93 protein-coding genes and 2 pseudogenes are annotated in these 102,058 nt (G+C 46.7%); 31 read left to right on the plus strand and 64 right to left on the minus strand.

Annotated features, from left to right (window positions below):
- Positions 1–79: 79 nt before the first annotated feature.
- The gene (locus J7E78_RS23285; protein ID WP_251035221.1) at positions 80–1,459 is read right to left on the minus strand and encodes a pectate lyase family protein; all 1,380 of its coding nucleotides are present in this window, start codon (positions 1,457–1,459) and stop codon (positions 80–82) included.
- A gap of 336 nt (positions 1,460–1,795) precedes the next feature.
- Entirely contained in the window at positions 1,796–2,311 is a 516-nt protein-coding gene (locus J7E78_RS23290) for a DUF2179 domain-containing protein (RefSeq protein ID WP_101313505.1), read from the minus strand.
- Positions 2,312–2,646: 335 nt separating this feature from the next.
- On the opposite strand from J7E78_RS23290, the gene J7E78_RS23295 reads away from it, so the two are divergent.
- Positions 2,647–3,861 (plus strand): Leu/Phe/Val dehydrogenase, encoded by a 1,215-nt coding sequence (locus tag J7E78_RS23295; protein ID WP_215078408.1) that lies wholly within the window; start codon positions 2,647–2,649, stop codon positions 3,859–3,861.
- A gap of 367 nt (positions 3,862–4,228) precedes the next feature.
- Here J7E78_RS23295 and J7E78_RS23300 read toward each other — a convergent pair whose 3' ends face one another.
- The 11 genes from J7E78_RS23300 to J7E78_RS23350 form a co-directional block, all read right to left on the minus strand.
- Positions 4,229–5,896: a hypothetical protein gene (locus J7E78_RS23300; protein ID WP_215078410.1), complete on the minus strand. Its 1,668-nt coding sequence runs from the start codon at positions 5,894–5,896 to the stop codon at positions 4,229–4,231.
- 1 nt (position 5,897) lies between these two features.
- On the minus strand, positions 5,898–6,689 hold the full coding sequence (locus J7E78_RS23305) for an ABC transporter ATP-binding protein (protein ID WP_215078412.1): 792 nt from the start codon (positions 6,687–6,689) through the stop codon (positions 5,898–5,900).
- Positions 6,690–6,923: 234 nt separating this feature from the next.
- The gene (locus J7E78_RS23310) at positions 6,924–8,432 is read right to left on the minus strand and encodes an RICIN domain-containing protein (RefSeq protein ID WP_251035214.1); all 1,509 of its coding nucleotides are present in this window, start codon (positions 8,430–8,432) and stop codon (positions 6,924–6,926) included.
- Positions 8,433–8,466: 34 nt separating this feature from the next.
- Positions 8,467–8,658 carry a hypothetical protein gene (locus J7E78_RS23315; RefSeq protein ID WP_215078415.1) on the minus strand — a complete coding sequence of 64 codons (192 nt, stop codon included), beginning with the start codon at positions 8,656–8,658 and terminating at the stop codon, positions 8,467–8,469.
- A gap of 46 nt (positions 8,659–8,704) precedes the next feature.
- The gene (locus J7E78_RS23320; RefSeq protein WP_215078417.1) at positions 8,705–9,331 is read right to left on the minus strand and encodes a PepSY domain-containing protein; all 627 of its coding nucleotides are present in this window, start codon (positions 9,329–9,331) and stop codon (positions 8,705–8,707) included.
- A gap of 229 nt (positions 9,332–9,560) precedes the next feature.
- Positions 9,561–10,361, minus strand: a complete 801-nt coding sequence (locus J7E78_RS23325; RefSeq protein WP_215078419.1) for a PepSY domain-containing protein — start codon at positions 10,359–10,361, stop codon at positions 9,561–9,563.
- 289 nt (positions 10,362–10,650) lie between these two features.
- The gene (locus J7E78_RS23330; protein ID WP_215078421.1) at positions 10,651–12,027 is read right to left on the minus strand and encodes a sensor histidine kinase; all 1,377 of its coding nucleotides are present in this window, start codon (positions 12,025–12,027) and stop codon (positions 10,651–10,653) included.
- Positions 12,024–12,779: a response regulator transcription factor gene (locus J7E78_RS23335; protein ID WP_215078423.1), complete on the minus strand. Its 756-nt coding sequence runs from the start codon at positions 12,777–12,779 to the stop codon at positions 12,024–12,026. Before J7E78_RS23335 ends, J7E78_RS23330 begins: the two co-directional genes overlap by 4 nt.
- A gap of 55 nt (positions 12,780–12,834) precedes the next feature.
- Positions 12,835–13,479 (minus strand): SDR family oxidoreductase, encoded by a 645-nt coding sequence (locus tag J7E78_RS23340; protein WP_215078426.1) that lies wholly within the window; start codon positions 13,477–13,479, stop codon positions 12,835–12,837.
- Between the two features lie 317 nt (positions 13,480–13,796).
- Positions 13,797–14,978 carry an NAD(P)/FAD-dependent oxidoreductase gene (locus J7E78_RS23345; protein ID WP_036606574.1) on the minus strand — a complete coding sequence of 394 codons (1,182 nt, stop codon included), beginning with the start codon at positions 14,976–14,978 and terminating at the stop codon, positions 13,797–13,799.
- 24 nt (positions 14,979–15,002) lie between these two features.
- Positions 15,003–15,449, minus strand: coding sequence for a DUF1641 domain-containing protein (locus J7E78_RS23350; RefSeq protein ID WP_124116740.1), 447 nt, complete (start codon positions 15,447–15,449; stop codon positions 15,003–15,005).
- Positions 15,450–16,133: 684 nt separating this feature from the next.
- Here J7E78_RS23350 and J7E78_RS23355 point away from each other — a divergent pair.
- The gene (locus tag J7E78_RS23355) at positions 16,134–16,310 is read left to right on the plus strand and encodes a CsbD family protein (RefSeq protein ID WP_074092719.1); all 177 of its coding nucleotides are present in this window, start codon (positions 16,134–16,136) and stop codon (positions 16,308–16,310) included.
- Between the two features lie 166 nt (positions 16,311–16,476).
- Here J7E78_RS23355 and J7E78_RS23360 read toward each other — a convergent pair whose 3' ends face one another.
- Complete coding sequence (locus J7E78_RS23360) at positions 16,477–17,478, minus strand: NAD-dependent epimerase/dehydratase family protein (protein WP_215078429.1); 1,002 nt, start codon at positions 17,476–17,478, stop codon at positions 16,477–16,479.
- Between the two features lie 152 nt (positions 17,479–17,630).
- Here J7E78_RS23360 and J7E78_RS23365 point away from each other — a divergent pair, with 152 nt between their 5' ends.
- Complete coding sequence (locus tag J7E78_RS23365; RefSeq protein WP_215078431.1) at positions 17,631–18,149, plus strand: cupin domain-containing protein; 519 nt, start codon at positions 17,631–17,633, stop codon at positions 18,147–18,149.
- Positions 18,150–18,426: 277 nt separating this feature from the next.
- Here the strand turns inward: J7E78_RS23365 and J7E78_RS23370 are convergent, their stop codons facing one another.
- The 9 genes from J7E78_RS23370 to J7E78_RS23410 all read right to left on the minus strand — a co-directional run bounded on the left by J7E78_RS23370 (position 18,427) and on the right by J7E78_RS23410 (position 27,436).
- Positions 18,427–19,506 carry a DUF1835 domain-containing protein gene (locus tag J7E78_RS23370; protein ID WP_215078434.1) on the minus strand — a complete coding sequence of 360 codons (1,080 nt, stop codon included), beginning with the start codon at positions 19,504–19,506 and terminating at the stop codon, positions 18,427–18,429.
- Between the two features lie 67 nt (positions 19,507–19,573).
- On the minus strand, positions 19,574–20,233 hold the full coding sequence (locus J7E78_RS23375; protein WP_215078436.1) for a TVP38/TMEM64 family protein: 660 nt from the start codon (positions 20,231–20,233) through the stop codon (positions 19,574–19,576).
- Positions 20,234–20,507: 274 nt separating this feature from the next.
- Positions 20,508–22,145 (minus strand): HNH endonuclease, encoded by a 1,638-nt coding sequence (locus tag J7E78_RS30105; protein WP_397330611.1) that lies wholly within the window; start codon positions 22,143–22,145, stop codon positions 20,508–20,510.
- 50 nt (positions 22,146–22,195) lie between these two features.
- Positions 22,196–22,339 carry a hypothetical protein gene (locus J7E78_RS23385; protein WP_215078438.1) on the minus strand — a complete coding sequence of 48 codons (144 nt, stop codon included), beginning with the start codon at positions 22,337–22,339 and terminating at the stop codon, positions 22,196–22,198.
- A gap of 185 nt (positions 22,340–22,524) precedes the next feature.
- Entirely contained in the window at positions 22,525–23,700 is a 1,176-nt protein-coding gene (locus J7E78_RS23390; RefSeq protein ID WP_215078440.1) for an acyltransferase, read from the minus strand.
- Between the two features lie 281 nt (positions 23,701–23,981).
- Complete coding sequence (locus J7E78_RS23395; protein ID WP_215078442.1) at positions 23,982–25,331, minus strand: cryptochrome/photolyase family protein; 1,350 nt, start codon at positions 25,329–25,331, stop codon at positions 23,982–23,984.
- A gap of 27 nt (positions 25,332–25,358) precedes the next feature.
- The gene (locus J7E78_RS23400) at positions 25,359–25,724 is read right to left on the minus strand and encodes a bacterial transcriptional activator domain-containing protein (protein ID WP_285229462.1); all 366 of its coding nucleotides are present in this window, start codon (positions 25,722–25,724) and stop codon (positions 25,359–25,361) included.
- A gap of 437 nt (positions 25,725–26,161) precedes the next feature.
- Complete coding sequence (locus J7E78_RS23405) at positions 26,162–27,196, minus strand: NADH:flavin oxidoreductase/NADH oxidase (RefSeq protein ID WP_215078446.1); 1,035 nt, start codon at positions 27,194–27,196, stop codon at positions 26,162–26,164.
- Between the two features lie 48 nt (positions 27,197–27,244).
- Positions 27,245–27,436: a tautomerase family protein gene (locus tag J7E78_RS23410; protein ID WP_017691642.1), complete on the minus strand. Its 192-nt coding sequence runs from the start codon at positions 27,434–27,436 to the stop codon at positions 27,245–27,247.
- 225 nt (positions 27,437–27,661) lie between these two features.
- Here J7E78_RS23410 and pepT point away from each other — a divergent pair, with 225 nt between their 5' ends.
- On the plus strand, positions 27,662–28,900 hold the full coding sequence (gene pepT / locus J7E78_RS23415; protein ID WP_215078448.1) for a peptidase T: 1,239 nt from the start codon (positions 27,662–27,664) through the stop codon (positions 28,898–28,900).
- A gap of 119 nt (positions 28,901–29,019) precedes the next feature.
- Here pepT and J7E78_RS23420 read toward each other — a convergent pair whose 3' ends face one another.
- The gene (locus J7E78_RS23420) at positions 29,020–29,712 is read right to left on the minus strand and encodes a Crp/Fnr family transcriptional regulator (protein ID WP_215078450.1); all 693 of its coding nucleotides are present in this window, start codon (positions 29,710–29,712) and stop codon (positions 29,020–29,022) included.
- Between the two features lie 663 nt (positions 29,713–30,375).
- Between J7E78_RS23420 and J7E78_RS30110 the strand changes: the two genes are divergently transcribed.
- Complete coding sequence (locus tag J7E78_RS30110) at positions 30,376–30,834, plus strand: methyl-accepting chemotaxis protein (RefSeq protein WP_244661104.1); 459 nt, start codon at positions 30,376–30,378, stop codon at positions 30,832–30,834.
- Positions 30,835–30,930: 96 nt separating this feature from the next.
- Here the strand turns inward: J7E78_RS30110 and J7E78_RS23430 are convergent, their stop codons facing one another.
- The gene (locus J7E78_RS23430; protein ID WP_215078454.1) at positions 30,931–32,367 is read right to left on the minus strand and encodes an alanine/glycine:cation symporter family protein; all 1,437 of its coding nucleotides are present in this window, start codon (positions 32,365–32,367) and stop codon (positions 30,931–30,933) included.
- Positions 32,368–32,693: 326 nt separating this feature from the next.
- On the opposite strand from J7E78_RS23430, the gene J7E78_RS23435 reads away from it, so the two are divergent.
- Positions 32,694–33,623, plus strand: a complete 930-nt coding sequence (locus J7E78_RS23435) for a response regulator (RefSeq protein WP_215078558.1) — start codon at positions 32,694–32,696, stop codon at positions 33,621–33,623.
- Between the two features lie 173 nt (positions 33,624–33,796).
- Here J7E78_RS23435 and J7E78_RS23440 read toward each other — a convergent pair whose 3' ends face one another.
- Positions 33,797–33,973, minus strand: coding sequence for an aspartyl-phosphate phosphatase Spo0E family protein (locus tag J7E78_RS23440; RefSeq protein ID WP_215078456.1), 177 nt, complete (start codon positions 33,971–33,973; stop codon positions 33,797–33,799).
- Between the two features lie 433 nt (positions 33,974–34,406).
- On the opposite strand from J7E78_RS23440, the gene J7E78_RS23445 reads away from it, so the two are divergent.
- A complete protein-coding gene (locus J7E78_RS23445) occupies positions 34,407–35,030 on the plus strand; it encodes an acetate uptake transporter (RefSeq protein WP_215078459.1) in 624 nt (207 codons plus the stop codon).
- A gap of 211 nt (positions 35,031–35,241) precedes the next feature.
- On the plus strand, positions 35,242–35,754 hold the full coding sequence (locus J7E78_RS23450; RefSeq protein WP_215078560.1) for an acyl-CoA thioesterase: 513 nt from the start codon (positions 35,242–35,244) through the stop codon (positions 35,752–35,754).
- A gap of 40 nt (positions 35,755–35,794) precedes the next feature.
- On the opposite strand, the gene J7E78_RS23455 is transcribed toward J7E78_RS23450, so the two are convergent.
- Positions 35,795–36,871, minus strand: a complete 1,077-nt coding sequence (locus tag J7E78_RS23455; protein WP_215078461.1) for an anthranilate phosphoribosyltransferase — start codon at positions 36,869–36,871, stop codon at positions 35,795–35,797.
- Between the two features lie 18 nt (positions 36,872–36,889).
- The gene (locus tag J7E78_RS23460; protein ID WP_215078463.1) at positions 36,890–37,483 is read right to left on the minus strand and encodes an ANTAR domain-containing response regulator; all 594 of its coding nucleotides are present in this window, start codon (positions 37,481–37,483) and stop codon (positions 36,890–36,892) included.
- 589 nt (positions 37,484–38,072) lie between these two features.
- On the opposite strand from J7E78_RS23460, the gene nirB reads away from it, so the two are divergent.
- Genes nirB through cobA form a run of 4 tightly spaced genes read left to right on the plus strand, consistent with a single transcriptional unit; the run spans position 38,073 to position 42,534 of the window.
- Positions 38,073–40,514 (plus strand): nitrite reductase large subunit NirB, encoded by a 2,442-nt coding sequence (gene nirB / locus J7E78_RS23465; RefSeq protein WP_215078466.1) that lies wholly within the window; start codon positions 38,073–38,075, stop codon positions 40,512–40,514.
- A 16-nt stretch (positions 40,515–40,530) separates the two neighbouring features.
- Positions 40,531–40,848 (plus strand): nitrite reductase small subunit NirD, encoded by a 318-nt coding sequence (gene nirD, locus J7E78_RS23470; RefSeq protein ID WP_215078468.1) that lies wholly within the window; start codon positions 40,531–40,533, stop codon positions 40,846–40,848.
- A gap of 37 nt (positions 40,849–40,885) precedes the next feature.
- Complete coding sequence (locus tag J7E78_RS23475; RefSeq protein WP_215078470.1) at positions 40,886–41,767, plus strand: formate/nitrite transporter family protein; 882 nt, start codon at positions 40,886–40,888, stop codon at positions 41,765–41,767.
- A complete protein-coding gene (gene cobA / locus J7E78_RS23480) occupies positions 41,764–42,534 on the plus strand; it encodes a uroporphyrinogen-III C-methyltransferase (protein WP_215078473.1) in 771 nt (256 codons plus the stop codon). Before J7E78_RS23475 ends, cobA begins: the two co-directional genes overlap by 4 nt.
- Before the next feature lie 232 nt (positions 42,535–42,766).
- Here the strand turns inward: cobA and J7E78_RS23485 are convergent, their stop codons facing one another.
- Positions 42,767–43,399 carry a TetR/AcrR family transcriptional regulator gene (locus J7E78_RS23485; RefSeq protein ID WP_215078475.1) on the minus strand — a complete coding sequence of 211 codons (633 nt, stop codon included), beginning with the start codon at positions 43,397–43,399 and terminating at the stop codon, positions 42,767–42,769.
- Positions 43,400–43,600: 201 nt separating this feature from the next.
- Here J7E78_RS23485 and J7E78_RS23490 point away from each other — a divergent pair, with 201 nt between their 5' ends.
- The gene (locus J7E78_RS23490) at positions 43,601–44,368 is read left to right on the plus strand and encodes an SDR family NAD(P)-dependent oxidoreductase (RefSeq protein ID WP_215078477.1); all 768 of its coding nucleotides are present in this window, start codon (positions 43,601–43,603) and stop codon (positions 44,366–44,368) included.
- Positions 44,369–44,509: 141 nt separating this feature from the next.
- Here the strand turns inward: J7E78_RS23490 and J7E78_RS23495 are convergent, their stop codons facing one another.
- From J7E78_RS23495 to J7E78_RS23515, 5 genes are all read right to left on the minus strand, one after another.
- Positions 44,510–44,725 carry a hypothetical protein gene (locus tag J7E78_RS23495; RefSeq protein ID WP_215078479.1) on the minus strand — a complete coding sequence of 72 codons (216 nt, stop codon included), beginning with the start codon at positions 44,723–44,725 and terminating at the stop codon, positions 44,510–44,512.
- A gap of 101 nt (positions 44,726–44,826) precedes the next feature.
- Positions 44,827–44,994, minus strand: coding sequence for a hypothetical protein (locus tag J7E78_RS23500; protein ID WP_215078586.1), 168 nt, complete (start codon positions 44,992–44,994; stop codon positions 44,827–44,829).
- A 276-nt stretch (positions 44,995–45,270) separates the two neighbouring features.
- On the minus strand, positions 45,271–45,558 hold the full coding sequence (locus J7E78_RS23505; protein ID WP_397330612.1) for a hypothetical protein: 288 nt from the start codon (positions 45,556–45,558) through the stop codon (positions 45,271–45,273).
- Positions 45,559–45,711: 153 nt separating this feature from the next.
- Entirely contained in the window at positions 45,712–47,025 is a 1,314-nt protein-coding gene (locus J7E78_RS23510; protein WP_215078481.1) for a sensor histidine kinase, read from the minus strand.
- The gene (locus J7E78_RS23515; RefSeq protein WP_215078564.1) at positions 47,025–47,702 is read right to left on the minus strand and encodes a response regulator transcription factor; all 678 of its coding nucleotides are present in this window, start codon (positions 47,700–47,702) and stop codon (positions 47,025–47,027) included. The genes J7E78_RS23510 and J7E78_RS23515 overlap by 1 nt, the downstream gene beginning before the upstream one ends.
- Positions 47,703–48,144: 442 nt before the next feature.
- On the opposite strand from J7E78_RS23515, the gene J7E78_RS23520 reads away from it, so the two are divergent.
- The 3 genes from J7E78_RS23520 to J7E78_RS23530 are packed head-to-tail and all read left to right on the plus strand — an operon-like array spanning position 48,145 to position 51,970.
- The gene (locus J7E78_RS23520; RefSeq protein ID WP_215078483.1) at positions 48,145–48,963 is read left to right on the plus strand and encodes a polyphosphate polymerase domain-containing protein; all 819 of its coding nucleotides are present in this window, start codon (positions 48,145–48,147) and stop codon (positions 48,961–48,963) included.
- A complete protein-coding gene (locus J7E78_RS23525; RefSeq protein ID WP_215078485.1) occupies positions 48,956–49,636 on the plus strand; it encodes a DUF4956 domain-containing protein in 681 nt (226 codons plus the stop codon). Before J7E78_RS23520 ends, J7E78_RS23525 begins: the two co-directional genes overlap by 8 nt.
- Before the next feature lie 27 nt (positions 49,637–49,663).
- Positions 49,664–51,970: a carbohydrate-binding domain-containing protein gene (locus J7E78_RS23530; RefSeq protein WP_215078487.1), complete on the plus strand. Its 2,307-nt coding sequence runs from the start codon at positions 49,664–49,666 to the stop codon at positions 51,968–51,970.
- Positions 51,971–52,127: 157 nt separating this feature from the next.
- Here the strand turns inward: J7E78_RS23530 and J7E78_RS23535 are convergent, their stop codons facing one another.
- The gene (locus J7E78_RS23535; protein WP_215078489.1) at positions 52,128–52,706 is read right to left on the minus strand and encodes a class I SAM-dependent methyltransferase; all 579 of its coding nucleotides are present in this window, start codon (positions 52,704–52,706) and stop codon (positions 52,128–52,130) included.
- A gap of 25 nt (positions 52,707–52,731) precedes the next feature.
- A complete protein-coding gene (locus tag J7E78_RS23540) occupies positions 52,732–53,403 on the minus strand; it encodes an FHA domain-containing protein (RefSeq protein WP_062836698.1) in 672 nt (223 codons plus the stop codon).
- A gap of 233 nt (positions 53,404–53,636) precedes the next feature.
- Here J7E78_RS23540 and J7E78_RS23545 point away from each other — a divergent pair, with 233 nt between their 5' ends.
- Positions 53,637–53,792: a hypothetical protein gene (locus J7E78_RS23545; RefSeq protein WP_215078492.1), complete on the plus strand. Its 156-nt coding sequence runs from the start codon at positions 53,637–53,639 to the stop codon at positions 53,790–53,792.
- A 583-nt stretch (positions 53,793–54,375) separates the two neighbouring features.
- On the opposite strand, the gene J7E78_RS29855 is transcribed toward J7E78_RS23545, so the two are convergent.
- Positions 54,376–55,473, minus strand: a complete 1,098-nt coding sequence (locus tag J7E78_RS29855) for an amidase domain-containing protein (RefSeq protein ID WP_215078494.1) — start codon at positions 55,471–55,473, stop codon at positions 54,376–54,378.
- A 159-nt stretch (positions 55,474–55,632) separates the two neighbouring features.
- Between J7E78_RS29855 and J7E78_RS23555 the strand changes: the two genes are divergently transcribed.
- The gene (locus J7E78_RS23555; protein ID WP_215078496.1) at positions 55,633–55,968 is read left to right on the plus strand and encodes a hypothetical protein; all 336 of its coding nucleotides are present in this window, start codon (positions 55,633–55,635) and stop codon (positions 55,966–55,968) included.
- 477 nt (positions 55,969–56,445) lie between these two features.
- Here J7E78_RS23555 and J7E78_RS23560 read toward each other — a convergent pair whose 3' ends face one another.
- On the minus strand, positions 56,446–59,034 hold the full coding sequence (locus tag J7E78_RS23560; RefSeq protein WP_215078498.1) for a DUF2339 domain-containing protein: 2,589 nt from the start codon (positions 59,032–59,034) through the stop codon (positions 56,446–56,448).
- A gap of 271 nt (positions 59,035–59,305) precedes the next feature.
- Entirely contained in the window at positions 59,306–60,346 is a 1,041-nt protein-coding gene (locus J7E78_RS23565; RefSeq protein ID WP_215078566.1) for an LCP family protein, read from the minus strand.
- 298 nt (positions 60,347–60,644) lie between these two features.
- Between J7E78_RS23565 and J7E78_RS23570 the strand changes: the two genes are divergently transcribed.
- Positions 60,645–61,619 carry an aldo/keto reductase gene (locus J7E78_RS23570; protein WP_215078568.1) on the plus strand — a complete coding sequence of 325 codons (975 nt, stop codon included), beginning with the start codon at positions 60,645–60,647 and terminating at the stop codon, positions 61,617–61,619.
- Positions 61,620–61,762: 143 nt separating this feature from the next.
- On the opposite strand, the gene J7E78_RS23575 is transcribed toward J7E78_RS23570, so the two are convergent.
- The 3 genes from J7E78_RS23575 to J7E78_RS23585 all read right to left on the minus strand — a co-directional run bounded on the left by J7E78_RS23575 (position 61,763) and on the right by J7E78_RS23585 (position 63,429).
- Positions 61,763–62,224, minus strand: coding sequence for a MarR family winged helix-turn-helix transcriptional regulator (locus J7E78_RS23575; protein ID WP_215078499.1), 462 nt, complete (start codon positions 62,222–62,224; stop codon positions 61,763–61,765).
- Between the two features lie 135 nt (positions 62,225–62,359).
- Positions 62,360–63,037: a TIGR00266 family protein gene (locus tag J7E78_RS23580; RefSeq protein WP_017691614.1), complete on the minus strand. Its 678-nt coding sequence runs from the start codon at positions 63,035–63,037 to the stop codon at positions 62,360–62,362.
- The gene (locus J7E78_RS23585) at positions 63,034–63,429 is read right to left on the minus strand and encodes a winged helix-turn-helix transcriptional regulator (protein WP_215078502.1); all 396 of its coding nucleotides are present in this window, start codon (positions 63,427–63,429) and stop codon (positions 63,034–63,036) included. The genes J7E78_RS23580 and J7E78_RS23585 overlap by 4 nt, the downstream gene beginning before the upstream one ends.
- Positions 63,430–63,593: 164 nt before the next feature.
- Between J7E78_RS23585 and J7E78_RS23590 the strand changes: the two are divergent.
- A pseudogene (locus tag J7E78_RS23590) lies at positions 63,594–64,245 on the plus strand (MFS transporter).
- A 194-nt stretch (positions 64,246–64,439) separates the two neighbouring features.
- Positions 64,440–65,297 (plus strand): aldo/keto reductase, encoded by an 858-nt coding sequence (locus J7E78_RS23595; RefSeq protein ID WP_215078505.1) that lies wholly within the window; start codon positions 64,440–64,442, stop codon positions 65,295–65,297.
- A 141-nt stretch (positions 65,298–65,438) separates the two neighbouring features.
- Here the strand turns inward: J7E78_RS23595 and J7E78_RS23600 are convergent, their stop codons facing one another.
- The 3 genes and pseudogenes from J7E78_RS23600 to J7E78_RS23610 all read right to left on the minus strand — a co-directional run.
- Complete coding sequence (locus J7E78_RS23600; protein WP_215078507.1) at positions 65,439–65,615, minus strand: aspartyl-phosphate phosphatase Spo0E family protein; 177 nt, start codon at positions 65,613–65,615, stop codon at positions 65,439–65,441.
- A 423-nt stretch (positions 65,616–66,038) separates the two neighbouring features.
- Entirely contained in the window at positions 66,039–67,385 is a 1,347-nt protein-coding gene (locus J7E78_RS23605; RefSeq protein WP_251035216.1) for a helix-turn-helix domain-containing protein, read from the minus strand.
- Positions 67,386–68,013: 628 nt separating this feature from the next.
- Positions 68,014–68,457 (minus strand): annotated as a pseudogene (locus J7E78_RS23610) (GNAT family N-acetyltransferase); the annotation flags it as partial.
- 850 nt (positions 68,458–69,307) lie between these two features.
- On the opposite strand from J7E78_RS23610, the gene J7E78_RS23615 reads away from it, so the two are divergent.
- Positions 69,308–70,510: a HEAT repeat domain-containing protein gene (locus tag J7E78_RS23615; RefSeq protein WP_215078509.1), complete on the plus strand. Its 1,203-nt coding sequence runs from the start codon at positions 69,308–69,310 to the stop codon at positions 70,508–70,510.
- Positions 70,511–70,512: 2 nt separating this feature from the next.
- Complete coding sequence (locus J7E78_RS23620; protein WP_215078511.1) at positions 70,513–71,181, plus strand: hypothetical protein; 669 nt, start codon at positions 70,513–70,515, stop codon at positions 71,179–71,181.
- Positions 71,182–71,585: 404 nt separating this feature from the next.
- Here J7E78_RS23620 and J7E78_RS23625 read toward each other — a convergent pair whose 3' ends face one another.
- The 9 genes from J7E78_RS23625 to J7E78_RS23665 form a co-directional block, all read right to left on the minus strand.
- A complete protein-coding gene (locus tag J7E78_RS23625) occupies positions 71,586–73,685 on the minus strand; it encodes a glycosyl hydrolase family 18 protein (RefSeq protein WP_215078514.1) in 2,100 nt (699 codons plus the stop codon).
- Positions 73,686–75,257: a chitinase gene (locus J7E78_RS23630; protein WP_251035217.1), complete on the minus strand. Its 1,572-nt coding sequence runs from the start codon at positions 75,255–75,257 to the stop codon at positions 73,686–73,688. It abuts the gene before it with no gap.
- A 384-nt stretch (positions 75,258–75,641) separates the two neighbouring features.
- Positions 75,642–76,697: a pectinesterase family protein gene (locus tag J7E78_RS23635; RefSeq protein ID WP_215078516.1), complete on the minus strand. Its 1,056-nt coding sequence runs from the start codon at positions 76,695–76,697 to the stop codon at positions 75,642–75,644.
- Positions 76,694–77,806 (minus strand): glycoside hydrolase family 88/105 protein, encoded by a 1,113-nt coding sequence (locus tag J7E78_RS23640; RefSeq protein WP_215078519.1) that lies wholly within the window; start codon positions 77,804–77,806, stop codon positions 76,694–76,696. The genes J7E78_RS23635 and J7E78_RS23640 overlap by 4 nt, the downstream gene beginning before the upstream one ends.
- A gap of 26 nt (positions 77,807–77,832) precedes the next feature.
- Positions 77,833–78,810 (minus strand): LacI family DNA-binding transcriptional regulator, encoded by a 978-nt coding sequence (locus J7E78_RS23645; protein WP_215078521.1) that lies wholly within the window; start codon positions 78,808–78,810, stop codon positions 77,833–77,835.
- Positions 78,811–78,849: 39 nt separating this feature from the next.
- On the minus strand, positions 78,850–80,445 hold the full coding sequence (locus J7E78_RS23650; protein ID WP_215078523.1) for an extracellular solute-binding protein: 1,596 nt from the start codon (positions 80,443–80,445) through the stop codon (positions 78,850–78,852).
- A gap of 68 nt (positions 80,446–80,513) precedes the next feature.
- Entirely contained in the window at positions 80,514–81,395 is an 882-nt protein-coding gene (locus J7E78_RS23655; RefSeq protein ID WP_211082732.1) for a carbohydrate ABC transporter permease, read from the minus strand.
- A 29-nt stretch (positions 81,396–81,424) separates the two neighbouring features.
- Positions 81,425–82,342, minus strand: a complete 918-nt coding sequence (locus J7E78_RS23660) for an ABC transporter permease (protein WP_251035218.1) — start codon at positions 82,340–82,342, stop codon at positions 81,425–81,427.
- A gap of 355 nt (positions 82,343–82,697) precedes the next feature.
- The gene (locus J7E78_RS23665; RefSeq protein ID WP_215078525.1) at positions 82,698–83,501 is read right to left on the minus strand and encodes an AraC family transcriptional regulator; all 804 of its coding nucleotides are present in this window, start codon (positions 83,499–83,501) and stop codon (positions 82,698–82,700) included.
- Between the two features lie 117 nt (positions 83,502–83,618).
- Between J7E78_RS23665 and J7E78_RS23670 the strand changes: the two genes are divergently transcribed.
- Together J7E78_RS23670 and J7E78_RS23675 are read left to right on the plus strand one after the other, a co-directional pair.
- Positions 83,619–84,842 carry an MFS transporter gene (locus tag J7E78_RS23670; RefSeq protein WP_215078527.1) on the plus strand — a complete coding sequence of 408 codons (1,224 nt, stop codon included), beginning with the start codon at positions 83,619–83,621 and terminating at the stop codon, positions 84,840–84,842.
- Positions 84,843–84,920: 78 nt separating this feature from the next.
- Positions 84,921–85,703 carry an ABC transporter ATP-binding protein gene (locus J7E78_RS23675; RefSeq protein WP_215078529.1) on the plus strand — a complete coding sequence of 261 codons (783 nt, stop codon included), beginning with the start codon at positions 84,921–84,923 and terminating at the stop codon, positions 85,701–85,703.
- A gap of 199 nt (positions 85,704–85,902) precedes the next feature.
- Here J7E78_RS23675 and J7E78_RS23680 read toward each other — a convergent pair whose 3' ends face one another.
- The 5 genes from J7E78_RS23680 to J7E78_RS23700 all read right to left on the minus strand — a co-directional run bounded on the left by J7E78_RS23680 (position 85,903) and on the right by J7E78_RS23700 (position 90,791).
- A complete protein-coding gene (locus J7E78_RS23680) occupies positions 85,903–86,631 on the minus strand; it encodes a class I SAM-dependent DNA methyltransferase (protein ID WP_215078531.1) in 729 nt (242 codons plus the stop codon).
- A gap of 153 nt (positions 86,632–86,784) precedes the next feature.
- A complete protein-coding gene (locus tag J7E78_RS23685) occupies positions 86,785–88,080 on the minus strand; it encodes a glycosyltransferase family 2 protein (protein WP_215078534.1) in 1,296 nt (431 codons plus the stop codon).
- Positions 88,081–88,239: 159 nt separating this feature from the next.
- Complete coding sequence (locus J7E78_RS23690) at positions 88,240–89,115, minus strand: diguanylate cyclase domain-containing protein (RefSeq protein ID WP_215078576.1); 876 nt, start codon at positions 89,113–89,115, stop codon at positions 88,240–88,242.
- A gap of 24 nt (positions 89,116–89,139) precedes the next feature.
- Entirely contained in the window at positions 89,140–90,249 is a 1,110-nt protein-coding gene (locus J7E78_RS23695; RefSeq protein WP_215078536.1) for a glycosyl hydrolase family 8, read from the minus strand.
- A 101-nt stretch (positions 90,250–90,350) separates the two neighbouring features.
- Positions 90,351–90,791, minus strand: coding sequence for a MarR family winged helix-turn-helix transcriptional regulator (locus tag J7E78_RS23700; protein WP_251035225.1), 441 nt, complete (start codon positions 90,789–90,791; stop codon positions 90,351–90,353).
- A 185-nt stretch (positions 90,792–90,976) separates the two neighbouring features.
- On the opposite strand from J7E78_RS23700, the gene J7E78_RS23705 reads away from it, so the two are divergent.
- Positions 90,977–91,417, plus strand: a complete 441-nt coding sequence (locus J7E78_RS23705) for a GNAT family N-acetyltransferase (protein ID WP_215078538.1) — start codon at positions 90,977–90,979, stop codon at positions 91,415–91,417.
- 173 nt (positions 91,418–91,590) lie between these two features.
- Here J7E78_RS23705 and rlmN read toward each other — a convergent pair whose 3' ends face one another.
- The 3 genes from rlmN to greA all read right to left on the minus strand — a co-directional run bounded on the left by rlmN (position 91,591) and on the right by greA (position 94,954).
- Positions 91,591–92,685, minus strand: coding sequence for a dual-specificity RNA methyltransferase RlmN (gene rlmN, locus J7E78_RS23710; RefSeq protein ID WP_215078540.1), 1,095 nt, complete (start codon positions 92,683–92,685; stop codon positions 91,591–91,593).
- 186 nt (positions 92,686–92,871) lie between these two features.
- Positions 92,872–94,227, minus strand: a complete 1,356-nt coding sequence (locus tag J7E78_RS23715) for a sodium-dependent transporter (protein WP_215078542.1) — start codon at positions 94,225–94,227, stop codon at positions 92,872–92,874.
- Positions 94,228–94,477: 250 nt separating this feature from the next.
- A complete protein-coding gene (greA, locus tag J7E78_RS23720) occupies positions 94,478–94,954 on the minus strand; it encodes a transcription elongation factor GreA (RefSeq protein ID WP_215078544.1) in 477 nt (158 codons plus the stop codon).
- A gap of 291 nt (positions 94,955–95,245) precedes the next feature.
- On the opposite strand from greA, the gene J7E78_RS23725 reads away from it, so the two are divergent.
- Positions 95,246–96,115, plus strand: a complete 870-nt coding sequence (locus J7E78_RS23725; protein WP_215078580.1) for an arylamine N-acetyltransferase family protein — start codon at positions 95,246–95,248, stop codon at positions 96,113–96,115.
- A 163-nt stretch (positions 96,116–96,278) separates the two neighbouring features.
- On the plus strand, positions 96,279–96,962 hold the full coding sequence (locus J7E78_RS23730; protein WP_215078546.1) for a 4'-phosphopantetheinyl transferase family protein: 684 nt from the start codon (positions 96,279–96,281) through the stop codon (positions 96,960–96,962).
- Between the two features lie 174 nt (positions 96,963–97,136).
- On the opposite strand, the gene J7E78_RS23735 is transcribed toward J7E78_RS23730, so the two are convergent.
- Complete coding sequence (locus J7E78_RS23735; RefSeq protein ID WP_215078548.1) at positions 97,137–97,883, minus strand: Bax inhibitor-1/YccA family protein; 747 nt, start codon at positions 97,881–97,883, stop codon at positions 97,137–97,139.
- 214 nt (positions 97,884–98,097) lie between these two features.
- The gene (locus J7E78_RS23740) at positions 98,098–98,454 is read right to left on the minus strand and encodes a nucleotide excision repair endonuclease (RefSeq protein WP_076213814.1); all 357 of its coding nucleotides are present in this window, start codon (positions 98,452–98,454) and stop codon (positions 98,098–98,100) included.
- Positions 98,455–99,134: 680 nt separating this feature from the next.
- Between J7E78_RS23740 and pdxR the strand changes: the two genes are divergently transcribed.
- From pdxR to J7E78_RS23755, 3 genes are read left to right on the plus strand one after another with little or no spacing between them, the layout of a single operon-like run.
- A complete protein-coding gene (pdxR, locus tag J7E78_RS23745) occupies positions 99,135–100,586 on the plus strand; it encodes a MocR-like pyridoxine biosynthesis transcription factor PdxR (RefSeq protein WP_215078550.1) in 1,452 nt (483 codons plus the stop codon).
- Positions 100,587–100,598: 12 nt separating this feature from the next.
- Complete coding sequence (locus tag J7E78_RS23750) at positions 100,599–101,519, plus strand: D-alanine--D-alanine ligase (RefSeq protein ID WP_215078552.1); 921 nt, start codon at positions 100,599–100,601, stop codon at positions 101,517–101,519.
- Positions 101,516–101,974: a GNAT family N-acetyltransferase gene (locus J7E78_RS23755; protein ID WP_251035220.1), complete on the plus strand. Its 459-nt coding sequence runs from the start codon at positions 101,516–101,518 to the stop codon at positions 101,972–101,974. Before J7E78_RS23750 ends, J7E78_RS23755 begins: the two co-directional genes overlap by 4 nt.
- Positions 101,975–102,058: the final 84 nt, after the last annotated feature.

Here is a 102,058-nt window from a genome sequence, read left to right on the forward strand (position 1 = left end):
CTATGAGGGGAGCATATCATAGCTGCAGGAGCACTCTTTTCCTTATTTGAAAACGTAAAAGCAACAGGTTACTCTGATATCAATAACTTGTCTTCAACCAATTGTCCTTGGACCAGTTCAGTTTACCTGAACCTGCACCATTGGAAGCCGTGAGGCGAGCATTCAACGTAGATGGATCATCCGTGGTATAGCTATAGGGAAGTGTCGAGAAGCCGTTCCAGGAGAACGATTTTACCACTGCCGGGATTGGCGCCAGTGGACTGCCAGGCGTATCACTGCTGCCACGGAATGAGCTTCCATCCAAGGAATACATGGTATCGTTCACTCTGATTTTGCCGGTATAGGTTGGATCTGCCGGATCAGTCTGATTGTTGCGAACAGGATACAACACGTCCTTGATGACTGATTTCTCAACCAATACAGCTCCGCTCTCTGTCGAGATTGCCCCATTGCCAATGATATCGAACTTATAACCTTTGGACGCAATCGCTGTTGCCATCGCCGTTGTAATTTTGGCTTTGGCGGCACGTGCCCCTGTCGCATCCATCACGATGTTGTAAGCATGTGCGTTGCCTCCGCGCAATCGTGGCATCCGGTCCTGAATATCTTTGTACAGATTATGGTGAAGCGTCATGGACAGGTTGGCGTTAGCTGATTCCAGGCTGGTCGAACCGACCAGATGTCCTTTCTTTTGTGGTCCCGAGATGGCGATAATATCGGCTTTGCTGAGACCTACCGCACTGCTGCGAAGGTAGTTATACATGGGATAGGAAGCCTTGTTTGCTTCCAACTCGTTAATCTGCCGGGTAACCCAGCTGTTCGAGCTACCGTCATCCCCTTTGAAGAGGGACCAGGAGATGGTCACACCGCTGGTTCCTTTTTTCGAATCGACGAGTCCGTCATAGGCTTTATTGAATGTGCAGTGATCAATCCATACGTTGCTGTTCTCCTCCAGGGTGATGTAATCCCAATCGTTCTTGTCGTAATCGCCTTTGGTGGATTCATCCCATTCCCATAACTCATCGAATTCCAGGTTGCGGATGATGACATTTGAGCTTCGTTTCACGCTGATCGCAGCGTGTTTGATCTTGGAACCATTGGCGGAGAAAATCGTGAGTCCATTGAAACCGTCAATCGTGAGCTTGCTGACACCGGTCTGTTTTAATACGGGATGTGTCAGCGCATCATTATGCTTGGCAAAAGGAGAAGTCTGCGCTGCACTCGGAATTTCATTCCATCCCAGATTCAGATCGTTCATGATCTCAACAACTTTGACGCCGGAGTTCTTTTTCAGCGCCAATGCCAGATCGGTCGCATTATACACTTTCTTATACGTGGCTGTGTTTGATTCGCTGATGATGCCGCCGCCCGCATTCCCTTGGGAGAAGCCTGTTAGATTGTAGTCTGCGTTACCCGCTGCCTGCACACTTGCCGGGCCGGACAATAAAGTTAACCCCAACGTTATAGCCAAGGCTGTGCTGCATAAGCTTCGAAATTTAGTTTTCACGATTCCATTCCTCCCAATATATGATGATGACATTCGTCCATCGCTGCCATGCCAAGTTACGAAGGACATGTTCTCAATGTAAGTTTTGAAAGCGATTACAACAATAATCCCTATCTCACATGTGGTTAGGAAAGGCTGGTATGGTAAGGGTTTGTACTGTAAGCAACCTTGAATCGTACAGAGTTAACTTGGGGAGTAAGGTTTCAGGGATATATTGTGGTAACAAGAACATTCCAGATGGGATGAAATTAAAAAGCAGGACTGCATCTGCTGCAGACCTGCTCGATTTTACTTTTTGATGGAACGTGTCCAGAAGCCGCCATGGAACTGTTTGGGCTCCACGGTAATAACAAATGCTTTGGGGTCCAGATCGAGAATTGTCTGATAGAGTAACTTCTGGTTTTTACGTTTTGCCAGAATCTCCATCACAAGCCGATCTCCATCACGTCCACTGCCCACCCATGCAGTAACACCATATCCTTTATCTCGCAGGGCATTCGCGACGCTTCCATCCAGCTGATTACAGATTACTTTAACGGTGATATAACCGAGCGCAATCTTTTCTTCAATCCACGCTCCGAGCAGCACACCCAATCCGTAACCTACCGCATATACAATCAGGGCCTCCGGTTGTTTCAGATAGTTTAGCACCAGATTCAGACCGAGTACATAGATCACAATCTCACCCATGCTGATCAGTGCGGCGATGTATTTCTGGCCTTTGAGTGTCAGAATCATCCGGAGTGTATAAGCCGATACGTATACAATCTGGATCAAAAAGATAAATACTAATATTTTAAACAATCACAATCCCTCTTTCCTGGCCTTCACAACGGAATTGGCCCTTTGCTGCATATCCTCGGCGATTTCGTATCATCTGTTCGCTCTATCTCCATCATTGGACGTTATACCCTCATTCTAAACGGTTGGATGTAAATCCGCAGGCATTTTCTGCTCTCTGGCATGCCGGAACTGCAATTATAGAACCGTTTGTACCGATTATCAACCCGGCGGAGGTCCCAGGGTCGAAAACGGGGGTCTTTGAATATGCTGTATCATCATCAAGCCAAGCACGTTGGCACAGGATCTCAGGTCAGAACCAGGATCGATGAGTCAAAACAAAAAAAGGGGGTACCGTCATGCAGCTATGGCAGGAGATGGAGCGGGAAGGCATGGAGGAACTCATTTTTTGCCATGATGCAGATAGTGGATTGAGGGCGGTCATTGCCATTCATAACACGGCCCTTGGACCTTCGCTCGGCGGATGCCGCTACTGGACGTATGCGTCTGAGGAAGACGCTGTTCGGGACGCCGTGAAGCTTGCCAAAGGCATGACGTATAAAAATGCAATCTCTGGATTGCCATATGGCGGCGGGAAAGTGGTTGTCTGGGACGCGCCCTTTGCGAAGAATACAACACCGGATGAGGGTCGTTGCGGGTCTCAAAGTGGTACGCAGGTCTCTGGAGATCTAAGGGTAGAGCAACAAAAGGGCGCTGCCGCGGAACGAGAAGTCGCCGCCGATGAGGTGATACATCAACAAGATAAAAGTCTGGATACAGACGTATCCAAGCGGGCGCAGCGCTTTCGCGCACTGGGTCGTTGTCTGGAGCGGCTGAACGGACGGTACGTGACTGGTCTTGATCTGGGTACCACGGCGACAGACATGGACCAGATCCGACTGGAGACCGCACATGTGACGGACACCACGGGTTCGCTTGGGGCGCAGGATGACTTCACTGCCGAGATGACCGCCTACGGCGTACACATCGGCATTGTGACCTCGCTGCGCCAGCAAGGCATTGCATCTTTGCAGGGCATTCCCGTTGCCGTCCAGGGACTGGGCAAGGTCGGGTATGCCCTGTGCCGTTACCTGCATGCAGCCGGGGCACGGCTCATTGTGGCAGACGTTGTACCAGAGCGTGTACAACGTGCCCTTGTGCAGTTCAGCGGCGCCATCCCGGCCGATCCGGCCCATATTCACGCCGCTGACTGCAAGGTCTTCGCCCCCTGTGCCCTAGGGGGCGTACTGACCCCGGCAACAGTGGAGGAGCTGCGCTGCTCCATCGTTGCCGGGGCGGCCAACAACCAGCTGAGTGAACGACAGCTGGTTGCAGGCCGCATGCAGGCGCGCGGCATCCTGTACGCGCCTGATTATGTGCTGGGCGCAGGCGGAATCATCTCCACCGCCTACGAGCTGGAAGGCGCCGGGCCTGACCTGATCCGCCAAAAAGTGGCGGGGATTGCAGGCACGCTGAGTAAGGTATACGCAGAAGCTGCGCAATCTGCGATCTCCACAGCCGATGCAGCTGATCAGCTGGCGGAATCCATCCTCCGAGCAGGCCATAAAAGATAGGGTGCCCCTCCTGGGGATTCTCCACTGCTTCACTCCATTTTAACGAACCTGATACACGCTATTAGCCCCTTTTAGCACGGATCTAATATCTAACGAATCACAGAAACGCTATTGTGCATAGTTTGGTCCTTTTTCAAGCTAAATAACTACTTTTTCGAGGATAGCGTTCCTGAGGTTCGTTAGAATTTATATTTCAGATTTTGACCCTGAATAGGTTGTCTCAGGTTCGTTAGCGCTGCGGCGAAGGTTTCTTTGGGGGTAGCATCACCTATCAAAAAGAGCTAACCTCGACATCAGCGTCCAGGTTAGCTCTTATACCCTCTCTTATCGTTTAGCGCTCTTACTCTCTTACTCTACTACTCAATTTTTAAACTGCAACCAGCCTCTTCTTCGCTGTCGTCTTCTCTCGAAACAGCAGCGTCCACAGCAACACATTCGCTACAATCAGTAGCGCACCATAGATCCATACGCCCCCTGACACTGAGCGGAAAAAGACATGGACTCCCCATAACATGGCGAGCACAGGGAGTGCGGCGAATACATACCAGCCATCACTTTGCTGCGCCATACTGAAGGATTGGGAGAACGGCGGCTTACGCAGCAACAACTTGCCTGCCAGTGGCACAAGCGCAGTAGCCGTCAACATAATAATCGCAATATCCGGCAGTATCCGTGATCCAAATGTCCAGGTGAACAAAATGGCATTTGCCAGAAATATAGGCAGGAACATGTTGCACAAGAACGCCTTCAGAGCGCCTTTGTATAACGCGCTATCATTCGCCATCGGTGCAGCGCGAAAGGTCCAGAACGCCTTATATTGTCCCGAAAATTTCAGCATGACCACGACCGTTACAACCAGCATTAGCACGATATAAAAGGTGTATACAAACGAACTTTGTCTAAACTCCGCCCAGGTGGAGGATTGCAGTTCGGTGAACCAGAATACATAAGGCAAAACAAATGATAAACCAAGCGATGGATACACCTTCAGCTTGAATTCCCGTTCATTACGCATCATGCTGGCTGACAGACGGAAGCAAGCCTGTTCCTCTCTCGAACGACTGACAACCTTGGAGATCAACCGATCCCATCTTCCGCGCCTGCGTCCGGAGGACTGACCCGAATGTGCCATTTTTTCCAAATACAATTCAAAGGAAGGCATAAGCTTCACATATACGATCATACTCACCACCGGAACCAGGACTGCCAGTGCTGTGAACGTATATATCCACACATTCCCGCCCCCTGCAAATAACCATTCATATGCAGCCGCATACCATAACGGAGGTAACAGCAACTGCCACCATGCCGGGGTAAATACCATACCAAAGTCAATAATGCTGAACGAACGGATGACCAGCTGATAACCGATCGCAATCCCTACCGAAAGCAGAATTTGCACCATATTGATCATATCCTTCAGCTTCTCACCATCCAGAAACTTCATCATGAACAGATAGATCAGGGACGTTGTCACCAGAATCAGCATATTGATCAGAATCAGTTCTACAAGGAAAATCAGAAAGAATCCGATCCCGTGTGTCACCAACGCGGCAATTAGCGGTATACCGGTTAATGAACCCGTCAGCAATATCAGATATACGCCCGCATGGATGGCTCGGGCCATCCCCACCGTTCGCCCATTAACGGGCTTGGTCATAATAATATTGCGATCCCGAATGTCTAGCAGCACAGAGGAAAAATCCGAGATCATGGACGTCATGATCATAAACATCAAGATGCCAAACACAAGACCCATCTGAAGCATGAAATGCCCCGTATCCCAGACGATGAAGGGAACCATCATCAGTCCCATTAATCCATACAACCACAGGGAACGAAGAAACTGATTACCTTCCTTGCGCTCCTTTTTCCCTGAATTGTTAGACAAAATGGTAGGTACTCTACGTTGATCCATCTGGAACTTCACTCGCAAAATCAGGCGCAGCACATCATAATCCGCCCCTGTTCTGGCGATGAGCGGACGAAAGCGATCCAGAATCTTGAGTGTGCGGAAGTCAGAGGATTCCTCCATATCAGTACACCTCCTGCACAATCGATACAAAACGCTCAGCAATGGCTTTATGCTCATTGAAGCCCGTCAATTGATTGAATACTTCCTCCAATGTCAATGAACCTTCCATGGATTGCTGTTGGAGCTGCTTGAACGTGCCGTCTGCCACCACGCGTCCTTCAGCGATCAGTACAATTCGACTGCTGATCTTCTCCACCACATCCATGATGTGTGACGAATAGAAGATGGTTGTGCCTTTGGCTGACAATTGCGACAAAATCTCTTTGACCACCATCATACTATTGGCATCCAGTCCGCTGAGTGGTTCATCCAGGAACAACAGATCCGGGTCATGCAGCAGCGCAGAGATCAACAGCACTTTCTGACGCATGCCTTTGGAGAAGGATGCAATGCGGGAATGATATGATTTTTCCAGTCCAAAACAATCCATCAATAGCTTGGCTTTATAATCCGCATCTTCATAGGACATACCGTATAACTCTCCCGTGAAAGTCAGATACTCCGCAGGCGTTAATTGTTCGTATAATTCCGCGACCTCCGGGACATAGCCGATTCTGCGTTTATACTCTACATCCCCATCCGCAATATCTTTACCAAAGATTCGCACCGTGCCTACATATCCTTCAACCAGCCCGAGTAAAATCTTAACCGTCGTACTTTTGCCAGCCCCGTTCGGACCAATATATCCAATCATCTCACCGCGATTGACTTCCAGATCGATGCCGTTCAGCACATAACGTCCGTTGTATCTCATACGCAAGCTTTCAATGGATAGCACTTGTTGTTCACTCACTTCGTTATCCAGCTCCTGTCTCTATCTTTTTCTACAATTCTACTAGTTTACCACAGATTGGGATGGTATTGATCGGAAATAGGTCACGATATGAGCCATCGTCTGGATATCCCCTTCGAGTAAAAGCATCACGTAACATGCGTGAATACATCACAAAGCCCCTGTCCCACCTTATGGTAAGAGACAAGGGCTTCCATTTTATGTTGAACCTTATTTTGTAATATTTAAAACGCCTTATTGCACCTTAACAATCTGAAAATGCTGATTCGTGCCGCCATTATCCGTCCACTGGATGGCCGCAGCCCCATCTGCCAGAGATTGACCGGAGATATCTAATACCTTGCCTGTACTGCGGTTTTTCAGTTTATAATAACCACCGCCTACATGGACGAGCTGCCATTGCTGGCTGGCCCAACCCCCATCATTCCACTGTTCAATGACAGCCCCATCGGTCGTGGAACCATTCTCCACACCGATCAGCTTGCCACTGGAACGGTTGATAATTTTGACATAACCGCCACCCGCATCGGTAATCTGCCACTGTTGACTGGTTGTCCCCCCATCTGCTCGCTGCTCCAGATCCGCACCGTTGGCGGAAGAACCCCCGATGACATTTAGCAACTTGTTACTTTTACGGCTAATCAGCTGATATGAAGCATTCGGGTCCCACACATCCGGTGTATTCACTCCGGTCACGGTACCTGTTGCTGTATCTATCGTAATACTGGTGGCCCAGTTCATCGCCAGACTGGTTGCACTCGGAAACGAAAGTGGCAACCAGACATACTTGGAATCCTGCACCGGTCCACTCCACGCACCAGCCCATCGGTCGCCCATGTAGAGATAGGAGGTAGTCTGCGAACCTTCTACCGGAACGACATAGGTGGATTGAGAACCATATGTTGTACTGTCGCCGAAGTTACTGAGACCGCTCCATGTGCCTGTAATGCTGGAGGCTGTGGCATATTTGGCCTGATTCGGATTCCAGCCGGTGGCACCCGAGGTGATCAGGAAGTAGACGCCGTCTTTTTTGAATAAAGCAGGTGCTTCTCGATATTGTCCGGGCCACAGTGTTGTGACAAGGGATTCCACACCCAGGAAATCCGGGGTCAGCTTATATATATTCAGATCTGCATTCACTCGAGTCGCGGAGATCAGATAAGCGGTCCCGTTATCGTTGTATACCGTCATATCTCTGGAATCATACCCAAGTGGACGATAACTGCCCACATACGTGTAATTGCCATCAACCGTATTCGAAGTAGCTACAGCCACTCGGGCCTCGCCATAATCCAGACCATTCTCTTTATGCATCCACAGCACATATTTGCCAGTCGAACTGTTATAGATGACTTTTGGGCGTTCAATGTTGGAGATATTTAACTCGGCTGCCGAGCTGCTGGTGAGCACATCATTGCGATACTCCCAGTTCTTCAGATCCGATGAACGATACACGGATACGGCCTTGAACGTTCCATTCGGGTTACGATTCTCTCCAAACCAGTAATAATACCCATTTGCCTTGATCATCCCGCCCCCATGAGCATGAACGACATTGCCATTGGTATCCTTGAACTGTACACCGTTCGTTACACTGAGCGGAGCAGCTGAAGCATTCGGTCCGGGTGCGAGCAGCATACCTATGGATTGCAAAGCCAATATCAAAACAAGCAGATAACTTAAGCGGCGGGTAAAGCGACGTGAATGTGTATTCTTTTTCAACCATCCATCGTTCATAGCCATATCGTAATGCACCTCCATGTTTTTTATGAAGCGCTTACATAAAATGAAATCGATATGTCTCATCTGCCTCCGATTGATGATGCATTTCAGCATTAGAATTCCTGGCAATACTGGCTGGGCGTTCACCTCCCTGATTCAGATTGTATCCGCCACGTTCCTGCTTGAATAGTGAACAATTCAGCGGAAGATGTACAATTTTATACTCCGCTCTCTCCATGAACAGCAAAAAGACGCTTCCCCGAAGCGTCCTCTGCTATGCTCGCCCTTATTGCTTAATCTTGGTCGTCAAAATCCTGGTCCAACGATAACACTTTACCTGTGTTGGCATCGATATCTACATCTGCTTCACCTTGAGCGGTTCTCAGCTCGATCTCATACACATAGCGACCATCATCATGATCCAGCTCAACTTTGGTTACTTTACCACCCGTAACTTGTTTCAACGCAATGTTTGAAGCTTGGGATGCCGTCAATTTGACCTGCTTTGAAGCAGAGCTGTTAGATGTATTGCCTGTTACAGTACCTTTATAGTCATCGTCATCGTAGTCTTCATCATCCACGACCGCCAGGATTTTGCCTGTATAAGCATCCAGACGAACGACAACATCATTTTTGCCTTTTCGATCGATCTCAACTTCATAGAACGTTTGGCCGTTTCTACGCTCCAGATCCACGTCATCCACTTTACCATCGGCTGCTTTTAACGCCAACGCTTTTGCTTGTGATGCATTCAGCAATTTACCTGTGCTGTTCTGATTCTGTGTTACAGATTGTGTTGTTGACGTGGGTGTATTTTGCACCGATTGTCCGTTCACATTCCCGCTAGCCGCTACGGCTGATCCACCAAGTAATACTGCTGCTGACAAGCTACCAATCCAAAGTTTATGTTTGTTCATCATCATCATTCATCTCCTCGTTGTTGTTGTTTTCGTTCTCGTCTACATTTATAGAATAACCTGCAGGAATGAGAGATCAGCGAGAGTTAGATTAGAATTTGATGAGAAAATGAAGAGAATGCTCATTTAACAGGTATTCATTGTCCATCTAATTGAAAAAGATGACCCCTAAACTCGGAATCATCTCTCTAAATCAGTTTAACACTATATTTAATGTATTCCTTGCAACATGTTAATCCTCGTCCTCATCCCAAGTCACCGAACGAATCGCTCCCGAGATGGCATTCACCTGCACAATCGCTTCCCGGCCATCCTCCAGATCAATTTCAACCAGATAATACGGATTCCCGCTATTGGTTCCACGCAGTTCGATGTCGTCCACTTCCCCCGGGACCTCCGCAAGTGCCTTCTGCTTGGCTTGTTTCTCGCTCAGAAACTGAGGTTTGGGTTCATCCCTGGTTGGTTCAGTTGTCGGGGCTGCTATTGTGTTGGAAGCTATCGTCTCTCCCGTGTATGGATCAATCGTGAGTTCTTCACGGCTGTTATCCTTCGCCTTCACGACCGCAGTGTATACCGGACTGCCTTGCTGCTCCACAAGTTCAAGCGAGATTAATTGGTTATCTGTTTGTTGTTTTAACAACGCCGTCTTGATCTGCTCGCGGCTCCATAACGTCTTCTCTTCCGCTTGCGGGTTCGACTCCAGCCGTTTAATGGAATTCACAGCAGCTGTAACGGCATCCACTTGCACATCATATAGGCCGGTCTCCGAACGGAGCTGCATGATATACGTCCCGTCCTTCAACGTGGAATTCACAATCTCCCCTGGATATTGATCCAGTACGGATTGGGCTGCCGCATCTGCCGTAAGTACCGCACCCGTCGAATGCCACGGCTTCCACCAAGCAACAGCTGCCACAATCAGCACAACGAGAAGCCCTGCACCCCACCAAAGTGACCTTTGCGATTTCGCCCACCCATTTTTTCCCTGTTCATGCCGTTTCATCTCCGGTGGTCGCTGCTCATGCTCTGTCATCCCGTTTCCCCCCTTATAACTCCTCCATAGCCCGAGTTCTTCTGCTGTATATTCGGTCTGATTAATGGATACTAAATAAACTGAACTAATCTTTTACACAATAACGGAGAGGACAGAAATAACCTGAAAAAGCGAAGCGTTCGCCTTTATCCCCGGATTTTCCCCTTTGAGAAAAGGGAATCGAAAAATCTGGGGATAACAGCGATTGGAAGGTTGTTCTGTCATCGTAGTGTCAGTGTGAACAATCTTTAGTTCAGTTTATATAGTATATAAGAGAAGAATGAGAATTTCATGAGAGCGGGCCGTTCTGAACGGATAGAGGCAAAATAATCGAAGCCTCGGTGCCTTCAGCCTCGGTGCTGATCAATTCAATCCGAGCTCCAACTGCTCCTGCAAGCTCTTTTGCAAGTGACAATCCCAGACCCGAACCGCTTGCGCCTAGGCTACGTGTTCTGGCCGGATCAACCCGGTAGAATCGGTCAAATACCTTCTCCAGCTCGTCCTCCCCCATACCAATCCCGGTATCCACAATCCGAATACGGCACTCTTGCCCCTTGGCTTCCAGCCTGACTTCAATTGCATCTTCACTATACTTCTGGGCATTATCCAGCAAAATATACAAAAGCTGCTTCAGCTTGCTCTCATCGCTGATCGCCCATATTGGACCTGGATCCTCACACCGGACTTCACGGTGATAGGCTTCGCGAAACGTACGTGTGGAGTCTGTAGCCAGTCTCGTAATATCCACACGCTTCAACTGTACATTCCACTGCTCTGGCTGCTTCGCAAGCAGTAGCAGTTGCTCAGTCATCTCTCGCATGCGAATGGATTCGGACAGAATCGCTTCCACCGCTTCATCGAATACTTCGGGCCGCTCTTTCCCTCGCCGCTGTAGCAGACTGGCATAACTCTCAATAATGGTCAGCGGTGTTTTGAGCTCATGGGATGCATCCGAGACGAATCGTTCCTGTCGTTCAAAGTTGGATTCGAGCAGGTCCATCATCCGGTTAAACGTCTGCCCCATCGTTTTCAGTTCATCCTTCGATCCTTCCTCCAATGGAAGACGCTTGAATTGGCCGCTGGACTGAATGTCACTCATTGTGCGTGTCATTTGCTGAATCGGTCTGGTCATCCGGTTCGCCAGAATCCGGCTGGAGATAATGGCTGGAATGAGAGCAATAATCGTGACCGCTACAAGCACAGTCCGAAGTACAGACAGACGATTCTCTGTCTCTGCAATGCTCTCGGTGACCTGCACATTCACCACCTCGCCATCAGGCCAGATGACCGGGACTGATACCCACACATAACCAATCTGTTCGACTTGGGTATATTCCGATTTCTTCTCACTTTCATACTTATAAGGCAGCTTGCTGAGCTGCTCAGAAGCTGCTGTTGTTGTCACCGGGGAACTGGTGCCGTCTTCATTGACGATCCGAAGCATGCCGTTCACAGGTGCGTAGGCCCGCAACAAGTCGTCCGGCGGAATGGAGCCGGCAGACTGACGCACTCCTTTGACAATAGACTCCGCTTCCGCTTCCACCCGATTAACCTCGTTATCAATCGACATCCGTTCAAACACGATGTAGACCGACAGGTTCACCGCGATTAACAGCACAGCAAATAATACAGACGAATATCCGTAGATTTTACTGCGCAGGCTCATGACTGTTCCTTCAGGACGTAACCTACGCCCCGTACGGTATGTATTAAGGGCGGTGTGAATCCGTTATCCACCTTTTTGCGCACATAACGGATGTACACATCCACCACATTAGTATCTCCATAATAATCGTAGCCCCACACAGCCTGCACAATCTGATCACGACTGAGCACCTGACGTTGATTCTGCAGCAGATACACGAGCAGGTCGAACTCACGTGGAGTAAGCTCAATTGCAACGCCATCTCGCGATACCTCTCGTGTTCCTTCATTCAGTTTCAACCCGGCAGCCGTCAACCAGCCTGCCTCAGCTTCATCCTGATTCCCAGAAGAGTCATTGCCTGTATCAGCAGGTGTAGACGAAGCAGCGGACGAAACAACAGGCGCCACTGCACTAAGCCGCAATGCAGCCCGAACTCTGGCAAGCAGCTCTTCAATCTGGAACGGCTTGGTGATGTAGTCATTGGCTCCGAGATCCAGGCCGGATACTTTGTCTTCCACAGAATCTTTGGCAGTGAGCATAATGATCGGAACCTTAGCATCCTTGGCCCGAACTCGCCGCAACACTTCAATTCCACTCAGACCAGGCAACATCACATCAAGCAGAATCAGATCCCACTGTCCTTCTGCAACCTTCTCCAGTCCTTCTGTACCACTGCCCGCCTTGCCTACCTGATATCCCTCATACTGTAGTTCCAGTTCCAGCAGACGTGCTATTTTGGGCTCATCCTCTATGACCAGCACGGCTTCGTTCATGCAGCGCTCCCCCTCATCCCTATCATTTCATTCTCCCGTTATCTTACAATAACATTTACAATTTGCCCAAGGCGTCTTCAACCGGATGCTCTCCGGCAATCAGGTCAAAGGCCATCCGGTACGTCTTCTCTTCTTGCAAAGAAGCCACGATTACACGGGCCACATCTTCACGCGGAATGCTTCCCGGCTTCAGATCTGTTCCAACTGCAATCTTGCCCGTACCCGGTTCATTCTTCAGACCACCTGGACGTATAATCGTGTAATTGAGATCACTTGCAAACAATGCACGATCCGCATAATGTTTCGCCACGTAATAAGGCTTAATGGACTCTGACCATTTCTCCCGTTGATCTGCGCCATACGCACTGACCAGAATATATCTGGAGATTCCTTGCTGCGCTGCGGCTTCCATCGTTTTCACCGCACCGTCGAGATCAATAAGCAGTGTTTTGTCCTGACCGGTAGATCCGCCAGAACCCGCCGTAAACACAATGGCATTATGATCCTGCATTGCTTCAGCCAAGTCTTCCACACTGCCCTCAAGATCACCGATTACCACATCGGCCCCAAGTTCCTTCAGTGCGTCTGCCTGCTCTGGTTTGCGGATCATGGCCGTTACTTTATGTTTGCCTTCCTCTACCAGCTGCTCCACCACCAACTTGCCGATTTGTCCATTTGCTCCTATAACTAAAACGTTCATACGTCATTTCTCCTCTCAGTTGAACGGACCACTTGTTGCTGCTAGCCGTTCCTTTTATTTAGAGATGCTCATCCTATAATTTAAACGAAAACCGGCGCTTCTAAGCGCCGGCTTCTTGTTTATGCCCGTTCAGTACATCTATGAAATGTGAAGTCATCCATTGTCCCATTAATATGCCATATACCCTGGGTGGTTTATACGCGACCTTACATCGTCCACTTCTGCCGCACCTTTTCCCCATCTGAATATCTGTTATTTTTTGTAATCGTGACAACCAAAAAAGACGCCCAAATGGGCGCCCTTGAATGGCATTAAGATTAGTAAGCCAGTGCGAACAAACCGTGAATATGAGCCAGGTAACGGATGTTACTTGCTTCTTTCATCATGGTTGCAGGCAGACCTTTCAGACGAGTCTGGTTGCCACCGATCATGCCGACAGCATCTTTACGACCCAGACTTCCCAGTGTACCGGAGAATACTGGTGTGAAGGATTCCATTGCGCCACCTTTGAACATAACGCCCAAGTTGTGACCAATAGTCTCACCCATTTGCCAAGCCAATTGTGCTGTTGGAGGGTAAGGACGAGCGCCCTCGCTAGGGAAGACCACTGCGCTGTCACCAGCAACAAACACGTCTTTGTGAGAAGTAGATTGCAGAACTTCCGTAACTTTCGCACGGCCACGATCCACTTCAATTCCGCTGTTAGCAACAACAGCGTTGCCTTGTACGCCACCTGTCCATACGAGTGTGTTCGTAGGGATGGAGCTGCCGTCTTTCAGCAGAACTTCGTTTTCTTTCATCTCGGTAATCGCTACGCCAACGATGAAGTTAACGCCACGTTTCTCAAGACTTGATTTCGCACGCTCAACCAGCTCTGGCGGGAATCCTGCCAGGATGGAAGGACCTGCTTCAACTGTGTACAGGGATACTTCTTTGAAGTCGATGCCTTTTTCTTGGCATACTGCAGGAAGCAGGTCAGCGAATTCGCCAACAAGCTCAATACCTGTCAAGCCGCCGCCACCAATAACAAACGTAGCGTCTGCTTTGTTGCCGGACTGTTTGTAAGCATCAAGACGTGCTTCAACATGTGCACGAATACGGTTTGCATCGCTAACCGATTTGAGCGTGAAGCTGTACTCTTGCAATCCCGGAATTCCGAAGAATGCCGTTTCGCTGCCCAGGGCAACGACAAGTGCATCATAAGAGTATGTGGAGCCGCTGGTCATCAGAACTTTCTTCTCGTCCGGCTTGATTGTATCCACCGTATCGATTTTCAAGTTCACGTTTTTGCCACGCAGCAATTTTTCGAGTGGAAGAGCAACTGCTTGTTCAGCAATGCTTCCCGCTGCAAGACGGTGCAGTTCCGTGATAATTTGGTGTGTAGGGTAACGGTTCACGACAGTAATTGTCGCTTCTTCCGGAGACAAGTATTGACGCGCAGTCAATGCAGTCAACAGACCGCCGTATCCTCCACCCAAGATCAAAATTTGCTTCGACATATCCATCCTCCGTTCTTCTAAGTCTTAACGTTTCTGTTGTTGTCGCTCGTTCAGGATGCTCAGGAAAGATTGAGCAAAACGAAGCGATTGTTGTACGTTTGGATCTTTGAGCATTTTCAGCATAGCGAACAAGCCAACTGAAGTTTGCTCTGTTTGCGCACGGTCATTGGCTTCGATAGCAGCAGAAGCTACACCTTTAGCTTTGTCTACAACAGGCTTGGCGAACTCGCCCATTGCGCTCATTGTGTCGCTGATCAGAACTTTGTCTGTTGCTACACTTTGTGCAAAGTCATAAGCTTTTGTCATAGCAGTAACCATTTCAGCCAATTTAGGCAGGTTCTCCACCAGAACGGTTAAAGACTCCTGTACCTCAGGCTTCATCAGTTGATCCAGAACGTCCAAGGACTGGCGCTCGGAAACGTTGGCACCTTCTGTAACTGGCACCTCTTGTTGAGTAGGCGATTGTGACATAAGAGAAAGTCCTCCTTTACTTTGGGATAGAAGTCCGCGACTTTCATGATGCCTGTCAAGCAGAGCCGAACCACAAAATACATCGAATACATCTAAATGTACCAAATTTCACACAATAGGATGAGCGTAGCTCAGGGCTACTCCCATATCATGCATTGTATCTTGGATCTATTGCGGACAACATGTGTTGACGCACAAAACGACAAGCAGGCCGAAACCGAACTCTATACCCTTATATTACACCTCTTACACATGAACATGAAAAAGAAATTTTTTACACTTGTGAAGATATTGTGAACATTGTAGCAAAATCGATTTTTTTGTCAAGCATTGCGGTCGGGTTAAAATCGATTATTCTCCTGTCCCAGATCCGTCCTCATACCACATGTGGTATGAGGACAAGATCCCATATGACCATATGTGCGATATGTACACAAGGAAGGATATTTTCAACTGAATGATTCAGGAATTGTTTTCCAAAACCATGAATTTCATGCAACGAAATTGGTCACTATCGTTATTATGCAGCTAGGGGTGCAGCCTTATTCCTGAAATGGCATCATTTCTTATTCAAGTATGAACCTATTCTGGCGTGAAAGCAAAACTTGGAACAAACCCATGGCGTTTAAGATGCGGACATCCCGGTTAATAAGGACTACACCAGAAACGAAGGAGATGTTCGATATGAGTAATTCAACTGGCGATAAAATCAAAGCAGGCGTAAATAAAGCCAAAGGCGAAGTGAAGGATCAGATCGGTAATGCAACCAATAACAGATCCCTTCAGGCTGAGGGTAAAAAAGACAAAGCCAAAGGTGCTGTACAGGATAAAATTGCCGACATTAAAAAAGATCATCACTAGATCCTTTTAATGTGAGGTCCCAACAGCACGATGATTTCGTGCAATAGATTGTTTCAAAATAGCCTGACCGTCCGTGTTCGGAAGCTATCCGAAAATGAGACGGAGGCGCAAAAAAGCCAAGGAAGGTGTTAATCAATACACCCTTCCCTGGCTTTTTTTGTGTATTTTACACTGCTGGAACTGCGTATCTTGCCATATCGATAATGAAACTGCGCGTTTCCCTTGTTGTATGGTATTCACGGCTGAACTGTCTGACCCATTTGGGATGTTCCTGATACCAACGGAAGGTTTTTTCCAATCCCTTTTCCAATGTGGTTTGCGGTAACCATCCCAATTCCGCTCGTAATCTGCCCGAATTTACCACGAGACTGGACCCTCTGGACTGGGTTGGCTCTTGCTCCCGAATCTCTACAGCAGTTACAAATTGATCCATCGGTTTCAATATCTTACCGATCTCCTTCATGGTTGTTCCAAGCCCTGTCGATATATTGTAAACCTGTCCGTCTTTGCCTTTCAGCATGATCTGTTCAATGGCCTGGAGGGCATCATCTACATACAAGAAATCACGCACTGCCGATCCCTGAATATCCAGAGGAAGTCCGTCCAGCATCCGACCGAAGTTCCGAGGAATAATACGGTCTGGCAATTGCCACGGACCATAGAGGTTGGTCAAACGAAAGAGTTTGACTGGAAGCTGGTAACATTGAGCATATGAGTGAGCCAACATTTCACACGCGACTTTGGACGCGGAATAAGGAGAGACGGGTGCATACGGATCTGATTCGTGATAGACTCTACCCCAATCGCCGCCATACACTTCAACAGATGAAGCCAGCAAGACTGGAATGTGATGTTCGGTAGCATATTGTAGAATAGCCTGTGTACTGAGCGTATTATTGCGGAAAACTTCCCCTGGTTGATGATACGAATAATCCACGTGAGGCATGGCTGCCAGATGAATAATGTAATCTGTTCCAGAAGGCAGATGAATCCGGTCTGATGCAAGGTCACAACAGATGAACGGCATCTCATGCAGAGGAGGGATATGAACCAGCCTCTGACAGTAATCATCCCGATCCAGAAGGGTAATTTGATGCCCCTTTTGCGCCAAATACTGTGACAGATTAAATCCCACAAATCCAGAAGCCCCTGTAATTACAATGTTCACACACGATTCCCCCTTGCGATTTATACAACGAGTGCATTGAAGAGAGTTTATGTACTGAGTATAACCTTAAAATGATACATTTTGTATCATTTTACAATTGTTTTTTATTCGTCCTTAAGGTTATAGGGTAATTTATAGTGAGGTGATGTGAGATGAATGAACGGAAAAAGGACATACAGACGTTATTCCTTCAGGATGACGGTGTTATTCCCAATCATCCGACCCTGCCTGTGCTTTTGTATAAGAACGTATGGGTAGAAGAGGCCCTGCATGCAGAATCGTTGCTGAACCGTAATGGATGGGGAAATAGCTGGTTGAATGGTGTTTTCAAATATCATCATTATCATAGTAACGCTCATGAAGCTCTTGCTGTGGTGAGTGGATTCGTCAACCTGATTTTAGGCGGAGAAAACGGTCAGAAAGTTCACCTTCAAACAGGCGACGTTGTCGTGCTTCCCGCTGGAACAGGACATAAACGTCTGGAGTCCAGCACTGATTTTCGTATTGCAGGTGCTTATCCGGGTGGCATGAGTTACAACACACGCACAGGTGAAAAAGACGATCGTACCAAGGCTCTACAGGAAATCCGAGAGGTTCCGATCCCGGATACCGATCCGGTCTATGGACAGCACGGACCGCTACTAGAAATCTGGAATGGGAAGAAATCTTAATACAAATGATGATCATAAAGACGAATGTTATTGGACAATGCACAAACGAAGTTGGTTCAATACTTAACGAGAAACAAATAGACTGTTCCCCTGATAAGTAGGAGTTACTTACCGGTGAAACAGTCTATTTAAGTGTTAAGTCTGAAGAGCTGGTACCGAAGACACTTCGTAATCATCTTCCTGTATGCGGAAGGAAGTGCTCAAATCTTCCGTCTTATTTCAAACTTTGCGATCTCATCGCTTGTTTTCTATCTGTGCGGTTCAGCCTTAGTCCCTTTCAGAGCTCAGCAAGCCGAATACTGTAATACCTCATTGCAAGTGGCTTTCCATCCATTTCAAGTTGGCCTTGCAGCACCAATTGTCGTAGCCGGTACTCCACGAACGCATCACTTATATGCTGGTTGCTCGTACCCATCACCTCACCCACAATACGAGCTGCTCGGATATACTTGCCTGGCTCCCAGTTCGGCGTCAGTTCCCTCACCTTCTGCATAATGTACTCGTCCAACGCATCTTCAGTTAAACTCCGAATCTCGCCATTCTCCATCATACGCAATGGTCCGGGCTGTACCGAAAGTTCCAACCAATCCTGTTCCAATTGGAGACGTTCTTCCTTGGACAGCGGATCTTGCTCAGAGCAGACCTGCCACATCGCCAGAAGCTTCTCCGCAATAATTTCGCCTGTATGGAGCACATCGTATTGAACGTCAGGACGATTGAATAATTGCTGGTATAGTCCACTCGTCTCGATAAGAGATATGGGACTCTCACTGCTACGCAAAAGATGCATGACGTAGAGCAGTCCTGTCTTCTCACGTGCATTATTCGCATACCAGATAATGATCGACGTCTTGGAATCAAAGGACTGTATTGTAGCGTGGAGCTCAAATAATGATTCCAGTTCATTCATGGCATACGCCTCACGGTCACTGAGACACATTCGTTCGGTCAGCCAGAGATGCCTGCGTTGCAAGTCTGCACGCCGGGTCAGATCACCTAACGGCCCTACCGCATAATTATCATCTATAGAGAAAAAGCTCCTTTTTTCCTGATCAGGTAATGTACTCATTCCCATTTTCAGACTACTCAGAGGTGATTCTCCAAACGTAATATGAATTTCATTTGGCTTGTCGACCTCGGCGAGAGCTTGTTGTTCCAGACGTCCCAGATCAAAAGGGGTATCCATATTCTGAAACAGCGACTGTACCGCGTCCGCAAAATTCACCTTTTCGCCTTGCTCTTCCTGCCGCTTGACCACTTGTGCTGATTTCAGATAGAGCACACGCAATACTGAACGAAGTTCATCTTCACTCATACGATTTATCGTTCGGCTGAATGCATAGATATCGTCAATCATGCTGATCCTCCTTCCTGCCAACGTCAATATTGTCAGAATCAATTCTGCGCACTGATAGTTCTTACATTTATGAGGAAATTGATTTTCCAGCGGGTTGATTCAGATCATGTAGATCTTCTCCATCTGACGATGAACGGGTAAAGTGTCGCTCCAGTTTGCGGCTTGCCCACAGGGATATCGCAATAAACAGCAATACACCTACCCAGCGTACAGGGTGCTCCAGAAATTGTTCCACATTGGAACCGATATACGTAACAGAGAAGATCATGATCGCTTTACCACAACCCACCGCAAGCAGGAAGGATAACAATCGCATTCGCGCGATACCTGCCGCCACATTAATAATGACAAACGGACCTACCGGGAAGATACTGAGCAGAAAAACATAACTGAATGCATTCCTTCGAATCCATACCATGCTGCGTTGCACACGAGGTTTGCGTGCCCATCGCTCTACAAAAGCGGATTTCCCAATCTCCCGTACGATCAGGAACGTAACGGTACAACCGAGCACCATGCCGATCCATGAATAGATAAATCCTGCCCACAGACCGTATACCGCACCGTTCACACCTACAATTAATAGCGTTGGAAGCGGCGGCACAAATGATTTCATAAACGTAAGCAAAATTCCCGGTAACGGGCCCAGGGAGCGAAACTTCTCCAGCCAAAAACGAATATTTTCTTCCGTAATATATGACATAATGTCCAATGCTGCCGGGGTCATCTGCATCCATCCAATCTATACAGTCTAATTTCTCATGTTTGATGTTCACTATACATTTCAACATTCATATGGATGATGAAGCTTCTTTAGCAACTCCCTCCCAGTATAACGTACATCTTCGATGAACACCGTTGTCAATTTGAAGAAATTATTGCACATTAAACTCACTTTCCACCGGAATCAAAATTAATCAAAAAACACACCTCGACCTCTTGTGGTCTTGGTGTGCTCTTCATATCAAAACCCCGACTCCATCTTCGGGGGCATATTATCCTTATTCCAACTGCGCTTCCTGCATTCCCAGTTCAATCAATTCTGCCTGATGTGCCGCATTCCATTCGGGAATACCGGAACGCATGAACTCTTCGGCATCCATCGCTGCTTTGGACTGGTTGCAAAGATTACAGGCGCAGACACAGTTGAGCGGGGTGGTATGTCCACCTTTGGCACGCGGCAGCAGATGGTCAATCGTATCTCCATACGATCCACAGAAGTAACAGGTGTAGTGATCCCGGGTCAGAATATACCGCTTGAAATCCTTGTTGCTGAATAATCGGCGAATCGTGTACCGATTGACCACCACAGCGGCTTTTTCCTTCACCAGCGTGACCGCAAGCTCCATGTCCACTTCCTGATGCCAGCGTCTGCCTTTGTCCGTCTTCCCCCTCATCCGTACCATGCCTTGCCGGTTGGTCCGGAGCGAAGCCGGATCTTCCGGGTCGATAGCGACCGGGACCGACGGATTCTGGCGACGGGGACGGCCATCCGTGCCAGCCCCGTGGCTACGGCTGGCATGCGCGGGTCGCTGCCCGGATGTACCGCGGGCAGCGTCTTCGCCGTTCGCCTTGGGCGCACGCTCCTTGCGCGCCTGGCGCGGCTTGGACCCTGGCGAGCCAGGCTGGCGCACGGGCGCAGGAGGCCCTGCCTCCGCAGCAGCCCCCGGCGCTTGCCCGGGCTCACGCCCGGTGGCGGCAGGCTGTGCCTCCGCCGCCGTAGATGCAGCGACCATGGTGGCATCGCCACGGTCGCTCAGGGCCGGCGCATGGGCCTCAGCAGCTACGCTGCGGGCCTGCCCTGCGCCGGGCGCGAGCGCGGCAGCACGCTTGCGGCGCCGCTTGCGCTTGCGTTTGGCTGCGGTCGGTTGATCCGCAGCCATGGGCTCTGCTGCCGGGCCTTGCGGCTCAGCCGGCAGCAGAGCCTGATGGGCCGCCGCAGCTTGCTCGGCGGCCTGCACAGCAGCAGCTCGCGCGCCAGCCCGCTGCTGTGCGCTGCCCTTTTCATTCGCAGCAGCATGACCCTGCGAATGCTCTTCTTCCCCACGCCAGTGATCGCCTGGCTGTGGATCCGCACCTGCCTCACCTGCCAAACCATCCTGCTCCAGACTCGTCTTTCTCAGCTCATTGCCCGTCATGCTCTCTGAACGCTTGCTCTTCCTCCGTCTTCTCCTCTTCTTGCGAATACCCGAAGAAGAGGGTGAGGAAGCCACCAAATCAGCATATTCATCGTCATTCGAAGAATTCGAGTCCACTGACGGTTGAGACACCAGAATTCTGTCAGACTCAGACACCGTAGCAGATCCCTGCTTCATACCATGAGAGGTACGACCTGCCTCATTTCTTGCAGATGCAGCGGGTCTGGCAGTAACAGCATGTGTCTCCAAGCCATCCCGTTGACGCTCCATCCGTTCATTCGTTCGCCCGCTCACACTTAAACCTGCCTCGTGAGCAGCCTGTCCACCGAGCTGACGACAGCGGAGGCAGGCTCCCCGCCTGGCTCCGGGGCCTGCCCGCTTTCCGGTTCTGCGCCGGAATTCGGACATCGGCCGCTGTTGTCCGCAATACATACACGTTTTGCTCAGTCGCGCTTCTTGTTCCGTCTTTCCTTGCCGGAAAGGGGCTGGACCCGTCTCCATGTTGTCACCTCGGTTCCGTATGAATCCGGTTTCTTTCTATTGTATCACATCTACTCGTGAACACCCTCATGGCCGTAGGCCTGATAATCTTTCGAGTTGTACTCCTGTGTCTGTTCACTGCATTCGTGAAGAATGTGTTCCACATATTCCAATATATCTTGCATCGGTTTCCCGCATTTTTCGCATGTTGTCATGTTATTCACCTTAATCCTGTTATCCATAATGTATTATTGTTCCGCCTTATGATTACCCCTCATTCATGAAAAAGAAACACTCGTTCCCCACAGCCAGCATATCTGTATAGACAAAAAAACCACTTCCTGCTCTCCCCTAAGGTCGACCAAGAAACGGTTTATTATTCCTGTGTTGGATATACATCTTAACGAACGTCCAGTTGGCCCGAGTTCTGTTGTGGGGCCAGACGTGGTTTGGGTTTTGGCAGATTACCAAAGATGACCCATGCATATGGAACAAATCTTGCTGTCAATCCAACGACGATCCACGAAGCGATCAGAGCTACACCGAATCCTCCGGCATACCACAGATGCACTAACCAGGAAACACCTGTTTGCGGTGGAAATTCACGATACACCAGCAGGAAGAAGGGATGGATCAGGTAGATCCCGAACGACAGAGCTCCAAGCCGGTTTAGCGGCTTCACGATCAGTGATGGTCCTTTGCGATAGAGCAGATAAGCGACCTGGATAAGTACCAGCGCACAGGCGAAGGTATGCACATTCCAGAAGAATTCATACCACAGTGTGTTATACGTTGCGATCTTCAGACGCAGCAGGTAATAGATATACACATGGCCAAGTCCAGCAATAATCCATACTGCCCAGAGCAGAATCCATGAAGCTACGCGTCCTTTGGTTGCATTGGTGCGACTGATGACAAACCATTGCTTGATTTTAGGAAAATACACCCCGATAAAAGCACCCAGCATGAAATAGGAGAAGTACGAGAACGCCCAGCTTCCCTTGTTGGGTACCTGGAATCCATATTTATTACTTACGATGAATGCCCATTGAATCAATAGTCCAATCGGAACAGACCATTTCACCACAGACGGATATTTCTTAAGCAACCATAACACCAATGGGAATAACAGATAAAATTGCATGTTAATAAACACAAAGTACAGATGTGTATAGGCCTTGCCTGTAAACAATTTTGTAATGAAACTTACTGTAGATTCGCCGAATGGTCGGCCCTGATAATGCGTGAAATGCAGCAACACAAAATACATTAATGAAAACAGGAAATACGGAAGCAAAATATACACAAATCTTTTCTTGTAGAAGTTACTCACGAGTTTCTTATCCAGCGGACGGGAATAATAGTTATAGAACAGTACGAAACTGCTCATAAAAATAAAGGTTGGCGTACCATATTTCATAAAGATATTAATAAAGTTGTACAGCCAGTAGTAGCCTGAACCCGTCATGTCCACCGTCGCATAGGACGTGGAATGCACGCACAGTACGCCGATAATTGCCATGGCACGCACCAAATTCAGCTCTGGAATTCGCTCTCTTTTCAGTGTTTCACTCATGTTTACGTTTCTCCTTCATGTGTTCGTCAATATGTCAGATATGACTTAATACAATAAAGCTCTCTATCTATTAAAAGCCATAATGCTTAAGATGGATAGTCCATTTTCTTAAAAATCCCTAAATTTTCAACACATTTCACACTATTTTCATGTCTATATATGTAAAAAAGACCGCGAGTACGCGGTCTGTGGAACATCCTGCTCTCAACCCAATGATTGTTGGATCAACCGGATGAGAATGGTAAATTTGGGTTTGGGCATGATCCCGCTCCTGAGTGAGTCTACTTCCCACGGCTCGCCAGAATCTGTTTGTACACGTCAATAGCCGCCTGTCTGGATGCCTTCAGATCCACAATGGCATCCTTGCGTGGCTGATGGATGTCCTTGCTATGCAAGTTTTTTAATTCAGGCAACCATTTGCGAATATAATCACCTTGTGGATCATATTTCTCGGATTGTGTTACCGGATTGTTCACGCGAAAATACGGAGCCGCATTCTCACCAAGCGAGGCACACCATAACCAGTTACCGCGGTTCTGAATGTTATCATAGTCACGCAGCTTACGCCTGAAATAGGCTTCACCCAAGGTGAATGGGCATTGCAGGTTTTTGGTGAGGAACATCGCCGTGAGAATTCGCAGCCGGTTTGGCATATGTCCGGTTTCATTCAGTTCCGTCATGGCTGCATCAATAATCGGAATGCCTGTCTCCGCCTTGCACCACCGTTCAAAGTGATCATCATGGAGAGCCGAGAGATCGTACACCTTTTCATATGTAAAATAGTGACTCTCGTAGACAGCCCGATACAGATAGAAGTCGCGGAAGCACAACTGCCTGACCCATTCCCCTGCTTCTGCCGTCCGGCTCGCCGCATCATACATTTTACGAATGGATACGGCCCCCACAGCTACGTAAGAACTGAGATGACTCGGTTCGTAGGCCTCATATTCATCCCGATGATCCCCATATTCAGCAATTCGATCCGACAAAAATTGATCCAACAGCAGATGCGGGTCCTCGTCATTCCAACCACTGCTCTCCAGCAACTCCGGGGGTACCTGCATCGCATCCGGCCATTCAATCTGACGATCACTCACCTTCAACGCTGCAACCGTTGTTGCCGAAGGAGGGTTGGGATGTTCATTCATGAACTCCACCCACCGCCGATGGAAAGCCGCAAATACCTTATATGGCTCCGACTTGCCTGTAAAATTGGCAAATCCATTCAGATCCATCAAAAGATGATCCGTCAGTTGTGTGAACGAAACCTCGCGTGCCTCACTGACTTTGCGTATGGCCCTATCCCGCTCGATTGCATATGGCGTCATATCCCGATGGACCACAATTTCGTTAATCTCGCCTTTGAATTCGTTCAGGATGAAATCAACCACTTCAGCCGGTTTGCCGTAAGCAACATGCAGTTTTCGTTTGGCTTCAAGATACTGTCTGCCTAATTCCGCTGCGTGCTGCCTGAAATTCACACCGCTGTGTTCCTTCTCTCGGCCTTGCCGCAGGAGGAATGGATCATAGATGAGAACATGCACACTCTCCTCTTCTTGGTGTTCTCGCAAATAATCGAATGCTGCCAGATCATCCGTACGCAAGTCTTTACGGTGTATGAATAACTTCATGCCTCACCCTCCTGTCTGAACTTACGTTTATTGGTCCGTCAGATTCTGATATAACCTGCTTGTTTCGGGCTCCGGCTGATAACCCAGATCCTCGTCCAATGTCACTGTAAATGAATGATATAAACGAAGTATGCCTTGCTGATCATCCATGGATGCATACACTTCCATCATGAGTCGACAGATCTCTTCCGAATAAGGCTCACGTTCCTGCAATATCGTTAATTGCTCAATCGCTTCCTTGCCACGCCCATGCTCCATGTCCCATTTCGCGATATCCATAACCAGCCCCAGCCCTGTATCCTTGCGTCTGAGTTCCCTTGCTTTGGCCTGTACCCAACGATAGTCATGCTCTTCCAGATAATCGCCACGATATAGCGGAATCATATGCCTCAAGTCATCGGCATTGTCTGATGTGATGACGTTGTAGAACCAGCAGAATCTCCTTGCTTACCCATTCTTCCCTGTGATGAAACAAAAAAGCAAACAATTCCTGTGATTTGGTTGTGCGCCACTTATGTTTCTTGGCCCCTGATCCAAACTTCAGAGAAGTGCGTAGCCATCGTAATTGGATGGATATGCTGATGCTTCTCATTATACAGATAAGACCACAGCATAAGGTTAACCCATGCTGTGGCCTTTTTTACAATATAAGATTTGCAATAACATTTACACGAGAACGCAGAGGGCAGAAATAGCCTGAAGAAGCGAAGCGTTCGCCTTTATCCTCAGATTTTCACCTTCGAAAAAGTGAATCAAAAATCTGAGGATAACAGCGATCGGAAGGTTATTCTGTCATCGGAGTGGCAAGTGTAAATAAAATTTAGAGCAAATTAGTATCCACGAGAATATTGCTCTGCAATGGCAGCTTGATCCTTGCCGACACCCAGTTCCAGAGCGGCATGGTTCGCCCAGTACGGATCACGCAGCATGCCTCTGCCCACGGCAACCAGATCCGCATCGCCGTTTCCAATCACCGCCTGAGCCAATGCTGCATCCTCCAGCATACCCACTGCAATTACAGGAACGTTAAGTTCTTCACGGAAGCGACGAGCAAATGGTACCTGATACCCCGGATAGTTCCCCGGTTTCCGCTGTCCGGAAGGTCCTTCGCCACCTGAACTGATATGGAACATGTCCACCCCAGCATCTTGGTAGGCACGAGCGATATTGATTGTGTGGTCGATATCATACCCGCCATCTGCATATTCAACAGCTGAAATCCGCAAAATCAGCGGCATGTCTGCTGGCATTTCTTTTTTCACTGCCCGAATGACTTCAACACCAAAACGGGACAGATCCTGCCCATATACATCCTCACGATGGTTCATCAGCGGAGAATGGAACTGGTGGATCAGGTATCCATGTGCACCGTGCAGCTCAATAGTATCGACTCCAGCCTGTACTGCGCGGCGAACACCGTCAGCGAACTTCTGCACCATGGCTTCTACCTCTTCCGTACTTAACGCACGTGGCTCCTTGTACTTTTCTCCCGGGAATGTAACTACCGACGGGGCAACCGGCTGCGGAGCATCCTCTGCTTTTCGTCCCGCATGTGCGATCTGAATAGCTACTTTGGAGCCGTACGCATGGATTCCATCTACAAGTTTGGTGAAGGCAGGTACATGCTCATCTGACCATATACCCAAGTCATTATCGGTGATACGTCCATCCGGATCTACATCGGTCATCTCAATTACAATCAGTCCTGTTCCTCCAACCGCACGGCTCACATAGTGAACCTGATGCCAATCGTTCGGAATACCGTCCTTCGCCGTCACGGAATATTGGCACATCGGTGCCATGACGACACGGTTATTTAATTGCAGACTCTTGAATTGATAAGGGGAAAATAATTGTTCAGTCATTGATGTTACATCTCCTGTTCCATGATCATGATATATATGAAGCCTTACTTATTTGTCTAAGTCCGAAAACAGTTTTCCGTTCTTGCCGTAATTGTCCTTCTCCAAATCCTCAATGAAGATAAAGACTTTGCTCGGATCAACATCCAGTGTCTCACAAGCCACCTGAGTCATACGTTCAATCAACTGACGTTTCTGCTCAACCGACTTGCCTTCCAATACCTTAACAGTGATAAATGGCATGTCTAGAACTCATCCTTTCTTCATCATTATTATGAACCTCAGTTATAAAAATACAAGTACGTACATTTTTGTGACCTAGTACCCTTTTTGATACCTAGTTATCCTCATACTTCGGCTCTGCTCCATTCTGGAAATGACTGCAAAACATGCTATGATAAACATAGAGAACCACAGGAAATACTATACCCGAAAAGAATTAAATCCAAGCTAGGGAGAGGTTATTATATGAAAGATATATTAATTCAAAGACTGAGCACTTATGTCCAGATAGATACCCAATCCGATGAAAATAGCGAGACATGCCCTTCCACACCCGGCCAACTGGCCTTGGGCAAACTGCTCGTTGAAGAGTGCACCTCCATTGGCCTGCAAGATGTAACGATGGATGAGAACGGTTATGTCATGGCTACACTGCCATCCAATACCGACAAGGATGTTCCCGTAATTGGTTTCCTGGCTCACCTCGACACAGCGACCGACTTTACTGGCAAAAATGTAAAACCACAGGTTATCGATAACTATGACGGTGCTGACATTGTGCTGAACTCGGAACTCGATGTAGTACTGTCCAACAAGGATTTCCCTGAACTGCACGAGTACAAAGGCCACACCCTGATCACAACCGACGGTACAACGTTGCTTGGTGCAGACAATAAGGCGGGCATTGCCGAGATTATGACGGCGATGGCCTATCTGATTGAACACCCGGAAGTGAAACACGGTAAGATTCGGGTTGCTTTTACCCCGGATGAAGAGATTGGGCGTGGACCACACAAGTTCGATGTAGCTGCTTTTGGAGCCAAATATGCGTACACGGTCGATGGCGGACCGCTTGGTGAGCTGGAATACGAGAGCTTTAACGCAGCAGCCGCCAAAATTACCGTACGAGGGACCAATGTGCATCCCGGAACAGCGAAGGATAAGATGGTGAACTCTCTAAAAATTGCGATGGAATTGAATCGACGCCTGCCTGTGGAGGAAGCTCCTGAATTCACGGACGGTTATGATGGTTTCTACCATCTGTTGTCTCTGGAGGGTGACGTTGAACTCACAAAGATGAGCTACATCATCCGTGATTTCGACCGGGAGAAGTTTGAAGCACGCAAAACAAATCTGCTCGATATCGCGAACGAACTGAAGACGAAGTATGGAAAGAAAAGCATCACGGTCGAATTGAATGACCAGTACTATAACATGCGTGAGAAAATTGAACCTGTACGCCAGATCGTCGACATTGCTCATGAAGCCATGACCCGACTGGACATCGAACCTGTTATTCGCGCCATCCGGGGAGGAACCGATGGTTCCCAGCTATCCTATATGGGCATGCCAACACCAAATATCTTCACTGGTGGTGAGAACTACCATGGCAAATTCGAATATGTATCGGTAGACAATATGGTGAAGGCCACCCGTGTCATTGTAGAGATCGCTCAATTGTTTGAGCAACGCGGAGATGTATAATCTGCGTTAAGCACAGTGCAAGAAGAGCACCCCTTGGTATATTCGGGAGGGTGCTCTTTGTTGTGCCGTATTGTAGTTTGTTGTGTCGCGTCATGTCGCTTAGTTTATTTTAAATGCCATCACTCATATATATTGCCTCCCGCGATGACACGCAACTGTTCCAGATCACAGATCACAAGCTTTCGCTGCACTTTGCGAATCATATTTCGATTACACAGATCTTGAACGACTCTATTAAGATGTCTGTAGCTGGTGCCCAGCATATCGGCCAGTTCGGTGAGCTTGGAGGTCTGGATCTCTTCCGAAGAGGGCTCGTCCTGGCCCATTATCGACAACAGATAGCTGGCAAATCGGCTCTCGACCGGATATAACATATTCAGACTCGACAGGTTGGAGAAGGTATACAATTTGTGTGTAACTTGACTTAGCATAAAGTGGAGAAATTTAGGGTTCCCTGCATACGTATTCTGGAGAGAGCGATAACTAATACCCAGCAACAGGCTTTTGCTCACCGACTCTACCGTATTCATAGCCTCCTTGCCATTCACCAGTTCCAAATCTCCCACGAGCGCAAGTGGTGTACTGAAACGAAGCAACAGAGACTTGCCGTTAGGCAGGGTGGTATAGATCTTGAGCTTGCCCTGCACGAGAAAATACAATCGCTCGGGTCGTTCACCTTTGGCGCATATCTTCTCGCCCTTTGTAGCCTCAAGTAGTCGCAACTCAGCGAGTGCAGGCTCGTCCAGCACCTGATCCAACCCATTCTCACGGGCGAGTTGCCGCACAAGTCCAAAATCCATAATTTCTTTCATTCCGACTTCCCCTCCCTTGTCGTATATAACGCATACAAAAGGACATATGTCCCATAATTGATATACATTCGTACAAATATCTTGATATAAAAATAGTTACAACTAACACTTATATCCAGTAAATCAGTTAACATGGGAAATATTTTAAAATTTAATCATAAAATGTTCATTCTTTCATGCAAAATGCCGTTCATGAAAAGCCCCTCGTGTCCGATGAAAGATAGAGCATTCCATAGATCGTTATAATAATACATTTAAATATTGAAAGGATGATCCTCTTCCATGAACGTTGTAGATGCCCTGCTTAAAGTAATGCCTTATATCAGTAAGATTCTTAGAGAACCAGCCAGTTTAACTGTATATGATCACGAAAAGGTATTGGAGGTTATTACCACCGACAAATTCGACCTTGGTTTTGAAAAAGGAATGGCGCTCTTGGACTCATTCCAAAACTTCGCCGTCTTGAAAAACGGAAGAGAAGCCAGTCTCTCCACGATCCCCAAGGAGGTTTTTGGTATTGAACTCGATACCCTGAACATTCCGATCTTTGATGATAACCAAAACGTTGTTGCTGTTTTCTGCGTATCTTACGACCAATCCAACCAGAACCAGCTTGAAGACATCATACAAGAAAATCAAACCATTAATGGTAACCTCGTTGATATGGTGCAGCATGTCGCCGCTCATGCTGAAGAATTGCAAGCAACCAGTGAACAGATCTTGCAGAACACAAGACTTGCTGTTCAGAACTCTTCCCAAATCAACAAGGTAGCCGGATTCATTCGTGAAATCTCTGAGCAAACCAACTTGCTTGGCCTCAATGCCGCTATTGAAGCCGCTCGTGTTGGTGAAGCCGGTGCCGGCTTTGGTGTGGTTGCTTCCGAAGTACGCAAACTCTCTGTGGATGCCAAACAAGCTACAAGTGATATCGATACCAGTCTGAGAGATGTACAACAGGTCATCAAACAGATGGAAGTTGAGGTCTCCCAGATTGCAGCCTCTTCACAGGAACAAGCAACGCTTGTATCATCCTTTACGGATGTGATTGAGCAGCTTAATGAAACAGGGGAGCGAATGAAAGCTTTGTCCGAACAACTGATCAGCTATTCCGTTAAAAAGTAATGCAACAAACAGGACTCGGGTTGCCCATGATGGATAATCCAAGTCCTGTTGTTTGTTGTGCCCATTTTATATAACCAACTACGTTCAGATACAATCTTAATTGGCTACATGTATTGATTTATCTCCAATAACCTCTTCTTCCGACTGCCAGCATTCCACTTCACCCGGAATATGAATCCGGTCCCGGGTAAAGACGGGATCACGTCCTTCAGCCTTTTGTTTCTTGTAGTCCTTCAACGCTTCGAAAGTCACCTTGGACAGCATCAGAATTGCAATCAGGTTCACCACCACCATGAGCCCCATGAACAGGTCAGCCAAATCCCATACCAGCTGCACTTTAGCTACCGAACCAAATACCACCATCGCGATAACGCATATGCGGTATAACCACAGCCAAACTTTGTTGGATTTGATAAACTCAATGTTGGTTTCTCCATAGTAATAATTTCCGATTAGTGTACTGAAGGCAAACAGGAACACCATAACCGCCAGGAATCCGGATGCCCATGAACCAATATGTACACTTAATGCAGCCTGAGTTAATTCAATGCCACCCAGATTGGAACCTTTGTATACCCCGGATAGCAAAATAATCATGGCTGTACTTGTACATATCACTAACGTATCTGTCAGCACACCAAACGCCTGAATAAGTCCCTGTTTCACCGGATGTGTTGTATCCGCCGTTGCAGCAGCATTCGGGGCGCTACCCATTCCCGCCTCATTGGAGAACAATCCGCGTTTCACACCGTTCATCAGCGCAGCGCCTAACGTTCCGCCAGCAACCTGTTCGATGCCGAAGGCATTTTTGACGATCAACGCAATCATGGCCGGAAGCTGGGTAATATTCGCCAGCACCACAAAAGCCGCTACCCCAATGTACAATACAGCCAGTACAACAACGATGTATTCCGATGCTTTTGCAATCCGTTTGACACCGCCCATGATAATTCCTGCAAATATCACAGCCATAATGATACCCATCGTTAACCGATCCGTGCCAAATGAGTTCTCAAATGCAACGGTAATCGTGTTGGATTGCACCGCATTAAAGACCAAACCGAATGAAAGCGTAATGAGAATGGCAAATAATATCCCCATCCAGCGTTTGCCCAACCCACGTTCCATATAATATGCCGGACCCCCGCGGAATCCACGCTTATCCTTCACTTTATATATCTGAGCGAGCGTACTCTCCACAAAACTGGAGGCTGACCCGATAATTGCAATGATCCACATCCAGAATATAGCACCAGGTCCTCCCAACGCGATGGCCAGTGCAATACCTGTAATATTCCCGGTACCTACGCGCGCTGCCATGCTGATACAGAATGCCTGAAAAGGTGTAATTTTACCCGGTTCCTTGCTTTTCGGCTCTAGAAGCACCTTCACCATATCTCCAATCATGCGGAATTGCATGAATCGAGTCTTGGTGGTGAAGTATATACCACATACTACCAATAGTATAATTAACACTTTGGACCATAGAAAATCATTGAAAATGCCGACAATATCTTGTATTGTTTGCTCCATCGGTATGCCCCTTTTTATGGTGTATTTCAAGCACAGAGATGGTTACGCGAAAAGTTTGTACCATTCTGCACAACACTAACCCCAGAACTTCAGGATGTTACTTATACTACAAGGGCATCTACGGAAATCGACAAATACCTACATGCAATTTATACATTTATTTTAAAAATGGGCTTTGATCGCTTAATCATTGTCATTTAACCTGACATTTCAGGTTCTATACAAGAAGGAAAGGAACGATTACACTGGAATGAGAGTTCATGGCAGAGTTAACCGCCTTAACCATATATCAATCACACCATTCGCAGAGAAAGGGAATGACTGACATGCGTTATTTTATCGTGGATGATGATCCTGGTGTTCGCTCCATGTTAATGGATATTATTGAGGATGAAGGCCTGGGTGATATTGCTGGCGAAGCTGAGGACGGAGCTCATATTCATGTGGAACTGCTGGAACTGCATAAGGTGGATATCCTGCTGATTGATCTGCTGATGCCACAACGAGACGGGGTTCAGACTGTGCGGGCGCTTGAAGGCAGGTTTGAGGGCAAGATCGTCATGATCTCCCAGATCGAGTCGAAAAATATGATCGGAGAAGCCTATTCACTAGGCATTGAATATTATATTACGAAGCCGATTAACCGCTTGGAGATTCTATCTGTTCTGCGACTGGTGAGCGAAAGGCTCCGGATGCAACAATCCATCGCAGATATTCAGCGGACATTGCAGGGATTGTCCGGTTTGAATTCTACCGAACGTACTGCAGCTCCGGTTCCGGACAAAACAATCACGACAGCAGGACATTTCCTGCTGTCCGAGATGGGCATGATCGGTGAAGCGGGCAGCAGGGATCTGCTGGACATGCTGGAATATCTGGAGCAGATAGAGACAGATGAACATAAGCTGTCCCCCTATACGTTCCCATCCCTCAAAGACATCTTCCAGAATGTAGCGATACGTAAACTGGGAGAGGACGCCTCTCTCGCAGAGGTGAACAAGGAGATCAAGGCATCGGAACAACGTGTTCGCAGGGCCATCTTCCAGACACTGAGCCATGTGGTTTCTCTGGGATTAACAGATTATACACATCCCAAGTTTGAGAACTATGCATCCAAATTTTTTGATTTTACCGAAATTCGCAAAAAAATGCTGGAGCTGCAAAACAACGTGGAGCCCTCCTTGTCACAGACACGCATTAATACGAAAAAGTTCGTACAAGTTCTTTATTTGGAAGCCAAACGATTGCTGCATTAAGCAGATTGATGATAGTTATGATGCCAAAAACAAACGGGCATGAATATTACGCCGGTATGGTGCCGCCTCTTCAACTGAGGCTGTCCATTCCGGTGATATTCATGCCCGTCTGTACGATCAAGCGTTACAATCTATGTGATTCGTTCTGTATATACAATCAATATTCTTCGGGTTCAGCCCCGTGAATGGTTTCGGCTCATTCGGTTGTACTCATTGATCAATTCGTCCAATGCCATAGACTGCCGAATTACATCGGGATGCCCAAGACCACCCTTGTTATGCTCTACCAGCATATGAAGGTTATGTCTGGCCTTCTCTATTTTATTTTTCAAATCCAAACTCATAACCATGACCCCTGATACCTCCTTATTCTGTGAACCATTTTAGTTTTTCCTGTCAATCTATAGTGGGATTAACATATGGCATAGGAGACAAGGATGTTTTGTATTCTTCTCCAAATTTTGATAAAGATTATTTTATCACACAAGAGCTTATCCGAAAATGGCTGATATGACGCAATTTTAGTGGTATTATCGAGGGCTTTATTCTAGCGTCTGGTCTCATCATTCACGGCAAAAACGGATTGTGTCATAAATGTGTATATTGAAAAAACAAAAAGTCTATTGGTTTAAAAGGTAATAAAATCCCTTTCCATAACGGGGCCATTCAGGTACAATAGGGCGATGTGTGTCCGGACCCGGCGGATACAAATGATGTAATTTAGAGGACGGGCTACGACGGCCATTGATCCTGATTTGATATTATTGGAGGCTTATCATCACCATGCAGACTGATTCACAGACTAAAGTCAAAATTGTTAACGCCGATCCCAGCGCAATGGGATTATTTGGGTTGGGTATTGTGACCCTGGTCGCTTCTTCCCAGAAGCTAGGCATTACAGAAGGACTTAGCTATGCTATTCCTTGGGCGATCTTCCTGGGTGCCTTTGCCCAGTTATTCGCTTGCATTCAAGATTCCAAACGCAACAATACCTTTGGCACAACAGCTTTTGGCGCGTACGCATTCTTCTGGTTCGCCATGGCTGCCAACTGGATGATCAAAATGGGCGTATTTGGCTCCACTCTTGCTGAACAGGCCGACGGCAAGCAGCTCGGATTTGCTTTTGCCGGATACCTTGTATTCACCCTGTTCATGACAATCGGTGCTATTGAAGCGAATAAAGTATTGCTTATCATCTTCATTCTGATCGACTTCCTGTTCCTTGGCTTGACCTTTGACGCTTTCGGCGTAGCTCCTCACATTTTCCACACCATTGCAGCATACGCTGAACTGGGGATCGGAATTGTGTCCCTGTATGGTACAGGTGCTTCGGTACTGAACGCTCACTTCGGTTATGCGTTCTTGCCGATCGGCAAACCGTCCGGCATTTTCAAGCCCAAGGCTTAATATACAGCAGTAAACCGCCAGCGCGCCGGTCCGCGCCTGGCGGTTTTTTTGCAGTCCAACTTCATTCAAATATGTATCTGACCGACACCTATACTAGGGATAATAGATCAGAAATAGACCCTGCAACACCTGAAATGAAATGTCACAGCAGCCATACTGTAAGGAGGAAAAAAGCATGAGAGAGATACCGAAACCAACGGAGATGGATCAGGTGGAGAAAAAATATGTACGCGAAACACGTTGTTTCAAGACGTCACGGGTGTTCCCAACCGATGTCAACAATCATAATACGCTATTCGGCGGCAAGCTGATGTCCTACATCGATGATATTGCATCCATTGCCGCTTCCAAGCTATGCCGGGTAAATACCGTAACAGCTTCAACCGACTCTGTCGATTTCCTGTACCCGATTAACCCAACGGATTCGGTTACGCTGGAATCGTTCGCGTCCTGGACAGGACGAAGTTCCATGGAAATTTTTGTGAAGGTGATTCGAGAGGATCTGAAGACCGGAGAGAAGAAAATTGCGGCGACTGCATTTCTGACATTTGTGGCCTTGGACGAAAATAATCGCAAACTGATCGTACCCCGCATTATCCCGGAGACGGAAGAAGAGAAGAAACTATACGAGACCGCTCCGGATCGGGCGGCCATGCGGAAAATGCGGCGGGAAGAGAGCAAGAAATTCGCTGACTTCCTGACCGTCACTTATCCATGGGAATAAAACACGCTAAACAATAACAAGATTGAACACCAGCATTACATTATCTGGACGATGCCGGATAGATGGACACCGTTCTGTTATCCGGCAGTTCGCCACCCATGGAGACACACCACTGCTGGTAGATGCGATACGCTGCACCACTCTCCAGCAAGCCCTGACAAGTGTATATGCCCTCTTCGATGGAATTGACACGCCCCGCTGCGTACAAGCGGAAACCTCCATTTAACAAGACCTGATTCACAAAAGCAATATGACCTTCACCGCTTAATACACTTTCCGCCACTTCAAGCTGCTTCGCAGCCGTCCAGACCAGTTCCGGCACGGGCATATCCAGTTCATAGGCCGCAGGATCAACCAATTCCAGCTTCATATCGCCGTCTTCCACAGCGTATACGCGGGTTGGCCGATCAATATACAGATCCTCAGAACCTTCCATCCCCTGTACAACATAAGCACGACGATAGTTAAAACGGGTGAGCAGCTTCGCAATCCGATCCAGAAAGGTATTATGGAACACACCGAATACCAAATACGGTGAATGGTTATAATCAATCAGTTTCTCTGCTGTGTTAAACACCGTTCGAAAACCCAACTCTTCCCGTAACGGACGAAGCTTACGAAGAGGTGCGCACCAATCCTCGGAGGACACGTACATGACACCCGAACGCAATGCAGCGCTCCGGGCATCTTCCCGATCCATCTTGTGTGTATCAATTCCCACTTCCTTCAAAAGTACCGACAACGTGACGCCCCACTTGGGCGGTAAAGGATCACTCCCGTGCAAAGTCACCGGCAACCCGGCTGCCGCGAGTACAAACGCAACCGGAAACGTGGCCATGAACGACTTTGTCCGTCCATCATAAGGACCCGCACAGTCCAAACCATTCTGAAATACGGAGAAACGTTCCGCACTGTTACGGCATGCATGAACAAAGGCTTCCAGTTCCTCGACGTTTTCCATTTTCATACGTTCAGCCATAAGAAACGCAGCCGTCTGGGCAGGGGAAACCTCCTGTTTCAGGATTTCCTCTGCAACGGTCAGTGCCTCTGTATAATTCAGATCACGCGAGCCTCGTTTCCCACGTCCGACTTCCCGGAGTATCTGAGACATATCCATGGAGAATCCTCCTTCCAATTAAGACTGGAGCAGTTGATGTGCCTTCACAATTGCTGTGGCTACATCGACCATCCGTTTGCGCTCATCCATCGCTTTCTTGCGTAACAGGTCATAGGCTTCGGCCTCGGAGATCTGCTTCAGATCACTAAGGATGGCCTTTGCCATATCAATCCACTTCCGATCCTCCAGCCTAGACTGCAATTGCTTCCGTTCCTGCTCCCACTGTTTGCGCTCCATGTAGCGCCGGGCCGCAAAGTGAAGAGTCCAGTGGATCTCGGGCCCGGTCATGGATGGTGTAAGTATTCCATCAAATGAGGTTTCGACCTCGCAGGATTCTACGGAGGAAGAGGCCGTATCTGGCGCACACCACCAGAGCAGCGGGGTATCCGACTCGCCCTTTCCCAGGCAGTTCCCCCAGTACTCCACATCAGCCAGCGACAGATGCAAGATGGACGCTTCGGCCGCACGAGCCAGCTTCACCGCTTCCGCTTCACTCCCCGCCACCTGTACATGGTACCCGTTTGCTCCCAGCAGCCTCTCCGGTGTCAGAGGGATTGCATCGGATGAGGCAGCTATCGTTGGTTCAACACGGATAACCAATAAAGATCGCATGATGGATCAATCCCTCCCTACTTGCGTATAATCAGAGTCCACAACATTTAAGACGTTAATACATGAAAGCGATAAACATGTTATATTACCTAACAAAAATTAAGTGGTGACGATTATGCGTCTTATTTTTAATATTAGAATGATCTTTTCATGCCTCATCATGTTGCAATAAAAAAGGGTGAAACACTATACATGGCACCTTTTCTACAATATTTCTCGTATTCAGCGTGCTAACTTTATCTAAATCCTTCACACTAAGAAGATATACTCGTAAAACTTTGTCGTCCATTCGATATTCCAATAAATTCATGTAAACATAATTAACTTTAAATTTCAAATACTTTTTTATGTTAACTATATTGACATGGATAGATCGATCTTTTATAGTTAAGCCATAACAACACCATATTTGAATCGATTACAGTTACAACGGCGTAGCTGGTTGAAACGGCAATGAAGCCTGTTTTGCAATCTCGGAGCAAGGGATGCGTATGTATATGCGCAGTCCTCCGAGGCATAACAGGCTTTTTCGATTTTAGAGACAAGATTTGAGGCAGTTTGCAGAATGGACCTAAGGGGGCTAATCATAATGAGTACAACGAAAAAACTGGTGCTGGTCGGCAATGGCATGGCGGGAATCCGCACAATCGAACATATCCTTAAGCTTGCTCCACACGCTTATGAAATTACAGTCTTCGGCGCAGAGCCGCATCCCAACTACAACCGGATCATGTTATCTTCTGTACTGGCTGGCGGAACATCCATCGAAGATATCGTAATCAATGAGTGGAGCTGGTACGAAGATAACGGCATTCGGGTGTACCCGGGTGACCCGGTCGTTCAGATCGATACCAAGCGCAAGGAAGTTGTATCTCAAAATGGTGTACGCGCAGATTATGATGAGCTGATTATGGCAACAGGTTCACAAGCGTTCATCCTGCCACTTCCCGGTGCTAATAAGGAAGGCGTTATCGGATTCCGCGATATTAAAGACTGTGAAACAATGATGGCAGCATCACAAAAGTATCGTAAAGCTGCCGTCATTGGAGGCGGATTGCTTGGACTGGAAGCAGCGCGGGGGCTGCTTAATCTGGGCATGGACGTCACAGTCATCCATATTAACGGTCATCTGATGGACCGGAACCTGGATTTGCCGGCAGGTCTGATGCTCCAGCGTGAGCTTGAAGAGCAGGGCATGAAGTTCCTTTTGAACAAACATACCGAAGAGATTACGGGGAAACATCGAGTAAAAGCCATACGTTTCACCGATCAAACGGTACTTGAAGCTGATCTGGTTGTCATGGCTGTCGGGATTCGTCCGCAGGTTGAACTGGCTCGCAATACCGGCCTCGATGTAAATCGTGGTGTCATTGTAGATGATTATATGCATACCAGCATCCCTGGCATCTCTGCCGTCGGCGAATGTGCAGAACACCGCGGTATTGCCTACGGACTGGTTGCTCCATTATATGAACAAGGTATGGTGCTTGCGAAACGCCTGGCTGGCGCGGCAACCGAAGGATACGAAGGTTCGGTCACTTCTACCAAGCTGAAAGTATCCGGTGTTGACGTATTCTCTGCCGGACAATTCAAAGACGCTGCGGACACTCGCAGCATTCGTATTCAGGATGACGTCGATGGCGTGTACAAAAAGATGGTGATCAAGGATGGTCAGCTGATCGGAGCTGTATTGTTCGGGGATACAACAGACGGCGCTTCTCTATTTTCCCTCATCAAGAGTGGTGAGAACATCAGCGGTCGGGAGAAAGAAATTTTGCTCGGCGTACCTTCCGGTGGTTCAGGCTCGGGTCCATCTGTCGCAGAACGCATGGCCAGTATGCCGGATGACGAGATCGTCTGTGGTTGTAACGGTGTTACCAAAGCTTCCATCGGAGACGCTGTTCTGAATAAAGGCTGTAATACACTCGGTGCAATCAAGTCCTGTACCAAAGCTTCCGCTTCTTGCGGTGGGTGCAAACCTATTATCGAAAACCTGCTCACATATTATGCCGGTGATAATGTAGGTGAACAAACCAAAGAAGGCATCTGTGGCTGCACATCCTATGATCGGGATGAGATTGTTGCACAGATCAAGGAAATGGGACTGAAAAGCGTGAAGGAAGTCATGAATGTTCTGGGTTGGAATGAACCGGAAGGCTGCTCCAAGTGTCGTCCTTCCCTCAACTATTATCTCGGTATGATCTGGCCGGCTGAATACACAGATGAGCGTGTATCCAAATTCACCAATGAACGTTATCACGCCAACATCCAGAAGGACGGTACCTACTCCGTTATTCCACGGATCTATGGTGGTGTCACTTCCCCGGCGGAATTGATCAAGATTGCAACTGTCGCTGAGAAATACGATGTGCCGTTGGTGAAATTCACAGGGGGACAACGACTTGATCTACTTGGTGTACAGAAGGAGAACCTGCCGAAGATCTGGGAAGAGCTCGATATGCCTTCCGGTTTTGGTTATGGCAAGGCGCTGCGTACGGTGAAGACTTGTGTAGGTAATACGTTCTGCAGATTCGGCACACAGGATTCCATTGAGATGGGTATTCGTCTGGAGAAAAAACTCGACAAGATGGTGGCTCCAGCCAAAGTGAAACTCGCCGTCTCCGGATGTCCGCGGAACTGTGCTGAAGCGACCATCAAGGATCTGGGTGTTGTCGCCATTGATGGCGCTTGGGAGATTCATGTTGGCGGTAACGCCGGAGTCAAGGTTCGTGCAGCCGAATTGCTCTGTACGGTGAAGACCGATGCGGAAGTGGAAGAGTGGACTTACTCTTACCTGCAATACTATAGAGAGAATGCAAAATGGAATGAGAGAACAGCGGCATGGATTGAACGGGTAGGTCTGGATCATGTGAAGGAAGCATTGGCGGATCGGGATGTACGTCTCGCTCTGATTGAACGTCTGGAAGTTACACTGGGTCACACGGTTGATCCTTGGAAAGAAATCATTGAAGACGAGAAATTGCGTAAAAACTTCACCCCACTGTCCGGTGCCGAGCCGGTAACTCACTAGAAGAGGAGGAACAGCGATGAATAAATTCCGGATTGGACACCTTGCGGATATTGATGAAAAGGGAGCACGGACCTTCCTGGTACAGGATACCGAAATTGCAGTCTTCAAACTGAGCGACGGAAGTCTTCACGCCGTCGAGAATCGCTGCCCTCACAAGGGCGGCAAGCTGTCGGAAGGCATGGTATGCGGGACAGCCGTTCATTGTCCTTTGCATGATTGGAAGATTGATCTGCGTAACGGTAAGGTACACGAGCCGGATGAGGGCTGCTTGAATACCTACAAAACAGAAGTGGACGGCAACAGCGGAGAAATCTTCATCACAATTGCGGGTTAAAGGCTAGAGATACCCTGACATCAAGGAGGCGTGCGCTATGGATTTTGTTAAACCTGCAGAAGTGCTGCAATCGATGGTCGAAGCTGGTAAGAGCAAAGCCAGAATGAATCAGGTACAGATGCTGATCCGCGGTTTTCTGGCGGGGGCTATTCTTGCCTTTGCAACCACACTGGCATATACCGCTGTATCTCAAACTTCCGTTGGTTTGGCAGGTGCACTGATATTCCCGGCGGGATTTGTCATCATTATTCTGCTGGGTCTCGAATTGGTGACAGGAAACTTTGCCATGCTTCCACTCGCGGTGTTGAAACGTAGAATTACATGGATGGAAATGCTCCGAAATTATTTTTGGGTGATCACAGGACATCTGCTCGGATGTGCATTCTATGCTCTCTTATACGGCCTGACAATTACCAAGATGGGTACGGATATGAGCCACCCTCTAATTCAAACGCTGATCCAAACCAGTGAAACCAAGACCCTGGGGTATCAGCACTTGGGTGGGGCTGGCATTGTACTAGTCATCATCAAAGCCATTCTATGTAACTGGATGGTCACACTCGGGGCAGTGATGGCAATGACGTCCACTTCTACACTGGGCAAAATCGTAGCGATGTGGCTGCCCATTACAATATTTTTCGCTCAGGGATTTGAGCACGCTGTGGTAAATATGTTTGTCATCCCCGCAGGCATGATGCTCGGTGCACAGGTCAGTCTCGCTGACTGGTGGCTGTGGAATCAGATCCCGGTGCTGGTGGGTAACCTCATTGGCGGAGCTGTATTTACAGGCCTCGGTCTATATGCTGCCCATCACTGGGGAAATCCAGTAAAGCTATCGACCAAACTGGCGACCATTCAGGGTGGTCGTTCAGGATTAGCAAGTTCCGATGCTGCATCCAAACTGGGGACACGATCATGAGCCGGGGCCTGGTTAGTATTGTTGGCGCTGGTCCTGGAGATCCGGATCTGATTACGGTAAAAGCTCTGAAACGTATTCAGTCCGCAGATGTCATTATGTATGATCGGCTTGTGAATGATGAATTGCTCGCCGAAACTCGTGAAGGAGCACTCCGCATCTACTGCGGCAAGGCTCCAGGCCTTCACTCCATGAGTCAGGAGATGATTGGACGGATGCTGGCTGCACATGCAGCGGAAGGCAAACAAGTTGTACGACTCAAGGGTGGCGATCCGTTTATCTTTGGCCGTGGTGGTGAAGAAGCGCTTGTGCTGGCGGAAGCAGGGATTGCATTTGAGATCATTCCTGGCATCACTTCCGCTGTAGGCACATCCGCTTCCTCCCTTATTCCGTTAACTCATCGCGGGATTGCTTCATCCTTCGCATGTGTCACGGGAACCGGCAGTGATGGAAGTGTATCTTCGGTCCGCTGGGATCTGCTTGCCCATAGTGTAGACACACTGGTCATCTACATGGGTATTAGCCAACTGCCCCAGATCCAACATGAATTGCTTCACCATGGCAAAAGTGGACACACCCCAGCGGCTTTAATCGAACGGGGAACCACTTCGGAGGAACGGATCATTATCGGCACACTTGCCGAACTGCTCTCCCTCGCTAAGTCCCATCAAGTGAATAATCCCGCATTAATCATGATCGGAGAGTCGGTCCTGATCCGCGAACAGCTGCTTCAGATGCAACAGGCCGCGAATGCCTCCATGACCGGATAATCGAATTGGATTCCCTCATCTATATCAATTGAACTAAATATTTACACAAAACGGAGAGGACAGAAAGGACCTGAAGAAGCGGAGCGTTCGCCTTTATCCCCGGATTTACCCTTTATAAAAGAAATCAAAAAAATCTGGGGATAACAGCGATCGGAAGGTTGTTCTGTCATCGAAGTGTGCAGTGTAAATATTCTTTAGTTCAATTGATATAGAACAAAACTCCCATTGGACCTTAATCCAACAGCATACGCTCGTGAATCGTCCTACCCTTCTGCCCGGGTTCAATCAGCAGACGGGTCGGTTTGATGTTGATCAGTGCCGTAAGCTGCTCTCCCATATAATGCGCTGAATATTTGAACCCAATCTCCGCCCAGTGTATAATCACTCCCACCGTTGCAGATACCAGATAACTTAACATGATGTCGTAATTAATGGTGTGCTCGCTATCTTCGGTCACAAGTACAAAATCCTCGGTTAAATACGTTCTAAACATATTGCACAGCCGGGAATTCATATCCGAATGCATCGTCATTAATGCGCGGAAAATATCCTGATGGGCTTCAATATATTCAAATACCGGCATCGTGGATGGCAGCAATGCAGTCATGTCCACTTCTTTGAGCTGTGCGTATGGTTCTGCATAAGCTCGCCCAACTCCCTGCATGAAATCATCCAGAATGAACTGCAACAACTCTGGTTTGCCGGGAAAATGTAAATAAAAGGTTCCGCGGTTGTAATCCGCCCGCTCCGTAATATCCCGAATGGTTAAAGCGTCTGCGCCCTTCTCTAATATTAAAGAAACCGCCGCAGCGATGATGGCATCCTGCGTTCTTCGTGCTCTCCGGTCCTGAGGATGTTCAATCATCAACATTTTCGCCTCCTTTGTTCATTATTGTAAACTAAATGAACACCGCTTACATCACTGTCCAATAGCTGACATATGCGCTGTCAATGATTATTGTCACATGGCTATGTATATCTTAACATTGAGGCAGGAAAGATAGTCGACAGGTTGAAACTTTTTTTGAGAAATACCTGCCAATAATGAATAAGGAGCGGATATATCATGAGTACATCTTATACACATACAGCCGTTATTACAGGAGCAGCCGGAGGCATTGGTAAAGAATTATCACGCCGCCTTGGTGAGCGCAAAATCAATCTGGTATTGGTCGACCTGAATGAAGAAGCCATCCAGCAGACAATTACTGATCTGAACCTCGACAAAGAACACGTCATCGCCGTAAAAGCGAACGTATCCCAAGAAGCAGACGTGAAAAACTATGTGCAAAAAGCACTGGATGCTTTTGGCCGAATCGATTATTTTGCCAACAATGCCGGAATTGAAGGTCCAACAGGGCTGATCGAAGACCTGAGTGTTGAAGCACTGGATACGGTATATAACGTCAACATTCGTGGGGTATTCCTCGGTCTGCAAAATGTCATTCCAGTGATGAAAAAACAAAAATCTGGTGCGATTCTAAATACCTCTTCCCTTGCGGGTCTGATGGGTGCACCTGCCGTATCTCCATATATTATGTCCAAACATGCCGTAGTTGGTCTCACGCGTACCGCTGCCAATGAACTGGCACCTTACAATATTCGGGTTAACGCTGTATTGCCAGGCACAATCAACACACGTATGATGCGCCAGATTGAGGCGAATTCCGGTAACGTGGAAGACTATCAATCAGCAACCGTGTCCAGCATTCCAATGGGCCGTTATGGTGAACCAGAAGAAGTCGCTGCGGTGATGAACTTCCTGTTGTCCGAGGAAGCTTCCTATGTAACAGCTTCCCTCTACACTGTAGATGGCGGTATGATGGGTCAATAAGGTCGGGTGGCTTTGCCTTGCCCACAATCTGCTTAAAAAAGCCGAAATGACGGAAAAACGCAAAAAGGACAAAGCAGGATAAACCTCTGCTTTGTCCTTTTTTGAACCTATGAGTTTTATTTCTGTTTGCCTATACGTTTTTTAAGGGCTTTTGAGACAGCCCCTTTTTTCATCATCTAATCGCCGACGAAATACCAAAGCCGAGACAGCAAATATAATAAAAGATACTGTTGAAGCAGCAGTAACCATCTTCAACACATTTCCTATTGGGGAGTTAAACAACAGAGCAATTGAGATGATTAAAACGGCACCAGTTATACCCATTCCCAAAATGGAGATCGCTAAAATCTTGTTCATCAAATCACCTCACAGGTCAAAAATGTAATTTCTATTTTTTATTGCCTACTTGACGGGGCTATGACCATGCGATCATTCCTTTTTTTCTGAAGCGTTAATAGTTATAACCATATGTTTTGGAAAAGTGAAAAGGTCAAAACTAATGTCAGTAAGGAACCTGCAGATGTAAAAACAACTATTTTTCGATTACTTTGCTTTCTTTCAGGTTTTAAAAACTCTTGGATTGCTACAAACCATACAGCAATAGCTATTACAGAAATAATACCCATAGACATATCTTCTCCTTTCTTACATTTCATATAAAACTTTAACACACATTATGCGATTCAATGGCCAGTTTGCTTTTATTTAATTATATTACCGGTCGAAGTCCATTCATCATAAAGGGAGAAATGTAAAACAAAAAAACCGTTCTCTAGTAAAATGGAAGTACGACCCACCATTTGAAAGGAGACGGTTTCTTTGTACATTTTACAGTAAAACACAACGAGCAAGAAATACCCGAATAAGGGTGTCAGGTTCGTTAAACTTTGCCTACGCTCAACTTAATCGATGTATCCCGCGTGACCCTTGTCCATCAAGTAGTCCATCTCAGCATCCAAAATGCTTTCCACGGTCAACTCATCGAGCTTCACATCTTTGCGACTAAGGATGTAATCCGCCAGATCATCGCCGTCAATATCAACATCGTTGCCTTTGGAATTCTCATGCGCCTTGTTGATGTACGCTTGCTCATGCTTCAACACAAGAGCGATGTTCGCTTGGCTTGCCTTCGTTTTATCTGCAATATATTGCATCATTTCTTGTTCGTTAATTGAATTTGCTTCTGCCACGTCAGTTCATCTCCTTGATTCATACATACTGTTGCCATTGTAGCATAGGTTAACCCATTACAGGCAGAACTTATGCCTGAAGAACGGTTTTAGAACAGAGTTGTAATCGCCTAAATCCTGCTCTATACTCTAACTCTTCATCCTACTCTACCCCTACGACAAACGTACGTAAAATGTTGCACCCTCTCCGACCACGCTTCGAGCATACACCTCTCCTTTGTGCTGATCCACAATGGAGCGAGCAATCGCGAGACCCAGACCATGCCCACCATGTTTGCGTGCTCTTGAAGAATCGGTGCGATAGAATCGATCGAAGATCCGATCCAGATGTTCCGGTGCAATGCCTTCACCTGTGTTGGACACGGCCAGCATGACATCATTATTCTGTTTCTGGAGCGTGACGTTCACGGCGCCTTTTGGACCGGAATACTTCACAGCATTATCAAGCAGGATCAGAATGACCTGTTTGATCTGCTCACTGTTCCCATGAACCGTAAGATTCGGCTCAATGCTGTAATCGAGGGAGATGTTTTTCTCAAATATAACGGCCTCCATCGGCAAAATAATACTCTCTACCGCATCGCTCATATTAAACTTCGCATGAATCATCGTGGAGCGTGAGTCATCCATCTGTGTCAGATAGAGCAGATCATTCGTAAGTCCGGTCATACGCTCGGTTTCCGACTTGATATAGTGAAGCCATTTCGCCTGGTTCGCTATGGTATCCTCCTGATTCGCCAGTAACACGTCAGCATTGGTATTGATGATCGCCAGAGGTGTCTTCAGCTCATGTGAAGCATCCCCGATGAATTGTTTTTGCTTCTCAAACGCTTCTCTGACTGGCGCAATGGAGCGATTCGCAAAATAACGGCTCAAGAAGTAGATCACAATCAACATAACCAGTCCGACAACAGCAAATGTATAGATCAGATTTGTAAGAATACCTTGTTGTGCCGTCACATCAATGAATACGATCATATGCCCGTCACCGCTCGGATCAACCACATAGGCCCAGTCCGTTCCATCCAGCGCAAATTGCCCCGTCTGCCGTTCCGATCCACCTACTTTATCCTGGTCAACCTTTTGCAGTGCCTCGGTGTAGAACGTATCTTCCATATCAAATCGAGAATGCGTATCCGTAATCTTCCACTGATCATCCGTCATGATCATGAACGACACGGAACGTGCCGGTGGTGAGTTGGGATCACCTCCCGGGCCTCCATTATCACCGCCCATGGCATCAGAGGGAAACGAATCTGAACCAGAACCCTGCCCTTCCCCGCGCGGCATCTTGGAAGAATTATTGGGACTGTGATAGAAATCAGACACCTTGTACAACTCCATATTTGTCTCACGTTGCACATTCTGATAAGTAATCGTATAGATCGTCGCAAATGCCACCAGCATCATAATGGAGATCGACACCAGATTCACGATCAGGAATCGATTTCGGAGTTTCTTGAACATCAGGACGTCACCTCAAGTACATATCCGACACCCCGAATCGTGTTAATGCGGACGGCAGAGTTCAGAAAGGTTAATTTTTTGCGTAAAAACGAGATGTAGACCTCCACATTGTTATACTCCACTTCCGAATCAAATCCCCATAACTTCTCAATAATCTGCTCTTTGGAGGTAATCGCCTGTCTGCGTGCAATCAACAGCTCCAGCAGCTCATTCTCCTTCAAGTTCAGCTTAATCTCCTTACCCTGTACGCTCAGCTTCAATTGGGTTGTGTTCAATTCCATATCACCAAACTTCAGTCCATCCTCGGGAACCACTTCGCCCTTCCGCCTTAAGGCTGCACGAATCCGGGCCAGCAACTCCTCTGTGGCAAAGGGCTTGGCGATATAATCGTCGGCACCATAGTCCAGACCGGTGACTTTGTCCGACAATTCGCCCTTGGCGGTAAGCAGAATGACAGGTGTATGATTCCCTTCACTGCGAAGTTTCTTCAGGACGGTGATCCCGTCCATCTCCGGCATCATGATGTCGAGCAGTAACAGGTCGTAGATACCGCTCTGCGCATAATCGAACCCTGATCTGCCGTCGTGAACCATGTCCACGGAGTAGTTGTTTTTTTTCAAAATCTGCGATACAGCCTCTGCCAAATGAACCTCATCTTCCGCAATTAATATTCTCATCATCTATTCATTCCTCTGCTTGAATTATTCATCTTCATAAATGCTGTATGGTATCGCCTATTCTATCAATTAAACCTTGAATTAATCTTAATATTTTTTTGTGCAGCAACTATTTAAATTGAACAAAAGAATATTTACACTTGCCACTACGATGACAGAATAACCTTCCAATCGCTGTTATCCCCAGATTTTTTGATTCCCTTTTGAGAGGTGAAAATCCAGGGATAAAGGCGAACGCTCCGCTTTTTCAGGTTATTTCTGTCCTCTCCGTTCTCGTGTAAATGTTTAGTTCAATTTTTATATTATAGGAAGGTAAAAAAATGTTAACGCAATGTAAAACCATTTAAGATTCATTCAAGGTTGGCGCTCTAAGATACAGACACGGAAGCAATACACGAGACAACATAACATACAATCCACCGACGAAAGGAATGAGTCCCACATGGCTATTGAAGTATTCAACCGATATGAGAGCAAGTACCTTCTGACGGATGAGCAGTACGCACATTTCTACAATGACCTGCTGAAATACATGGAGCTGGATGCCTACAACAAGAAACATGAGTATTACTCCATCAGCAACCTGTACTTCGACACTCCGCAGGATTCGCTGATTCGCGCCAGTCTCTCCAAACCAAAATACAAGGAGAAGCTGAGACTGCGGGCTTATGGAATACCTGAAGAGAATGCCAAAGTGTATCTGGAGATCAAAAAGAAAGTCTTTGGCCTGGTGAACAAACGCAGAACAGCCTTGAAGCTGGATGAAGCTTACGAATTCGTTCGTTCGGGACAGGCGCCAGAGCTCGCGGATTACATGAACAAACAGGTTGTCGAGGAGATCAAATATTTCCTTCGGGTATACGATCTGGAACCAAAAGTGTATCTGGCGTATGAACGCAAAGCGCTTTTCGACAAGAACAGCCGCGATCTCCGCATTACCTTTGACACCAACATCCGCAGCCGCAGATACGATCTGAAGCTGGAACAGGGAGATTACGGTGAACCGCTGGTGAAGGACGGTCGATGGCTGATGGAAGTGAAAGCCGAGAAAACCGTTCCGATGTGGCTGTCACAACTGCTGTCCGAACATGGACTGTACCGTACCGGATTCTCTAAATACGGCAACGAGTTCAGACATTTAGTGAGAACAACCAACCTGAATTATCAGACGGAGCGCCTCCTTGTACCAGGTACCGACTTCAACCCATCCATAGAACAAGATAAAACGATTATAGAAAGAGAGCGTGTCCTATATGCTTGATTCCCTGTTCAGTTCAGCCCTAACCGATACCAACCTGACATTTAACAACGCAGTCATCACCATTGGTCTTGCCATCATTCTGGGGTTAATCATCAGCCTCACCTACATGAAGACCAACCAAAGCACATATTCCCAAAGCTTTACTTTAACGATGGTCGTCCTGCCTGTCATTGTCGCGATCATCATCCTGCTCATCGGCAGCAACATCGCTCGAGCATTCAGCTTGGCAGGTGCCTTCTCCATCATCCGTTTCCGAAGTGCCCCTGGTGATCCAAAGGACATTGCTTATGTATTGTTTACAATGGCTTCCGGTCTTGCCTGCGGTGTAGGCGCTTTTGGATACGCGGTGCTGTTCACCATTATCCTGTGTGTGCTGATGTTTGTCCTGAGTCGCTTCAACTTCGGTGGCAAGAAAAGTCAGCTGAAAACGCTGAAAGTCACCATTCCCGAGAACTTGAGCTATGAAGAAGCACTTAATGAAGTGTTCCATACATTCAACATACCTTTTGATCTTAAAAAAATCAGAACGACCGAACTCGGCAGTCTGTATGAGCTGGTCTACAGTGTAACCATTCACGAAAGTGTTAGCCAAAAGGAATTCCTCGATGCGATCCGTACACGGAACGGCAACCTGGATATCTCGTTAACCATGAGTCCAACAACGGAATATTAATTTATAATTCGAAGGGAACGATCCATTATGAAGAAAAACATGATAACAGGTAGCAAACTTTGGTCCATCGCTATGATTACCAGCCTACTCGCAGCATGCAGTTCACCAGCAACCACAAGCACAACGGCGAATGCCGCAACGTCAACGACAGGAACAACCAAAACGGTATCTGTCAGCGAGCAAACTTCTGTGAAATATGCAGATCTGGTCTCTCCGGATGCTGACGATACCAACATTAGCTGGAGTGAGGCAGATTCCACAGCGATTAAGTTGAACGGTACAACTGCAACGGTAACCGGTTCGGGCGCCAAAGCAGCCAGTGGCTCAGTAACCATCACTGAAGCAGGCACTTACGTACTTAGCGGTGAGTTAACCGACGGCCAGATCGTGGTCAATGTTGCTGATAAGGGTACCGTTCATCTCGTATTAAACGGAGCAACCATCCATGATAATGACAGTGCCGCAATCTATATTCAGAAAGCTGGTAAAGCGGTGATTACACTCGAAAAAGGAACCAAGAATACCGTTTCCGATGGTAAAACGTATGTGTACGCCGACGCTACAACAGACGAGCCTGATGCTGCAATCTTCAGCAAAGCGGATCTTACATTCAACGGTACAGGTCAATTGACCGTCACAGGTAACTATAATGAAGGTATTACGAGCAAGGATGATCTGAAGATCATTAGTGGTAACATCCGTGTCAAAGCAGCCGATGATGGTATCAAAGGTAAGGATATGGTCGCCATCCAAGCGGGTACCATCACCATTGAAGCCGAAGGCGACGGTATTAAATCAACCAATGACACAGATACCACCAAAGGCTTCGTTGCCATCGCAGGAGGTACCTTCGATATTCAGAGTGGCAATGACGGTATTCAAGCCGAAACCGCACTTGTTACGGATGGCGGCACATACAACATTGTAACTGCCGGTGGTAGCGCCAATGCATCAGCCAAAGTAGAAGAAGGTCCATTTGGTGGCGGTGGCGGTGGATGGGGTGGCGGAACACCTCCAACGGATATGGGCACACCACCGGATGGCGAACCTCCTGCAGATATGCCGGAGATGCCTAATAACAGCGTTACGAATGCAGGTGCTAATACAAACGGCGCAGCAGCATCCAACTCTGCCAACACAACAACAACAACAACGGATAACAATGCCGATGCGGACACAGCAACAACAGCAACCGAGTCCACAAGTGCCAAAGCACTCAAAGCAGGTACAGACCTTACGGTTAATAGTGGTACGTATACCATTGATTCCATGGATGATTCCCTGCACAGCAACAATAACGTGACAGTCAATGACGGAACATTCAACATTGAATCCGGTGATGACGGCATTCATGCCGATCAGGCACTTACGATTAACGGCGGAACCATCACGATTGTGAAGAGTTATGAAGGACTTGAAGGAGCAAATATTACCCTGAATGATGGGGATGTGGATGTAACAGCATCCGATGATGGCGTAAATGCTGCAGGTGGGGAGACGGAAACAACTGCGAATACAGCGGCAAGTACAGATCGCGCGACTACAGCAACCGATGCAACAACGACATCCAACATCTCTGTAACCGAAACGACAGGTACAACATCAACTACCGATCAGGCATCCCAAGGTACGGCTGCTACTCAGCAAGGGCGTGGACCGGGCGGTATGGGCGGTTCAGCAGCGAGTAATAACGAATTCCACATTAACGGCGGCTCCCTCAAGGTGAACGCAGGTGGTGACGGACTGGATTCCAATGGTTCCATTAATATGACGGGCGGAACGGTTATTGTGAACGGTCCAACGAATAGCGGCAACGGAGCATTGGATTATGACGGCACATTTGAAATCAGTGGTGGATACTTGGTAGCTGCTGGCAGCTCGGGTATGGCACAAGGAACATCCGATGCGTCTACGCAAAATACCATTGTGATGACATTCCCTGCAACACAAAAAGCTGGAACACTTGTACATGTACAAGATAGCCAAGGCAACAACATTCTGACGTTTGCTCCGGCAAAAGATTATCAAACCGTGGTTGTCAGCTCACCGGATCTTGCGAAAGATGGCTCCTATGTAATCTACTCCGGTGGTACGTCTACAGGTAAAGCCGTGGATGGACTCTACACAGACGGTACCTATAGTGGCGGAACTCAAGTGGTTGCATTCCAATCGACCAGTAATGTGACTTGGGTGAATGAATCTGGTGTAACCACAGCCAATACAGGTATGGGTGGTCCTGGTGGCAGTGGACAAGGCGGATTCGGAGGAGGCAGAAACAGATCCCAATCCGGTACAACCTCTGACAGCACTGGCACTACCGATTCTGCAAAATAAGACTAATGCTGAGCGATAGAGTATAACACGCGTCTGAAGCGAAACGAAAAAGGCTCCGAAATCACTTTCACAGTGAGTTCGGAGCCTTTTTCGTTATTCTTTTGGAAACAGGATTAGAGCGCTTCTGCTCAAGGGAATGTCGGTACACTCCTTTTCCTCAGAAGGTGTAGACATACACCTTAGTGCGCAGGGCATCTCGACATGTTATTGTGCGTAGCGGTTCTTTTCCTGGCAGGGCAAAACAGACGCTAATCACCTTGGCACCCGGCGGAAGCTCCCGACTGAACTTGTCCAGAAGTCGAGTCATGGCTCCCGGAAACAGATAACAGATGACACAATCCGCATGTTCATAGGAACTGGTGTAGATGTCTCCGCGCATGAAGCGCAGCCTGCCCTTGAGAGAGTACTTGTTTCCCTTGGCTCGACGTAAGCGAACACTGAGATAGGCAATCAGTTGGGAAGACCATAAGGGAATGATAGAATTTTCAATCCCGGTCAGCCTTTTGCCAGGGCAATGCCTTACAACATCCAGTCCCAGTGTACCCCATCCGGAACCTGCTTCAATCACATCGCCGTACCCGGGAATCCAGTTCACCTCTTGAATGACCACCTGCCTGACGCGGCCGGATGTGGGCATCGGTGAAATCCCGTTTTTCCAACTGACGAGTACGATGGATATGACACCTATCAATGTCACCACGGCAATCAGCCATGGAATCAGGTAAATGATGAACATGAACTCATCCCTTTGTTATCACTCTTCATTCCGGCACATGAGACTTCATATATACACCCTTTTTATAAACGGACTTGATGGTAAAATGTACACCCAGCTTGCGATTCGTCCGATATATTAACGAGTTAATCTCGTCGATCCCTACCGCTTCACTCTCCAGCATGCTCCGCTCAGGCCACACCTGAGCCACAATCTGTTCCCTTGTCACAAAGTGATCCAGTTGACTATACAGCAGCTTGAACAGCTGATACTCCTTCTTGGACAGCGGAATCTCCACTTCACCAATCTGCACGGTTTGCAGGTGATCCTGCAAGCGTACACCCTCACCCAGCAGATCTGACACACGATATTCCCTCGTCTCTCCAAGATCCCCTTCAGCGCGAAGCTGGATCAAGCCGTTGACGAGCGTCAGGCTGTCTCCTTCGCCAAACGGATATTTCTCATAGGGAACGAGGCGCTGCCCGTTCAGTTCGGTTCCATTTTTGCTATCCAGATCCTCAATCCATAACTGTTGCTGTACATCATAATGAATGCGGCAATGCCGCTTCGATATCATCTGATTATAGACAGACAAGTCCAATTCACTACCGCCTGTGTAACGTCCCACCGTAATGGAGCGACCTTGGCTTACATAAGCGAATGAGCCGTCACTTTCCTGTCCTGGCGTACGAATGACGATTTTTGCCGTCTCCCGCATGTTATTCTCCCACCTTCAATGATCACTCACTCGATCTCTATAAACATTTCATAACAATAATGATAAGATCATCAGATTTGTTCCATTGTTTGCACCGCTATAGTTCAATATAGTGGTATACAGGAACGATTTTTGTTCGGTTCTACTCACTCTACTATACCAGACGTTGTGCTTTTTTTCTCATGACGGCCTTATGTCTACTTTAGCTCATTCAACAAGAGAGGTACCTTCCTATGAACAAAAAAAATATTTTCATATACGTGTTGCTCGCCTTTGCCCTGTCCATGACATTAACCGTGCTCTCCCGTATGAACGATGATGGCGGAGAATCACTGAAAGGCACATCGGCTTCCGAAAACTCATGGTTACAAATGAAGATCCAACCCTAAGTCTACTCTATTATAACGTGATCTCTGCGCAAAACGTTTCACGAATGTCATATTAGGCTAACCTACAACCTGTGTTAAATATTGATTTTATAACTTTGAGGGGACCATAATAGAATGTAATCTATAAATAGTATTTTTAATTAGAATATTTGCTTTTAGTCATTGCTGAAAAAAATGAACTTTGCCTAACCAAAGTGCTATACATTGGATCTCTCAAGGGGAATAGACAACTGAATTGAAGTATCTAATAAATATACTAATGGATCAAAATGAGATTTAATGAATATGTAATTAATTGTCTTCACCAAGAATAAAATTTCTTTCTAATAGATTGCATTGATAACTTTACAAGAGGATTTTAAACCATTGTATGGATGGGTGATTGGGTTATATGAGGATAAGAAGAATCTAACGATCAGTTATTTTAAAGTGAAAGTTTTGCATTTAGGATTGGCCTACCTTTTTTTCACCGTCTGTTCTATTTATAAATCTTATATTATCTAAAGTTATTTCGAATAGGATGACTCCTTTTATTCAGAAGTCATCCTATCCCTAGGTAAAATGAATATAACTGTCTTTAATTTTAAGGTATTTTAAGGATCTCGATATAATCATAGGATTTTATGGCACTTAAAAGCGGGTAAGCTTGTCTTTCGTTTGAGTGACCTGCAAGTTTAAAATCTCTATTTAAACCATCCAAATCAGATATAATCATAAGGTGAGTAGGAGTTGTGATCCATCCTGCTACTCCTTTACTAAAGATGACTACATCCCCTTTTGCAATTGAACCTAAGTAAATAGATTTATGATTTTTTTCATAATTGTCTTTTGAATATGAGTAGACCGTAGATTTAGGAATCCAATACTTGCTGAACTGTTCTACGCTTATCCAAGGGCTAGGATCCGAGAAAGTCCAACTATAGTTTAATTCGGTCGCATTTTTAGGAACTAGGTAAGTAGAGTTTTTCTTATAAGCAGACCAGTTACCTGACATCGGTTTCCCTCCACCAACATGCATGGCCTGTGAAACAAAATTAGTACAGTCACTTCCCCATGCTGTAAAAGCAGGATAATTAGTACTATATTTATTGTAGTTATTATACGCCCAATTACCTGCTGCTGCTGAATTATATGCTGCTAGCAATTGAAATTCTGGAGCACTTTTTTCTGCTGTTGTTAACCTGTTCTTAAAATTTTCAGCACGTTCATCACCTGATGATCTGGAATACCTAGTTAAGTATCCCATTAGTATTTCCTGTTCTTCTGAGTCCGCCGCTATAGAATAAGAATCTTCAATTAAATGCATAACTTCAATTTTATCCTCTTTTTTAAGAGAAATCGTTTTTTCATACACATCTTGATTTAAGTTCTTGTGAAGTATCTCTGCTACTTTTATATCTTGTTTGAAATAAGAATCAAGTGTTTGTAGAATTACCCTTTCTTCTTCAAGCGGATCTACTAATTCATCTCTGTTTACAAAATTATGTTGTGCTAATGTTTGTTCTTTTTCTTTTTTGTACAATTCGATATAAGGATTTTGCTCAATATTAACTGTAATTGACTCATACTTTTCAACATATTGGGTTTGTGTTGTTGAGATATCCTCGTTAGCATAGGCACTCATTCCATTAAAAACTAAAGTAGCACCAGCTAATAAAATTACTATTTTTTTCTTTTTCACACCATTTCTCCTTTTAAGTTATTTTTTAACATAAATACAGTTTATCACAATATTATACATTAGTATGGTTAAATTTTCCTTTTTAGGAGATGACATCTTGTAAAAACCGTATCTTCTACTATAAAATATAAATAAAATATTTCGAAGGGAGATAGTACTATGAAAAGTAAAAGGTTAAAGCAAATTAAAGTATTCTTTGCTATAATACTCATTATTATTTTGCTTGAGCAAATTCCTTATGTTCAAAAACAAACAGCTGTTTTTTCATCAAAAGTCTACGTGTTGTCTAAATATGGAACTGATTTTAAGTATAAAAATATTGAATATAGCCCTCAATTTGGAAACTATGATGTGTTTTACAGAGATATGAACAAAAGTGAATATTCCTTTACAGTCATCCCTAAATTTTTTCCTGTATTCGTAATCTATGATTCTATTGAAAAACAGGCTTTAGAGTTAAAAAATATAGATTTACTTCGTAAAATGCCATACTAGAACATATCTTGATACAAATGATTAATAGATAAACTGAGATTTTAGATCCTATTCATCATTTAAATCTTCTCCAAATGAAAAGCATCTACTAATTAACTTAGTAGTGTCCACCGAAACGACTAAAGAAATATAGAATAATATTATATAGAGAGATGCTTCTCTATTAGCCCTCCCTTGTTTCGGTGGCGCCCTAAGGTGGTATGATTGAATTCTGAATTACATCATTTATAGTTTCTAAATCTAATCAGGACGACTTATTTCCCAAGCGAAACGAAGTGGACAATGGACACCCCACCATCCATACTCACCTTAACGCCGCTTCTTTCTCGCGCCGAATTTCCTCCATGCATACACGATAAGTGCTACAGGGCCAGCAAGCCATAACAGCTGCCATAGTATGATTTTTAGGTCGAATCCCATTTCAAGAATCCCTCCCCATATGATCGCAAAGGTCAATACAGTCGTTCAAAATCCAAATCAATCTTGGTCTTCCTCAGGCACAGTCGGTTCGTCGTCAGGCTTCGCTGTCTCTCTCGACTGTACTTCCTCCATCCGGCTGGACACCTTTTGATACAGGTAAGAGATCCCAAGCAATAGTACGCCAAAGCTGAAATAGGCAAAGATTTTGCTGCCCGAGGTGAGCATTCCCACATCATAGAACACCATCTTACCCGTGGCGAACAACGTTAGACCCAGGCCCAAACGCCGAATCATGACATATTTTCTACGGAATCCATAGGCAATATAGAGAATCGCCAGCAGCAGATAGATCAGGCTGAACATCAGCCCTACATCGCCCCACTGGAACTGAATTGTCAGGAATACAGTGATGACGCCCAGCAGATATACCCCTGCGATAACCGGGTACCATTCAATGCTCTTGAACTGCCCGCGGATGCCTGCGATTAGCAGATCCCTTCCTGCAAAGAATACCCCTACGTTAAAGATAATTAACACCAGCAAACCAACAATCTCTGCCGCGGTATGCTGCTGAACCTCCGGCTGAAGCGCTGGCATGGTTAAGGTTACAGCCAGTGCAATACAGCAGCCAACGGCATGCAGGAAGGTGGTGTACACCTGCACGAATCGGTCGCGCAGCAGCTTCACTTTGCCTAGTCCATAGGCCAATGCAATCGTGAGCGCAGCGAACATTAACAGCTTGTAGAACATGTATAACAGGAACGTCCCATCCACAGCTCTGGTATACAATTCATTCGACTCATAGAGCACGTATAACCATAGATTCACAAGTGCTGCATACTTGAATCCGTTCAGGAAGCCCAGCTCCAGTGGGGTATAGTGGAATCTCTCCTTGGAAGATGAGCTGCTGCGAACTGCCCAGGCATAATACAGTGTAATAAGCAGGGTCCCTAGCGTGATGCTGGTGTATTTTAACATAAAGTAAGAACGTTCTCCGATGAAGAGTAGCGTCAGCAGATCATAGTACATAAAAGTGGTTAGACATAGTAGCACGATGCCCCATCCGGCACGTCCCACCGATCTGAACCGTTTCAGATGTCCGAGTGTAACCAGCAGAACCCCTTCGATCAACCAGCCCATCGATAACCACTTGGCCCCGAACTGGAACGGAATAATCAGAATGGCAAAGGTCAGGGAAGTGACATAGAAGAGCAGAATCGTCTGTTTCTCCTGAGCCATATTACGCTGAACGAATCGTGCGAGGCCCAGATACACCGCGCAGAAGATTAACGCCAGCAAGCCCTGAGCATCATTCCAATTCGCCACATCAAATAACACGTATAACATCAGACAGCTGATGCTTGTATTCATAGCCAGCAGAGCGAAATCCCACCAGGTTAACTTCATCCGTTGTTTGAACGGATATGCCAGCGTAATGCCCAGATATAATGCAAACGTCACAATGGAATACAACATGCCAATCTTCTCACTTGGCGACAGCCATAAGAGGATGAGCATGGACGGTGTGTTGAAAAGGAAACTGATATAGTGCACCACCGGCCACCGTTTGCCGAATGATATGAACACAATAATGCCGTTTAAGAGCAGCAGATAGATCATGGCTACATAGACAGCAGGGCCCTCAAGCCCGAACGAGAACATGTAGGAGAATAACGGAAGATATCCGCCCACGAGACCCAGTGAACAGATCGTCTTTGACTGGTATCTCAAGGAGAACAATACAGAGATTGCCGATACCAATACAGACAGGCCAAGTCCCGTATATAGTCCGATAATATGCAGTAAAAAGTAACTATAGAAGATGGACCCGAACAACACGGAGATCCCGCCGCCGAGCAGCCCCATTGCAAACGTCTGCTTTTTGCGGCGGAACAGCAACTCTCCTCCAGTGAGCATCAGAGCACCAAGCAGGAAAAAGGCTCCGCTCTTCATCTCGTCATTAAACCAGGTCGAGTACGAATATTGGAACGCTGCTCCAACCCCCAGAATGAGGAGCAGGATGGCTACCTTATTGATCCAGCTAAGTCCAATTTTCATCTCCATTCGATTCTGCTTGATCCGGCGCTGAATGGTCTCTTCACTCAATCCCTCCTCCGCCAGCTGCTCATATCCACGCTCCATGTGCCCACGTAGAGCCTCTTCTCTCTCCCGTACGGCTCGCTTGTGCGATTCAATGCGCTCATTCACCTCTGCGGCAAGGTAAGCAATCCTCTCCTTCACCTCGTGGGAATCCTCTTGCAACTCCTGTGCTGCCTGATTGTAGAGCACGTTCAGATTGGATTTGGTTCGATGTTCATGGAATGCAATTCGATCATTATGTACCGCTGTTTTCCCTTGAAAATAGGTCTCCATCTTCTCCCGGGATACCCGGATCAGATTCAGCTTCTCATCCAGCATCTGTTCAGATAACGCCATACGAAGACGTGCATTCTCTTCTTCCATCTTGCGCGAGCGAAGTTCAAGCTGTTGCAGCTTGAGCTTGTGGGCTTCATACTGTTCCTGCAGTTGTTCATTCTGAACGATCAGGTCATCCGACTGGTATTCCTGGAGCAAGGCGTGATACTCCTTCGCCAGCTGTTTCTGCTGCTCCTGAACCTGCCCAAGCCGATCCTTAAACTTCTTCATGAGCTTCCTCCGTTGGTTGATGTTTAATCTTTTCCCTATATTTTACTATATGTATGCCATAAAAAGAGGTTTAAACATTAGATATATCCGTACAATATTTCATCAGTAGGATCTCAAACGCAAAAAAGCCGGGAAACATACACTTCTCCCGACTTATATTCATATGAGCATTTTGCACACATCTGAGCATTAAAAGTACAGTTGGTCCAATCTCTGATCCATTTTCGCTGTTAGCGAGGTACGCAGGCTTCTCCTGCACAATAATGGATGCTTATGCTGCATCTGGTGTATCTGCCTGGTCCACTGACTCCGGTTCAATTATCTCAGTCGCATCCGGGTCCAGCCAACTGGCGATCATGCCACGCACATATTGCAGATCGTCCTCCGACAGATCATAGTACCATGTACCACCGCGCGTCGCACCCTCACCCTTCAGCATGTAATTGCTGATCGTTGGTATGCTGTCTTTCATATATAAGGACTCGGCAAATTTCACGATAAAATCCGAAGTCATGTTGGTTGTAAAATTCGATCCGGCAATCTGGATGACGTCCGGGATCTTGGTCAGATTTTTGACTTCCAGCGCACGATTCATGAAAGCACTTAAGAAAATCCGGTGACGCATCGTCCGATTGAAATCGGAATCTTCCCGGTAACGCACATAACCAAGCGCCTCTTCGCCGCTATAGATCGGTTTGTTGGCTTCAACAAACAGCTTCTCATGCGCTTTTGATTTGTTCTCAATATTTTTCTTGATCGGCAGCTCGACACCACCAACCGCATCAACAATATCCTTGAGCCCGTTAAAATTAATCGCGGCATAAAAATCCACTTGGTTCCCCAGCAAATTCTCCACTGTATCCATCGCCATCTTGGCTTCCCCGTGGGCATACGCTGAGTTGATCTTTGACTTCACATCCCGGCCGACAATCTCGGTATAGGAATCACGTGGAATGGACAGCAGCAGCACTTTATTGTCTTCTGGACGCACGACGGAATAGATGATGGTATCCGAACGACTTGGTTCGTTATCGCGTTGGTCAATCCCTAGCAGCAACAGCGAGAATGGATCGGTATGTTGCACGACAGGGGCATCCTTATCGCCCGCTGGTACAAAGGAGTCATCCAAGGTATCCTTCACCGTAGCTGAAGCGAACATGTTAAAGGCAAACACGACGAGTTGCTTTTGATAAATAAATCCGACTCCTCCGAGCACAAGCAGCACACTTAAGGTGATGATTAATGGCTTCTTCCATTTCTTCTTCGGTTTCTTCGGCTTCCGTCTCGTTAAATGTGCAGCACTGTTTTCCATCATATCTCCTTTGATAACGGTTTCTTCATTCATTTAACTATATTAATAACACGTTTTCAATAGATTACGTTATAATCTGCATTACAAATACGTGTTCAAAAAGTTTGGTTTTCAGTACCAAGAAGATGGAATGAAGCTAGAAATGGAGTAGCGGAGCGTAGGGAAAACTACGTGAGCAACGGATATTTCGGCTGAATTTCATATTCGATGCTGATGATGCCGCCAGGCATCATTCGTAATCAAAAGTGGACTTTTTGAACTACCTCTGCATAAATGAATAGAGAAGGAGCGATGAATGATGGAATATCGACGTTTGGGCAATAGTGGTCTGCGCGTGTCTGCACTGGGGCTTGGCACCAATGCGTTTGGCAAACGCGCGGATGAGGCAGCTTCTACCCGTATTATTCATGCAGCGATGGATCAGGGCATCAACTTTATCGACACCGCCAATATCTATACAGGTACCGAATCGGAACGCATCATTGGACAGGCTCTCACAGGTCGACGGGAAAACGCGGTGCTTGCTACCAAGGCCGGATTACCCCGGCATGATGGTCCTCATGGACGGGGTTCCTCCCGCTACCATCTGCAACAAGAGCTGGAACATAGCCTGCGACGTCTGCAAACGGATTATGTGGATCTGTACCAGATCCATACCTTTGATCCGCATACACCGCTGGATGAGACACTGCGCACACTGGACGATATGGTCACTTCGGGTAAAGTTCGTTACATCGGAGCCTCCAATTACGCAGCTTGGGAGCTGATGAAAGCTCTGGGCATTAGTGAGCAGAAAGGTTATGTGCGCTACATCTCCACCCAAACCAGCTACTCCCTGGCAGACCGTACGCCTGAGTTGGAACTGGTACCGATGTGTCTCGATCAGGGTGTAGGCATTATTCCGTATTTCCCGCTGGCAGGTGGTATTCTGACAGGTAAATATAACGGGCAGACCGGTGTACCCTCCGGTTCCAGAGCTGATTCCGATCCATCCTTCAACCGTTTTCTGCTGGAGCATAATATTCAACTGAGTGAACAAGTAAGCGCAAAAGCAGCTGCATATGGATGCTCCCCGAGTGTGCTGTCACTCGCATGGCTGCTGACACGTCCAGCTGTATCCACAGTGATTGTTGGCGCTACACGCACCGAACAGCTGGAACATAATCTGGCTAGTCTGGACATGTCATTGCCTGATGAGCTGTTGGTCGAACTGGATCAGATGAGTGACTCTTTCCGTCGCCGCGAGCCGTTTGCGTCCTACCGAATCGATTGAAGCAAATGAAATGAACCTCCAGACGGATAAAGTCAGGAGGTTCATTTTGATTTTTGTATACACATTATAATCATTAGTATTCAGAAAAATTTCCAATTCCACTACAATCTGTAGTTTAATAAAGTAAAAAAAACTATTATAGATTAGCCCTCTGTTTTTTGGCGAAGAAACTCCTGCATGATCTCTAAATACTCTCCCTTACGATCATCCAACGTTTCAAAGAATGCCTTGTCCGATTCCTCGACCAGATGGATTCCCTCCACAGCCAATCGGGTTCCCTCTTCCGTTGTTGTAATAATATTGGCACGCGTATCTGTCTGATGACGAGCGCGGATAATTAATCCTCTCTTTTCAAGAGCACGCAGAACCTGAGAAGTCACGTTAACATCCACTTTGGCAAAATGGGCAATCTGAACCTGCGTAACGCCTTTGCCTTCCTCATCGTGTTCATTGAGCCATAGACAGGCGTGCAACAATACAAATTGCGGTTGTGTCAGTTCGAGGGGATCCAGCACCCTGCGTACTTCCTTTTGCCACATCGCTGTAACCTGCCAGAGCAGGTATCCCGGGCTTTCCTGTGCATTTTTATACCGTGAGCTTTTCATTTCCATACCTCCATGATGTGCGACCTTGTGCAACAGAATATATACCCGTCAGTCAATGAAGTAAATCCATTATTCATATAACGATGATGGAAACATATCCGTTGCAACTCTGTGTGTTCTTTCTCAAAAAAATAATTAGCGCGCAGGGATAAACTGCTTCACCCATTGTCCGAATCCTTGCGGATTGCGACTCTGTATAAGAATGGTTCCTTCTCCCCGGAACCTACATACCAGTCCTTCTCCACTTGTAACACTGGATAACCAGCCCTGTGAAGCTTTCTCAATACGGTAATCTACATAATGAGGCCATGCCACCAAATGGGCGTTATCGACGATCATTTCTTCACCTGCTGCCAGATTAATCGCATGGATGGCACCATAGGAAGACAGAAATACGGTTCCACGTCCACTGATCTCAATAATGAAGAAACCTTCTCCCGAAAAGAGACCTTTCTTCAGGTTTTGCATTTTGGTATTCACCTGAATGCCCTCGGTTCCTGCCAGAAATCCGTCTTTCTGCACATAGAGTGAATAGGAACCGTCCAATTCAACAGCTTCTACATCGCCCATGCTTGAAGGTGAGAGCAGAATCTCTGCCGACCCGCCCGCAGCCGTCAGTTCCTGAAAGAAAAACTTCTCCCCGCTCAGCATCCGACCGAACCCGGCGAACATCCCACCTTCTGCTGAACCCTTCAGTTCAACCGTAGGAGTCATGGATACCATCGCACCACTCTCGGCCTTGAACCGCTCTCCCCGCTGCAAATGTACCTTGAGCATCGCAAAAGCACCATCATATAAAATCTCATAGTTCACGGTTGCACCAGCTCCCTATTGTCAGAGTTAAAATCATTGAGTCCATTATCTTCCAGAACTGCTGATTTGTCTCTGTATTCCTTCACAATATGTTGATCTCCCCAATTACAGAGCGCATTAAGAATCGGTTCAAGACTCCGCCCATAATCACTCAATTCGTATTCCACCTTGGGAGGGACCTGATTATATACGATTCGGTTTACGATCCCGTCGTTTTCAAGCTCTCTCAGTTGCTGTGTTAACATTTTCTGTGTAATTGCGGGCATAATACGCTTGAGATCGCTGGTTCGTCTTTTCCCATGTATCAGATGACAGAGAATGACGCATTTCCACTTGCCACCGATCACCTCTAAGGTAGCTTCAACCGAGATGTTATATTTTTTTCTAACCATAACTTGCTTCCTCCCTGATGAATTGGACTACATCCGTCGCATGCTGTATAGGCACCAAAAAGTACGTAGGGTACTAAAAAGTACGTACTATTCAATCTATACCGAATAACTCATAATAGCATTTGCCGGTACGTAAATCTACATTCGGGGGAGTGGAGCAAGAAATGTTACAAGATTCAAAACGCAGCACGTGGGCACTGCTAGCACTGGCCATTAGTGCATTCGCGATCGGCACCACAGAATTTATCAGCGTTGGGCTACTGCCCCTCATTGCAGATGACCTGGGCATTTCCGTAACTACAGCGGGACTGACCGTTACTTTATACGCCTTAGGCGTTACCTTTGGGGCTCCTGTTCTGACCTCACTGACGTCTACCATTTCACGCAAAACGCTATTGCTTGCCATCATGATTGTCTTCATTGCGGGTAACACGATGGCTGCACTATCGACGGGCATCACCATGTTACTCATTGCACGAGTGGTTTCCGCTCTGGCACACGGGGTGTTCATGTCCATCGGCTCCACGATTGCAGCCGATCTGGTGCCTGCAAACCGTAGGGCAAGTGCTATTGCCATTATGTTCTCCGGCACAGGCCAAGGATATAGCCTCAGCCTTTAACATCGCGGCATTTAATGCAGGGATCGCTGTAGGTGCCTATTTGGGTGGCGTAATCAATGACTCCATTGGTTTGATTCACACGACATGGGTCGGTGCCTTGATGGTTCTCGTAGCCGTAATCCTGACCGCATGGACTAAAATGCTGGAAAGCAAGGATCAACATGCATCAGTCGAAATGGAGAAAGCTTCGTTCTAAGTTTCATCCCGACTATTTCACTTGCCCTTTTGTATATCAATTCCAGCTTTGAAGGGAACCGGTTTCACATCGTATTTTACTACACTATATACGTTGAACCCAATTTGATCTACTATGATTTGATTTTGTATGATGAAATAACGGAAATTCAGCTTCAAATGTCTGATTTTTACACACTTTAAGGAGGAAATCTCATGACAACAGCTCAAACCGCACAACATTTACAATCCACAGTAACTCTGCATAACGGTGTTCCTATGCCTTGGTTCGGACTTGGTGTATTTAAGGTAGAAGAAGGATTTGAACTGATTGAAGCCGTGAAAAATGCGATTAAACATGGCTACCGCAGCATTGATACTGCTGCAATATACGGCAATGAAGCCGGTGTTGGCCAAGCGATTGCAGAAGCTCTGCAAGAAAACAACCTGAAACGCGAAGATTTATTTATTACATCCAAAGTGTGGAATGCAGATCTCGGATATGAGGAGACGCTTGCGGCTTTTGATACAACCTTGAACAAACTGGGACTGCAATACCTGGATCTTTATCTGATTCACTGGCCTAAGGCAGGCAAATACAAAGCAGCCTGGAAAGCAATGGAGGAGCTGTACGCAGCCGGCCGTATTAAGGCCATTGGCGTAAGCAACTTCCAGATTCACCATCTCGAAGACCTGATGCAGGATGCCAAAGTGAAACCGATGATCAATCAGGTGGAATACCACCCTCGCCTGACTCAGGTTGAGCTTAAGGCTTTCTGTGAGAAGCATGGTATCCAGCTTGAAGCTTGGTCGCCTCTGATGCAAGGTCAGCTGTTGGACAACCCAGTGCTCACGGCTATTGCTTCAGCCAAAGGCAAATCGGTTGCACAAGTCATCCTGCGTTGGGATCTGCAAAATGGAGTCATTACCATTCCGAAGTCCACCAAGGAAAACCGGATTATCGAGAACTCCTCCATCTTCGACTTTGAACTTTCAAATGAAGAGATGGATCAGATCAGTGCTCTGAACGAAGATGTACGCGTTGGACCTGACCCGGACAACTTCGATTTCTAAGATGAGTCAGGGTCCTGATACTTTTATCATATTTTCTAAGTTGAAATTTATTTAGAGAACCTAATCCCGTTTTTCCTCAATCTCTGTTAAAGTTAAAGGGCGAGTGAACCCGGCAAAAGTTTCTCGCCCAGAGTCGATTGTTTATTCAATCGGCTTTTTTTGTGTTCCTTCTTTATTGTACTGATTAATTAAATCATCCAGTATCATAGACTGTTTGATTACTGCGGGATGTTGAACCCCCCTGTGCTTTTCTGCCAGGGTGTAAAGGAGATTCCTGGCACGTTCAATACGTAATTGAATGAGCATGCTTCTTTTCATAGAACCCACTCCTCCTTTTTGTAATATTTTAGGCTTTGCTGTCAGATAATAGAATAATCATTTAAAAGCACAAAAAAAGTGTTTAGACCGTCATTCTTCTAGCTCCTTCTCTGAGTAAATTCCAAATCAGTCAACAAAAGCGTCCAAGTGGAGCTTCACTCTACCTGGACGCTTTTTTGATTGATTGCTAACTTAAGAAGTATCTGATAATTCCCCCCATTCAAGGCATGATTTAATCCATACCGAACTATCCTCAAAACAAGAAAAAGGATGTTCCCGAAAATCAGGTACATCCTATGTCCGCTTATTGATTAAGTCCCCCACCCATGCTCCATTGTAGCCAATGTATTTGGCGTAAATACGACAATCGCAACACTACAGAGAAACAAGAAGTATAACGCTTTTTTAGCAAGCCGATGAAACTCACTTGAGATTTTTAAATGCTTCCTTTGCTTCGAGAACCGCATAATCTCTAAATTGCTCAAAAAGAGTCATACAATTGTTTATAATTTTCCTGTTATTAATTTTAATCGATAAATCCAAACCTTCTAACATAAGTTTTATAGCAGAGCCAGCATCTTTGTTTTCATTGAAACGATACACGGCCAGATCACCGAGGAATTGAGTGTAGCTCTCTTTTAAAATATTCGGCTTATACTTGCCAAACTCTGTTTTGTCCGATTGATATGGTACATATGCTGTAAAACGCTCTAGGATGCTATCAATATTCAACCCATATAAGTTTGCTGCTTGGACAATGTGCTGCATAGCAATAAAAATTTCATCTTCATGGGACGCTATGTAATCCGCATACTCTTCCAGCACATCCACTTCTCCGGACATCAAGCGATAGAGAAAAGTATTAGCAACAGCCCATTTTGAAAATTGTCCAACAATCTGTTTAGCTTCCTCGTCCTTTTCCTTGACCCAACTTTCCCCGCTGGCATACAAAGCCACAAATTCCAAGGCTCTTTTGTAGTCTCCGCACTTTTCACTGGCTGTAGATTGAGCTAGATAAGCATACAGAATATAGTAGTACAAGGGTCGCTCCGTCCGTGTCTGGCCCTCTTCTGATCGTACAGATCGGCATTGTAAATCATATTGAATCGTTGCAATCCGGTGCATTTCCTTAGCTAAAGCATCGACTTTTACCCATTTGTGAACTATTCCAAAAACGTGCATCAATTGCTTTAAAGCTTCAAGCTGATTTGCTTCATCGAGACGATTAACGTAGAGTTCAAATTGAGTTGCCGCACGTACATTCTCTTCAAGGTCCTCTCCCAAATCAATCAAAAACAAACGGTAATGACACAGCGCGAGCCGTTCAGAATGCTGATACTTCTCCGCTTCACGCACACTCCTGTATAAAATCCCCGCAGCCAAACATTTGTTATTGGCAAATAACTCTTCAGCTATATCAAAAAGCACGGAGACATAGGAGAGATCATCCAATAGACGATTAACAATTTGTTCGACACAAACTAAACGATCTAATTCAGCGCAGCGAATAATAAACGGCCGTATGCGCCTGATGGAGATCAAAAAGGAAAAGCATTCCTCTACGTAATCATCAAAGAAGAAATCTTCGGGTAACCCCATCCCTGCAGTAATGGCGACGAGCTGGTTCATAGATATGGGTTTATTGCCCTGCAAAATACGGCTAAGTGTCCCAGAATTAATACCCGATATATCAGCAAAATGAGAATGTTTAATCTTATTACTCCGCATATGCTGCATCAGTTTTTTTCGAATTGAATTTGTAGACTCCAATACAAACACCTCCCATGCAAAAAAACCAAAAAATAGGATCGAGTACCTATATATAGATAATAGTAGTTAAGGAGTAACTTTGGGTCAACAATAAATGTAATTTGAACATATTTAAGTTAGAAAAAGCTCCTACAGAGAAATTTTAAGAGCTTTTCTCTGTATTCACCCGGCAAAGGTTCCTCGCAAGCCGATAACGTCGGCATATATAATTATACATACGAACTATAAGACGACAACTATAGATCATGTTCAATGGATCGTTATAACTTTAACGTAACTCATATACAATTTTGCTATACCATGTATAAGGGGTTATAACGTGAAATTAATAGAGGCACGCGAAGCAGCAGGATATACACAAGAATCTCTAGTACTGAAAATTAACGAATTTATGAAGTGTACCCTACGACATTATCAGAATATCGAATATGGACTAAAAATCCCCAGTGTTGTCCTCGGCCTGCTTATTGCCAGATTGTGCGGGATCGATGCGAATACTGTGGATGAGTGGAAAATCAGGAAGACGAAAATATAACACAAAAAGGATCGTCAGCATCTCTGCTACGATCCTTTTTGTCAACCCTGTCTTTGGATCACAATGACTTCACCAAGGAGTCCGATATCTTCCTTACGTATAAATTTCATCGAATTCTTTATTAGTCAGGCCATATACATATTCATCATAGTGTCGTCCCTTAGTAAAGATCATATTTCTGATTCTTTCCTCTTGAACGAAGCCTAAATGCTCATGTAATGCTGTAGAACCGTTATTAAATGCATATATATGAGCATTGACCTTTACATATCCTAATTCCTCAAAGTAATATCGCAGTAAAATTTTTATCGCATCAGATGCATAACCTTTGCGCCAATGCTCACGGAATATCGATACTCCGTATTTGAAATTTCCACATTGAAGATTGCAGCTATTTGTGGAAATGCTCCCAACGAGTGTCCCGTCAAGCGTTTCTATTGCCATAAAGACGTTATCACCATTAGAACTATAAGCAGATTGATTTTCAGCCCAAGCCTTCGTACCCTCTTCTGATCTTGGAAAATGGATCTCGTCACATAATCTCGCACTCTCCGTGTCATGATCATTGTTATGAAACTTATCCCAATCCGTGGGTACACTGGGCGCAACCTTATTTTTCTACCATTCCAAATATAACTATTCATATTGATCCTCCCACTATAAAGTAATGTTTTTTGCCTGCTTTCTCGCTCATCCTTAGATTTAAACCTTACTGTATAGAATGGTTGTTCGACAATCCATTTACCAAAGGACGGTTTTTTGTGTTTAATCTGAATAAAAATAGGGGCGTCCCTTAGGTCATCTATGACGACTTTTGGGACAGCCCCTTCTTATGTCGGAAGAGTTGCTTCTAATGGTAAAAAACCTGTTAAATTCTTAAATTGTTACATTATTTGCTGGATATTTGAAAAAAGTGTCTGTATACTGAAGAGTGCAGGATTATATTACCATTATTGCGAAAAGGAGATGGTATATGAACGTTTTTTGAAAATATATCTTATTTAGGATTTGTTATTCCTTAATTTTTGTAACACTCGATCTAAAATGAAACCAACAAAATACCAGAAAACTAATGTTGTGAGATAAACTACTACTATTGGAATGTCTGTTTTTCGTACAAGATGAGAGGACTCGTATATCCAGACCAACGGACTAGTTGTGGCCAACAGGATGTTATAGTCGTCATTTCCTGAAATATTTACAACAATAGCAACAAGTGAAATTAAAACTAACCAAAATCGAAATGATTTCATTAAACGAATTAGTTTCATTATTCATGCCTCCAATTTACATTTGAAATTGTCTGACTTGTTATACACAACTAATTATACACCACTTTTTGGAATAATATGAGTTATCTCAAATAAAAGCGAAAGAAGGTCAAGTAATGAAACTTAAAAAGTCAGTTGTAACAATTGGTACTTCTATCCTTTTAATCGGAAGCATCGTGCCTGCTGCTCTAGCTTTAAATGATGCAAAAGAGCCAACAAGTTTTGTTAAACCTACTATTGCAGCTCTTGAAGATTTAGATCACGTTGAAAAATTAAAATTGATAAACAATGATCAATCCCTTCGTTCATTAATAGGTGAAAACTCAGAAGTTGTGGTAGACAGACAAAATGAATATTTTAAAACATTAAATGGAAACGAGTTATTTGAAACACTTGGCGAGCTTTCTATTTATGATGAGAACAATTTTGAAAGATATGCAGAGGCTATTTTACCTCATCTATATAAAGCCTGGGGAAAAACCGTTCCCGCTGAAGTTTCAGATGTAGTGACAGAAAAAGAGTACGATCCAAAATTAAGAGCACTGACTATAGATCTACTAGCTAATCTCAATGCAATAGATAAAGTTGGTTTTGATAAAATTAAAACTGTTATTGAAGACAAAAGTGAAGATGAAAATCTTCGGAGATACGCTTTATTACAATTAGAACCACAACAAGACGCTAAACTGAGTGCTAAAATTGCCGCTGAGAATCCAATTAACTTGAAAGCCATCTATGATGATTCAAGTGAACCTGTCGGAGTAAGAGCTGCATCAATTACAGCTATGCGTAGATTAAATGATCCTAATTTTAAAGAAGTGTTAGCTTCTTTAAGTAAAAGTGAAAACTTGAATGATCCCTTACTGCGTAATTTTGTTACGAGCGCTGCCAAAGCTGGAGAACTAGACAATTATACTGAAGTAGTGAATAAAATTCTTAATGAGACTAAAGATGAACAAGTTTTTGCAAGCACAATATACGCACTTGGTATTAATACTGGTGAAGAATCGGTAAATTTGGTTGTAGAACATCAAGGGAAATTTAAGGGAAATTCAGAAGAAGTTGGTAAGTACTCCTTACTACAAAACTTGAGTATTATATCTTCCATGTTAAAGAGTCAAACTGATGCTGAAGTAATAACAGCTTTAAAAGCATCTGAAATCATCAATTACGGTGAAGTTTACTCAGAAATAGAACAAATCCATAACAACTCTAAAAATCCGGAAGTTATCCAAGCAGCAGAACATGCTTTAAAAACTATTGTACCGGAAAATCTTGTTGATGAATTTAATAGTGGAAAATACGGAGGAGGTAAATAATTATGTACAATGTGCCAATGCTTAACAAAAAATTATTTGTAGTAATTCTTTTTCCGCTATTAATTTTACTTAGTGCTAATACAACCCATGCTGCTGATGCAGGAGATGCTGGATTTAGAGAAGGCGGTTGGTTAACCTTTGGGAATAACCACGCAGGTTTATATTCCGGCAGTGGCGTATATGAAATTAAGGGTTATTGGGATAGCGGGGTTGTGCATAGTACCTTTGATAGCTTTAAAGATTCACAATATTTTTATGGTTGGTTTACTAATCCTTCTGTAACAGCGACTAAAAGAAGCCAAATTATGTCTACTGCTGCGGCAATGAGTGTTGATCCAGATATCACTTATACTGCTCAAGCGCAGCTTATGTATGATAATACTGGTTCAACCGGATATGTCCAAGTTTACGAAATTACAGATATACGTTGTGATGGTGTTGTCGAATACGCTTATGAAAAGAATGATCTTTATGTTTGGGGACCTTCTAATAACGGGGCAAGTTCAGGAACTCCAACCGATTTCGATATATCGAGTAAAGCAAATGTAAAGTTTCATGCTACCTTAGGATATGAAGAACCTTGGATAAAGGTTAGTCCAAGAGTACAGCGCGGAGCTGCTGCTGTAACCAATCCTACTAAATGGACGCAATTGCGGCCTAGAACCTCATAAATCAGGTATACAAAGAAGAGCATTCCGAGGGATGCTCTTCTTTGAGTTTTTAAGCCCGGCATGCAGCGGACATGAGCTGGAAGGTCCAGAGACAAAATGCCGTACGATTTGAAGACTTAACGTCTGTAAAAATTGGCTCCCAACCTAATCCTGGTGGTTTTTCTTTTTCCGCGCTACTTTCCATGCACTGCATAAGGCTATTAACCCCACTGCAATACTAACTAGCTTATTGCTAATTTCCAGAAAATTCTGCACTACTGTAAGAAGTAACACGGCGTCGCCCCCTTTCGGATAGTTTCGCCGTGCCGACAATCCCATCGCTTTGTTTTCTCTACTACACCATAATTATCCTATCGCATTATCCATGTATTATGCTTTCTTTCCTATGGTCAATCGCCACTTAACTATTGAACCTGCCACAATGCAGGGACATTGGATGGCTCCCACCCAGGCAAGGAGGTGTGGGACTGCAGACATTTATACGTCTTGCCGCTATAGGTGACCAGCTGTCCTACAGTATAGGCTGTACTCGCCTGCCAGGCGGAAACGCCCGGATTTGTCGTTCCTGTTGTTGTTCTCACGGTCACTGCATTGCTCGCAGCAGAACCATTCCCCGCCGCATCCTTTGCTTTTACCGTAAAGGTATACGAGGTATCCGCTGCAAGCCCGCTGATCGTTGCTGTCGTTCCGGTCACGGATGTCGCCAGAGCCGCTCCATTGTACACATCATAACCCGTTACACCCACGTTATCCGTGGATGCCGCCCAGCTCAGCGTTATGCTGGATGTTGTTTGCGCCGTTGATGCCAGGTTCGTCGGTGCAGTTGGCGCTTGCGTATCACCTCCCGGTTGAATCGTAGTGCTCACGGTTACAACATTACTGGCTGCAGACAGATTGCCTGCAGCATCCTTTGCTTTGATCGTAAAGGTATAAGAAGTGCCCGCTGACAGGCCGCTTATTGTTGCAGTCGTTCCGGTGACGGATGTTGCAAGATTACTACCATAATAGACGTTATAACCGGTAACCCCTACATTATCCGTTGAAGCATTCCAAGCCAGCGTCACCGAGGTAGCCGTCACGCCTGTCGAACGGGCATTACCGGGTACGCTTGGCGCCGTCGTATCTGCTGGAGGCACTGTACCTCCGGTAGGCAGATCGGCTTTCAGTTTATTTTGGAGTGTTTTGTTCCGGTCACCGCTAAGTTCCCAGAACATCGCTCCGCCAAGTCCTTTGCTCTTGATATAAGCGGTTTTATATCCAACTGACTCCGCATCATCATAGCTAATAAAACGCTTGTTGGTCGCATTATAGAGATATGGCACCTTGGCCGTGTCATTCCAGTAACGCGTGTACCCGTTTTTGTTAATGTAGTTGGTCTCCAGATCATAGAAATCAAAGGAGCCTGCTTCCCATGTTCCAACGGAAGAACCTCCCGCGCAGGTCTGATACTGGCCATTGCCCGCCTGTGCGCAGCCATCCCAGCCGCGGCCATAGAATGGAACACCAAGCACAAGTTTGGCGGCTGGTACGCCAGCATTCAAATGCCCTTGTGCTCCGGCAGCCACATTAAATGTATTGGCATCTGGCACCCCAGCAGCCGAAGCCGCTGGGTCATAGTTCAACGGCGCGTTATGCGCGCTGACTTTTTGCCAGGCCCCGTTAAAATCGTATGTCATAATATTAATCCAGTCGACGATGGCAGCTATATTGGCAAGCTCAGTATTCGCAGCATAAGTCGTCGATGCACCGCTTGCAATCGTAAGCAGATACTGCTTGCCGTCCACAGCTCCGGCAGCATCCAGCTTCTCACGAATTTTGCTCAGAAGCAGTGTGTAATTCTGCTTATCCTCAGGACGTTTGCTATTACCATCGAGCCCGCCAGATACCGGGTACTCCCAGTCCAGATCCACCCCGTCAAAATTGTACTTCCGCAGAAAGTCCACGGCAGAGTTCGCAAATACCTCTCGGGTTGCAGCAGTCGCAGCTACATCAGAGAAGCGGTTGGACCATGTCCATCCTCCCACGGAGATGATTGTCTTCAGATTAGGATTGATCTGTTTCAGCTTGTTAAGCTGATTGATATTGCCTGCAATGGGCTGATCCCACGTATCCCCTGCAAATGTTTTCCCCGTATCGATCCAAGGATCGCCAAGCACGATTGTTCCGTTGGGCACATTAATCGTCTGGCTCTTTTCATTCTGACAAGTCCAAGTTACAGGATTTGGCCCCGAAGGGTCCGGATTTCCATGAATACCGTTCCAGCAAATATCGGCAAAAGCATAGTTGATATGCGTGACTTTGGTTGGGTCGATATCCGTTACATTATAGTTTCTCCCATACGCAGCCCAGGACGGGTAGTAACCAACAATTTTATAAGAATCTGCAGCTGCTGCCGTAGTTGGTTGGAGCGCAAAAGAAGGAATAATGACGGATAAGAGCAGGGATAGACCCATGAGAAACTTTGCGGTTTTCTTAAAAGCAGTGTGTTTATTTAAATGTATCATCTAATACACAACCTCCTTTTTCATTTGCGTACTCAGCCCGCTCAGGAACGGACGATGTGCGCTCGAAAACTGGTTATTCGTATATGCGTCCCAGTTGATTGACCAGGTCATAATCCCTTTTATCCCCGCATAGCCCGCAGGCTGGCGCAAAGTATAGGAGCCGCCGTACGACACACCTTTGATCAGGTAATTCAGTGCCTTCTGCAAATCGGCTGGCGTTGTATAACCACCTCCGGCAGCCTGTTGGGAAGCCGGCACACCGATGGCAAGCTGATCCGGTCGCAAGGGACTAAAAAATGGGCCTGTGCTGCCGCCTACATGAAAGCCTTGAAGCAGCATCTCCGTCATGGCCACATGGAAATCAGCTGTTCCTTGGGCGTAAGAGCGTCCATCCAGCCCTACCATGGAGCCCGTGTTATAGTGCTGTACATGAAGCAGGGTCAGGTCATTACGCAAAGCATGGATGACTGGCAAGTATGCTCCCCAAGGACCGCCGTAGCTTAGATATCCACCCTGTACATAGGCCGTCTCCGGCGCAGCCGTCAGGATGAAATTGGCGCCGAAGTGTGACTTAACCGCTTTCACGCCTTGGATGAGGTTAACAATTTTCGGTGTAGTTGGACTACGGAAATCGGTATCCCCTGCATTCAGAGACAGAGAACTTCCTTCCAGATCGATGTCTAGACCATTGAAACCATAGGTGGAAATGATTGATTTTAATGAATCTTCGAATTGCTGTCTCTTGATCGCATCGGTAAGCTCAATGGTACCGTTGGCTCCCCCCATGGAAAGCAGTACTTTTTTCCCCTGGCTTTGAAGGTAGGCAATATCAGACTTGAATTCGGCTACCGTTGCATTATATGGAGTAAAAGCAAGCGTTCCGCTACCATGTGAAATCGGTTCGGCAAAGGAGACATTAATGACGTCATAGGCTGTTGATACGTTACGAAGTCTGATATTCGTTGAACCATTGTCGAAGTTATGCCAGTAGCCGATCAGCCATTTGCTGCCGGTTGGCCCGGGATTAGAAGATCCATTGGAAGTTGTTACACTGAGGGAGGTGCTCGCAGCGGATATATTGCCTGCGGCATCTTTGGCCTTTACTGTAAAAACATAAGTCGTGCCTGCTGTCAGTCCCGTGACTACAGCCGTTGTAGTTGAAGTATTTGTCACAAGAACGCCGTTCCGGTACACCTCATATCCCGCTACGCCCACATTATCCGTGGATGCATTCCAGGAAAGACTCACGGAGGTGTCCGTGATGGAGGATGAAGTCAGACCCGCAGGAACAGAAGGTGGTGCCGTGTCTGGCGTTGGCGTTTCCCCTCCCGAACCTTCCCCGACGTATTTCCACAACGCGGGCACAACAGAGGGCTCCCATCCGGTCAACGCCGTGTGGGCCTGAATACACTCATAATCTTTATTTTGATATGTGACGAGGTCTCCATTCTTGTATGCGGTGCCTGCCTGCCACTGGGCGGCGGCATCGGCTCTCGGTGCAAACCACAAAATAAGTAGAAGAAATGCCAAAGCAAATGTAATAATCGGGCGGAATCGAACAGCTTGATTCAAGCAAAATCCCTCCTGTACTAAGGATACGTTCACCTTGCAAACAAAGGCATCCATCGTCCACCTGCATCTGATCTGTGATCGATTAGAGCCAACCTCATTCAGCCATCTGATGTTGCGTGTCACTTCACTCCCTTCCCTTGTCATAATGGACCTTCCCTCTCGTGTTCTTTTTTTGCAGGCAACATCCAATTTTACAGGGAATTTACAGATCCTCACCCTGTATTTAATCAGTAAAATGCAAAAGAGATAAGGGATAAAATAGTTCTAAGGGGGGCGAAAAATGTAATATAGCGCACAAAAAAGGTTTTCTTTCAAGTCCTTAGGAGACTTGAAAGAAAACCTTTGTTAGATATTGCGCAGAGAAGAGGGCGTATCTTACTGCCGCTACTCTCCTCTCTCTTCAAAAGGCTGCCATCCATCCACGCCGGACAGAATTAGAGATACAGTGTACTCGGCCGCTTCCTGTTCGGTCAGTATTTTGGCCCAAGGCACACGATCAGCAGCACATCCGGCACCAGGCCCGGCACTGTTATATTCCGCATACTGAACGGTCTGCTCTGCATCAGTCTTGTTCCAGTTGTGCCATCCCTCGCGCTTCACATGAGCGCCGATCCAGCAGTTCAGAAAGCAGACTTTGGCATGATGACGCCAAGGTCTGCCCAGATACACCGACTGCGGTGGAGCATTGCTGGTCAGATCACATTCCAGAAATACATAGCCGTAACGCACATCCTCCGGCGTAGAGGCTGCGGTAATCCAACCGTTCACTTGTCCATCCGCAGCCTCCGCTTCAGTCAGGCGATTCTTCGTAAAGATCTCGCAGCCCTTAAACACCACCGTAGCCGAACCAAAAATAAAATCGATATCACCTTCGATGTAACAGTCCTCGAAATACTGCCGCAGTTTGCGCCGCTCGGCACCATCGCGCGGCCCGCCAAAATAACTGCGATCCATGGGCTGCTCCGGCAGCGGGCCGGTGAAGATCGTATCCTGGTGACCGATCAAACGACAGCGGCGAAAGGCCGCACGGTCTCCATCCACATAAACGGCCAGCGCCTGACCAACCTGCTTGCCCGGCCCGGCAGCATTTACGAAGGAAATCCCCTCTGCCGTGAAATCGTCAGCACCGATAAAAGCCGTATAGGAATGAAACGTATGATATGGCGACCCGTCCGGGAATTTCTTGAGTGCATGATCATCATACGTAATGATCGTCTGCTCCGCCCCCTCACCAATCAGGTGGATGCCCGGCTTCTCCATATGCAGCTTCTCATGATACACACCAGCCTTCACTCGAATTGGAACGGTTCCGATGCCATTCTCCGGCAGCGCATCGACTGCAGCCTGAATCGTCACATAATCCCCTGTCCCGTCTGAAGCAACCGTCAGACAGGGAGCCGATGATTCCAATGCTGTATCTGGCAATCCCTGCTGCGTCATGGCAATCGCTCCATTTCCAGCGCTGCCAGCAGAAGCGGAGCCACACCCATAAAGGAATCGCTTACAACCGCTTCGCTTACATAGTAGTTGTACGAGCCATCCCGATCCAGACTTAGTCCTGCGCCATGACAGATCCCGTTTAACCGAACGCCGTCAGCCGTCTCCTCCACCAATCTGGAGGAAAGTCCCTGCCATCCTTTCTCTGCCGCAGCTCTGAAATGCGGCTCCAGATACCTCAGCCGCACACCCTTCGCAAGTGCATATACAAACATGCTTGACCCGGATGCTTCCAGATAGTTGCCTTTGCGGAAGCCCTGATCCAGCACTTGGAACCATAACCCGCTCTCCTGCTCCTGCACGCGCACCAAAGCATGGCACATTCGTTCAAAGATACCAATGATGGTTCCGCGCTTTGGATGATTCACGGGGAAATGCTCCACGCTGTCTACAATTGCCATGGCATACCAGCCCATCGCCCGGCTCCAGAAGTGTGGCGAACAACCTGTCGATGAATCGGCCCAGACCTGCTCCCTCGATTCATCCCAGCCATGATAGAGCAGTCCGGTCCGCGGATCACGGTTCTGGCGTTCGATCAGCAGAATCTGATGTGCTACTTCATCCCATAACTCGGGACGATGAAATGTCTTCGCATACTCGGACAGAAAGGGAGATGACATATACAGGCCGTCCAGCCACATCTGGAATGGATAGATTTTTTTGTGCCAGAAGCCACCTTCTGATGTTCGGGGCTGCCCTGCGAGCTGTGCGGCCAAGAGATGCGCCGCTTCTGCGTAACGCTGATCTTCAGCACCATCCAGTAATGCAAACAGGTTTTTCCCCTGATTAATCTGATCCAGATTATATTCTTCCACAGTATAGGTGCCAATAGAGCCGTCTGGCTGGATATACAGGTCCATATGTTTTTTCATAAAATCAACATACTCTTGCCTGCCATAATACTGCCCGGTTCGTGCCATCGCCATCAATGTCATGCCTTCCACGTATGCCCATCGTCCCGAAGGGAACGCATGATAACCGTCCCCGTCACATTGCTGGATGATCGTTGCTGCAATTCGCTCAGACCAGGATAACTGCGTCTGTACCTGCATAAGCAATTCCTCCTTGAATGTTGTACTCACCTAATACATGTATGACTAACTGCTGTTGAATTGCGAAGGTTCAGCTTGGGCTGAATGACTACCGGAACATCGACCTGTTCATCACGGATTAACGATACAATCAGCTCTGCAGCCTGCACAGCCAGTTCATCCAGAGACGGGCCAATCGTGGTCAAGGCCACTTCGGCATATTGCATATCCGGCAGATCATCATAACCGATTAACGAGATATCGCGTGGAACACTGTACCCTGCCTCAAGCAATGCCCGGAGTGCACCTCGGGTGACCAGGTTGTTCAGTCCAATAAAAGCTGTCGGCGAATCCGGCCCAAACGCATGATTACGTATGGCAAAATATCCGTCTTCCCAGGAGGAATACGCTGGCAGCACATGGTCTTCGTTGAAAGCCAGACCCGTACGCTGCAACGCTTCACGGTATCCCTCCAGCTTGACATGCTGGGAGTTGCCGATGAATCCGATTCGGCGGTGACCCAGCGATTTCAGATGCTCCACTGCTTTGAATAGCCCTTCTTTGCGATCAATCTTGATGTAAGGAGAGTTCGGCGCTTCATCTGTACCCAGCACAAAACATGGCATGTTGAGTGTTGCGAACTTTTTCCAGAACATCTCCCGATTGTCCAGTGCATAGTCCCACAGAATACATCCGTCCACGCGCAGCTGGCTGAAGACATCCACGCCATCATCGGCCACAACCAGGATCATCTGATATCCCCGCTTCTTCAGCTCGGTATGCAGACGGCCGGAGATGTTCGAGAATAACGGATTGCTCAGCTCATCCAGCACAAAACCGATGATGTTGCTCCTGCCGGTGGAGAGCTGCCGGGCCAGCATGTTTTTCCGATATTGATGTTTCTCCGCGACCGCAAGCACCTTCTGCTTTGTTGCCGGTTTGATTCGGGGATCATCATTCAGCGCCTTCGATACCGTGCTATAGCTCACCCCCGCCAGTTTGGCAATGTCTTTAATGGTTATCAAAATCAATCAACACCTCTCATACGCCTGAAACCCTAATTCCTATTTCTGTGCAGCCTTATAACGATCATATTGTGCCTGTCTGCCCGCAATAACCTGCTCTATATTCATCTTTTTCAACGTCTCAATATAACTGTCAAACTGGTCCAGACTGGCGTCACCGCTAATAAACTTAAAGTTCATCTCTTCCACATATGTGGTGATGTCAGGCATCGCCATGCTTTCCACACTCGCTTCATCCGGCAGGGCATAGACAAACGGGAACGGTTCGCGCACATACGGCTCCAGTTCCTTATCCATCTTTGCATGCCAAGGAGCTACGACGGAATCAGCAGAATCGGTGGATTGGATGTTCGGCAGATTCACCGGACCAATGCCGAGCTTCTGGATGTATTCATTGTCCTTGCCTTTGTCCGTGAATGTCTTCACGCCGTTCTCTTCCGTATACGTTTCATCCTTGATGCCCCACGTATAATACGTCTGTGCTTCCTCACTCACTGCATAATCCAGGAAGCGGAAAGCAAGTTCGGGATTTTTACTATCACGTGTAATGCCAAAGATGCCACTCACTGGTGTACGTCCTACGTAGAACTGATCGCCATGCGGTCCTTTCAGTGGTAAAATGCCTTTGATGATTGGCTCTTCCGGATTGTAATCCTTGAACAGCGGGCTGTAGACCATCGACATATACCAGCTAAAATTAAACGTTGCTCCCGTCACATCCTGAGAGATGCGCGACGTGACCTGATCACTCGTGGTACTCGCATAATCCACCCCAAGCAGACCTTCCTTGTACAGTCCGTTCAGATAGGTCAAGTACTCCTTGTAGGCAGGCTCATAATAGCTGAAATGTACCTTGCCCTGATCGTCTGCATAGAACTGGTTGGACAGGTCGAGACCAAACGCGGGGCCAAAGGCCATTGACACAAATTTTGCTTCCATGGACAGCGGAATCTCATCGGCTTTTCCGTTGCCGTTCGGGTCGTCTGTCTTGAACTTGCGCAGCATCGCCGTGAATTCATCCAGCGTGGTCGGCTCGCTTAATCCCAGCTTATCAAGCCAGCGCACATTGACCATAAATACCGGCATGTAGTTTCGGGTTAACGTCTGCTGCGGGATATAATACATTTTACCATCTGGCGTTGTTAAACTGGCTTTGACCGAAGGCGACTTTTCATATATTTTTTTGAGATTCACGCCGTATTTCTCCACCAGATCATTAATCGGAATGAATAGACCGCTGTTAATGTACTTCATCAGCTGATCCTGATCCGGCAGGTACACGATATCGGGCAAGCCGGTACCGGCAGCCAGCCTCGGATTTACGGCATCCGCATAGTTCTGCGGCGGAATCAGATCCCAATCCACCGTCACACCGGCTTTGCTCTCAATTTTCTTGACGATGGCTGCGGTGGACAAGTCCACGTTGGTCGTCCAAGCGTTGGTGCCGAGAATAGACAACTTGGCGTCCGGCTGATCCGTCACCGGCCCTGCTCCGGTATAATTGAAGGCTGGCTCCGAACTGGACGGGGTGCTCCCCGCATCAGTTCCCGCCCCTGTTCCGCCGCTACATCCCGCCAGGCTGATTGCCAGTATCGCTGCGATTACACTTTTTCTTCCTGCCCCTTTAAATCTCATCCATCATTCCTCCTTGGTATGAACCATTTTGAACTCCCTTGAATGACATGACACTTAAGCAATAAAAGCTATCCTTTCACGGCTCCGAGGGTGATCCCCTTAACGAAGTACCGTTGGATAAACGGGTAGATTGTAACAATAGGCAGAATGCTGACCACAATGGATACATATCGAACCTGAAGGGAGGAGACCGCCAGCGCACCAGATGTCATCGTACCGCCCATCTTCTGCATCACTTCCGGCGAAGCCATGATCAGCACCCTTCGCAGGAACATCTGCAAGGGCTGCATATCCTGTTTGCCCAGATATAACAGGGCCGAGAAAAAGTTGTTCCAGTGGAATACCGCATAGTACAGCGTGAGCACAGCCAGTGTTGGCTTGATGATCGGAACCGCCAGACGATACAGCATCGTCATCTCGTTGGCCCCGTCTATACTGGCACTTTCGAAAATCTCATTCGGAATGCCTTCGAAGGCTGAGCGGCAGATCATGACGTTAAACGTAATCACCAGCACAGGCAGCACCATAACCCAGCGGGTGTTGTACAGCCCAAGCGAGGTAATCAGCATGTAGACCGGAATGAGTCCACCCGAGAAATACATGGTGAAGGCGATGAAGAAATTCAGCTTGCGGCGTAAGAAAAATTGCTGTCTGGATAATGGAAAGGCGGCAAGACATGTTGCCACAATGTTCAACAGTGTGCCTACCACGGTGTACCAGAGGGTGTTGTAGAACGAAACCCATAACTCCTTGTATTGCAGTACCATTTGGTAACCTGACAGGGTAAACCCAACGGGCCACAATACAACTTTTTGTTTGTCGATGGCATCCACCGAGCTGAATGAAATACTAATGACGTACAGAAAGGGATACAACGTGACAACAACCGCCAGTATGGTCAGCAGGTAGACACATCCGTAGAACAAACGGTCACTTCTCGATTTTTGCATACAGGTCTCCTTTGGTCCGGGTTATAGTCTTACCAGAGTGACATCTTGGTCAGGCGGCGGGTCATGGAATTGGCAGCAAAAACAAGGATAAAGGTGATAACGGAGTTGAACAGGCCAACCGCTGTGGCGAAGCCGTAATTCTGGCCCTCAATCCCCATCCGGTATACATAGGTGGACAAGACATCAGCCGTTTCGTAGGTGGCTCCGTTGTAGAGCAGATATACCTTCTCGAAACCTACACTCATAATGCCGCCAAGCGACAGGAGTAGAAGAATGACAATGGTTGGTTTGATACTGGGAAGGGTCAGGTGCCATAGCTCCTGGAATTTGTTGACGCCGTCGATTTTGCCGGAATCATACATCTCGGGGTCGATCCCCATAATGGCTGCAATGTAGATGATGGAGCTGAAGCCAAAGCTCTGCCAGATGTCAGAACTTGTGAAGATGGTACGGAACCAGCTCGCATCCATCATGAAGTTCACTTTTTCCATGCCAAGACTCGCGATGAGGGTGTTCACAATACCGTCTGTTGGTGACAGGAAGTTAATAATCATACCGGCTACAACAACAGTGGAGATGAAGTGAGGAAGGTACGTAACCGTCTGGGCAAATCGCTTGAATGTCCGGTTTTTGATCTCCACGATGCAGACAGCGAATAAAATTGGAATGGAGAAACCAAACAGGAGCGGCAGGAAGGCAAGCAGAAATGTGTTACGCAGCAGTCGCCAGAAGTAAATGGAATGCACGAACTGTTCGAACCAGCGCAGTCCCACCCATTCCCCGCTGAGCATGCCCTGCCCCGGCAAGAAATTACGAAATGCCAACAGCACGCCAGGCATCGGAAGGTACATGAAGATGAGGTAATACAGAAAGATAGGTGAAAACATCAGCAGCAAATATTTATCCCGTCTGATCAGGCTGAACAGCGTGGACATGCGTTTTTTCAACGTGAAACACTCCCCTTCACTACATAATTACAACGTTTGAATTTTTGAATAAAAATGAATTGTCATTTCACTGACGTATTTGTTATTCAACCCATTCACATTTTGTAACAACCTATATTATTCTGCATAATAACGAGATATTTTCTTGAAGTAGTCCTCCTCACACCGTATTTCTGTCTTTTTAATACTTGCCATAACCATAATTACAACGTTGTAATTTTAACCTAAATGTATACGCTTACATAAACTTTTTCCCATCTTAGCAAAGTCTCCATCGTTTGGCAACAACAAAAATCAGTGTCATTTTATAACATTCTGAATACAGTCTCGCATACGCGAGACTGCCCATTATAATCTATACCCGATTCCGATATTCCATCGGTGTCATACCATACACTCGCTGAAAGGCTCTATAAAACTGACTGACGCTAGAAAATCCCAATTCATAACTGATTGTGGTTACAGAATCCGTCGTATGGCGAAGTCTCCTGGACGCTTCTTCTACGCGCAAATTCAGCAAATATTGATACGGTGTTGTTCCCGTAAGAGCCTTGAAAGAACGCATAAAATGGTACCGGCTCTGATGCGCGACCATCGCCATCGAATCAATATCCATTGGGCCTGTATAGGCACTGTGAATGTAATCCAGCACTCGTTGGAGATGAGGATCAATGAATGTACCGGGATCTACATTCCTTTTTCCATTTTCCTGCCCCGTCAACATACGTCTTAGATACGTCTCGATCGCCATTTCTGTTTCCTGCACTTGCAGCATTTCGGGCACATCATCTAACAAAATGGAATTCCAGCCTCGAAACAGACTGCTGATCTCAGCAGGATCAAAAGTCTGGGTAGGTCGAAACTCAGCTCGTCCCCCACTTAACTCCGCACCTTCCAAACTGCCTAATGGCGGTTTACGGAACTTGATCACAATGACAGCTGAATCCGACCCTATCTCAAAATAATGCTCCGTCTGGGGATGAGCAATAATCCCTATGCCTGCTTTTAGCGGGTATGCATGCCGTTCCTGTACCAGATGACATTGGCCTCTGACCGGCAGCGTTAGCTGATACCAGTCGTCATGTACATGCGGCTCATTCGCGAACCCTCCGGTAGCTTTCCATAATTCCAACCCATTTAGCGTCATGTTTAATTCCATCGTTTGCTCACCTGCTGACATTATAGCAAATCGTGCTCACTTTCCAAGCACTTTTCACAAAGACATGATCTGCACCCATCTTTTATCATAGAAAAAAATAATTCGAGGTGATCTCCCATGGCTCAGGCCACTTTAAGCAAATTGCAAATCAACTCTTCCGCCAATTGGGCACTCGCCGGAGTCAGCTTCGCCCATCTGCTGAATGATGCGATGCAGACAGTGGTTCCGTCTGCATTCCCGCTATTCCAGCAGACCATGCAGCTCAGTTTCGCCCAGATGGGCTGGATTGCCTTCACCCTGAATATTACCGCATCCGTCCTTCAGCCACTGGTCGGTTATATGTCAGACCGCAAGCCCATGCCGATCCTGCTTCCCGGAGGCATGTTGTTCTCCCTGATCGGTGTTCTCGGCTTAGCCTTGTCATCCGAGTTATGGATGCTGCTTGTTGCGGCAGCATTGATTGGTATAGGCTCATCCATCCTCCATCCCGAATCCTCACGTGTGGCCCATATGGCAGCCGGACGAGGACGCGGAATGGCGCAGTCGATCTTCCAGGTGGGAGGTAACACAGGACAGGCCATTGCTCCATTACTGGTCGCCTTCATCCTGCTGCCACATGGGCAGCATAGTTTTCTATGGCTGATGGGCTTTGCCCTGATCGGCATCTTCATTCAGTCTTTTGTCAGTCGCTGGTACAGAGACAAGCTTGCCGAGACTCGCATTCGTCAGCAACGCCCTCTAGAATCAAGCGACGCAGAGCCAGTAGCTCGGCCTGTGAGCAAGGGATTCATCGCTTTTACAATGGGTATTCTCATCCTGCTGCTGTTCTCCAAATTCGTATATATTGCTGGCATGACCGGGTACTACGCCTTCTATTACGCCGATGTATATGACTTGCCACTCTCCCAGGCACAGATCTGTCTATTTGTTCTGCAATTTGCAGGCATGGTTGGAACCTTGCTCGGCGGCCCACTCGCTGACCGCTATGGACGAAAACCGATGATCTGGTTCTCCATTGCAGGCACTGCACCGTTCTCCCTGCTGCTACCTTATGCGGGACCCGTCTTGTCCATGGTATTATGCGGAATGATTGGACTAATCCTGATGTCCGGCTTCAGCGTCATCATTGTCTATGCACAGGAATTGCTTCCTCGTCATATTGGAACGGTATCGGGATTGTTTTTTGGCCTGTCGTTCGGCATGGCTGGGCTTGGCTCGGTTGTGTTAGGTTCCTTAATTGACGTGACCAGCATTTCGTTTGTTATCAAGTTATGTTCGTTTTTGCCACTGCTTGGTGTGTGTGCTGTATTTCTGCGCAAGGACCAACCAAGAACAGCGTGATAACCGTTGAAACCTCACTGATTTTGTGACTACAATACACCTAGGAGAATTGAGGATAACAGAAGGAAGGAATAATGCATGATTATTGATGTACAGCATGTCACTTGGAAAAGGGGACCACTTACCCTGCTGAACGATGTGAGCTGGCAGGTTAATGACGGCGAACACTGGGCATTGCTTGGCCTGAATGGCTCCGGCAAAACAACACTCCTAAACATGATCACCGGATATCTCTGGCCGACCGAAGGCAAGATATTCGTACTAGGCCATGAATATGGTGATGTGGATCTGAGGCAACTCCGCAAATCCATCGGCTGGGTCAGTTCATCTCTGCAAGAGAAATTACACGGCGCGGATCGCACGCAGTATGTGGTGATCAGCGGTAAACACGCCACCATTGGCTTGTATGACAAGCTGTCAGATGATGATCTGGATCACGCACAGGAATTGATGCGAACGCTAGGCTGTCAGCACCTGTGGGATCGCGAATATCGCACCTGTTCTCAAGGCGAGAAACAGAAACTTCTTATTGCCCGAGCGCTCATGGCCAATCCACGTGTACTTATTCTGGACGAGCCTTGCAATGGACTGGATCTGTTCTCAAGAGAGCGACTGCTAGAGAGCATACGTGAATTATCACAGCGCCCAGATACCCCTTCACTCATCTATGTCACCCATCATACCGAGGAAATATTGCCCGTGTTCAGTCACAGCCTTTTGCTGCGCCGGGGCGAAGTCGTCCGTAGTGGATTAACTGGCGATCTGATGAATACGGAAGTGCTTAGCGACTTCTTCGAGGCACCTGTGGAAGTTGATCCGCATGGAGAACGTGTCTATGTCAGAGCTGCGGCGGATTCATAATTGCGGGGTTATACACAGCAAACGTAACATAGGTGTAGAAACATAACAGTAAAAGCCCAATATCTTATCCACATGTGGATAGATTTCGGGCTTTTTACTGCTATATCTAGTGTTATCCACCGTTTTCTGTGTAGAACTTTCTAATTTATGAGTATAACTTTACGGTTTCATCTATTTATCTATACGTTTTACCACTATCCTATTTCCGGGCACTTAAAAACAGAAACAATGGAATGCGTTGCCTGCGCAGATAGGTTTCCTCGTTTACAAAATAAGCACGTTGTGGTGCTGACTCGCGCAAATGTTCTACACGGAACCCTGCCCGCTGCAATGCCATAAAGTATGATTCAATGGAACGATGCATCTTTTTCACAGAACCGCCCAGCCACTGCTGCTCACGATATCCTTCTACAAAATACTGATCAACCACCCAATCCGTTCGAGTCCCGGAGGGTTGCAGTGTGGACGTAATCACAGGATGTTCTACCGAGAATACAAATGTCCCGTTCTCTTTCAAAGTATTGTATATGTTGCAAAACAGGCTCTCCACATCTTCAATATAGTGAACAGCCAGTCTCGATATAACCAGATCATATGCTCCCGCCGGATAGGTCCATTCTTCCATGAACGCTTGCTCAATCCGTGCATTCAATCCTTTTACCGATTTGTTAGCTGCCTGAATCATATTCACAGAACCCTCAACCCCTGTATACGTCGCACCTTCGCGCTCCCTACTCAGCAATTCTGCGGCGAACCTTGCATCCCCACAACCAAGGTCCAGTATGTTCTTGCCGGCAACATCTCCAATCAACTCCAGCATCACCGGCTTCTCCAATGTATCATTGGCGTTCTCCTGCCACTTGCGACGTTCCATATACTTCTCAAAGTTCGCCTGATCATCGTAAAAATCCGATCCTCTGTCCTTCATTCCGTGACTCTCCATTCGGATAAGCATGCTTCCTATTTACAGCCTGTAAGAGTATACAGAATATGGATGTGCCTGGCTATAACAAAAAGACTGTTTACTGGAGTTATCCAGCAAACAGCCTTTCTTGCCTTACATTTATACAATTTTCGCCGCTTAGCCAAAACGTTCTGTTTTGTACCATTTGCTCTCGCGTTTCCGAATCTTGTCCATAATCAAGGAATAAAATGCCTTGATCGAGATCAGGATGAACAGCTGTGCATACGTGAAGTAGGACACGCAAGCATAGATAAAATTACGGGTATTGCTCTGTCCAATATCTGCGGCAAGTGCCAGATTGATCTGTAACACGTAAATAAAGTACATAAGCGCCCAACCAATGACCAGGAACACATACGCATCACCGGCAAACTGGAACGGTGAACTTACATCTGGTTTAAATATGGCAATGACCTGATAGACCACATTCACGAGAAATATAATATCCGATACAATGATCGCAAGCATAAACCAGAAATAACTGACGGCATAATAGATGACCAGCAACTTATTACGCCAACTGGAGCGGTTAAACAGGTTATGGATGTTATCCAGAACCACCTGATAATTCCCCTTTGCCCAACGTTCGCGCTGTTTCATATACACACTGAGCTTTTCCGGTTCCTGCTGATACGCTTCCGCTTGGGGAGCGAGTGCCACGAATTGGCCACGATTCAGAATTTCGAATGACAATGCGGTGTCTTCCGTGATGGCTGTGACATCCCAGCCACCAATCTCCCGAATCAGTTCAGTTTTAATAATATAATTGGTCCCCGGAATCGAACCAAGCTGGAACAATTCCCACAGACCTGTGTGATACACACGTTGCGAAGTAATGATCTCCAGATTAATACATTTGGAGAGGAAATTCTGTCCTCTGTTGCGTGCTTTGTTTCTTCCAAAAACCACGCCATATTGTTCAGGGTTCTCAAGCGATTTTTGCGCCAAAAACATTAATGAATTCCGTTCAGGTGCGGCATCTGCATCGAAGATACAGATCCAATCGCCCGTGGCCATTTCCAGTCCGTCATTTAATGCCCCTGACTTGCCACCTGTTCCTTTTCGCTCCATTACTGTCACATTGCGATGTATATAACTGGTCTGACTGAGGAATGATCTCAGCTTCTCTCCGGTATCGTCTGTACAGTTATCCGCTATAACGATGACCTGGACCTTGTCCTCCGGATAATTCAGGCGCAGAATATGCTCTACCGTCGTAACAATGACCAGACCCTCGTTATGCGCAGGAACCATGATGGTCACCGTCGGATAGTGATCCATATGTTCAGGAATCTGAATCCCCTTTTTGTCCTGTTTATTAATAAAACGAATAGCCCCTGCCATAATAACAATCGACTCGAATACGGCAATCCAGATGCTGAATATCGATAACAGCAGAATAAAGTCAGTCAATTCATTTCCTCCGATCGTACTTGCGATTGACTTTTGATCGAAAACGAAGGGTAGCAATCGTTAGTAAAACGGTACATACGGCAAAGATACAACTGACAGCGATACAGACCGGGATGAACCAGGACATATAATCCACAGCGAATCTCTCCTTCCCGTTCGTTAGATATATTCACCAATGAGATCCGTCTCTGTATTCCGTTCCAGCGCCGCGATAACTGCATCGATATCCTTATACTTACTGAATTGTTCCTTATGGAATACCAGCGCACCAGATCGAATAACCGTCTGCAATTCATTTCCCCTTTTATCGATGAACTGCAGATCCATCATGGCTTTTTTGATGCGTTGTGTCAGAATGGGCATGTACTCCACATTGGTCATTGGACAGATAATGACAAACCTTCCCCGGTCCACAAAAAATTTATAATCCTCAAACCGAATCTGCTTCTGTATGGTAGTGGATAGTTCAAGAAGAAACTGTGCATAGCGCACGGAACCGAGTGATTCCAATACCAACGGCAAAAACTCGATCTTGAACATCGCCATGCTGAATCCATATTGCTCCGAATAACGTCTGGCCAGATTACTTTGCTTAACAAGTGTATCCGCTAGTGCACCCTTATTACCCAGAGAGGTGTCCAGATCAATCTCCGGACTACGCCCCTTAAGCTCCTGCAGACGCTCTATGACACGCGCTCTGCGCACAAGACTTGCCTTGATAAAGGCAGCCACTAACGCATTAGCTGGAATGAGCAACCACCATGAGAACGCAAGCACATTGACATCCGCGTAAGTAACAAGCCAGACAAAATAAGAGACCAGATATATAAATCCGGCGACGACAGACACTCCGACAGGTATCACAAAACCCAGAATCAGCGCTCCAAGCGACACGATGCTAAACACCAACTCCTGTATGGTATAGCTCTGATTCATATAAATTTTAAGATAGACAGCGAGCTGCTGAATCACGGCTAATCCGATCATACTGGCATATCCCCATGCAATACGACGGATGGGTGCTTTATTCCTCATCATAGGTTTATTCTCTCCAGTAGATTACTTTTTAAGTGAATTTTGCAATGCAGTCTCTCCAAGCAGAGGAAACAGGTTATCAAACATATGTGTGTTGCCACTAAATACATATCCACCCGGATAATTGGCGTCCAGACTACGCATGGTGATCATATGGTTGTACAACTGTTTTGCCCATTTTGGATCATCTGACTGAACAGCGAGCATAATCGCGAGTCCATATACGGACGTAGATTGATAAGATACCGCAGGTCTGCGAGTACCACGCTTATATTGTCCAGGGAGCTGATGGCGAGTATTAAACTCTTTTTTCAAAAAAGCAATGAGCTTGTCCGGTTTCCGGCTGGTCGCAGTTAGATGGTTCGCTACGATTAGCTGATCGATCAGATTCACCGTATCATCATATGTATACGTTTTCGTCGCCACATTGAATGTTTTCGGGTAAAACAACCCATCATCCGGCATACTTTTCAGCATGGATTCGTACTTGCCATATGCGCCTGGCTCCAGCATATTATGCTTCTCCATTAATTGAAGAGACGGGAGATCAACATAGACCAGGCTTAACGTATCTGTGGAGTGACCACTCGCAAAATCGTGAAAATCCACATAATATCCTTTATTCTGAACCGATTGCAAAAGTGTACGGGATATTTCGGAAGCCGTGGCCAGTTTGGCCTCTCTTCCTTGTTCCCATTGATCTGCTGCCTTTAATAAGGCACCGACAATTCGAAAATCATCGCCAAGCGCGTTGGTGGTCACTTGAGATTCACCTTCTGCATTCAGCTTCCAGGCAATATATTTTTGCGGCATGAGGAAATAGGTCGTCAGCAGTTCATAGCTTTCCTCGAATAACGCCTGATCATTCTTGGCTACAGCATATTGCATCCAAAGACCAAGTGATTCAGATAAAGCCTCTCTGCCTGCTACGATGTCCGCTCTCTCTGAGGTAGCATCCTGCAAATAGGTCGCAAGTGTACCATTGGGATTAGTCATATGATCTTGAACAAAGGATACCGTAGGGGATGATTCATTCATCACAAACCGCTCCTTCACAAAAATAATTAATGCCGCCGTGATACTGACCGCCAATATGATCCACCACGTTATTCTTCTCCGGTTAACCCGCTTCATGACTCCCTCCTGTACTGATGCTGCTGTGACATAATGGCTCTTCTCCTTGAGATAGGTTCGGCTAGAGTCTGGGATGCAGGGGTCAAGGATAGAGGATCTGTTCATTCCGAAATATCCATGTAGGACCGTCGTCCACCCTTTTTGACAAATTTCCAGTCCACCTCGATATTATGGCGCATTCGGCGGAGAAGCATGACCGCGGTCTCGATCTCTTCATCCGTCAGACCGTCCAGTGTCACCTGATCGGAATGAAAGCCCTCTTTACGAATAAATTGCCACGCTTCAAGCCCAGCCTCTGTCGGATATAACAACTTGATCTTTTTATTATCTATTGCCGATTGTTTGACAATAAATCCATCGGATTCGAGTTTACTAATCGCTCTGGCTGCAGTCGTACGATCCACTTTGATCAGTTCAGCGAGCTGATTCGGAATGATGCCCGGATTCTCGCAGATTCGATACAGATATAGATATTGCCCACGGGACAAGTTCAGATGCTGAAACTCCACGTTACTGATTGAATCCAGACAACGGGCAATCATCCCAATCTCACGCAGCACTTCTTTTTTCTCAGTCAACACACTCACGCCCCTATAAAATTGTTGCATTCGCAACATAATTGATGGTATAACTACTGTTGAAAAGAACGAGATGCGTTCCACATTCCTGTTATGTACCAGTTTATCACGTCAGGATAACATTACGATCACCCAAAGGAGAAACATTCATGAATACAACGATTGTTGAAGTTAATAATCAGGAATTGCTCGATGCCTGCTTCGCCATTCGCACTGCTATTTTCGTTGAAGAACAAGGCGTGCCCGCAGCGGATGAATTCGACGCTTATGATACATTAGACGCGGAGGCGCGCCACATTCTGCTCTACGTAGACGGTGTACCGGCTGCCTCCTCCAGACTGCGCATTGTGGAACAGGTCGCCAAATTGGAACGGATCTGTGTCATGCTTGATTACCGCAAACACGGCCTGGGCCGTGTGCTGATCGACAAGCTGGAGCAGATGGCTGTTGCTGATGGTCTTGAGAAAGCCAAGCTGCACGCACAGGTACAAGCTTCCAGGTTCTACGAACGTCTCGGATATGCACCCGCGTCGGACGTATTTATGGAAGACGGCATTCCTCATCTGCTAATGACCAAAAAACTGAAATAATGACATTCCAAAAAACGCCTCTGTTATCACTTCTCAGTGATATACAGAGGCGTTTTGCATTCAGGCAACGCATTCGTTCGCAACCCAACAACGCAACAACGGTATATGGGACGTAAAGGCACCCATTAGAGCAACCAAGTATCCTAGCTTACTTGCTATCTCCGCGTTATATCTTAACCCAGTGCCAGACGGTCTGGTTGGGAATCTGCAGCGTTGTTCTTCATTTGTTTACTCCGCAACTGTCCGCAGGCAGCATCGATATCGGTACCATGTTCCATACGTACAGTGGAGTTGATATTGTTCTTTTTGAGCGTATCATAGAAGCCCAGAATCGATTCTTCTGTACTCCGTTGATACTGACTGTGCTCATCCACCGGGTTGTATGGGATCAGATTCACACTGACCATACTTCTACGACTGGACAACAGTTCAGCAAGCTCCGCAGCATGCTCACGCTGATCGTTAACATCACGTAGCAGGATGTACTCAAACATGATGCGTTTGTTCGTTGTAGCCAAATAATAGTCCACCGCATCCATCAATTGCTCAATCGGGAAAGCCCGGTTGATCTTCATGATGTGTGTACGCAGTTCATTATTAGGTGCATGCAGAGAGATCGCCAGGTTAACCTGCAGACTGCTGTCTGCAAATTCCTTGATTTTGTCCGGAAGGCCACTCGTGGATACAGTAATCCGTTTGGCGGCAAGTGCCAGTCCTTTGCGATCCTTGATGACTTCGATGAAATCACTCATGTGCTTGAAGTTGTCGAATGGTTCGCCAATCCCCATTACCACCACGTTGGTTACCCGCTCGTCTTGACCCGCTGCATCCAGATGTCGCTGCACATGCATAATCTGTTCCACAATCTCTCCAGCGGTCAGGTCTCTGCTCTTCTTGATCAGACCGCTCGCACAGAAGCTACAACCAATGTTACAGCCCACTTGTGTGGTCACACAGACGGTAAGTCCGTATTTTTGCCGCATTAATACCGTTTCAATCAGGTTGCCGTCCTGCATCCGAAGCAGAAACTTCACGGTACCATCTGCCGATTCCTGCTTCACATGTTCGCTAAGAGAGTTCATTGTGAAATGCTCGGAAAGTACATCCAGACATTCTTGACGGACATCGGTCATTGCCGGAAAATCGTGTACACGCTCCTGATATAACCATTCCCAGATCCGGGATGCACGGGATTTCTTCTGCCCATGCTCCGGCAGCCAGGAACGTAATTGCTCTAATGTTAATCCATATATGGACGATTTGTTCATTGTATAATCCTCTTTTCGCAAGAAAGCATATGGCTTATCGGTCCTACCCAAAAAACCTCTACTCCGTATTGTCCCAAAATTGAAGCGGGAAAACAAGGGCTTTAGCATTTCTTCCAAGAGGTTTTATCTATGGCAAATCTGCACAACAGACAGCATGTATCCCTATTTCTACCTGAGTCTTCACTTCTAGAAGTGAATGATACCGGATGTATGCAGTAGAACCAGCAGAACCAGAATCGGAGCCACGTAACGCAACATGAACAGCCAGATCCGGAACCATCCGGCTTTCAGTCCGGAAGCTTCTGCAGCCTTTTTCCAGAAGTAACCGGCAAATATAGTCACGAGCAATCCACCCAAAGGAAGCATGATGTTGGACGCCACAAAGTCCATCCAGTCGAACACACTCTTCGATCCAATCGTCCATTCAGGCAGCAAGCCGATCGACAATACCGAAGGAAGTCCGAAGATGAAGACCGCCAGCGAAATAGTCCATACCGCACGGCTTCGGCTCCAGGACAAACGTTCCATGAAATATTTTACCGGAACCTCCAGCAAGGATACCGATGATGTCAATGCCGCAATAGCCAACAGGATGAAGAACAGTCCGCCAAACAAGAAGCCAAGTGGCATCGCCGAGAAAGCCGCCGGAAGTGCCACGAAGATTAGTGAAGGTCCTTGGTCCGGTGCAATACCAAACGAGAATGTCGTTGGGAAGATGATCAGACCAGCAATGAATGCATAGATCAGGTCACCTGCACCTACGGCGACGGTTGCCGCACCGAGGGATTGATTTTTATCCACATACGAACCGTAGGTTACAAGAATACCCATCCCGAGGGACAGGGAGAAGAAGGCATGTCCAAGCGCTACCAATGCGGATTCGGTTGTAAGCTGTGAGAAGTCGGGATTCAGGAAAAAGGAAACCCCTGCACCTGCACCTGGCAACGTGATTGCCCGAATCATCAGGATGATCAGCAGTACCATCATCGCCGGAATCAGAACCTTGTTAAACTTCTCAATCCCGTTGGATACGCCTTTGGCTACAATCCAGCCCGCAATGAGTACGGATATCAGTTGCCATACAATGGGCATATAGCCACCTACGAAGGAATTGAATTGTCCGGCATAATCCGGATTGGCAAACAACGTTCCACTAAAGGATTTAAGTGCATATTGCAATGTCCAGCCCGCAATAATGACATAAAAGGACAGGATGATAAACGGCGTCAATACTTGCAGCAATCCGGCTGCGAGCCACCCCTTATGTCCACCTGCTTTGATAAAAGCAGTAGCTGCACTTCCTCTGCCACTACGACCAATTGCAAGTTCCGCCAGGAGCACTGGCAGACCGATGAGCAGCAAACAGACAATGAAGAGCAGGAAAAATGCTGCCCCTCCGTTCTCACCCGTAATGTACGGGAATTTCCACATGTTGCCCAGACCAACCGAACTACCAATGGCTGCCAGGATAAATCCAGTTTGGGAGAAACGTTCTCCTTTGCCAGCGTTGTCTTGATCTAGATTAGGCTTACTAAAATTCATCGTATCTACTCCATCACTTTAAAGTTTTCCCGTAATTATATACTACTCACCTTGTCAGGTCATTCGAAATTCAAAATTTATCGAATTGTTATTTTTTTACATATAAAACATACGGAAATCTTCATCTCATAAGTTCCTTAAACACAGTATGTGATAAAGTCCGTTCGTCCAACCGTTCAAAGCCCAATAGAACCAAAAAGAGGTGTCCCCTCAGTCACTTTAATGACTGCGGAGCACCTCTCTTTTTGAATTACACTTTGATTTGAAGTAACTCGTACTTGATAACACCCATCGGAGCATTGACATGAATGACGCTGCCCACTTCTTTGCCCATTATTTCCTTGCCCAGCGGGCTCTCGTACGAAATTTTATTATCCGCAACATCGGCCTCGGCAGGACCAACCACTTTATATTCAATCTTCTCGGCGAACTCAATGTCATTAAGCAACACCGTCGATCCAATGCTCACTTTGTTGGAGTCTATACTGTCTGAAGAGATGACTCTTGCTTTTGTTAGCATCTTCTCCAGAATCAAAATCCGTGTCTCCATAAAGGCCTGATCATCTTTGGCTGAATGATACTCACTATTTTCCTTCAGGTCACCGTAACTGATCGCAAGTTTCAGACGCGCAGCCAATTCCTTACGCTTCACCGACTTCAAATCCCTCAGTTCGTCCTGCAGCTTTTCCAAGCCTTCCTGTGTCAAAATCACTTCATCATTAGCCATTTTTCCATCTCCTAATCCTGCTATCTATCTATATTCTAACCTATATCCACTCCAAACCGTTAGCATAACCAAGAAAAAGAAATAGCTCATCCATATATTGTATTTCAATGATATCAAAACAATGTTTATCTCTTGAGATCATTTTCAAGGCTGCACCCGTTAATTGTACCGTTACAATCTGCTCAACTGATGATGTTGTTTTCACCCATTGACTTTTACAATGAATTCAGGGCAGCAGAAGTTTTATAACCATCGCCTGCAGTCCACAATATGACGTGAGGTGATCTAATGATTGAACTATTGAATAAAGCTGAAATACAAGCCTATCTGAAACGGATCGGCATAGATGGTATAAAGAAACCTACACTGGAATTCTTATTTGAACTCCAACGAGCACATGTGCAATATTTATCCTGGCAAACGGTCGATATTTATGCAGGTCGTCCTGCGGGAATCAGTCTTCAAGAATCGATTCAACTTATATTACAAGGCCGCAGCGGCTACTGCTTTCATCTAAATGGTGCCTTCAGTGTTCTTCTCCGCTCTCTCGGTTACACAGTCGATTGGCATCGCGGGGGAGTACAGCCTCATGGCGAACAACCCCGTGTGAACTCATTCCATCTCGGTCTATCTGTCCTTCTGCCGGATGCTGACCCGACAGTTGAGCGTTGGATTGTAGATGCAGGTCTGGGCGGAATGCCCTTTGAACCTCTGCCACTTCGTTATGGAACCTATGGCTCAGCTCCGTTCACGTACCAATTGATGCCTTCATCTGTTGTTGCGGGCGGGTGGCGACTCGAATATGAACCGAATGGACCAAGCGAGGGTGTGGACTATGCTCCTGAAGCAATCACCAGCCTGGAAGAGTTCATTCCCAAACATGAATTCTACAGTCGAGCGGCCGAATCACCTTGGCATAACGCATTTTTGCTTCGTCAGCGGGATGAGATCCGCAGTCATGAACTACGTGGATGTATGCTTCGAACACATGATATCGAAGGAATCCGGAAAACAGAGATCCGGAATTATACCGAGTGGCGTAACGTATTAACTGAAATATTCCATGAACCCTTGGTGAACTACAGCGAACTGGAATGCCAGGACATGTGGGAACGAGTGCAGGCTGCGCATACGGAATGGAAACGAGTACAGGAAGCATGAAGAGGAAGATGCAGAACCTGAGGCCTTAACATGAAAAGTGAGACAAGCGGCTTGCTTGTTAGGGGCATCCGTATAGTAATGAATTGGGAAGAAGAGTTGAGGTTCCATTCCATATAAAGGAAAGTTATTGGTCCACGCCGAATATGTCCTCAGGTGATTAATAATGATAACTATTCGTGTGCTCCAAGTTCCAGAAGTATTGCCCGAGGCGTACTGGAATCATTTTCTGTCACAGGTCTCTGCCGAGCGTCGTGCCCAGGCTTCGCGTTTTGTGCGCCAGGCTGACGCGTATCGCTCCGTGCTGGGAGAGATATTGACTCGTGTGACTTTGAGCAAGTTAACTGGACTGAGACCTGCTGAGCTTTCTTTTACCCGTAATTCCTACGGCAAACCTTCACTCAGTCACCATTCGAATGTACAATTCAACGTCTCCCATTCTGGTGATTGGATTGCTCTGATCTCCGGCAGTACAGATGAACTGGGCGTGGATGTGGAAAAAACAGCTCCCATTGACATGCAGATTGCAGAGCGTTTCTTCTCTCCTAAGGAGAGCCAGTTCTTGGCTGCCAAGCCTGACGATCGTCGGCTGGAGACCTTCTACCGTCTATGGACGCTGAAGGAAAGTTATATCAAGGCAGTCGGTATGGGCCTGTCCATACCACTGGACTCCTTCGCCATCCTTCCTGATGAGCGGGAAGATTGGCATTGTAAACTGGCTGCGGCACATCGCTTCTATAGTCAGCGTTTGGATGATCAGCATATGCTTGCAGCCTGTTCAGCCGGGGGAGAGCTACCGAGCAAGCCGGAGATCGTCACCTTGGAGGATCTGTATACAGAGTTAGTATAGAGTGTTGCTGGGCCTCAACGAATTGGAATCAGTTGAGTTTTGTAAGATGCCCCCATTAAGGAAATCCTGCTAAGGTTAATCAAAAAAGCTAACGACGTGAGTATCACGTGTTAGCTTTTTAGCTTTTGACTTTAAATCCACACTCCGTTTACGTCTCTGACGTATTGAATAGGATTAATCCCGGCTCCGCAATTTGCCAAGCAGACGGATGATCTCAATGTACAGCCATACCAGCGTCACCAACAATCCAAATGCACCGTACCACTCCATGTACTTGGGCGCACCACGTTCAGCACCACCCTCGATGAAGTCGAAATCAAGGACCAGATTGAGGGCCGCCACAATGACGATAACGACCGAAATACCGATGCCGATCAAGCTGTTATCATGCAGATAAGGAATCGAAATTCCGAAGAAACCAAGGACAAAGCTCAACAGATACATAATCATGATACCGCCAGTTGCAGCCACGACCCCAAGCTTGAAGTTTTCCGTAGCTTTGATCAATCTGGTTTTGTATGCCACCAGCAGAGCGATGAATACAGCCATGGTCAACAGAGCCGCCTGCAAGGTAATTCCGTTATACAGGGACTCATAGGTTGCAGAAAGTGCTCCCAGGAATAAGCCTTCTGCCACAGCATAGACGGGTACTAGATACGGTGCCGCTACAGGTTTGAACGAAATGACAAGTGCCAGAATGAAACCAACGATTAATCCGCCATAAGCGAGCGGCATCACTTGTTGTCCGTTAAAGAACATCATCCAGGTTGCAAATGCACTACCCAGCAGAATCACAAGCGTAATAAACGCTTTATTCACCGTGCCGTTGATCGTCATGTAATTCTGATACCGATCTTCTCCATATCCTCTGTTTTCAAACGTGCTGTCTTTAAGTGCAGGGTTACCGCTACGACCGATCAACACAATCACCTCTTATATGTATTTGGTATATCTGTGATACTGTGATACTAAACTTGGCTTACTACGTTTCAAATTCTACAAGCTACTCCCTCGAAAAGATCGGGATGGCACTAGAAGGAATCGGATGCAATCCTTCGATTACATCCTTACCCACTGGCGCAATAATTAGGACATATGTCCCAGACATTGCATGTTCATGTGCTTTTTAAGCATCTTATTTGTACAAAACTTTATCTACATTGTATTTCGCACGCATCGTGTTGATGATATAGGTCTCGTAAATTTCACGATCTACCGGATCTTCAACCAGGCATACTTCGATCTTCGTTACTTCTTCACGGTGATTCTTGATTGGTGATACAGTGTCTTCAAAATGCTTTTTGATACGTGGTCTTAATTTACGTGCTTTCCCGACAAATAACAACTCTCCAGCGGCATTGTAAAACATGAAAATCCCGCCTAGTTCCCGGGTAATCAGGTGAAAATCAGTAAATCCATAAATGTGACTAAGCTGTGGATCAACCTGCTTTGTGATGGTTACATCCGGTGTTGGCACGGTAATATTAATCAATAGGCTCACTTCCTCATTATCTATAGGTTTAGATCTTATCACATATTATAAAGGGACACCATTTCATTCTATATGAAGTACAATTCACGCAATTTTCGCTATTACGACAAATATTTCAAAAAAAAGGTTAACTTCCCTGATTCAAAGTGGTACTATAGGGGTATGAGGAAGAAATTGGGCACTGAGACATACGTCTTTATATCTACCTCCGTCTATTGTACCCTATGATTGAAACTCTTTTTCATGCTGAATTCTGTTACGTGATCACGACAAGAGTACAGTTAGCAAGAACCCTAGCTTATAGATTGTGGATTCACCCTCTATTCGACCCTTGCAGCAAGCAAACGTAGAAAGACCTAGATTCATGATTTCACTGTAGATTTTAAGTATAACCTAGAAAGCCTGCAATTATAGTCGTACTGAAGTAAAATAGACACACGTAGAAGGTCAGATAGCTATCGATCCTAGAGACTAGTCATGCAATGCAAATGTAGAAATTATAGCAGCAGTACTATAGAAAATGGATAATGGATCAAGTTTCACCACCCGGCCCCGGCATACTGCCAGGGCTTTTTTGCGTTTGTGCGAACAACCAACCACACGCTCAGGGAAACAGAGGTATCGTGGTTCTTTCTGCGGGGTTTATAATATGGCAAGATACCAGTAGAGGGAGTGATGGGATGTATTCCGATCTGCAATTGACGGAGGACCGCCCTGTATATATACAAGTCAAAGATTATATGAAGCGATTGATGCTCAAAGGCGGCCTGCAAGCCAAACAAAAGCTGCCCTCGACCCGTGAACTCAGTACACTCATGAAGGTTAGCCGCAGCACGATCCTGCTCGCTTATGCCGAACTTGAAGATGAAGGTCTGATCTATGCAGTCAAAGGCAAGGGCAATTACGTCAGTGCCTCCATCGAAACACCTGAGGCAGCAGCAAGCTGGAAACTGGACTGGACGACAGAGGTAAGCGAGTATGCCATTCAGGCAGAGCGTTACGATCTGATGAAGCATGGCTCCGGAGCGGAGCGCGGTGAGATATCGTTTACCAGCATAGCACCGGATGAAAAGCTGTTTGATCTGCACAACGTGAAGCGGGCTTTTCTGGATCGCATGTCACTTGAAGGCGAAGTACTGCTGAATTACGGATATGCGCAAGGATACCGACCGCTGATGAACTATTTACTACGTTATATGGAGAACAAAGGTGTCGACCTCCATGGCAAAGACATCCTAATCACGAACGGATTCACGGAAGGTTTCGATCTGGTGCTTGGAGCGTTGCGCAAAAAAAGCGGCAAAGCGCTCTGCGAGAACCCCACGCACCACACAGCGATCAAAAACCTGAAGCTGCACCAGTTCCATCTAACCGGTGTGAATATGGAGCCGGATGGCCTGGACTTGAAACAACTGGAACATGAGCTTGAGGCAAGTCCATATGATCTGGCCTATCTGGTGCCCTCCTATCACAATCCAACCGGGATCGTGACATCCCCTGCGAAACGGGCGGAGATTATCAGGTTGATGAACCAATATCAAGTGCCGATCATTGAGGACGGGTTCAATGAGGAATTACGCTATTCCGGTTCCCACGTATCTCCCCTGATTGCCAGCATGGGCAAAGGCAATGGGCTGGTGTATTTAGGTAGCTTCTCCAAAGTCCTGTTCCCAGGACTGCGGGTTGGTTGGGTTATTGCGGATGCGGCGTTGATCGATTATCTGGAGAGTATGAAACGGGCACGCAGCATCCACACATCAACGCTGGATCAATCGCTATTGTATCAATATCTGAGCAACGGTAATTTCGAGAAATATCTGAAGCGAGCTCGCACGGAATATAAGCGAAAATATGAACTGGTTGTGCGCTGCCTGAAGCAGCATCTGCCAATGTGCCGAGTCTCCGGTGAGGGCGGCCTGCACCTGTTCGTGCAGTTTCCGTCCGAATACAGAACCCGTGAACTGCTGGCGGCCTGTAAAGTAAAAGGTGTGACGTTCACACCAGGGGATACTTTTTATCTGGAACCTGGTCAGGGTGTAAACACGATGCGTCTGGGTTTCTCCAGAGTCAGCGATGACAATATACGTAAAGGCATTCGCATCATTGGCGAGACAGCAGCTCAAATGAGATAAGGAGGATTCCACATGAAAGTTGGCGTGATTATGGGCGGTACATCTTCAGAGCGGGATATTTCCCTGCTCACCGGACAGGAGATGATTGCAAACCTGAATAGAGACAAATACGAGGTTGTGCCAATTGAGCTGAATACCAAGCGTGATCTAATCGACAAGTCAGCGGGGATCGATGTTGCACTGCTTGCCCTGCATGGTAAATACGGCGAAGACGGTACTGTCCAAGGCACACTCGAATCCCTGGGTATTCCCTACACAGGCTGTGGTGTGCTAGCAAGCAGTGTATGCATGGATAAAGACATGTCCAAACAGCTCATGCAGCATGCAGGTGTGCTTACCGGGGAATGGCTGCGGGTGAACCATATGGAGGAACTATCCTCTATTGCTGTTCAACAATTAACGTACCCCGTGGTGGTCAAACCCAATTCAGGCGGTTCCAGCATTGGTACCCAAGTGGTGAAGGAAGCTTCCGCCCTGCCCGCTGCCGTAGAGGCCGCCCTCGCCTGGGATGATACGGTTATGATTGAACAGTATATTGAAGGTGAGGAGATCACCTGTGCCATTCTGGATGGTAAGATGCTGCCGGTGATCTCCATTCGTTCAAACGCCGAGTTTTTCGACTATGCTTCCAAATACGATGATCACGGGGCCGATGAGCAGATTGTACAATTGCCTGTGGACCTTCACCATCGCGTTGAAACCGCGGCACTCGCCTGCTATCAGGTGCTGAAATGCAGCGTATACGCTCGTGTGGATATGATGATTCGGGAAGGCTTACCTTATGTACTTGAAGTAAACACGCTGCCGGGTCTTACCCGTAACAGTCTGCTGCCCAAAAGTGCAGCCGCTGCAGGCATTTCTTTTGCAGAGCTACTGGATACCATTATTGAACTTTCGTTGAAAGAGAGACCCCAGGAGGAGATACAATTATGAGTCTGGATGTAACCATTAGAGATAGCTCTACTATGGATCTGCAAGATATGGTCATTCTGATGGATCAGCTTGGTTATCCAACCACTTACGCGGAGATGGAGGAGCGTTATGCCCACATCGCTGCAGACGCAAACTTTACCACACTGGTTGCTGAAACACGCGGACGTGTAGTTGGACTGATCGGATTACAGACGTCTTATCTGTATGAAAAGAACGGAAGACACTGCCGTATCATGGCATTGGTTGTACACGACCAGTTCAGGGGCTCAGGCATCGGCCGTCAGCTTATTCTTGAAGCTGAGCAATGGGCAGCCACGCATAACGTGGATTCCTTGTCTCTGAACAGTGGCAATCGCCCAGAACGTGAAGCTGCACATGAATTCTATCGCCAGATGGGCTTCACAGCCGGGAGTACCGGGTTTAGCAAAAAGCCGCAGATTCTACAGCACACTTAACCTGCGGGATACGGGATACGCCCCCTTGAATATCAAACCAAAAAAAGAACGCCCCAATCCGCACATTGAACCGCTCCCTGTCAA

The sequence above is a fragment of the Paenibacillus polymyxa genome, assembly GCF_018614975.1.
GTDB lineage: Bacteria > Bacillota > Bacilli > Paenibacillales > Paenibacillaceae > Paenibacillus > Paenibacillus polymyxa_E.

What these genes read in the sequence shown, in the direction of transcription:
- J7E78_RS23295 (WP_215078408.1), top strand. Translation starts at nt 2,647, where the DNA reads ATGCAGCTATGGCAGGAGATGGAGCGGGAAGGCATGGAGGAACTCATT.
- J7E78_RS23300 (WP_215078410.1), bottom strand. Translation starts at nt 5,896, where the DNA reads ATGGAGGAATCCTCTGACTTCCGCACACTCAAGATTCTGGATCGCTTT.
- J7E78_RS23310 (WP_251035214.1), bottom strand. Translation starts at nt 8,432, where the DNA reads ATGGCTATGAACGATGGATGGTTGAAAAAGAATACACATTCACGTCGC.
- J7E78_RS23320 (WP_215078417.1), bottom strand. Translation starts at nt 9,331, where the DNA reads ATGATGAACAAACATAAACTTTGGATTGGTAGCTTGTCAGCAGCAGTA.
- J7E78_RS23325 (WP_215078419.1), bottom strand. Translation starts at nt 10,361, where the DNA reads ATGACAGAGCATGAGCAGCGACCACCGGAGATGAAACGGCATGAACAG.
- J7E78_RS23330 (WP_215078421.1), bottom strand. Translation starts at nt 12,027, where the DNA reads ATGAGCCTGCGCAGTAAAATCTACGGATATTCGTCTGTATTATTTGCT.
- J7E78_RS23335 (WP_215078423.1), bottom strand. Translation starts at nt 12,779, where the DNA reads ATGAACGAAGCCGTGCTGGTCATAGAGGATGAGCCCAAAATAGCACGT.
- J7E78_RS23340 (WP_215078426.1), bottom strand. Translation starts at nt 13,479, where the DNA reads ATGAACGTTTTAGTTATAGGAGCAAATGGACAAATCGGCAAGTTGGTG.
- J7E78_RS23345 (WP_036606574.1), bottom strand. Translation starts at nt 14,978, where the DNA reads ATGTCGAAGCAAATTTTGATCTTGGGTGGAGGATACGGCGGTCTGTTG.
- J7E78_RS23350 (WP_124116740.1), bottom strand. Translation starts at nt 15,449, where the DNA reads ATGTCACAATCGCCTACTCAACAAGAGGTGCCAGTTACAGAAGGTGCC.
- J7E78_RS23355 (WP_074092719.1), top strand. Translation starts at nt 16,134, where the DNA reads ATGAGTAATTCAACTGGCGATAAAATCAAAGCAGGCGTAAATAAAGCC.
- J7E78_RS23365 (WP_215078431.1), top strand. Translation starts at nt 17,631, where the DNA reads ATGAATGAACGGAAAAAGGACATACAGACGTTATTCCTTCAGGATGAC.
- J7E78_RS23370 (WP_215078434.1), bottom strand. Translation starts at nt 19,506, where the DNA reads ATGATTGACGATATCTATGCATTCAGCCGAACGATAAATCGTATGAGT.
- J7E78_RS23375 (WP_215078436.1), bottom strand. Translation starts at nt 20,233, where the DNA reads ATGACCCCGGCAGCATTGGACATTATGTCATATATTACGGAAGAAAAT.
- J7E78_RS30105 (WP_397330611.1), bottom strand. Translation starts at nt 22,145, where the DNA reads ATGGAGACGGGTCCAGCCCCTTTCCGGCAAGGAAAGACGGAACAAGAA.
- J7E78_RS23385 (WP_215078438.1), bottom strand. Translation starts at nt 22,339, where the DNA reads ATGACAACATGCGAAAAATGCGGGAAACCGATGCAAGATATATTGGAA.
- J7E78_RS23390 (WP_215078440.1), bottom strand. Translation starts at nt 23,700, where the DNA reads ATGAGTGAAACACTGAAAAGAGAGCGAATTCCAGAGCTGAATTTGGTG.
- J7E78_RS23395 (WP_215078442.1), bottom strand. Translation starts at nt 25,331, where the DNA reads ATGAAGTTATTCATACACCGTAAAGACTTGCGTACGGATGATCTGGCA.
- J7E78_RS23405 (WP_215078446.1), bottom strand. Translation starts at nt 27,196, where the DNA reads ATGACTGAACAATTATTTTCCCCTTATCAATTCAAGAGTCTGCAATTA.
- J7E78_RS23410 (WP_017691642.1), bottom strand. Translation starts at nt 27,436, where the DNA reads ATGCCATTTATCACTGTTAAGGTATTGGAAGGCAAGTCGGTTGAGCAG.
- pepT (WP_215078448.1), top strand. Translation starts at nt 27,662, where the DNA reads ATGAAAGATATATTAATTCAAAGACTGAGCACTTATGTCCAGATAGAT.
- J7E78_RS23420 (WP_215078450.1), bottom strand. Translation starts at nt 29,712, where the DNA reads ATGAAAGAAATTATGGATTTTGGACTTGTGCGGCAACTCGCCCGTGAG.
- J7E78_RS30110 (WP_244661104.1), top strand. Translation starts at nt 30,376, where the DNA reads ATGGTGCAGCATGTCGCCGCTCATGCTGAAGAATTGCAAGCAACCAGT.
- J7E78_RS23430 (WP_215078454.1), bottom strand. Translation starts at nt 32,367, where the DNA reads ATGGAGCAAACAATACAAGATATTGTCGGCATTTTCAATGATTTTCTA.
- J7E78_RS23435 (WP_215078558.1), top strand. Translation starts at nt 32,694, where the DNA reads ATGCGTTATTTTATCGTGGATGATGATCCTGGTGTTCGCTCCATGTTA.
- J7E78_RS23440 (WP_215078456.1), bottom strand. Translation starts at nt 33,973, where the DNA reads ATGGTTATGAGTTTGGATTTGAAAAATAAAATAGAGAAGGCCAGACAT.
- J7E78_RS23445 (WP_215078459.1), top strand. Translation starts at nt 34,407, where the DNA reads ATGCAGACTGATTCACAGACTAAAGTCAAAATTGTTAACGCCGATCCC.
- J7E78_RS23455 (WP_215078461.1), bottom strand. Translation starts at nt 36,871, where the DNA reads ATGGATATGTCTCAGATACTCCGGGAAGTCGGACGTGGGAAACGAGGC.
- J7E78_RS23460 (WP_215078463.1), bottom strand. Translation starts at nt 37,483, where the DNA reads ATGCGATCTTTATTGGTTATCCGTGTTGAACCAACGATAGCTGCCTCA.
- nirB (WP_215078466.1), top strand. Translation starts at nt 38,073, where the DNA reads ATGAGTACAACGAAAAAACTGGTGCTGGTCGGCAATGGCATGGCGGGA.
- nirD (WP_215078468.1), top strand. Translation starts at nt 40,531, where the DNA reads ATGAATAAATTCCGGATTGGACACCTTGCGGATATTGATGAAAAGGGA.
- J7E78_RS23475 (WP_215078470.1), top strand. Translation starts at nt 40,886, where the DNA reads ATGGATTTTGTTAAACCTGCAGAAGTGCTGCAATCGATGGTCGAAGCT.
- cobA (WP_215078473.1), top strand. Translation starts at nt 41,764, where the DNA reads ATGAGCCGGGGCCTGGTTAGTATTGTTGGCGCTGGTCCTGGAGATCCG.
- J7E78_RS23485 (WP_215078475.1), bottom strand. Translation starts at nt 43,399, where the DNA reads ATGATTGAACATCCTCAGGACCGGAGAGCACGAAGAACGCAGGATGCC.
- J7E78_RS23490 (WP_215078477.1), top strand. Translation starts at nt 43,601, where the DNA reads ATGAGTACATCTTATACACATACAGCCGTTATTACAGGAGCAGCCGGA.
- J7E78_RS23495 (WP_215078479.1), bottom strand. Translation starts at nt 44,725, where the DNA reads ATGAACAAGATTTTAGCGATCTCCATTTTGGGAATGGGTATAACTGGT.
- J7E78_RS23500 (WP_215078586.1), bottom strand. Translation starts at nt 44,994, where the DNA reads ATGGGTATTATTTCTGTAATAGCTATTGCTGTATGGTTTGTAGCAATC.
- J7E78_RS23510 (WP_215078481.1), bottom strand. Translation starts at nt 47,025, where the DNA reads ATGTTCAAGAAACTCCGAAATCGATTCCTGATCGTGAATCTGGTGTCG.
- J7E78_RS23515 (WP_215078564.1), bottom strand. Translation starts at nt 47,702, where the DNA reads ATGAGAATATTAATTGCGGAAGATGAGGTTCATTTGGCAGAGGCTGTA.
- J7E78_RS23520 (WP_215078483.1), top strand. Translation starts at nt 48,145, where the DNA reads ATGGCTATTGAAGTATTCAACCGATATGAGAGCAAGTACCTTCTGACG.
- J7E78_RS23525 (WP_215078485.1), top strand. Translation starts at nt 48,956, where the DNA reads ATGCTTGATTCCCTGTTCAGTTCAGCCCTAACCGATACCAACCTGACA.
- J7E78_RS23530 (WP_215078487.1), top strand. Translation starts at nt 49,664, where the DNA reads ATGAAGAAAAACATGATAACAGGTAGCAAACTTTGGTCCATCGCTATG.
- J7E78_RS23535 (WP_215078489.1), bottom strand. Translation starts at nt 52,706, where the DNA reads ATGTTCATCATTTACCTGATTCCATGGCTGATTGCCGTGGTGACATTG.
- J7E78_RS23540 (WP_062836698.1), bottom strand. Translation starts at nt 53,403, where the DNA reads ATGCGGGAGACGGCAAAAATCGTCATTCGTACGCCAGGACAGGAAAGT.
- J7E78_RS23545 (WP_215078492.1), top strand. Translation starts at nt 53,637, where the DNA reads ATGAACAAAAAAAATATTTTCATATACGTGTTGCTCGCCTTTGCCCTG.
- J7E78_RS23555 (WP_215078496.1), top strand. Translation starts at nt 55,633, where the DNA reads ATGAAAAGTAAAAGGTTAAAGCAAATTAAAGTATTCTTTGCTATAATA.
- J7E78_RS23560 (WP_215078498.1), bottom strand. Translation starts at nt 59,034, where the DNA reads ATGAAGAAGTTTAAGGATCGGCTTGGGCAGGTTCAGGAGCAGCAGAAA.
- J7E78_RS23565 (WP_215078566.1), bottom strand. Translation starts at nt 60,346, where the DNA reads ATGGAAAACAGTGCTGCACATTTAACGAGACGGAAGCCGAAGAAACCG.
- J7E78_RS23570 (WP_215078568.1), top strand. Translation starts at nt 60,645, where the DNA reads ATGGAATATCGACGTTTGGGCAATAGTGGTCTGCGCGTGTCTGCACTG.
- J7E78_RS23575 (WP_215078499.1), bottom strand. Translation starts at nt 62,224, where the DNA reads ATGAAAAGCTCACGGTATAAAAATGCACAGGAAAGCCCGGGATACCTG.
- J7E78_RS23585 (WP_215078502.1), bottom strand. Translation starts at nt 63,429, where the DNA reads ATGGTTAGAAAAAAATATAACATCTCGGTTGAAGCTACCTTAGAGGTG.
- J7E78_RS23595 (WP_215078505.1), top strand. Translation starts at nt 64,440, where the DNA reads ATGACAACAGCTCAAACCGCACAACATTTACAATCCACAGTAACTCTG.
- J7E78_RS23600 (WP_215078507.1), bottom strand. Translation starts at nt 65,615, where the DNA reads ATGAAAAGAAGCATGCTCATTCAATTACGTATTGAACGTGCCAGGAAT.
- J7E78_RS23615 (WP_215078509.1), top strand. Translation starts at nt 69,308, where the DNA reads ATGAAACTTAAAAAGTCAGTTGTAACAATTGGTACTTCTATCCTTTTA.
- J7E78_RS23620 (WP_215078511.1), top strand. Translation starts at nt 70,513, where the DNA reads ATGTACAATGTGCCAATGCTTAACAAAAAATTATTTGTAGTAATTCTT.
- J7E78_RS23625 (WP_215078514.1), bottom strand. Translation starts at nt 73,685, where the DNA reads ATGATACATTTAAATAAACACACTGCTTTTAAGAAAACCGCAAAGTTT.
- J7E78_RS23635 (WP_215078516.1), bottom strand. Translation starts at nt 76,697, where the DNA reads ATGACGCAGCAGGGATTGCCAGATACAGCATTGGAATCATCGGCTCCC.
- J7E78_RS23640 (WP_215078519.1), bottom strand. Translation starts at nt 77,806, where the DNA reads ATGCAGGTACAGACGCAGTTATCCTGGTCTGAGCGAATTGCAGCAACG.
- J7E78_RS23650 (WP_215078523.1), bottom strand. Translation starts at nt 80,445, where the DNA reads ATGAGATTTAAAGGGGCAGGAAGAAAAAGTGTAATCGCAGCGATACTG.
- J7E78_RS23655 (WP_211082732.1), bottom strand. Translation starts at nt 81,395, where the DNA reads ATGCAAAAATCGAGAAGTGACCGTTTGTTCTACGGATGTGTCTACCTG.
- J7E78_RS23665 (WP_215078525.1), bottom strand. Translation starts at nt 83,501, where the DNA reads ATGGAATTAAACATGACGCTAAATGGGTTGGAATTATGGAAAGCTACC.
- J7E78_RS23670 (WP_215078527.1), top strand. Translation starts at nt 83,619, where the DNA reads ATGGCTCAGGCCACTTTAAGCAAATTGCAAATCAACTCTTCCGCCAAT.
- J7E78_RS23675 (WP_215078529.1), top strand. Translation starts at nt 84,921, where the DNA reads ATGATTATTGATGTACAGCATGTCACTTGGAAAAGGGGACCACTTACC.
- J7E78_RS23680 (WP_215078531.1), bottom strand. Translation starts at nt 86,631, where the DNA reads ATGAAGGACAGAGGATCGGATTTTTACGATGATCAGGCGAACTTTGAG.
- J7E78_RS23690 (WP_215078576.1), bottom strand. Translation starts at nt 89,115, where the DNA reads ATGAGGAATAAAGCACCCATCCGTCGTATTGCATGGGGATATGCCAGT.
- J7E78_RS23695 (WP_215078536.1), bottom strand. Translation starts at nt 90,249, where the DNA reads ATGAAGCGGGTTAACCGGAGAAGAATAACGTGGTGGATCATATTGGCG.
- J7E78_RS23700 (WP_251035225.1), bottom strand. Translation starts at nt 90,791, where the DNA reads ATGATTGCCCGTTGTCTGGATTCAATCAGTAACGTGGAGTTTCAGCAT.
- J7E78_RS23705 (WP_215078538.1), top strand. Translation starts at nt 90,977, where the DNA reads ATGAATACAACGATTGTTGAAGTTAATAATCAGGAATTGCTCGATGCC.
- rlmN (WP_215078540.1), bottom strand. Translation starts at nt 92,685, where the DNA reads ATGAACAAATCGTCCATATATGGATTAACATTAGAGCAATTACGTTCC.
- J7E78_RS23715 (WP_215078542.1), bottom strand. Translation starts at nt 94,227, where the DNA reads ATGAATTTTAGTAAGCCTAATCTAGATCAAGACAACGCTGGCAAAGGA.
- greA (WP_215078544.1), bottom strand. Translation starts at nt 94,954, where the DNA reads ATGGCTAATGATGAAGTGATTTTGACACAGGAAGGCTTGGAAAAGCTG.
- J7E78_RS23730 (WP_215078546.1), top strand. Translation starts at nt 96,279, where the DNA reads ATGATAACTATTCGTGTGCTCCAAGTTCCAGAAGTATTGCCCGAGGCG.
- pdxR (WP_215078550.1), top strand. Translation starts at nt 99,135, where the DNA reads ATGTATTCCGATCTGCAATTGACGGAGGACCGCCCTGTATATATACAA.
- J7E78_RS23750 (WP_215078552.1), top strand. Translation starts at nt 100,599, where the DNA reads ATGAAAGTTGGCGTGATTATGGGCGGTACATCTTCAGAGCGGGATATT.
- J7E78_RS23755 (WP_251035220.1), top strand. Translation starts at nt 101,516, where the DNA reads ATGAGTCTGGATGTAACCATTAGAGATAGCTCTACTATGGATCTGCAA.